The organism is Pseudomonas sp. NFACC10-1 (assembly GCF_900119195.1).
Lineage (GTDB): Bacteria > Pseudomonadota > Gammaproteobacteria > Pseudomonadales > Pseudomonadaceae > Aquipseudomonas > Aquipseudomonas cerasi.
The window spans coordinates 224,931-340,273 of record NZ_FPJB01000004.1 but is presented as its reverse complement, the minus strand read 5'-3'; the positions used below and the strand labels follow the sequence as shown (position 1 = coordinate 340,273).

100 protein-coding genes, 1 tRNA gene and 2 pseudogenes (2 of these 103 cut by a window edge) are annotated in these 115,343 nt (G+C 59.7%); 49 read left to right on the top strand and 54 right to left on the bottom strand.

Annotation, left to right across the window (positions count from 1 at the left end):
* The 3 genes in view from malQ to glgA are tightly spaced (at most 16 nt apart) and all read right to left on the bottom strand, a layout consistent with a single transcriptional unit that may run on beyond the window.
* Window positions 1–169 carry the 5' portion of a 4-alpha-glucanotransferase gene (gene malQ, locus BT119_RS13835; RefSeq protein WP_024663687.1) on the bottom strand. The gene continues 1,910 nt to the left of window position 1, outside the view, so 169 of the gene's 2,079 nt are visible here — the first part of the coding sequence; it begins with the start codon at window positions 167–169; the stop codon falls past the left edge of the window.
* Entirely contained in the window at window positions 159–1,973 is a 1,815-nt protein-coding gene (treZ, locus tag BT119_RS13830; protein ID WP_004413771.1) for a malto-oligosyltrehalose trehalohydrolase, read from the bottom strand. Before treZ ends, malQ begins: the two co-directional genes overlap by 11 nt.
* 16 nt (window positions 1,974–1,989) lie before the next feature.
* Window positions 1,990–3,588, bottom strand: coding sequence for a glycogen synthase GlgA (glgA, locus tag BT119_RS13825; protein ID WP_003364480.1), 1,599 nt, complete (start codon window positions 3,586–3,588; stop codon window positions 1,990–1,992).
* Window positions 3,589–4,204: 616 nt separating this feature from the next.
* On the opposite strand from glgA, the gene BT119_RS13820 reads away from it, so the two are divergent.
* Window positions 4,205–4,696: a GNAT family N-acetyltransferase gene (locus tag BT119_RS13820; protein WP_003364477.1), complete on the top strand. Its 492-nt coding sequence runs from the start codon at window positions 4,205–4,207 to the stop codon at window positions 4,694–4,696.
* Window positions 4,697–4,857: 161 nt separating this feature from the next.
* Here the strand turns inward: BT119_RS13820 and BT119_RS13815 are convergent, their stop codons facing one another.
* Window positions 4,858–5,031: a DUF6026 family protein gene (locus tag BT119_RS13815; RefSeq protein WP_003364475.1), complete on the bottom strand. Its 174-nt coding sequence runs from the start codon at window positions 5,029–5,031 to the stop codon at window positions 4,858–4,860.
* Window positions 5,032–5,294: 263 nt separating this feature from the next.
* On the opposite strand from BT119_RS13815, the gene gnd reads away from it, so the two are divergent.
* Genes gnd through BT119_RS13795 form a run of 4 tightly spaced genes read left to right on the top strand, consistent with a single transcriptional unit; the run spans window position 5,295 to window position 10,522 of the window.
* On the top strand, window positions 5,295–6,320 hold the full coding sequence (gene gnd, locus BT119_RS13810) for a phosphogluconate dehydrogenase (NAD(+)-dependent, decarboxylating) (protein ID WP_072366055.1): 1,026 nt from the start codon (window positions 5,295–5,297) through the stop codon (window positions 6,318–6,320).
* Entirely contained in the window at window positions 6,320–7,852 is a 1,533-nt protein-coding gene (gene zwf / locus BT119_RS13805; protein ID WP_004413763.1) for a glucose-6-phosphate dehydrogenase, read from the top strand. The genes gnd and zwf overlap by 1 nt, the downstream gene beginning before the upstream one ends.
* Window positions 7,845–8,654: a Cof-type HAD-IIB family hydrolase gene (locus BT119_RS13800; RefSeq protein ID WP_054081012.1), complete on the top strand. Its 810-nt coding sequence runs from the start codon at window positions 7,845–7,847 to the stop codon at window positions 8,652–8,654. The genes zwf and BT119_RS13800 overlap by 8 nt, the downstream gene beginning before the upstream one ends.
* Window positions 8,655–8,704: 50 nt before the next feature.
* On the top strand, window positions 8,705–10,522 hold the full coding sequence (locus tag BT119_RS13795) for a glycoside hydrolase family 15 protein (protein WP_044309394.1): 1,818 nt from the start codon (window positions 8,705–8,707) through the stop codon (window positions 10,520–10,522).
* On the opposite strand, the gene alkB is transcribed toward BT119_RS13795, so the two are convergent.
* From alkB to BT119_RS13780, 3 genes are read right to left on the bottom strand one after another with little or no spacing between them, the layout of a single operon-like run.
* Window positions 10,523–11,209, bottom strand: a complete 687-nt coding sequence (gene alkB, locus BT119_RS13790) for a DNA oxidative demethylase AlkB (protein WP_004413757.1) — start codon at window positions 11,207–11,209, stop codon at window positions 10,523–10,525. It lies immediately after the preceding gene.
* A gap of 24 nt (window positions 11,210–11,233) precedes the next feature.
* Window positions 11,234–11,416, bottom strand: a complete 183-nt coding sequence (locus tag BT119_RS13785) for a hypothetical protein (protein WP_003364465.1) — start codon at window positions 11,414–11,416, stop codon at window positions 11,234–11,236.
* A 14-nt stretch (window positions 11,417–11,430) separates the two neighbouring features.
* Complete coding sequence (locus tag BT119_RS13780; protein WP_003364463.1) at window positions 11,431–11,736, bottom strand: DUF1883 domain-containing protein; 306 nt, start codon at window positions 11,734–11,736, stop codon at window positions 11,431–11,433.
* Window positions 11,737–11,903: 167 nt separating this feature from the next.
* On the opposite strand from BT119_RS13780, the gene BT119_RS13775 reads away from it, so the two are divergent.
* Window positions 11,904–12,257, top strand: coding sequence for a hypothetical protein (locus BT119_RS13775; RefSeq protein WP_003411257.1), 354 nt, complete (start codon window positions 11,904–11,906; stop codon window positions 12,255–12,257).
* A gap of 55 nt (window positions 12,258–12,312) precedes the next feature.
* Here the strand turns inward: BT119_RS13775 and BT119_RS13770 are convergent, their stop codons facing one another.
* Window positions 12,313–12,594: a hypothetical protein gene (locus BT119_RS13770; RefSeq protein ID WP_042930286.1), complete on the bottom strand. Its 282-nt coding sequence runs from the start codon at window positions 12,592–12,594 to the stop codon at window positions 12,313–12,315.
* 374 nt (window positions 12,595–12,968) lie between these two features.
* Here BT119_RS13770 and galU point away from each other — a divergent pair, with 374 nt between their 5' ends.
* The 3 genes from galU to BT119_RS13755 all read left to right on the top strand — a co-directional run bounded on the left by galU (window position 12,969) and on the right by BT119_RS13755 (window position 16,636).
* Entirely contained in the window at window positions 12,969–13,808 is an 840-nt protein-coding gene (galU, locus tag BT119_RS13765) for a UTP--glucose-1-phosphate uridylyltransferase GalU (protein WP_003364457.1), read from the top strand.
* Window positions 13,809–13,910: 102 nt separating this feature from the next.
* Window positions 13,911–15,269 carry a glutathione-disulfide reductase gene (gene gorA, locus BT119_RS13760; RefSeq protein WP_003364454.1) on the top strand — a complete coding sequence of 453 codons (1,359 nt, stop codon included), beginning with the start codon at window positions 13,911–13,913 and terminating at the stop codon, window positions 15,267–15,269.
* A 92-nt stretch (window positions 15,270–15,361) separates the two neighbouring features.
* The gene (locus BT119_RS13755) at window positions 15,362–16,636 is read left to right on the top strand and encodes a hybrid sensor histidine kinase/response regulator (protein ID WP_044309390.1); all 1,275 of its coding nucleotides are present in this window, start codon (window positions 15,362–15,364) and stop codon (window positions 16,634–16,636) included.
* 10 nt (window positions 16,637–16,646) lie between these two features.
* Here the strand turns inward: BT119_RS13755 and BT119_RS13750 are convergent, their stop codons facing one another.
* Window positions 16,647–17,657: a DNA-binding protein gene (locus tag BT119_RS13750; protein ID WP_072366053.1), complete on the bottom strand. Its 1,011-nt coding sequence runs from the start codon at window positions 17,655–17,657 to the stop codon at window positions 16,647–16,649.
* A 177-nt stretch (window positions 17,658–17,834) separates the two neighbouring features.
* Here BT119_RS13750 and BT119_RS13745 point away from each other — a divergent pair, with 177 nt between their 5' ends.
* From BT119_RS13745 to ahpF, 3 genes are all read left to right on the top strand, one after another.
* A complete protein-coding gene (locus BT119_RS13745) occupies window positions 17,835–18,794 on the top strand; it encodes a site-specific integrase (protein WP_072366051.1) in 960 nt (319 codons plus the stop codon).
* Window positions 18,795–18,895: 101 nt separating this feature from the next.
* On the top strand, window positions 18,896–19,459 hold the full coding sequence (gene ahpC / locus BT119_RS13740; protein WP_002553298.1) for an alkyl hydroperoxide reductase subunit C: 564 nt from the start codon (window positions 18,896–18,898) through the stop codon (window positions 19,457–19,459).
* A 124-nt stretch (window positions 19,460–19,583) separates the two neighbouring features.
* A complete protein-coding gene (gene ahpF / locus BT119_RS13735) occupies window positions 19,584–21,146 on the top strand; it encodes an alkyl hydroperoxide reductase subunit F (RefSeq protein ID WP_004413744.1) in 1,563 nt (520 codons plus the stop codon).
* 93 nt (window positions 21,147–21,239) lie between these two features.
* Here ahpF and gloA read toward each other — a convergent pair whose 3' ends face one another.
* Entirely contained in the window at window positions 21,240–21,761 is a 522-nt protein-coding gene (gloA, locus tag BT119_RS13730) for a lactoylglutathione lyase (protein WP_003364444.1), read from the bottom strand.
* Between the two features lie 100 nt (window positions 21,762–21,861).
* On the opposite strand from gloA, the gene BT119_RS13725 reads away from it, so the two are divergent.
* Window positions 21,862–22,470, top strand: a complete 609-nt coding sequence (locus BT119_RS13725) for a DUF4946 domain-containing protein (protein ID WP_024663678.1) — start codon at window positions 21,862–21,864, stop codon at window positions 22,468–22,470.
* 471 nt (window positions 22,471–22,941) lie between these two features.
* Here the strand turns inward: BT119_RS13725 and BT119_RS13720 are convergent, their stop codons facing one another.
* The 5 genes from BT119_RS13720 to mexE all read right to left on the bottom strand — a co-directional run bounded on the left by BT119_RS13720 (window position 22,942) and on the right by mexE (window position 30,869).
* A complete protein-coding gene (locus BT119_RS13720) occupies window positions 22,942–23,304 on the bottom strand; it encodes a histone-like nucleoid-structuring protein, MvaT/MvaU family (protein ID WP_003364441.1) in 363 nt (120 codons plus the stop codon).
* Window positions 23,305–23,789: 485 nt separating this feature from the next.
* A complete protein-coding gene (locus tag BT119_RS13715) occupies window positions 23,790–24,884 on the bottom strand; it encodes a HEAT repeat domain-containing protein (protein WP_072366049.1) in 1,095 nt (364 codons plus the stop codon).
* A gap of 142 nt (window positions 24,885–25,026) precedes the next feature.
* Window positions 25,027–26,424, bottom strand: a complete 1,398-nt coding sequence (locus tag BT119_RS13710) for an efflux transporter outer membrane subunit (protein ID WP_003364436.1) — start codon at window positions 26,422–26,424, stop codon at window positions 25,027–25,029.
* A complete protein-coding gene (locus BT119_RS13705) occupies window positions 26,424–29,615 on the bottom strand; it encodes an efflux RND transporter permease subunit (RefSeq protein ID WP_024663676.1) in 3,192 nt (1,063 codons plus the stop codon). The genes BT119_RS13710 and BT119_RS13705 overlap by 1 nt, the downstream gene beginning before the upstream one ends.
* Window positions 29,616–29,627: 12 nt before the next feature.
* On the bottom strand, window positions 29,628–30,869 hold the full coding sequence (gene mexE, locus BT119_RS13700) for a multidrug efflux RND transporter periplasmic adaptor subunit MexE (RefSeq protein ID WP_004413738.1): 1,242 nt from the start codon (window positions 30,867–30,869) through the stop codon (window positions 29,628–29,630).
* A 317-nt stretch (window positions 30,870–31,186) separates the two neighbouring features.
* Here mexE and BT119_RS27855 point away from each other — a divergent pair.
* A pseudogene (locus tag BT119_RS27855) lies at window positions 31,187–32,209 on the top strand (methyl-accepting chemotaxis protein); the annotation flags it as partial.
* A 33-nt stretch (window positions 32,210–32,242) separates the two neighbouring features.
* Window positions 32,243–33,115 carry a methyl-accepting chemotaxis protein gene (locus BT119_RS27850; RefSeq protein WP_371857176.1) on the top strand — a complete coding sequence of 291 codons (873 nt, stop codon included), beginning with the start codon at window positions 32,243–32,245 and terminating at the stop codon, window positions 33,113–33,115.
* Window positions 33,116–33,182: 67 nt separating this feature from the next.
* Here BT119_RS27850 and BT119_RS13685 read toward each other — a convergent pair whose 3' ends face one another.
* The 8 genes from BT119_RS13685 to BT119_RS13650 form a co-directional block, all read right to left on the bottom strand.
* Entirely contained in the window at window positions 33,183–33,980 is a 798-nt protein-coding gene (locus BT119_RS13685; protein ID WP_004413734.1) for an amino acid ABC transporter ATP-binding protein, read from the bottom strand.
* The gene (ehuD, locus tag BT119_RS13680; RefSeq protein ID WP_072366045.1) at window positions 33,973–34,623 is read right to left on the bottom strand and encodes an ectoine/hydroxyectoine ABC transporter permease subunit EhuD; all 651 of its coding nucleotides are present in this window, start codon (window positions 34,621–34,623) and stop codon (window positions 33,973–33,975) included. Before ehuD ends, BT119_RS13685 begins: the two co-directional genes overlap by 8 nt.
* Window positions 34,624–34,626: 3 nt before the next feature.
* Window positions 34,627–35,304, bottom strand: coding sequence for an ectoine/hydroxyectoine ABC transporter permease subunit EhuC (gene ehuC / locus BT119_RS13675; protein WP_072366043.1), 678 nt, complete (start codon window positions 35,302–35,304; stop codon window positions 34,627–34,629).
* A gap of 57 nt (window positions 35,305–35,361) precedes the next feature.
* Window positions 35,362–36,234 (bottom strand): ectoine/hydroxyectoine ABC transporter substrate-binding protein EhuB, encoded by an 873-nt coding sequence (gene ehuB, locus BT119_RS13670; RefSeq protein WP_024663674.1) that lies wholly within the window; start codon window positions 36,232–36,234, stop codon window positions 35,362–35,364.
* 242 nt (window positions 36,235–36,476) lie between these two features.
* Entirely contained in the window at window positions 36,477–38,120 is a 1,644-nt protein-coding gene (locus tag BT119_RS13665) for a dipeptide ABC transporter ATP-binding protein (protein ID WP_072366041.1), read from the bottom strand.
* Complete coding sequence (locus tag BT119_RS13660; RefSeq protein WP_072366039.1) at window positions 38,117–39,049, bottom strand: ABC transporter permease; 933 nt, start codon at window positions 39,047–39,049, stop codon at window positions 38,117–38,119. Before BT119_RS13660 ends, BT119_RS13665 begins: the two co-directional genes overlap by 4 nt.
* Window positions 39,050–39,053: 4 nt before the next feature.
* Window positions 39,054–40,004 (bottom strand): ABC transporter permease, encoded by a 951-nt coding sequence (locus BT119_RS13655; protein WP_072366037.1) that lies wholly within the window; start codon window positions 40,002–40,004, stop codon window positions 39,054–39,056.
* Window positions 40,001–41,632 carry an ABC transporter substrate-binding protein gene (locus BT119_RS13650; RefSeq protein WP_060707891.1) on the bottom strand — a complete coding sequence of 544 codons (1,632 nt, stop codon included), beginning with the start codon at window positions 41,630–41,632 and terminating at the stop codon, window positions 40,001–40,003. The genes BT119_RS13655 and BT119_RS13650 overlap by 4 nt, the downstream gene beginning before the upstream one ends.
* Before the next feature lie 514 nt (window positions 41,633–42,146).
* On the opposite strand from BT119_RS13650, the gene BT119_RS13645 reads away from it, so the two are divergent.
* Both BT119_RS13645 and BT119_RS13640 read left to right on the top strand, forming a co-directional pair.
* A complete protein-coding gene (locus BT119_RS13645) occupies window positions 42,147–46,199 on the top strand; it encodes a CHASE domain-containing hybrid sensor histidine kinase/response regulator (RefSeq protein WP_072366035.1) in 4,053 nt (1,350 codons plus the stop codon).
* Between the two features lie 18 nt (window positions 46,200–46,217).
* The gene (locus BT119_RS13640; protein WP_072366033.1) at window positions 46,218–47,180 is read left to right on the top strand and encodes a GGDEF domain-containing response regulator; all 963 of its coding nucleotides are present in this window, start codon (window positions 46,218–46,220) and stop codon (window positions 47,178–47,180) included.
* A gap of 9 nt (window positions 47,181–47,189) precedes the next feature.
* Here the strand turns inward: BT119_RS13640 and BT119_RS13635 are convergent, their stop codons facing one another.
* On the bottom strand, window positions 47,190–48,074 hold the full coding sequence (locus BT119_RS13635) for a LysR family transcriptional regulator (RefSeq protein ID WP_058396244.1): 885 nt from the start codon (window positions 48,072–48,074) through the stop codon (window positions 47,190–47,192).
* A gap of 139 nt (window positions 48,075–48,213) precedes the next feature.
* On the opposite strand from BT119_RS13635, the gene BT119_RS13630 reads away from it, so the two are divergent.
* The 4 genes from BT119_RS13630 to BT119_RS13615 all read left to right on the top strand — a co-directional run bounded on the left by BT119_RS13630 (window position 48,214) and on the right by BT119_RS13615 (window position 51,219).
* A complete protein-coding gene (locus BT119_RS13630) occupies window positions 48,214–49,326 on the top strand; it encodes an NADH:flavin oxidoreductase (RefSeq protein ID WP_003364407.1) in 1,113 nt (370 codons plus the stop codon).
* A 113-nt stretch (window positions 49,327–49,439) separates the two neighbouring features.
* Entirely contained in the window at window positions 49,440–49,733 is a 294-nt protein-coding gene (locus tag BT119_RS13625; protein ID WP_004413716.1) for a metal-sensing transcriptional repressor, read from the top strand.
* Window positions 49,734–49,740: 7 nt separating this feature from the next.
* Window positions 49,741–50,616 (top strand): nickel/cobalt efflux protein RcnA, encoded by an 876-nt coding sequence (locus tag BT119_RS13620; protein ID WP_003364402.1) that lies wholly within the window; start codon window positions 49,741–49,743, stop codon window positions 50,614–50,616.
* 177 nt (window positions 50,617–50,793) lie between these two features.
* A complete protein-coding gene (locus BT119_RS13615; protein WP_003364399.1) occupies window positions 50,794–51,219 on the top strand; it encodes a VOC family protein in 426 nt (141 codons plus the stop codon).
* A gap of 54 nt (window positions 51,220–51,273) precedes the next feature.
* On the opposite strand, the gene BT119_RS13610 is transcribed toward BT119_RS13615, so the two are convergent.
* A complete protein-coding gene (locus BT119_RS13610; RefSeq protein ID WP_003364397.1) occupies window positions 51,274–52,146 on the bottom strand; it encodes a LysR family transcriptional regulator in 873 nt (290 codons plus the stop codon).
* 98 nt (window positions 52,147–52,244) lie between these two features.
* Window positions 52,245–53,153 carry a LysR family transcriptional regulator gene (locus tag BT119_RS13605; RefSeq protein WP_003364395.1) on the bottom strand — a complete coding sequence of 303 codons (909 nt, stop codon included), beginning with the start codon at window positions 53,151–53,153 and terminating at the stop codon, window positions 52,245–52,247.
* A 107-nt stretch (window positions 53,154–53,260) separates the two neighbouring features.
* Between BT119_RS13605 and BT119_RS13600 the strand changes: the two genes are divergently transcribed.
* Complete coding sequence (locus tag BT119_RS13600) at window positions 53,261–54,079, top strand: phytanoyl-CoA dioxygenase family protein (RefSeq protein WP_003364393.1); 819 nt, start codon at window positions 53,261–53,263, stop codon at window positions 54,077–54,079.
* A gap of 87 nt (window positions 54,080–54,166) precedes the next feature.
* Entirely contained in the window at window positions 54,167–55,135 is a 969-nt protein-coding gene (locus BT119_RS13595; RefSeq protein WP_054081105.1) for an ABC transporter substrate-binding protein, read from the top strand.
* A 92-nt stretch (window positions 55,136–55,227) separates the two neighbouring features.
* Here the strand turns inward: BT119_RS13595 and BT119_RS13590 are convergent, their stop codons facing one another.
* Window positions 55,228–57,081 (bottom strand): ABC transporter ATP-binding protein, encoded by a 1,854-nt coding sequence (locus BT119_RS13590; protein ID WP_072366031.1) that lies wholly within the window; start codon window positions 57,079–57,081, stop codon window positions 55,228–55,230.
* 79 nt (window positions 57,082–57,160) lie between these two features.
* Window positions 57,161–57,787 (bottom strand): TetR/AcrR family transcriptional regulator, encoded by a 627-nt coding sequence (locus tag BT119_RS13585; protein WP_004413707.1) that lies wholly within the window; start codon window positions 57,785–57,787, stop codon window positions 57,161–57,163.
* Between the two features lie 110 nt (window positions 57,788–57,897).
* Here BT119_RS13585 and BT119_RS13580 point away from each other — a divergent pair, with 110 nt between their 5' ends.
* On the top strand, window positions 57,898–59,103 hold the full coding sequence (locus BT119_RS13580) for an MFS transporter (RefSeq protein ID WP_024663665.1): 1,206 nt from the start codon (window positions 57,898–57,900) through the stop codon (window positions 59,101–59,103).
* A gap of 21 nt (window positions 59,104–59,124) precedes the next feature.
* On the opposite strand, the gene BT119_RS13575 is transcribed toward BT119_RS13580, so the two are convergent.
* The 8 genes from BT119_RS13575 to BT119_RS13540 form a co-directional block, all read right to left on the bottom strand.
* Window positions 59,125–60,051, bottom strand: coding sequence for a PfkB family carbohydrate kinase (locus BT119_RS13575; RefSeq protein WP_072366029.1), 927 nt, complete (start codon window positions 60,049–60,051; stop codon window positions 59,125–59,127).
* The gene (locus tag BT119_RS13570; protein WP_054080996.1) at window positions 60,041–61,510 is read right to left on the bottom strand and encodes a purine-cytosine permease family protein; all 1,470 of its coding nucleotides are present in this window, start codon (window positions 61,508–61,510) and stop codon (window positions 60,041–60,043) included. Before BT119_RS13570 ends, BT119_RS13575 begins: the two co-directional genes overlap by 11 nt.
* A 160-nt stretch (window positions 61,511–61,670) precedes the next feature.
* Window positions 61,671–62,684, bottom strand: coding sequence for an ADP-ribosylglycohydrolase family protein (locus tag BT119_RS13565; protein WP_072366027.1), 1,014 nt, complete (start codon window positions 62,682–62,684; stop codon window positions 61,671–61,673).
* Window positions 62,681–63,400 (bottom strand): GntR family transcriptional regulator, encoded by a 720-nt coding sequence (locus BT119_RS13560; RefSeq protein WP_003364375.1) that lies wholly within the window; start codon window positions 63,398–63,400, stop codon window positions 62,681–62,683. Before BT119_RS13560 ends, BT119_RS13565 begins: the two co-directional genes overlap by 4 nt.
* A gap of 188 nt (window positions 63,401–63,588) precedes the next feature.
* The gene (locus BT119_RS13555; protein ID WP_024663661.1) at window positions 63,589–64,065 is read right to left on the bottom strand and encodes a thioesterase family protein; all 477 of its coding nucleotides are present in this window, start codon (window positions 64,063–64,065) and stop codon (window positions 63,589–63,591) included.
* Window positions 64,066–64,172: 107 nt separating this feature from the next.
* A complete protein-coding gene (locus BT119_RS13550; protein ID WP_003349623.1) occupies window positions 64,173–65,138 on the bottom strand; it encodes an L-carnitine dehydrogenase in 966 nt (321 codons plus the stop codon).
* Between the two features lie 57 nt (window positions 65,139–65,195).
* The gene (locus BT119_RS13545) at window positions 65,196–66,083 is read right to left on the bottom strand and encodes a 3-dehydrocarnitine:acetyl-CoA trimethylamine transferase CdhC (RefSeq protein ID WP_058396240.1); all 888 of its coding nucleotides are present in this window, start codon (window positions 66,081–66,083) and stop codon (window positions 65,196–65,198) included.
* A gap of 74 nt (window positions 66,084–66,157) precedes the next feature.
* Window positions 66,158–67,102, bottom strand: a complete 945-nt coding sequence (locus tag BT119_RS13540) for a choline ABC transporter substrate-binding protein (protein ID WP_058396239.1) — start codon at window positions 67,100–67,102, stop codon at window positions 66,158–66,160.
* Window positions 67,103–67,295: 193 nt separating this feature from the next.
* Between BT119_RS13540 and BT119_RS13535 the strand changes: the two genes are divergently transcribed.
* Window positions 67,296–68,240 carry a GlxA family transcriptional regulator gene (locus BT119_RS13535; protein ID WP_175550577.1) on the top strand — a complete coding sequence of 315 codons (945 nt, stop codon included), beginning with the start codon at window positions 67,296–67,298 and terminating at the stop codon, window positions 68,238–68,240.
* 174 nt (window positions 68,241–68,414) lie between these two features.
* On the opposite strand, the gene BT119_RS13530 is transcribed toward BT119_RS13535, so the two are convergent.
* Window positions 68,415–69,329 (bottom strand): LysR family transcriptional regulator, encoded by a 915-nt coding sequence (locus tag BT119_RS13530; RefSeq protein ID WP_003347707.1) that lies wholly within the window; start codon window positions 69,327–69,329, stop codon window positions 68,415–68,417.
* Between the two features lie 310 nt (window positions 69,330–69,639).
* Here BT119_RS13530 and BT119_RS13525 point away from each other — a divergent pair, with 310 nt between their 5' ends.
* The 5 genes from BT119_RS13525 (at window position 69,640) to pgm (ending at window position 78,495) form a co-directional block, all read left to right on the top strand.
* Window positions 69,640–70,662, top strand: a complete 1,023-nt coding sequence (locus BT119_RS13525; RefSeq protein ID WP_003435530.1) for a zinc-dependent alcohol dehydrogenase family protein — start codon at window positions 69,640–69,642, stop codon at window positions 70,660–70,662.
* A 589-nt stretch (window positions 70,663–71,251) separates the two neighbouring features.
* Complete coding sequence (locus tag BT119_RS13520; RefSeq protein WP_072366025.1) at window positions 71,252–72,754, top strand: hypothetical protein; 1,503 nt, start codon at window positions 71,252–71,254, stop codon at window positions 72,752–72,754.
* Between the two features lie 91 nt (window positions 72,755–72,845).
* Window positions 72,846–74,252: an aminotransferase-like domain-containing protein gene (locus BT119_RS13515; RefSeq protein WP_054080991.1), complete on the top strand. Its 1,407-nt coding sequence runs from the start codon at window positions 72,846–72,848 to the stop codon at window positions 74,250–74,252.
* A gap of 105 nt (window positions 74,253–74,357) precedes the next feature.
* Window positions 74,358–76,685 carry an ATP-dependent DNA helicase gene (locus tag BT119_RS13510; protein ID WP_072366023.1) on the top strand — a complete coding sequence of 776 codons (2,328 nt, stop codon included), beginning with the start codon at window positions 74,358–74,360 and terminating at the stop codon, window positions 76,683–76,685.
* A 163-nt stretch (window positions 76,686–76,848) separates the two neighbouring features.
* Window positions 76,849–78,495, top strand: coding sequence for a phosphoglucomutase (alpha-D-glucose-1,6-bisphosphate-dependent) (gene pgm / locus BT119_RS13505; RefSeq protein WP_060707879.1), 1,647 nt, complete (start codon window positions 76,849–76,851; stop codon window positions 78,493–78,495).
* 74 nt (window positions 78,496–78,569) lie between these two features.
* On the opposite strand, the gene BT119_RS13500 is transcribed toward pgm, so the two are convergent.
* Window positions 78,570–78,845, bottom strand: a complete 276-nt coding sequence (locus BT119_RS13500) for a peptidylprolyl isomerase (RefSeq protein WP_002553334.1) — start codon at window positions 78,843–78,845, stop codon at window positions 78,570–78,572.
* A 123-nt stretch (window positions 78,846–78,968) separates the two neighbouring features.
* On the opposite strand from BT119_RS13500, the gene BT119_RS13495 reads away from it, so the two are divergent.
* A complete protein-coding gene (locus tag BT119_RS13495; protein WP_044307970.1) occupies window positions 78,969–80,138 on the top strand; it encodes a PilT/PilU family type 4a pilus ATPase in 1,170 nt (389 codons plus the stop codon).
* 50 nt (window positions 80,139–80,188) lie between these two features.
* Here BT119_RS13495 and BT119_RS13490 read toward each other — a convergent pair whose 3' ends face one another.
* The 7 genes from BT119_RS13490 to BT119_RS13460 form a co-directional block, all read right to left on the bottom strand.
* Window positions 80,189–81,766, bottom strand: a complete 1,578-nt coding sequence (locus tag BT119_RS13490; protein WP_046719327.1) for an ABC transporter ATP-binding protein — start codon at window positions 81,764–81,766, stop codon at window positions 80,189–80,191.
* Between the two features lies 1 nt (window position 81,767).
* A complete protein-coding gene (locus tag BT119_RS13485) occupies window positions 81,768–82,790 on the bottom strand; it encodes an ABC transporter permease (protein ID WP_003435512.1) in 1,023 nt (340 codons plus the stop codon).
* The gene (locus tag BT119_RS13480; protein WP_072366021.1) at window positions 82,790–83,854 is read right to left on the bottom strand and encodes a microcin C ABC transporter permease YejB; all 1,065 of its coding nucleotides are present in this window, start codon (window positions 83,852–83,854) and stop codon (window positions 82,790–82,792) included. The genes BT119_RS13485 and BT119_RS13480 overlap by 1 nt, the downstream gene beginning before the upstream one ends.
* Entirely contained in the window at window positions 83,855–85,723 is a 1,869-nt protein-coding gene (locus BT119_RS13475) for an extracellular solute-binding protein (protein ID WP_058396233.1), read from the bottom strand. It abuts the gene before it with no gap.
* 216 nt (window positions 85,724–85,939) lie between these two features.
* On the bottom strand, window positions 85,940–86,221 hold the full coding sequence (locus BT119_RS13470; protein WP_002553340.1) for a peptidylprolyl isomerase: 282 nt from the start codon (window positions 86,219–86,221) through the stop codon (window positions 85,940–85,942).
* An 81-nt stretch (window positions 86,222–86,302) separates the two neighbouring features.
* On the bottom strand, window positions 86,303–87,385 hold the full coding sequence (locus tag BT119_RS13465; protein ID WP_058396232.1) for a 3-deoxy-7-phosphoheptulonate synthase: 1,083 nt from the start codon (window positions 87,383–87,385) through the stop codon (window positions 86,303–86,305).
* A 747-nt stretch (window positions 87,386–88,132) separates the two neighbouring features.
* Window positions 88,133–88,366 (bottom strand): DNA-binding protein, encoded by a 234-nt coding sequence (locus BT119_RS13460; protein WP_003435509.1) that lies wholly within the window; start codon window positions 88,364–88,366, stop codon window positions 88,133–88,135.
* Between the two features lie 129 nt (window positions 88,367–88,495).
* Between BT119_RS13460 and BT119_RS13455 the strand changes: the two genes are divergently transcribed.
* The 5 genes from BT119_RS13455 (at window position 88,496) to BT119_RS13435 (ending at window position 92,185) form a co-directional block, all read left to right on the top strand.
* Window positions 88,496–88,810 (top strand): helix-turn-helix domain-containing protein, encoded by a 315-nt coding sequence (locus tag BT119_RS13455; RefSeq protein ID WP_003364326.1) that lies wholly within the window; start codon window positions 88,496–88,498, stop codon window positions 88,808–88,810.
* Window positions 88,811–88,979: 169 nt separating this feature from the next.
* The gene (uvrY, locus tag BT119_RS13450; RefSeq protein WP_002553344.1) at window positions 88,980–89,624 is read left to right on the top strand and encodes a response regulator transcription factor GacA; all 645 of its coding nucleotides are present in this window, start codon (window positions 88,980–88,982) and stop codon (window positions 89,622–89,624) included.
* Between the two features lie 2 nt (window positions 89,625–89,626).
* A complete protein-coding gene (gene uvrC / locus BT119_RS13445) occupies window positions 89,627–91,450 on the top strand; it encodes an excinuclease ABC subunit UvrC (RefSeq protein ID WP_072366016.1) in 1,824 nt (607 codons plus the stop codon).
* Between the two features lie 32 nt (window positions 91,451–91,482).
* On the top strand, window positions 91,483–92,043 hold the full coding sequence (gene pgsA / locus BT119_RS13440; protein WP_003400851.1) for a CDP-diacylglycerol--glycerol-3-phosphate 3-phosphatidyltransferase: 561 nt from the start codon (window positions 91,483–91,485) through the stop codon (window positions 92,041–92,043).
* Window positions 92,044–92,109: 66 nt separating this feature from the next.
* Window positions 92,110–92,185 (top strand) — tRNA-Gly (locus tag BT119_RS13435).
* 92 nt (window positions 92,186–92,277) lie between these two features.
* Here BT119_RS13435 and BT119_RS13430 read toward each other — a convergent pair.
* Window positions 92,278–92,736, bottom strand: coding sequence for a thiol-disulfide oxidoreductase DCC family protein (locus BT119_RS13430; protein ID WP_072366014.1), 459 nt, complete (start codon window positions 92,734–92,736; stop codon window positions 92,278–92,280).
* A 142-nt stretch (window positions 92,737–92,878) separates the two neighbouring features.
* On the opposite strand from BT119_RS13430, the gene BT119_RS13425 reads away from it, so the two are divergent.
* Window positions 92,879–93,127: a hypothetical protein gene (locus tag BT119_RS13425; RefSeq protein WP_003364314.1), complete on the top strand. Its 249-nt coding sequence runs from the start codon at window positions 92,879–92,881 to the stop codon at window positions 93,125–93,127.
* An 87-nt stretch (window positions 93,128–93,214) separates the two neighbouring features.
* Here the strand turns inward: BT119_RS13425 and BT119_RS13420 are convergent, their stop codons facing one another.
* From BT119_RS13420 to xylA, 4 genes are all read right to left on the bottom strand, one after another.
* The gene (locus BT119_RS13420; RefSeq protein ID WP_072366012.1) at window positions 93,215–94,351 is read right to left on the bottom strand and encodes a sugar ABC transporter permease; all 1,137 of its coding nucleotides are present in this window, start codon (window positions 94,349–94,351) and stop codon (window positions 93,215–93,217) included.
* Entirely contained in the window at window positions 94,352–95,908 is a 1,557-nt protein-coding gene (xylG, locus tag BT119_RS13415) for a D-xylose ABC transporter ATP-binding protein (RefSeq protein WP_003435506.1), read from the bottom strand. It abuts the gene before it with no gap.
* A gap of 102 nt (window positions 95,909–96,010) precedes the next feature.
* Window positions 96,011–97,015 carry a D-xylose ABC transporter substrate-binding protein gene (xylF, locus tag BT119_RS13410; RefSeq protein ID WP_003364306.1) on the bottom strand — a complete coding sequence of 335 codons (1,005 nt, stop codon included), beginning with the start codon at window positions 97,013–97,015 and terminating at the stop codon, window positions 96,011–96,013.
* Between the two features lie 133 nt (window positions 97,016–97,148).
* On the bottom strand, window positions 97,149–98,465 hold the full coding sequence (gene xylA, locus BT119_RS13405) for a xylose isomerase (RefSeq protein ID WP_058417377.1): 1,317 nt from the start codon (window positions 98,463–98,465) through the stop codon (window positions 97,149–97,151).
* 169 nt (window positions 98,466–98,634) lie between these two features.
* On the opposite strand from xylA, the gene BT119_RS13400 reads away from it, so the two are divergent.
* Both BT119_RS13400 and BT119_RS13395 read left to right on the top strand, forming a co-directional pair.
* Window positions 98,635–99,822 carry a XylR family transcriptional regulator gene (locus BT119_RS13400; protein WP_003364299.1) on the top strand — a complete coding sequence of 396 codons (1,188 nt, stop codon included), beginning with the start codon at window positions 98,635–98,637 and terminating at the stop codon, window positions 99,820–99,822.
* A gap of 177 nt (window positions 99,823–99,999) precedes the next feature.
* Window positions 100,000–100,470 carry a DUF3237 family protein gene (locus BT119_RS13395; RefSeq protein WP_072366010.1) on the top strand — a complete coding sequence of 157 codons (471 nt, stop codon included), beginning with the start codon at window positions 100,000–100,002 and terminating at the stop codon, window positions 100,468–100,470.
* A gap of 98 nt (window positions 100,471–100,568) precedes the next feature.
* Here BT119_RS13395 and BT119_RS13390 read toward each other — a convergent pair whose 3' ends face one another.
* Window positions 100,569–100,997: a VirK family protein gene (locus BT119_RS13390; protein WP_003364296.1), complete on the bottom strand. Its 429-nt coding sequence runs from the start codon at window positions 100,995–100,997 to the stop codon at window positions 100,569–100,571.
* A gap of 163 nt (window positions 100,998–101,160) precedes the next feature.
* On the opposite strand from BT119_RS13390, the pseudogene BT119_RS27845 reads away from it, so the two are divergent.
* The 6 genes and pseudogenes from BT119_RS27845 to BT119_RS13360 all read left to right on the top strand — a co-directional run.
* Window positions 101,161–101,682: pseudogene (locus BT119_RS27845) on the top strand (MCP four helix bundle domain-containing protein); the annotation flags it as partial.
* Window positions 101,656–102,834, top strand: coding sequence for a methyl-accepting chemotaxis protein (locus BT119_RS13385; protein ID WP_371857175.1), 1,179 nt, complete (start codon window positions 101,656–101,658; stop codon window positions 102,832–102,834). The pseudogene BT119_RS27845 and the gene BT119_RS13385, both read left to right, overlap by 27 nt.
* Before the next feature lie 243 nt (window positions 102,835–103,077).
* Entirely contained in the window at window positions 103,078–104,082 is a 1,005-nt protein-coding gene (locus BT119_RS13375) for a sugar ABC transporter substrate-binding protein (RefSeq protein WP_072366006.1), read from the top strand.
* A gap of 15 nt (window positions 104,083–104,097) precedes the next feature.
* Window positions 104,098–105,669, top strand: coding sequence for a sugar ABC transporter ATP-binding protein (locus BT119_RS13370; protein WP_072366003.1), 1,572 nt, complete (start codon window positions 104,098–104,100; stop codon window positions 105,667–105,669).
* Window positions 105,656–106,660, top strand: coding sequence for an ABC transporter permease (locus BT119_RS13365; RefSeq protein ID WP_003364286.1), 1,005 nt, complete (start codon window positions 105,656–105,658; stop codon window positions 106,658–106,660). Before BT119_RS13370 ends, BT119_RS13365 begins: the two co-directional genes overlap by 14 nt.
* Window positions 106,657–107,643 carry an ABC transporter permease gene (locus BT119_RS13360; RefSeq protein ID WP_072366001.1) on the top strand — a complete coding sequence of 329 codons (987 nt, stop codon included), beginning with the start codon at window positions 106,657–106,659 and terminating at the stop codon, window positions 107,641–107,643. Before BT119_RS13365 ends, BT119_RS13360 begins: the two co-directional genes overlap by 4 nt.
* A 7-nt stretch (window positions 107,644–107,650) precedes the next feature.
* Here the strand turns inward: BT119_RS13360 and BT119_RS13355 are convergent, their stop codons facing one another.
* Window positions 107,651–108,889 carry an acyl-CoA dehydrogenase family protein gene (locus BT119_RS13355; RefSeq protein ID WP_003364280.1) on the bottom strand — a complete coding sequence of 413 codons (1,239 nt, stop codon included), beginning with the start codon at window positions 108,887–108,889 and terminating at the stop codon, window positions 107,651–107,653.
* Between the two features lie 427 nt (window positions 108,890–109,316).
* Here BT119_RS13355 and BT119_RS13350 point away from each other — a divergent pair, with 427 nt between their 5' ends.
* The 3 genes from BT119_RS13350 to BT119_RS13340 are packed head-to-tail and all read left to right on the top strand — an operon-like array spanning window position 109,317 to window position 112,392.
* A complete protein-coding gene (locus BT119_RS13350) occupies window positions 109,317–110,531 on the top strand; it encodes an SfnB family sulfur acquisition oxidoreductase (RefSeq protein WP_060707873.1) in 1,215 nt (404 codons plus the stop codon).
* A gap of 15 nt (window positions 110,532–110,546) precedes the next feature.
* On the top strand, window positions 110,547–110,987 hold the full coding sequence (locus BT119_RS13345; RefSeq protein WP_054080979.1) for an acyl-CoA dehydrogenase: 441 nt from the start codon (window positions 110,547–110,549) through the stop codon (window positions 110,985–110,987).
* Window positions 110,988–110,991: 4 nt separating this feature from the next.
* Window positions 110,992–112,392 carry an LLM class flavin-dependent oxidoreductase gene (locus BT119_RS13340; RefSeq protein ID WP_054080978.1) on the top strand — a complete coding sequence of 467 codons (1,401 nt, stop codon included), beginning with the start codon at window positions 110,992–110,994 and terminating at the stop codon, window positions 112,390–112,392.
* A 134-nt stretch (window positions 112,393–112,526) separates the two neighbouring features.
* On the opposite strand, the gene BT119_RS13335 is transcribed toward BT119_RS13340, so the two are convergent.
* The gene (locus BT119_RS13335; protein ID WP_072366000.1) at window positions 112,527–113,210 is read right to left on the bottom strand and encodes a response regulator; all 684 of its coding nucleotides are present in this window, start codon (window positions 113,208–113,210) and stop codon (window positions 112,527–112,529) included.
* Window positions 113,207–114,598 carry a sensor histidine kinase efflux regulator BaeS gene (gene baeS / locus BT119_RS13330; protein ID WP_072365998.1) on the bottom strand — a complete coding sequence of 464 codons (1,392 nt, stop codon included), beginning with the start codon at window positions 114,596–114,598 and terminating at the stop codon, window positions 113,207–113,209. Before baeS ends, BT119_RS13335 begins: the two co-directional genes overlap by 4 nt.
* Window positions 114,599–114,742: 144 nt before the next feature.
* Between baeS and BT119_RS13325 the strand changes: the two genes are divergently transcribed.
* Window positions 114,743–115,343: the 5' portion of an efflux RND transporter periplasmic adaptor subunit gene (locus BT119_RS13325; RefSeq protein ID WP_072365996.1), read on the top strand. The gene runs 602 nt beyond the window's last position; only the first 601 of its 1,203 coding nucleotides appear in the window; the start codon lies at window positions 114,743–114,745; its stop codon lies off the right edge, out of view.

The following is a 115,343-nucleotide window of genomic DNA, read 5'->3' as shown; positions in this document are numbered from 1 at the left end:
GCAGCAGGCTGGCATCGATAGCCTCGCCGTTTTCAGCCGGATAGCCCAGCGCCTCCAATACCTTGCGCAGCACATCAGGGCTGACGGTCTGCGGTCGAGCGTTGGCATCGACCCAGTGAACCGACAATCCTGCCTCGGTTGCAAGCCTCTCCAATTGCTCATTGTTCATCCTGTTCCTCCAGAACATCGCTTGCTTTCAGGCTGACAATGGCCGTGTAAGCATTGAGGATGCCGCGTGGGGAAAGTTCGGACGATTTTTCGGCACTGGAGAATATCTCGCGGGCACCCGTTTGCGGCGGTGCGTCGACCGCGTGCTCACTGAGATTGAGATCAATGCGCAGTTCGCTGCCATCACCCAGCGTCCAGCGCGCACTGACCGCCTTGTCACCAAGAATATCGGTCTTCAGGAAGCGTGCACCCTGCAGGCGCGGCATGATTTCCTTGTGCCGCAAGGCCAGCAACTGCGTGTAGAACTCCAGCCAGCTGCGATGATCAAGGCCTATGTCGGTGTCGAGATCGACCGCGGAAAACGCCGGGCGCGACGCTTCGAACGTCTTGATGTCATTGGGATCAGGGATGTGCTCGCGCTTTTCCGGGTCGGCAAACGCGGCGAAATCAGCGAACTCCTTGCGACGTCCTTCACGTACCGCATCGGCCAGTTCGCCGTGGTGGCTGGTGAAGAACAGAAACGGTTCGCTGGCCGCCCATTCATCGCCCATGAACATCAACGGGATCATCGGTGAAAGCAGCAGCAGGGCGGTGGCGGCCTTCAATGCAGCAGGCGCGCAGAGCTGCGGGAGGCGTTCACCGAGTGCGCGGTTGCCGATCTGATCGTGGTTCTGCAGAAACAGCACAAAGGCCGACGGCGGCAGATGCGCGCTGGGCTCGCCTCGCGTGTGCCCATGACGCGTCGGTTCGCCTTGGTAGACAAACCCCTCGCTGAGCAGGCGCGCAAGCTTCTGCGTCGGCTCTTTGGCAAAGTCGGAATAGTAGGCGTCGGTTTCACCGGTCAACAGCACGTGGAGGGTGTTGTGCCCGTCGTCGTCCCATTGTGCATCGAAGCCTTTTTCCAGAAGACTGGCCTGGTTGAACTCGTTCTCAAGGTTCAGCCACACGTGCCTGCCCGGTTCAATGCGCCCGCGAACCCGCTCCGCAAACTCCGGCAGGAAGGTCTTGTCGCGAATGGCGTGCACGGCGTCCATGCGCAGGCCGTCGAAGCGATACTCAAGCAGCCACATCAGGGCGTTATCGACGAAAAAGTCGCGCACCTGCGGGCGCCTGAAGTCGATCGCATCGCCCCATGGGGTGTGCAGGTCGCTGCGGAAAAACTCCTTGGCGTAACTGCCCAGGTAGTTGCCGTCCGGGCCGAAGTGGTTGTACACCACGTCCAGAATCACCATCAGGCCAAGACCGTGAGCGGTGTCGATCAGTTGCTTGAGCTGTTCGGGCGTGCCGTAGGAGGATTGCGGAGCATAATGAAGAACGCCGTCGTAGCCCCAGTTGCGATCACCGGGGAACTGCGCAAGCGGCATCAGTTCGATCGCAGTAACACCCAGTTTGGCGAGTCGCGGCAGGTGCTTTTCCACGCCAGCGTAGCCGCCCATGGCGCCCACGTGCAGTTCATAGATCACCGCTTCATGCCATGGACGTCCGTTCCATGCAGTGTTTTGCCATGAATAAGCGTCAGGGTCGACTACAAGGCTTTCAGAGTGAACGTCATCGAGCTGTGCGCGGGAGGCGGGGTCAGGAACGTCCAGTTCGTGGTCGATCCTGAAGCGGTAGCGAGTACCCGCCTTGCAGCGGGCCTCAAGGACGAACCAGCCGTCGGACTGAGGCAGCATGGCCAATGACTGGCCATCCTGCAGTTCGACATTTACGAAGGAGGCATCCGGTGCCCAGAGGGCAAACCGGGTGTGTTCAGGGTCCAACAAAACGGCGCCGTGGCGCCAGTTATCGTCTGTACGCAGGGGCATCCATTAAATCCTTAACCTAGTAGTTGCTGGAAATACTCACGTTTTTCTTCAACAGATCGCGATAGAGATCTGCGTAGGGCTCTACCGCCTGATGCCAGTTGAAGGGAGCCGCCATTGCACGGCAGCGCATGGCGTTGAGCAGTTCGGGATGAGCAAAGACCTGAAAAGTACGATCCAGGGCCTTGGTGTAGCTTTCGACTGTCGATTCGTTGAAGAGGAAACCAGTGACACCGTCTTCAATCGTATCGGCCAGGCCACCGGTATTGCGTGCGACAGGCAGAGAGCCGAAGCGTTGCGCATACATCTGGCTCAGCCCGCAAGGCTCATAGCGGGACGGCATCAGCAGGAAATCGCTGCCAGCGAACATGCGTCGCGCGTCGGTTTCGTTGAAGCCTATGCGCACGCCGATACGCCCGGGGAAGCGTGCCGCCAGTTCACGCATGGCCTCTTCTTCCTCGGGTTCACCGCGGCCGATGATTGCGATCTGCCCGCCATTGTTGACGATGTGTTCGGCGACGCCGATCGTCAGGTCCAGACCTTTCTGATACACAAGGCGTGATACCACTGCGTACAGCGGCCCGGTCGAGGCGTCCAGTTCGAACAACTCACGAACGTAGTCAGCGTTGATTTCCTTGCGCATCCATTCATTGGGCGCAAAGTGGCAGATCAGGTGTTCGTCGGTGGCCGCATCCCAACTTTCGTCGATACCGTTGGGGATACCGCTGAGCTGACCCTTGTTGGCCTTGCTTTGCAGGAAGCCTTCCAGGCCGCAACCAAACTCCGGAGTAGTGATTTCCCGAGCGTAGGTGGCGCTGACGGTCGTGATGTGGCTGGCAAAGGCCATTCCAGCCTTGATGAAAGACAGCTGGCCGTAAAACTCCATGCCTTCAGGGGTAATGGCGGAGTCCGGAATGCCCAGCTCACGGCTCGACGTCGTACTCACGGTCCCTTGATAGGCGAGGTTGTGAATAGTGAAGATGCTTGGCGTGGACTGCCCGCGCCAGCGCATGTAAGCAGGCGCCAGGCCGGCTGGCCAGTCGTGGGCATGAACCAGCTCGGGGCACCACTGGCTCTTGACTTCGCCAGCGGCGAACTCGGCAGCTGCCAGGCCCAGACGGGCGAATCGAATATGGTTATCGGACCAGTCACGGCCGGTGCTGTCGGCATAAGGGGTGCCTTCGCGCTCGTAAAGCTCCGGGCAGATCAGCACGTAGATCACCAGGCCATCTTTCATGTCCATGCGACCCACCTTGCAAGGCGGCAGCGCTGCATGCCCGCCCAGCTGGCTGATGATATGGATCGGATTACCGCTGTTGATGACCTGCGGATAACCTGGAATCAGCACTCGCACGTCGTGCAGGTGGCGCATGGCTCGCGGCAGTGCGGCAGACACATCGCCCAGGCCACCGGTTTTCACCAGATCGGCCAGCTCGGAGGTCACGAACAACACTTTGCGTCTGTTGACTTGAGACATGGTCGACTGAGGCTGAACAGTCGACGTTGGCATTTGCAGCACAGGAACGCTCTTGGTAGAGAACACCGGCAGATGAGTCAGCTCGCCGACAGGCTGGTTAAAACTCTCTCCCTTCTGGGTTTTCACAGCGGCGCTAATCATCAATTTTCCCCTTAAAACAGTCTTGGTGCATCACTTGATTTTTATTGGCCATTTCCTATGGCCGGGTACACATACGTGCACTACGCAAGATCGATACCCGTTTGGACCATGCATAGTGACAAAGCGGTGTGATGTCGCCATTACCGGATGTCAGCCAATAGCATAGATGCTCTAATCAGCTGACCCGGCCGTTTTGGAGAAGTTTCGACTTTTTTATTTGCGAATGTCTGGAACAGGCTTCGACGCCGCACGTGATGGCACGCTGCAGGTAGCAGCCGGGCGGTCGCTGCGCTTTTTTACCGCTGTTTTCGGCGTCCGTAGGGCTCATTACCGGTCGTCGGATCGTTGGACAATCCCGTCCAGGCGTTTGGTTTTCATCACTAAATCCCGATGCTGTCAGGCCGTAATGAGCAGCAACGGTGCGTAGCGCCTTTTCCGGGTGCGTGTGGCGGTCAATCTGCGGGCACGACGAGAAAATCCTTACATCTGCGCCGGAACATTTTGAAGCAGGGCAGGATAGAATCGGGCCGCAAGCCCCGGCCTTGACGTTGGCCTGAGGCGTTTACCCTATGACTGATTTCACTGAATCACTCTGATTGAATTGACGAGGATGGAAATGGAAGCCCCCGAGGTACTGGTACTGCAAGCGAGTTACACCAATCCTGTGCACGCGGATGCAATCGGGTTCGTATTGAATGAGTATTCAATGGATGCCTTGGGGACGGGGCGGCCTCTGTCGAACGACACCCGCCAGCAATTGGCAATCGAACTCGCGAAGCGTCCGTATGCGTTCAGTGTGCTGGCATTTATCTCGGGAGAGCCGGTGGGGCTGGTCAACTGCTTCGAGGGGTTTTCAACCTTTGCCTGTCGTCCGTTGGTCAATATTCATGACGTCGCGGTGATCTCGCAATATCGAGGCCTCGGTATCAGCCAGAAAATGCTGCTCAAGGTCGAGGAGATTGCACGCCAGCGTGGCTGCTGCAAGCTGACGCTGGAGGTACTGGAAGGCAACGAGATTGCGCAGGGGGCCTACAGAAAGCTTGGTTTTGACAACTATCAGTTGAGCCCTGAAATGGGGCGCGCGATGTTCTGGCAAAAAACGCTATAGAGAGCCGATTCGCCAGGGTTCTTTTCTTGATGGCGCTGGTGCAGACGTGCGCTAACCGGAGAGTGGAACTGGTTGCAGGGATCGACAGGAGGGCAGGTCAGGTGGGCAAGCCGAGTTATCGGGCTTGCCCTGAGGCGTTTTGAAGGATGATACAGTTACGGTCAGGCCTGAAGCATCTTGACGGGGGCGGATAACTGCGATTGCTGCAGCATCGAGCTCAAATGAGCCACTTTTTTCTGCAACTGCTCGCGCTCTTCTTTTAATGTGCGCAGTTCGTCACGACGGATAGTGACATACAGGGTTTGTGGTGCAAGTGCTGGTAGTACAGTGCCCATTGCTCACCTCGCAAATGGCGGATTCAACCTCAGAGAGGCCCGTGGCAATGACTTTCAATCCCTGACCGCCGCTGCTTACCCTCTCTATCGGCACCGATTTTGATTTCTTTTGCATGATTTTGGAACTTTTTTATTTTTAATTGTCGCGAATGTCTCTTAATCGCGACAAAATGCACCACAGGAGGGCGCTCGCGTCTTCATCTTCTCGCAAGGGAACCGACGTTCCGCCTCGCTTGACTAATCAGCATGCTCGTAACCTGTCGATGCGCTGGACGGCAAGCGAGGCACCTTTTTACGATTTAAGGAGCACCTTCATGCAACTTGGGATTATTGGACTGGGCCGCATGGGCGGCAACATTGCACGCCGTCTGATGCTGAATGGTCACACGACTGTGGTGTACGACCGTGATGAAGCATCGCGCAACGCCCTGGCCAATGACGGTTCGACTGCGGTCGCAGATCTGAAGGAACTGGTCAGCACGCTCGCTAAGCCCCGTGCTGTCTGGGTAATGCTCCCGGCAGGTGCGCCCACCGAAGACACCATTCAGACCCTCAGCGAGTTGCTTGACGCCGATGACGTGATCATCGACGGCGGTAATACTTTCTACAAGGACGATATCCGGCGCGCTCAGGAGCTCACTGAAAAGGGCCTGCATTACGTCGATGTCGGTACGTCAGGTGGCGTCTGGGGGCTTGAGCGTGGCTACTGCATGATGATCGGAGGCGAGGCCGCCGTTGTCGAGCGCCTCGATCCGCTGTTCGCGACACTGGCTCCGGGCCTTGGCTCGATCGAGCGCACTCGTGACCGCAAATCGACCGACGACCGCGCCGAACGTGGCTATATCCACTCCGGCCCTGCGGGTTCCGGGCATTTCGTGAAGATGATCCACAACGGCATCGAGTACGGAATGATGCAGGCCTTCGCCGAAGGCTTCGATCTTCTCAAACAGAAAAATTCCGAACACCTGCCGCCTGAACAGCGTTTCGACCTCAACACGGCCGACATTGCCGAAGTCTGGCGTCGTGGCAGTGTGGTGTCGTCCTGGCTGCTGGACCTGACTGCCGATGCCCTGGCTACCGACCCGCACCTGGATGCTTTCTCCGGTTCGGTTGCCGACAGCGGCGAAGGTCGCTGGACCATCGAAGCGGCCATCGAGCAGGCGGTTCCGGTTCCTGTACTGTCCAGCGCCCTGTTTGCGCGTTTCCGTTCTCGCCAGACAAGTTCGTACGCGGACAAGATGCTGTCCGCCATGCGCTTTGGATTCGGTGGCCACAAGGAACCCAAGTAATGGGCCTGTCGCGTGGCAGTGCCGAGCAAAAAACCGAGGTAGCCCCACCCACGACCCTGTTTCTGTTCGGTGCGCATGGAGACCTGGTCAAGCGCCTGTTGATGCCGGCGCTTTACAACCTGTCACGCGACGGTCTGGTGGATGAAGGGCTGCATATCGTCGGCGTCGATCACAATGCGATCAGCGATGCCGACTTTGCGAAAAAGCTCGAGAACTTCATTCGGGATGAAGCCGCCGGCAAGGTTGCTGGCGGTGGCAAGGATCCCCTCGACCCGGCCCTGTGGAGCAAGCTGGCCGAGCGCATCAGTTATGTGCAGGGCGACTTCCTCGACGATTCCACTTATCAGGACATCGCCAGCAAGATCGAGAGCACTGGCACCGCGAATGCGGTGTTCTATCTGGCCACTGCGCCGCGGTTTTTCAGTGAGGTTGCCCAGCGGCTGGGTTCGTCAGGTTTGCTGCAGGAAACCGAAAACGGGTTTCGTCGCGTCGTGATCGAAAAGCCCTTCGGCTCCGATCTGGCCAGTGCGGTCGAGCTCAATGGCTGCCTGCTCAAGGTCATGAGCGAGAAGCAGATTTACCGGATCGATCATTATCTGGGCAAGGAGACGGTGCAGAACATTCTGGTCAGCCGTTTCTCCAATGGCCTGTTCGAGTCGTTCTGGAACAATCACTACATCGACCATGTCCAGATCACGGCTGCGGAAACCGTAGGCGTCGAAACCCGCGGCAGCTTTTACGAACACACCGGTGCCTTGCGCGACATGGTGCCCAACCACCTGTTCCAGCTGCTGGCGATGGTTGCGATGGAGCCGCCTGCCGCTTTCGGTGCCGATGCCGTTCGCGGCGAGAAGGCCAAGGTGGTCGGTGCAATCCGGCCCTGGAGCCAGGAGGAAGCCCTGGCCAATTCGGTGCGTGGCCAGTATGCGAAGGGCGTGATGGGCGACAAGCAGGTCGTCGGTTATCGCCAGGAAGATCGCGTGGAGCCGGACAGCAACACCGAGACCTACGTTGCGCTCAAGGTCATGGTCGACAACTGGCGCTGGGTGGGCGTGCCTTTCTACCTGCGCACCGGAAAGCGCATGAGCGCTCGCAGCACTGAGATCGCCATCTGCTTCAAGCCTGCTCCGTACGCGCAGTTCCGCGATACCGAAGTCGACCGGCTCAAGCCCAACTACTTGCGGATCCAGATCCAGCCCAACGAAGGCATGTGGTTCGACCTGTTTGCCAAGCGTCCTGGCCCGGAACTGAAGATGGAAGATATCGCGCTGGGCTTCGCCTACAAGGATTTCTTCGAGATGCAGCCCTCCACCGGGTACGAAACCCTCATTTATGACTGCCTGACCGGTGATCAGACGCTCTTCCAGCGGGCCGACAACATCGAGAACGGCTGGCGTGCAGTGCAGCCGTTCCTCGACGCCTGGGCCGCGCAGCCGCAAGTGCAGCTTTACGAAGCTGGCAAGGATGGTCCGCAAGCGGGCGAAGAGTTGCTGAGTCGTGATGGTCGGGAATGGAGAGAATTGAATGTCTGAACTGCCCGTACAGTTCCTGTTGTCCGACATCGACGGCACGTTACTGCGCCGTGATCACAGCCTTAGCCAAGCCAATATCGACGCCATCAAGCGCCTGCGTGATGCGGGCGTTCACTTCACGCTGGCCAGCAGTCGCCCGCCCAGGGCCATGCGCCAGGTGATCGAAGCGCTGGGTGTGGATTTGCCCACCGTGGCATTCAATGGCGGCACCATCACTCATCCCGATGGCAGCCTGTTGGTGGCTCATCGCATTGACCCGCGCGCCGTTCGCATCTGTCTGGAGTTGTTTGCCGGGCAGAACGTTGCCATCTGGGTATTTGCCGATGATCAGTGGCTGCTGCTCGATCCCGACGCCGATTACGTCGATCATGAGCTCGATGCGCTGGGCTATGACTATGTTCAGGTCGAGAGTTTCGAGCCGTATCTGGATCGCGTCGACAAGATCGTCGCGGCCAGCGGTGATTTCGAGTTGCTCAAGACCCTTGAGGCGCAGCTCAATCCGCAGATCGAAGGACTCGCGCTGGCGGCCCGCTCGCAAAAATACTACCTGGATGTCACCGCGCTGGAGGCCAACAAGGGTTCCGCTCTGGTCGCGCTGGCGGACTATCTGGGCGTCGACCTGTCGCGTACGGCGGCCATAGGCGACGGCGGTAACGACGTGGCGATGTTCCACAAGGCAGGCTTGTCGATTGCCATGGGGCAGGGCGAGCAGACAGTCAAGGGACAGGCTGATCATGTTACTGATAGTAATGAGCAGGACGGAGTGGCCAACGCCATCGAGCGTTACATCCTGAACGCCTGATCAGCTGTTTACCCACGTTAACGAATCATCATCACGACGGGCATTTCTGGATGGCTGCACTGATCGAAGACTACGCATTGCTGGGCAACTGCGAGACGGCGGCGCTGGTCGCCCGTGATGGTTCGCTGGACTGGTTGTGTTTCCCCCGCTTCGACTCGACGGCCTGTTTTGCCGCTCTATTGGGGAGTGATGAACATGGCCGCTGGAAGATCGCGCCGACCGCCGAGGTTATCGCCGTCGAGCGCCGTTACCGCGACGGCACGCTGATTCTCGAAACCGTTTTCGAAACCCGTGACGGTCGCGCCATGCTGATCGATTTCATGCCCATGAAGACCTCCGGCCACGTGGTGCGCATGGTGGTCGGGCTGTCCGGTCGGGTCGAGTTCGCTGTAGACCTCGCCATCCGTTTCGATTACGGCAGCAGTGTGCCCTGGGTCGAGCGAAAGGATGCTCATACGCTGACGGCAGTGGCCGGACCGGAAATGCTGGTTTTGCGCAGTCCTGTGGCACTGCATCCTCAGGATCATCACACCGCCAGCCGTTTTCACGTCGATGAAGGCGAGCGCAAGGTCTTCACGCTGGCCTATCAGGCATCCTTTGCACCCTTGCTCGAGCAGATCGATGCCGACCAGGCTCTGGAAAGCACCGCTGCCTACTGGCGCGAGTTTTCTGATCGCTGCCCTGACGTCGGGCCGTGGACGGCTCAGGTAAAGCGCTCGCTGATTACGCTGAAAGCCATGACCTACGCGCCCACCGGCGGCATCGTTGCCGCCGTGACCACCTCACTGCCCGAACAGTTGGGTGGCGAGCGCAATTGGGATTACCGCTATTGCTGGCTGCGCGACGCCACCATGACCCTTCTGGCATTCATGAATCTGGGTTATTTCGAGGAAGCTCAGGCCTGGCGGGACTGGCTGTTGCGCTCGGTTGCCGGTAACCCGGAACAGATCCAGATCATGTACGGCGTAGGCGGCGAGCGGCGTTTGCAGGAGTATGAGCTGCCCTGGCTGGGTGGCTATGAGAACTCACTGCCGGTGCGCGTCGGCAATGGTGCGGCGACGCAGGTTCAGCTGGACGTCTACGGCGAAGTGGCCGACGCCATGATCCAGGCGCTGCGCGGCGGTATGGCGCAGCACCCGCGCAGCGTGGCGATTTCCAAGGTGGTCATGCCGTATCTGGAGAAAATCTGGCACCTGCCGGATGCGGGCATCTGGGAGATACGTTCCGAGCCGCGGCACTTCACGCACTCGAAAGTCATGGCCTGGGTGGCCTTTGACCGTAACGCCACGCAGATCGCCCAGGCTGCCGAGAGCGATGAGGATCGTGCGCTGGCAGTGCACTACCGGAAAGTGGCGGACGAAATCCATGCCGATGTCTGTCGCCACGGTTTCGATGCCGAGCTTGGCAGCTTCGTACAGACCTATGGCTCGACAGAAGTGGATGCCAGTCTGCTGCAGATTGTGCTGACCGGTTTTCTTGCGCCTGAAGACCCGCGAGTTATCGGTACTGTCGCGCAGATCGAGCGTACGCTGATGCAGGATGGTCTGCTGCTGCGCTATGACAACGAGCGCAGTGTCGATGGCGTTGCCGGTCGGGAAGGGACGTTTCTGGTCTGTTCGTTCTGGCTGGCCGATGCCTACGTCTTGCTGGGCCGGGCTGATGATGCCGCGCGGCTGTTCGAACGGTTGGTGGGTCTGTGCAATGACGTTGGTCTGCTGGCCGAACAGTACGATCCGAAGGGCGGGCGCATGCTGGGCAATTTCCCGCAGGCGTTCAGCCACATCGGCATCATCAATACAGCACTTAACCTGCACCGGGCGGTATGCCCGGCGCTGGCCCGGACGTCCGGCGTGCTCGAAGAGGCCTGATCAGCTGTCGCGGCCGGCCTTGCGAAAGGTCAGGTTGATCCGTTGCTCACCCAATTGCGGATGTTCTGCCTGCTTGATGGGCAGAATGCCGTGAAAGCGCAATCTGTCCTCGCCGCCCCAGACCACCACGTCGCCATGAAACAGGGAAATGCGTTGAGTCTTGTCGCTGCGCAGCAGGCCGCCGAACTGAAAGATGGCCGGTATGCCCAGTGATACCGACACCACTGGCCAGCGATGGTCGTGTTCGTTTCGGTCCTGATGCAGGGACATCCTGGCGCCCGGGATATAGCGGTTGATCAGACAGGCGTCAGGCACGAACCCGGCATAGCCGGCTGCGAGTGCGGCGTCCTGCGCCAGGTGCATGAAGGCGTCCGGCATCGCCGGCCAGGCCTGTCCTGTTTGCGGGTCGGTTGCCGTGTATCGATAACCATGACGGTCGGTTATCCAGCCCAGTTGTCCGCAACTGCTCAGCGCTGCAGACATGCTCAGACCGCTGGGGGTCTGCATGTGCCGGAACGGCGAAAGGCCCAGCGTTTCCTCAAGGGCGGCCAACAGTTGCGGCATGTCGGTCAGCGCAAAGCCTCTGAACAGCCACGACCCAGGCCCGATCCGCTCATCGCTGCGAGGCTGGGCCGTCTGGTCTGCGAACAGGTCCAGCGTGGCGGGAGTGTCACCTTTGCGTTGCATGGTCGGATCGAGCTCCGGTGAGTATCAGAGAGCCTTGCTGACCTTGACGTCGGTAATAAGGTCGTCGCTCTCGCCGTGCATTTTCTTCAAGGCGGCTTCGGCTTCCTCGGTGGACGCCGATTGCAATTGGGCGAATTCGAAGCGGCGTTCGCCATTGAGCTTATAGCTGACAGCGAATTTGGTCGTACGCGGGGCTGGATTGTTCACGGTGACTCCTTGCATCATCCCAGGCGAGAGGTCGAGCGCCGGACGATCTTGATCTTGTGAGTGAAAGGCAGTTTGCGTCCGGCGTTGGTGTCTGCCTTGCGGCCTGCAGTATCGATGGTGATGTTCCAGAAACCGGTGCTTGGCGCGGCGATCTTGGCCGGAAATCTGTCGAACGCGCCGCCATGATAGGTGTGCCGACCACCATTTTTAAAGCTGCGAAAATTCGCATCGTTCATCAGGCGAATATTGCAGGTCTGAGAGCACTCGATGACGACAAGGTCGTCCTCGTTGAGATGCTCACGCTGGTGTACGAATTTCATGACGGGCTCCGAAATGGGGGTTTTTCTGAAAAATCAAAACGATAGCATGCGACGCCCGCAATTTGACGTCGGTGAGCATTAATTTGCCGTGTTTCCGGGAAAAAATGCCTCAGCCGGGATTTAATTGCGCTGGGGCTTGTCGTAGGACCTTTATTTGGAGGCTTTGTATGAAACTGGCTGCTGTAGTAGTCCTGGCCCTGGCAATGACTGGCTGTGCCACAGTGAACGACATTGAGCATACACCCCCCACCATGAACGTGATGTCGGGCAAAAATCCTCAGGAATACGCCGATTGCTTCGCTGGCAAGATCAGCAGCAGTCGCAAGCCGCCTCTGATCGAGCCTCGCCATGACGGCCTGCGGGTCATCGTCGCGCAGAAACTCAGCAAGTCACCCGCGGCAGTAGTGGATATCGAAAGCCGCTCGGGCGGTAGTACGATCAAGGTCTACGAACGACTTTCCAACGTGCCCATTCGTTTCAGGGATGTGCAGAACGCTGCCGAAGCGTGCATTTCAGGCTGATCAGTCAGGCCGGGTCAGCTGGCCCTGTCCGCGGTGGACAGGGCGGCAGACCTGATTACTTGCAGACCACCAGCACGCTGCGGCTTTTGTAGTTGCCAACGTCCACGCCCAGCGTCTTGTCGCTTTCGGCAGGTTGCGGGGTGCCATCTGTGCCGACAATTTCATAACCTGTGCCTGCACAGGACGCATCCGCCTTTTCGTAGCAGCTTGCCCAGGACATCGCCTCGCCGGAGCAGTCGATGCTCAAGCCCTGTTTGCCGTTTTTCAGGTAGGTATTGGAGGCGGTTGCGCAGCCGGTGAGGCCCAGCACAGCAATAATGCACAAAATTCTGATCATGTTTTTCGCTTCGAGATAAGGCCAGGGAATTAACAAATGCGAGCGTTGGACTGATAACGGGTGCCATCGTTCCGCCATGTTTTGCATCATAAACTGCCTGCCTCCCACTTGTCGCCGCTTGCCGTTGGCGAAGCCGGGCGTAAAGTCCGCAGTCGTCGAGAAACGGTGTTGAGGTCCGGCCGCGCAGGCCTTGAGGGCAGTTTGACGGTGCCTTGAGCTGCTTTTATGTAAAGGCAATATCCAGAAAGTGCGGAACTATCTGTACGAGTATTCCTCTATCATGGCATCGGACGGCCAAAGGCGGGGCATTGTAAGGTGCCTGCCTCATCATTAGACTGCGCCGTTAACACCAACAGCCCTTACCAAGGACTTTTATGATCAAGAAATGCTTGTTCCCAGCAGCCGGTTACGGTACTCGCTTCCTGCCAGCGACCAAGGCCATGCCCAAGGAAATGCTGCCGGTGGTCAACAAGCCACTGATCCAATACGGTGTTGAGGAAGCCCTCGCTGCAGGCCTGACCGAAATTTCCATCGTGACCGGTCGTGGCAAGCGCGCTCTTGAAGACCACTTCGACATCAGCTATGAGCTTGAGCACCAGATCAAGGGCACTGACAAGGAAAAGTACCTCGTTGGTATTCGCAAGCTGATCGACGAGTGCAGCTTCTCGTACACCCGTCAGACCGAAATGAAAGGTTTGGGCCATGCCATCCTGAGCGGTCGCCCACTGATCGGCAACGAAGCTTTCGCCGTGGTTCTCGCGGACGACCTGTGCGTCAACCCTGAGGGTGACGGTGTGCTGGCGCAGATGGTCAAACTGCACAAGCATTATGGCTGCTCGATCATCGCCATTCAGGAAGTCGATCCGCAGGAAACCAACAAGTACGGCGTGATCGCGGGTGAAGAGATCAAGCCGGGCCTGTTCCGCGTGACCAACATGGTTGAAAAGCCTAAGCCTGAAGATGCGCCGTCCAACCTGGCGATCATTGGCCGCTACATCCTGACTCCGGACATTTTCGAGAAAATCGAACAGACCGAGCCGGGCAAGGGTGGTGAGATTCAGATCACCGACGCCTTGATGAAGCAGGCTGCCGAAGGCAACGTACTCGCTTACAAGTTCAAGGGTGAGCGTTTTGACTGCGGTGGTGCGGAAGGCTACATCCAGGCGACCAACTTCTGCTTCGAGCATTTCTACAAAACCGGCAAAGCGCATTGATTTCTGATTGATGACGCCCGGGACAAAGCCACCTTCGGGTGGCTTTGTCATTTCTGACTGGCCGCCAAGCGGCTATGCTGTGCCTCTGCCAAGGAGATATCGATGGCCTTTGATTTTGATCTGTTTGTAATTGGCGCCGGCTCGGGCGGCGTCAGGGCGGCGCGTTTCGCTGCCGGTTTCGGCGCAAAGGTCGCTGTGGCCGAGAGCCGCTATCTGGGCGGAACCTGCGTCAACGTAGGATGCGTACCCAAAAAGCTATTGGTGTACGGGGCGCATTTTTCCGAGGATTTCGACCATGCCAAGGGCTTCGGCTGGTCGCTGGGTGAGGCCCAGTTCGATTGGGCCACGCTGATCGCCAACAAGGATCGTGAGATCAATCGCCTTAATGGCATCTATCGCAAGTTGCTGGTCGACAGCGGCGTGACGCTGCTTGAAGGGCATGCGAAATTGACCGGCCCGCAGCAGGTCGAAATCAACGGTCAGACCTACAGTGCCGAGCGCATTCTGATTGCCACCGGCGGCTGGCCCCAGGTGCCTGACGTACCAGGGCGCGAGCACGCGATCACCTCCAACGAGGCGTTCTATCTCAAAACGCTACCCAAGCGGGTCGTCGTAGTGGGTGGCGGCTACATCGCGGTGGAGTTCGCCTCGATTTTCAACGGGCTCGGCGCCGACACCACGCTGGTCTATCGCCGCGAGTTGTTCTTGCGTGGCTTTGATGGCGGTGTTCGCACCCATCTTCACGAAGAGTTGCTCAAGCGCCACATGACGATTCGCTTCAACAGCGATATCGAGCGTATCGACAAGCAGGCCGACGGCAGTCTGCTGTTGTCCATGAAAGGTGGCGGCACGCTCGAGACCGATTGCGTGTTCTACGCAACAGGGCGCCGCCCAATGCTCGACAACCTCGGTCTGGACAGTGTCGACGTCAAGCTGGACGAGCACGGCTATATCAAGGTCGATGACAATTACCAGAGCAGCGAGCCTTCTATCCTGGCCATCGGCGATGTCATCGGGGGTGTGCAGCTGACGCCGGTCGCTCTGGCTGAAGGCATGGCGGTCGCGCGCCGACTGTTCAAGCCCGAGCAGTATCGCCCGGTAGACTACAATCACATCCCGACGGCGGTTTTCAGTCTGCCGAACATCGGTACGGTCGGTCTGACCGAAGAGGATGCAATCAAGGCCGGGCACGATGTGCAGATTTTCGAGAGTCGTTTCAGGCCGATGAAGCTGACCCTGACCGATGATCAGGAGCGCACATTGATGAAGCTGGTCGTCGATGCCAAAACCGATCGTGTGCTGGGCTGCCATATGGTCGGGCCGGATGCTGGCGAAATCGTCCAGAGCCTGGCCATTGCCATCAAGGCTGGCGCGACCAAACAGGTATTCGACGATACTATCGGGGTACACCCGACCGCGGCAGAAGAGTTTGTTACCATGCGGACGCCTGTCAAACGTTAAGTCACGCAACGTCCGGAGTTCAGGAAGAACTCCGGGGTAAGAGTTTTGAGAGGATGGATCCCGACGTGAATAGAGAGCAGCCACCGGCCAGAATGCCATTGCATTCTGCCGAGCAGGACCGCGAAGTCGCGCAGCACATTGATGCCTTGCGTGAAAGCGAGCGTCAGTTCAGGGCATTGGCTGACAACATGAGTCAACTGGCCTGGACTGCCAGCCCCCGCGGGCAAATCCATTGGTACAACGAGCGTTGGCATGCGTACACCGGCGCTTCGCTCGAGGCCATGACTGCCCTGGGGTGGCGCTCGGTTCTGCACCCCGAACATCGCGAGCGCGTGATGGCGCGTCTGCAATACTGCTTTTCCACTGGCTCGATCTGGGAAGATACATTTCCGATACGTGGCAAGGGCGGCGCTTTCAACTGGTTCCTTTCGCGTGCGCTGCCGCTGCGCGACGCAAGGGGGCACATTACCCACTGGCTGGGTACTCACACCGACATCACCGCTCAGGTCAATGCAGAAGAGGCGTTGCGCGAACTCAACGAAAGTCTGGAGTTGCGCGTCGCCGAGCGCACGCGTGAGCTGGAAGCTGCAAATGAGCTGTTGCAGGCTGAAATTGCCGAGCGGGCGATGGCTGAAGAGGTCTTGCGCCATGCGCAGAAGATGGATGCTATCGGTCAGTTGACTGGTGGTATCGCCCATGACTTCAACAATGTACTTTCCGGCGTGATTGGCGCACTGGACATGATCAGGCTGCGTGTGGCTGCCGGGCGTGTCAGTGAGGTCGATCGCTACCTGGATGCCGCAGCGAGTTCTGCAAACCGTGCTGCTGCACTGACCCGCAGGCTGCTGACATTTGCCCGTCGGCAGTCGCTTAACGTCACCGTGGTGGATGTCAATTGCATGGTCCGCTCCATGGAAGAGTTGTTGCGGGGGACGGTCGGCGCTCATGCGCACCTGGAGATCGAGCTGGAGGAGGGGCTGAGCGCGGTGCGCACCGATGAGCATCAGTTGGAAAATGCCTTGTTGAATCTGGTCATCAACGCGCGCGATGCCGTACCTGTCGGAGGGAGGTTGTGCGTGCGCAGCCGCGCGTTAACGCTGGAGACGCAAAAAGACGGTCTGCTGCCTGGCGACTACGTACAGCTTAGTGTTGAAGATAACGGCTGTGGCATTGCTCGGGATGTTATCGATCAGGTGTTCGATCCGTTTTTCACCACCAAACCGGTAGGCCAGGGAACCGGCCTGGGTTTGTCGATGGTCTACGGCTTTACCCGGCAAGCCGGCGGACACGTGCATATAGAAAGCGCCGAAGGTCAGGGCACCCGGGTTGATTTGCATCTGCCATGCGGCGAGATAGCGCTGGCCTGAAGCTTGCTGATCAGGCTTTGTCTGATGGTTTCTTTCTGGTGGCTTTGGGTTTGTCCGGCTGATCGAGCCTTGTCTGCAGGCTCTCCAGTGCCGCTTCCTTCTTGGTCAGCAGTAGTTCCAGCATGCGGCTCTGTTGCTGCGCATCGGTCATGCCTTGTTTAAGTGCGGTGTTTTCGTCCTGCGCGCTGCGTAACCTTTCTTCCAGCAGCGCGCATTGGGTGCGGGTGTGGTGCTGTTGTTCGGCGAAGGCGGCATTCTGCGTGTTGGCCTGCTTCAGCTGGTCGGTCTGGCTGTGCAGTTCGCGCAGGGTGTTGCGATTTTCAGCCAGCAACCTTTCGTTATCTCGATTGAGCTGTGTAATGTTTTCCTGGTGCATGGCAAGGCCTTGCTGTGCCTGTCGCAGTTCCATTTGCAGCTGCTGAACCTGGGTTTCGTGGCGTCGCTGCTCCTGCTCGCGTTGCTCCCTGATCGAGTTGCGATAGTGCTCCAGTGCCTCGCGGGCGTGCTGGTGTTTTTCTTCAAGCGAATGGATCTGCCCGTCCTTGTCGCGCAGGCGTGCCTCCAGGTCCTGATTGGCCTGAAGCAACCGGGCGTGTTCTGTCTGCACATCCTGCAGTGTGCCTTGCGTGTGGAGCAGGGCGGCGGCCTGCTGTTCCAGAGCCTGTTCACGCTGCTGTGCGTGTTTTTCCAGCTGGCTGATCTGCTCTTGAGTGCCCGCAAGTTGCCGCTGCAGGGTGTCGCGCTCGGCCTGATATTCATCGCGCGCCTGATCAATACGCTCTTGCGCCTGTTCCTGAAGCCTTTGGGCGAGATGCGCGACCAGATCGCTCAATTCCTCATTGATATCCGGCGCTGGGGCTTGCGTGGATTCAAGCTCCTTCAGATAGCGGTGGATAGTGGTTTTCGAGCCGGTATTGCCCATTTCGATACGTACCGCGTCGATGCTGGGGTTTTCGCCTCGGGACAGCAGGGACGCCCTCGCTTTCTGCACTAACGCCTTATTTACACCGCCACGGGCCATGCTGTCTCCTACGATTTCATACTGTGGTATGTACTCTGTAATTACATACTATATGTTTTGAAATAATTAGCCATTTTTTGAATTAATTAACACGGGATATTGGCGTATTATCCCGTGTCAGGCGTCTTCAGCTCCCTTTACGGCGCCCTTACCGGTACACCCGAGCAGGTTTGAGCCATGAATGACGTTGATCGCTACATCGAGGCGGCGACCCGCGACAACACGCGCCGCAGCTATCGGGCTGCCATCGAGCATTTCGAGGTGACATGGGGCGGGTTTCTGCCGGCGACCAGCGAAAGCGTGGCGCGTTACCTGGCCAGCCATGCCGGGACGCTGTCGGTGAACACCTTGAAGCTGCGTTTGTCAGCGCTGGCCCAGTGGCACGTCAGCCAGGGTTTTGTCGATCCGACCAAGGCACCGATGGTGCGCAAGGTCATCAAGGGCATTCGTGCGCTGCACCCCGCACAGGAAAGGCAGGCCGAGCCCTTGCAGTTGCAGGATCTGGAAAAAGTCATCGCCTGGCTGGAGATCGAAATACGCGAAGCAAGCGCACAACACGATCAGCCACGGCTGTTGCGCGGCCGACGCGATTCGGCGCTGATCCTGCTGGGGTTCTGGCGCGGGTTTCGTAGTGACGAGCTATGCCGCCTGCAAGTACAGGACGTCAAGGCCATCGCCAACTCGGGAATCAGCCTGTATTTGCCGCGGAGCAAAGGCGATCGAGATAATCTGGGCCGCACCTATCAGACCCCGGCCTTGCAGCGGCTGTGCCCGGTGCAGGCCTATATAGAATGGATCAACTGTGCCGCGCTGGTACGCGGTCCGGTCTTTCGGGCAGTGGACCGCTGGGGTAACCTTAAAGAGGAAGAGTTGCACGCCAACAGCATCATCCCGTTGCTGCGTCAGGCGCTCCAGCGTGCAGGCATCGCCGCCGAGCGCTACACCAGCCACTCGTTGCGTCGCGGTTTTGCAAGCTGGGCGCACAGCAACGGCTGGGACCTCAAGTCACTGATGTCCTATGTAGGCTGGAGGGACATCAAGTCGGCGATGCGCTACATTGATGCCGCTCCGTTCCTGAGCCCATTGGAGGCGGGGAGCGGTCGGAAGGTTTCTTCTATCGATAAGCTGCCTTCATAGTGAAAAGCAATCAGTGACATCAGGTTTGCCAATGAGCGATTGTCATCGATCATGCGTAAGCTTCACTCCATCGAATTCACAACCCATCAGGAGATATACCGATGCCTATCATCAACAGCCAAGTAAAACCGTTCAAGGCTACCGCATTCAAGAACGGCGCTTTCGTTGACGTCTCGGACGCTGACTTCAAAGGCAAGTGGTCTGTCGTATTCTTCTACCCGGCCGACTTCACCTTCGTATGCCCGACCGAGCTGGAAGACCTGGCTGACAACTACGAAGAGTTCAAGAAGCTGGGCGTTGAAATCTACAGCGTTTCGACCGACACCCACTTCGCCCACGCTGCATGGCACAACACTTCGCCAGCAATCGGCAAGATCCAGTACACCATGATCGGTGACCCGACCCTGACCATCTCCCGCAACTTCGACGTGCTGATCGAAGAAGCCGGTCTGGCGGATCGCGGTACTTTCGTGATCAACCCTGAAGGTCAGATCAAAATCGTCGAACTGAACGACGGTGGCGTTGGTCGTGACGCTTCCGAGCTGCTGCGCAAGATCAAGGCTGCTCAGTACGTTGCCGCTCACCCGGGCGAAGTCTGCCCAGCCAAGTGGAAAGAAGGCGAAGCTACTCTGGCTCCGTCCCTGGACCTGGTTGGCAAGATCTGAGTCGCATGAATCGGCTGGGGGCGTTGAGCTCTTGAGCAAGTAAACCGCATCGCCCCAAAAAACGCCCGGGCGGTAATCGCCTGGGCGTTGTTATTTCTACCCTTTGTAAACAGGAAGCCGCCACATGTTGGACGCCAATCTTAAAGCCCAGTTGAAATCCTATCTGGAGCGGGTTACTCGCCCCATCGAGATCGTCGCGTCCCTTGATGACGGCGCGAAGTCTCAGGAAATGCTTGCACTGCTCAATGATGTGATCAGTGTTTCCAAGGACGTCACCCTGAATGACAGCGGCACCGACGCACGTACGCCGTCGTTCTCGCTGAGCAGCCCTGGCCACGATATCAGCCTGCGTTTTGCCGGTATCCCCATGGGTCACGAATTCACCTCGCTGGTCCTGGCGCTGCTGCAAGTCGGCGGCTATCCACCCAAGGTCAGTGCGGAAACCATCGAACAGGTTCGCGCACTTCAGGGCGAATTCCATTTCGAAACCTATTTCTCGCAGTCCTGCCAGAACTGCCCGGACGTCGTCCAGGCCCTGAACCTGATGGCAGTGCTGAACCCTGGTATCAAGCACGTCGCTATCGACGGTGCACTGTTCCAGGAAGAAGTTACCGATCGCAAGATCATGTCCGTGCCCAGCATCTATCTGAACGGTGAGTTGTTCGGTCAGGGCCGCATGGGCCTGGAAGAGATTCTGGCCAAGATCGACACCGGCGCCGGTGCGCGTCAGGCGGAAAAACTCAACGCCAAGCAGGCTTTCGATGTGCTGGTCGTCGGCGGTGGCCCGGCTGGCTCGGCCGCGGCAGTCTATGCTGCGCGTAAAGGCATCCGCACCGGTGTTGCTGCCGAGCGTTTCGGCGGTCAGGTGCTCGACACCATGGCCATCGAGAACTTCATCTCGGTACAACATACCGAGGGGCCGAAGCTGGCCGTGGCGCTTGAAGAGCACGTCAAGCAGTACGAAGTCGACATCATGAACCTGCAGCGTGCCGACAAGCTGATTCCTGGCGCAGCCGGCGAGTTGCACGAAGTGAAGTTTGCCAGCGGTGCCAGCCTCAAGGCCAAGACGCTGATCCTTGCCACTGGCGCACGCTGGAGGGAGATGAACGTGCCGGGTGAGCAGCAGTACCGTAACAAGGGTGTGGCTTATTGCCCGCACTGTGACGGTCCTTTGTTCAAAGGCAAGCGCGTCGCTGTCATCGGTGGCGGTAACTCGGGTGTCGAGGCTGCAATCGACCTCGCAGGTATCGTGTCTCACGTGACTCTACTGGAGTTCGACGTGCAATTGCGTGCCGACGCGGTGCTGCAGCGCAAATTGCACAGTCTGCCGAACGTGACCGTGATCACCAGTGCGCAAACCACTGAAGTGACAGGTGATGAGCAGAAGGTCAACGGCCTGCGCTACAAGAACCGCACCACAGGCGAAGAGATCAACGTACCGCTCGAAGGTATCTTCGTGCAGATCGGCCTGCTGCCCAACAGTGAGTGGCTCAAAGGTGCCATCGAGTTGTCGCCGCGCGGTGAGATCGTAGTCGATCCTCGCGGTGAAACCTCGGTGCCAGGCATCTTCGCTGCCGGTGACGTGACGGTTGCACCGTACAAGCAGATCATCATCGCCCTGGGCGAAGGTGCCAAGGCCTCCCTGAGCGCCTTTGACCACCTGATCCGTACCTCCGCCCCGGCCTGATCGGAGAGCGGTAAACGAAAAGCCCCGTGAGCGATCACGGGGCTTTTTGCTTTCTACGCGGATCGCCCCTTGCCGAAGCGATCACCGGCAGTCTCAGAGCGGCGTTGGCTGGATGATCTCTACCCAGTAGCCGTCCGGGTCCTTGATAAAGGCCAGGCTGTTCATGCGGCCATCGGACAAGCGCTTCTGAAAGTCGACGCCCAGGCTTTCAAAACGCTCGCAGGCGACTTTCACATCCGGCACCGACACGCAGATATGGCCAAAGCCGCGCGGGTCGCTGTTGCCGTTATGGTAAGACGCTGTGGCATCGCTTTCGGTACCGTGGTTATGGGTCAGCTCCAGAATGCCGGGGATCGACTTCATCCACTCGTTGCGGGCGGCGTCGTCTTCCGGGATCTGTGCCTTGTCGACCAGCGCCAGGAAGTACAGGCTGAATTCGGCTTCCGGGAAGTCACGCTTCTCGACCAGGCTGAAGCCCAGTACGCGGGTGTAGAAATCAAGCGATTTGGTAATGTCCTTGACGCGCAGCATGGTGTGATTGAACACAAACTGCCGGGTGGCCGCTTCAGGATCGGCTGTGACGCCCGGTAGTGTGTTGAGTTCGTGCAAGCTCATCAATGTGTCTCCAACAGAATGTACAAATAATGCCAAATGATACGGGGCAGGGCGCGCAGTGCCAAACCCGGCTAGGATAACGTCGCGTCGGCCTTGCTCGATGCCGACAACAGGCTCAGAATTTCGGGTCAACCGTTCTGGCGACCCGATCATGATCCTTTCGCACTACCGACGCTCCGTGCCAAGCCTGTGCCTGTTCCTGCTGTTGGGCACTGCACAGGTGCATGCCGCCGATGCAATGATCGTCTGGCCCGCAGGCTGGGAGGTCGAGTCGATACCGACCGAGTCGGGCGAGCCCGTTCAACCTTCCGTGCAAGTCAGACAGCGCGCGGTGAAAAACGATCAAAGTGGAAATCCGCTGATGGTCATGGAACTCACCCAGACGCGCCTGACGCCAGGGCATGAAGTCAATGTCCAGGGCGTTCTGCTGGAAATGCGCAAGTCGATTCAGGTCAATTTTGCCCGGAGCGGACTGCAGAGCGCTTGCACGCATGTCCGTGAAAGTCGACTCAGCGTCGTGCCCGCACTCGAAACCACCTGCACCATTACTCAGAATGGTGTGCACGTGCTGACCCAGACACTGGTCGCGGCCGCCAGCAAGGAGCTGGCCTGGTCGTTGTCCTATGCGGGATCGGCAGACGGCTATGCGAGCAACAAGGATGAGGCACTGCGTATTCGCGAGAGTCTGCGCCTGGACGATACGCAGTGACCTCTGCCTTTTCGCAGGCAAAAAGAAGCCCGCCGAGGCGGGCATGGGGCGCTATTCCTTTAGCGGTCTTCATCATCCGAGAGTGCATGTGAAAAAAGTGTGAAGCTCCGCTGTGCTGCGAATGGGGTGCTCTTCGACGCGCCGAATCATTGAGAAACAAATAAGGATGTATCTCATTACACCGCCAAACTGAATAATTACTCTACACACTTCAGGGACTGTTCAGGTTTGTAACTGTGTGCTGAATCGCATAATCCAGATTTATTGGCGTCATTATTCTCGCGGTATTTTCCCGGTGCCCTGAAGTATATGTACCGGGCAGTTCACTCAATCATGTATATGAATTCCCGGTGTCCAACGAAAGGAACTGTGTGTGCGTCCGGGGAAAAAGCTGCAGTGCGCAGGTGATCATATGCAGCGGCGCAGACAAAAAAGCCCTGCACGTGCAGGGCTTCAAGTGACAACTTGCAATCAGGCACGAAGCCATGAATCAACAGTGTCTACACCGTATTGCTCTTTCCACGCCTTGAGGCCGCGATGGTTGCCGCCCTTGGTTTCAATCAGCTCACCCGTGTGCGGATTCTGGTAAACCTTGACCACACGTGCGCGGCGACGCTTTGGACCTGCGGGTGCGACCAGTGAGGTAGCGCTTGCAGGGTCAAGGATTGCAATGATGTCACGCAGGCTTTTGCCGTAGGTGCCCATCAGGTCCTGGAGCTTTTGCTCGAATTCGATCTCCTTTTTCAATCCGGCGTCATTCTTCAACGATTCCAGCTGTGCAAGCTGTTCCTGAAGGGCTTTCTCTGCTGCTCGAAACTCGGCAAGTCTGGACAATTAATATACTCCAACAATGTAATGGCTGTTGTCAGCCCTATAAAGCGATGAGACAAAACTGATGACCGATTCGCTCACTCGAGGGTGCCCGATACCTGCGGTTTCTATGCTGAAACTTGGCCTTCGCGGCTTGTCATTGCGCAGATAGAGGGTATTTATAACTCAGTCGCCCGCAAATGATGCACTTTTTTTTTCAGTTAGAAAATAGCCTTTTTCAAATTCGTTAAATGAAGCGGGGAGACGATGTTGGATATAGGGGATGATGTCCGTGTTGTACGCGGAGGGGCAGTGTAAGTTATTTCCGATATTAGCCACGGATGGAAAACGTGTCATGAGAGAGTGGATAGCTTAAAAAGAGAAATATCCGACAGGCAATAGGACTATCGGATGAGGAAATGGCAGAGCAGTGCGAACGCCGCGGACTGAAAGGCGTGTAGACCATGCAAAGATAGCCTTTAGCCTGTCTCGGCGTTGCGTTTCTGACCCTACAGTCCCTGTTGCAGCACAGGGTCATCCGGGTTCTGCTGTTCGAGCTCGGCCAGCAGAATCTGCACGTTCTGCAGCTGACCGTTCTCTTTCCAGTACTGGATCAGCAGCACTCTGGCCTTGCGATTGGCGGGCTGGTTTTGAACGATCTGAGTCAACTGCCGCTGTGCCGCTTCAAGCTCGTTCAACGAGTGCAGGGCAACCGCCAGGTCATAGCGATAGTCGTTGTTATCGGTCGCCAGTTCCGTGGCCTTGGCCAGGCTGAGCACGGCGAATTCAGCCTGGCCGTGGTTCAGCAGCCACATGCCGAGGGCATGCTGGAGCAGGGACGAGCCAGGGTTATGCTCAAGCAATTGCGCGAAAAGGCTGCGCGCCTGCTCGGCCTGGCCCTTGCGGTCCAGTAATTCGATATGCGCCAGCGCTGCTTCGATATTGCCCGGGTCCAGCGCGGTGGCGCGCTGTAGCGCCGCGAGCGCGGGTTCCAGGTCGCCGGTCTGCAGATACAGCCTGGCCAGTTGCAGCTGGTTTTGTGCGCTTTGCGGCTGGCTCTTGAGTGACTCCTGAAACGCCTCGGCACTTTGCTGCAGCACGGCAAAGTACAGGCCCAGCTCATCAGGTGAGAGGCCAAGCAGGGCGCTGGTGGCGCGAAACCTGACGGATTGTTCGGCGTCATCCAGCAGGGGGCCGAGCAACAGACTGCGCTGACTGTTGGAGACCAGCCTGACACTGACATCGATGGCCGCTTCGCGCACTTGCGCGGACGGGTTACTCAAGGCTGCATCAAGCAACTTGAGGGCCTGGGGGCTGGGATAGTCGCTCAGTTCGGCGAGCAGGCTGATGCGTTGCGTGTCAGACAGGTCAGTCCGTCCCAGTTGTTGATACAGCACGCGCGCGGCACCCGGTTTACCGTCGTGTGCCTGTTCCAGCGCCTGGGCATAGGTATGACTCAGCCTGGCCGGCGCGGTCTGGACGGGCGTGCGCCACCACCAGAAAACCAGCGAAAGCACCAGCAGCGCTGCAGCCGCTGCGCCGATCAGCCAGCGACGTCGAGAAGTGGGTTGAGGCGATAACCCCACGGTAGAAAGTCTGGGCATATCGATTTCCAATGCTTGACGGGTTGCAGCTTCGGGGAGTGGCTGGCAGCTGTCAAACGGCAATCATGATGCAGCCGGATTTCAGGCAAAAAAAGCCCCGCGGCCTGATCGGGCGCGGGGCTTTTTTACCGGTTTTTCAGGTTCAGGCCTGAGGTTGCCAGCCGCCACCCAGTGCCTTGTAAATGGCCACGATGCCACGGTACAGCTCGATTTCTGCCTGCGCCTGAGCATCCTCGGCTGCCAGACGTTCGCGCTCGGCATCCAGCAGGACCAGGAAGTCCGCCGTGCCTTCTCGATATTGCACCGAGGCCAGCCTGGCCGCCGAGCGACTCGCATCGCTCTGGCGCATCAGCGAGACCAGCCGCTGCTGGCGTTTGTCGTAATCGCTGAACGCGTTCTCCGACTCCTCCAGAGCAAGCAGTACCTGCTGCTCGTAGTTGGCCAGTGCGCCCTCGGCGTCGGCGTCGGCGCTGCGAATCTGCGCCCGGACACTGCCCAGATCGAAGGCCGCCCAGGTGATGCTCGGGCCCAGCGACCAGGCTCTGGCCGCTGACGAACCGATCTGCGAGCCGCGCCCAGCGGTAAAGCCCAGAAAACCGCTCAGACTGACCCTCGGGAACAGGTCGGCAGTCGCGACGCCGATACGTGCGGTCGAGGCAGCGAGTTGTCGCTCGGCTGCACGGATGTCCGGCCGATTGCGCAGCACTTGCGTCGGGTCGCCGATCGGCAAGGCCTTGGCGATGGCAGGCAGCTTGCTCGGGCTCAAGTCGACGCTGAGGTTTTCCGGGCGCTCGCCCAGTAACGTGGCGATACGATTGCGTTGGCGAGCCTGCTCGGCCTGCAACTGTGGAACGGTGGCCTCGACGGCAGCCAGTCGTGCCTCTGCACGCACCACATCCAGCTCGTTGCCCACGCCCGCATCACGCAATTGCGTAGTCACGTCCTGAGAACTCTGCTGGTTTTTCAGGTTGTCGCGGGCAATGGCTTCACGCAGTTGTGCGCCGCGCAGTTGACCGTAGGCGTCGACCACCTCGGCAATCAGCGTGACCTGAAGCTGATAGAGGTTGGCCTCTGCAGCATCCTGATCGGCATCGCTGGCTTCCAGTTGGCGCTGAATACGCCCGAACAGGTCCACTTCCCACGCCATGTCCAGGCCCAGGTCGTAGCGCTCGCTGTTGACCCGGCGCTCGGTGATGCCGGGTTGCTGACCCTTGCCGATGTCACTGCTGGCGCGACTGGTCACCACGGGCATCACATCGTTGGCGACGTCATCGCGTATGGCTCGCGCCGACTTGAGGCGGGCGAAGGCGACGCGCAGATCGCGGTTGCCGTCCAGTGACCTGGCCACCAGTTTATTGAGGGTCGGATCCTCGAACTGCTGCCACCACACCCTGTCCACTTTGCTGCGGTCATAGTTGCCCTGGGCGGCGGACGCCAGTTTGGCTGGCGCCGTGACCGGTGCCTGGTAGTCCGGGCCCACGGCGCAGGCCGCTAGCGCCATGACCAGCAGGCTCGGGATGAAGACTTTGTAGGCGCTCATCAATGCATCTCCGCAGGCAGGTTTTGCTGGCTGTTTGCTCTGGCGGCCTTGCGGGCCTCCTGGCGTTCGACGTAATTACGGATAAGCACGTAGAACACCGGCGTCAGCAGCAGGCCGAAGAAAGTGACCCCCAGCATCCCGGAGAACACCGCGACACCCATGGCATGGCGCATCTCGGCACCCGCGCCGCTGGACAGCACCAGAGGCACGACCCCCATGATGAAGGCGAACGAGGTCATCAGGATCGGACGCAGACGCAGGCGGCATGCTTCCAGTACCGCGTCCAGCGGGCTCATCCCTTCGGCCTGTTTGTCCTTGGCGAACTCGACGATCAGAATCGCGTTCTTGCACGCCAGGCCTACCAGTACGATCAGGCCGATCTGCGTGAAGATGTTGTTGTCGCTGCCGGCGATCATCACCCCGGCAATCGCCGAGAGCAGGGTCATCGGTACGATCAGGATCACCGCCAGCGGCAGGCTCCAGCTTTCGTATTGAGCCGCCAGTACCAGAAACGCCAGCAACACACAGAGCGGGAACACGAACAGCGCGGTATTGCCCGAAAGGATCTGCTGATAGGTCAGGTCGGTCCATTCGTAGATCATGCCGGTGGGCAGTTCCTCGCGAAGCAGTTTCTCGACCGCCGCCTGAGCCTGGCCAGAGCTGTAGCCTGGTGCTGCTGCACCGTTGATTTCAGCAGTGATGAAGCCGTTGTAGTGCATGACGCGGTCGGGGCCGGCGGTGTCGCTGACCTTGACGAAGGTCGCCAGCGGGATCATCTCGCCCAGGTTATTGCGCACCTTGAGCTGGCCGATCTGGTCGGCATCCTGGCGGAACTGCTGCTCAGCCTGGACATTGACCTGATAGGTGCGGCCGAACCGGTTGAAGTCGTTGGCATACAGCGACCCCAGATACACCTGCAGGGTGTCGAAAATATCGCTGACTGCCACGCCGTGGGTCTTGGCCTTCTCGCGGTCAATCGCGGCATCGACTTGCGGTACGTTCACCGTGTAGCTGGTAAACAGCCCGGCCAGTTCCGGCACGCTGCGGCTTTTGGCGATGATGTTCTGGGTTTCCTTGTACAGCTCGTCATAGCCCAGGTTGCCACGGTCCTCGATCTGCAGACGGAAGCCGCCGATGGTGCCCAGGCCTTGTACCGGTGGTGGCGGGAAGATCGCCATGTAGGCTTCCTGAATCGAGGCGAACTGACCGTTCAGCGCGCCGGCAATCGCGTTGGCCGAGAGGCTCGGGTCCTTGCGCTCGTCGAACGGCTTGAGGGTCACGAACACCACGCCGTTATTCGGGCTGTTGGTGAAGCCGTTGATCGACAGACCCGGGAAGGCAATGGCGTCCTGCACGCCAGGCTGCTTGAGGGCCAGCTCCGACATGCGTTTGATGACATCCTCGGTGCGGTCCAGGCTCGCGGCGTCCGGCAACTGGGCAAATGCGACCAGGTATTGCTTGTCCTGGCTCGGGACGAAACCGGTCGGTGTGCTGGCAAAGCCCATCCAGGTCAAAACCATCAGGCCCGCGTAAACCAGCAAGGCAATGCCGCTGCTGCGAATGACCCTGGCAACGGTGCCGACATAGCCGTGGCTGGCTTTCTCGAAAAAGCGGTTGAACGGGCGGAACAGCCAGCTGCCGAGCATTCTGTCGAGGAAGCGCGAGAAGCGATCCTTGGGCGCGTCATGACCTTTGAGCAATACCGCCGCCAGTGCAGGCGACAGAGTCAGCGAGTTGAAGGCGGAAATGACCGTCGAAATGGCGATGGTCAGCGCGAACTGCTTATAGAACTGACCGCTGAGTCCGGAGATGAATGCCGCAGGCACGAACACGGCGCACAGCACCAGCGCCGTCGCGATGATCGGCCCTGTTACTTCAGCCATGGCCTTGTGCGTGGCAGCGACCGGTTCCAGGCCCAGCTCGATGTTCCGTTCGACGTTCTCCACTACCACGATGGCATCGTCGACCACGATACCGATCGCCAGTACCAAACCGAACAAGGACAGCGCGTTCAGCGAGAAACCGAACATGTGCATGACCGCAAAGGTGCCGATCAGCGAGACCGGTACGGCCACCAGCGGAATGATCGATGCGCGCCAGGTCTGCAGGAACAGGATCACCACCAGCACGACCAGTATCAGTGCTTCGAACAGCGTGTGAATCACCGCCTCGATGGAACCGCGGACGAAGATCGTCGGGTCATAGACGATGCTGTAGTCCATGCCTTCCGGGAAGCTTTGCTTGAGCTCGGCCATTCGTGCCCGTACATCGTTGGAGATGTCGATGGCGTTGGAGCCGGGACGCTGGAAGATCGGGATCGCTACCGCAGGCTGATTATTGAGCAACGAGCGCAGCGCATACTGGCTGGAGCCCAGTTCGATGCGTGCAATGTCCTTGAGGCGAGTGATTTCGCCATCGGCACCGGCGCGCACGACCACGTTTTCGAACTCTTCCTCACTGACCAGGCGGCCCTGGGTGTTGATCGACATCTGAAAGCTGGTGGCATTCGGCGAGGGCGGGGAGCCCAGCTGGCCAGCGGCTACCTGACGGTTCTGTTCGCGAATCGCATTGACCACATCAGTGGCGGTCAGGTTGCGTGAGGCGGTCTTGTTCGGGTCGAGCCAGACCCGCAGCGAATAATCGCCCATGCCGAACAGCTGCACATCACCGACGCCGCCCAGTCGCGCCAGCTCATCCTTGATGTTGAGCACGGCGTAGTTGGACAGGTACAGCATGTCGTAGCGTTTGTCCGGCGAGGTCAAGTGCACAACCATGGTCAGGTCGGGGGAGGCCTTGTCCACGGTGATGCCGATGCGTGTCACTTCTTCAGGCAGCTTCGGCTCGCTGCGGGTCACGCGGTTCTGCACCTGCACCTGCGCATTGTCCAGGTCAGTACCCAGTGCAAAGGTGATGGTGAGGGTCAGTTTGCCATCGGCAGTGGCCTGCGAAGACATATAGAGCATGCCTTCGACACCGGTAATTGCCTGTTCCAGTGGCGAGGCTACGGTTTCGCCGATCACCTTGGGGTTGGCGCCGGGGAAGTTGGCGCGTACCACCACGGTTGGCGGCACGACTTCCGGGTATTCACTGATCGGCAGCTGGAACAGCGAGATGGCACCGGCGATCAGGATCAGCAGCGACAACACTGCGGCGAAGATCGGCCGTGAAATAAAGAATTTGGAGAAGTTCATCGGACGAGTCCCTTAGCCGCGCGGCGCGGCAGCGCTGGCGATTTTGACGGCCGCTTTGGGCGCCACTTGTGGCAGGTTGCTGGCTTCAAGGGCCTGGCGTTGTTTGAGCAGTGCGGCGAGGGTGTCGGCGCTGGCCATCGGAGTGACTTCAGGGTCTACAGGCTGGCCGGGACGTACGCGCTGCAAGCCTTTGACGACGATGGTGTCATCCTTGCCCAGGCCGTTACGCACAATGCGCAAGCCTTCGATTTTCGGTCCCAGCTCGACAGCCCGGTAGGCAGGCTTGTTGTCCTTGTCCATGACCAGCACAAACTTCTTGCCCAGGTCGGTGCCCACTGCTTCGTCATTGATCAGCACGGCCGAGTAAGTGCCGCTGCCCACCAGTTTCAGGCGCGCATACAGGCCGGGAGTGAACGCACCGTCGGCGTTATCGAACACGGCGCGGCCACGAATGGTGCCGGTCCTCGGGTTGACCTGATTGTCGACAAAGTTCATCTGGCCCAGATGCGGGTTGCCGGGTTCGTTGGACAGCCCCAGATACACCGGCGTGCTCTGACCGCGCTGGCCTTTGCGGGCCAGTTCGGTGTACTTGAGGAACACACGCTCGTCTGCGTCGAAGTAGGCGTAGACCTTGTCGGTGGAAACCACGCTGGTCAGGGCGGTGACATCGGCGGTGACAATGTTGCCGGCGGTGATTTCGGCACGACTTACGCGGCCTGAAATCGGTGCGGTGACACGGGTGAAACTGAGGTTCAGTCTAGCCAGGTCCAGTTGCGCCTGAATGGCCGCGACACCGGCCTTGGCTTCCTGCGCCGAGGTGGTACGCGATTCGGCCAGCTCGGCGGAAATCGCATTGTTGCTGCGCAGACGCTCTCCACGCTGGGCTTCGCTGTCACTGCGCGAAGCGACTGCGCGGGCCTGTTGCAACTGGGCTTCGAGACGGCGGACTTCCGACTGGAAGGGGCGAGGGTCGATCTGGAACAGCAGGTCGCCTTTCTTGACCAGCGAGCCGTCGGTGAAGGCTACCTGATCGATCTGACCGGAGACTCTTGGGCGAACTTCGACCGTTTCAGGTGCTTCGAGACGACCGGTAAATTCATCCCACTCGTTGACTGGCTGTTCCAGTACCTTGGCCACACTGACTTTGGCTGCGCCAGGCGCACTGGTGGCTTCCGGCGCACGGCCGCAGGCACTGATGACGATCAAGGCGAGGGCGGTGAGAGGGTAGCGCAGATGGCTGATTGTCTGGTGCATGGGAAGTTCCGCCAATAGTGAAGAATGGGGCGGATTCTGTTGCGCACGGGGTGTTATTAACGAATCGAATAAACCGAAGGTTACTATCACTGGCAATGATGAGTACCCATAGGTCTTCGAAAAGCTGCAGCCGGGTGACCCGCAGGGTGGATAGCGGCCAGGCATTCGGGGCTGAGAATGCTCCCCTTACGGTGAGCCAAAAAAGCTCATGTCATATTGCTATCTCTTCGATCAATCTTTGCAATCGCCGCGGCTATCAAGTTGTCCAGCGAACAGTCGATCCTTGGTTATTGCGATAAATCCCGAGGAAAAGTTTGATGAAGTCGACATGGCTGGACAATTTGAAGGTCAGCAAAAAGCTGAGTGTAGGCTTCGGTCTGATACTGCTGGGTGTGCTGACGGTCACCGCGATCGGTTACCTCAGCACCAACCTGCTGATCGAGCGGCTGGGCAAGGCAGCCAGGGTTTCTGAGGTGAAGGCCGATGCGCTGAGCCTCAGGATCGCTGCGCAGGCCTATACCGCTAAGCCTGACGCGAGTAATACGCAGGGCTACACGGCCGCCCTGGACAATCTGGGCAAGACCATCGAGGAAGGCCTGAAGATTCTGACCGTTCCGGCCAACGCCGATATCCTCAGAGGTATTCGCGATCAGGCGGGTGGCTTGAGACAAACGTTCAGTCAATTGGTCGATAACAATCGGCAAATTGATCAGGCCATGCAGCCGCTGATCACCATTTCCGAACAAGTGAGCGGAAGCTTTGAGACACTCCTGCAAAAGACCTTGGACGACGTTTCCCGCTCGCTGGATCAAAGCGGTATCGACCAGGTAAAGATTGCTGGCGACCTGCGCAATGGCATGACCAATTTTCGCCTGGTGTTTCGCCGTTATATCAGTATCCCGACCGCTGAAAACAGGCAGATCACCTTCGATGCTGCCGACTCACTGATCGCTCAGGTGAGCAGTGCGCGCAACCAATTGCCGAACAAGGCCGGCCCGGCGGTGGATGAGGCGCTCGCGGCGCTGCAACAGTACAAGTCGTTGATGGTCTCCATCTCGCAACTGATGCAACAGAACGATCAGATTCGCGACAGCCTTCGCCAGCAGTCAATGGACGTCGTCACCAGTACCGAAAAGCTGATGGCGGGCCAGGTAGTCAGTGCCAATAAAGAAAAAGACAGCGCCGTAACCCAGTTGCTCACGGTGGCGGTGATCGTATTGCTGCTGGGCATCTTCGCGGCGATTCTGATTACCCGTCAGATTACCCGTCCGCTCGATTCCACGGTGATCGCTGCGCGTCGAATTGCCGACGGCGATTTGACCAATGACCTCAGCACCACTCGCCAGGATGAGCTGGGCCTGCTGCAAAACACCATGCAACACATGACCGTATCGCTGCGTACCCTGATTGGCGGTATCAGCAATGGTGTGACACAGATCGCCACGGCGGCCGAGGAGCTTTCAGCCGTCAGCGAACAGACCAGCGCGGGCGTTACTCAGCAGAAACTGGAAGTCGACCAGGTGGCGACCGCCATGAACCAAATGGCGTCCACCGTTCAGGAAGTGGCGCAGAACACTGAAGATGCATCGCAGGCCGCCAGACAGGCCAGTGACCGCGCAACCCACGGCAGCAGTGTGGTGCAAAACGCCACGCGTGAAATCAGCCAGCTTGCCGGTGAAGTGGGGCAACTGGGCGAGGCCATGCAGCGCCTGATTCAGGACAGTGACAAGATCGGCGGTGTCATTGATGTGATCAAGGCGGTCGCGGAACAAACCAACCTGTTGGCCCTCAACGCGGCGATCGAAGCCGCACGTGCGGGTGAGCAGGGGCGCGGCTTTGCCGTGGTGGCCGATGAGGTGCGCTCGCTGGCTCAGCGTACACAGTCATCCACGACTGAAATCGAGGCGCTGATAAAGTCCTTGCAGGATGGCACCGGCGCGGCATCGGATCTGATGAATGCCAGCCGTCAACGTACCGAAGGCACCGTGGCGCTGGCGCGGCAGGCCGAAGAATCGTTGCTTGAAATCACTCATTCGATTGTGACCATCGAACAGATGAGCCAACAGATTTCTGCTGCCGCTGAAGAGCAGAGCGCCGTCACCGACGAAATCAATCGCAGTGTCATCAGCGTACGGGACATCGCCGACCAGTCGGCTACGGCCACCGAACAAAGCGCAGCGTCTACCGTGGAGCTGGCGCGCCTGGGCAGCAACCTGCAAGGCATGGTTGCGCGCTTCCGGATCTGATTGCAGCCACTTTCAAAAAGTCGCGAGGCCCAAAAGTCTCATCCTGTAAAAAGAGCGGCGCTGGCAATCAGCGCTGCTCCACCCTCTGCAGAAACCTTCGAGTCCGCTCGTTTTGCGGATTCAGCAGAATTTCGCTCGGGGTGCCGTCCGCCACGATGCGCCCGCCCTCCATGAACAGCACCCGGTCAGCGATGTCCTGAGCGAATTTCATCTCGTGGGTCACGAGTAACATGGTCATCTGAAACTCGTGGGCAATCGAGCGAATTACCGCCAGTACCTCGCCGACCAGCTCAGGGTCGAGCGCTGACGTGACTTCATCGAACAACATGACCTGCGGACGCATGGCCAGTGCTCTGGCAATCGCTACACGTTGTTGCTGACCACCGGAGAGCTGGCTCGGATAGGCATCGGCCTTGTGAGCGAGCCCGACCAGCCCGAGGTATTGATGCGCGCGTTCAAGGGCCTCTTCGCGAGGCAGCCTGAGTACCCGTAGCGGTGCTTCGGTGACATTTTCCTGCACGGTGAGGTGTGGGAACAGATTGAACTGCTGGAACACCATGCCTACCCGATGTTCCACCGGAGCCTTGCGTGCGCCAGGCCAGTGCCATCCGGATGTGCGCGCGGGCACTGCTTCACCTGCGACTTCTATGCTGCCTTGCTGATAGTTTTCCAGCCCCTTGATGAGGCGCAATACCGTTGATTTACCCGAGCCACTGGGGCCGATCAAGGCGACTTTCTGACCTTGAGGAATGCTCAGGTCCAGATGGTCGATGATCCGGTTGCGGCCGAAGTCCTTGACCACGTGTTTCAGCTGTATCTGCGCAGTGGTGACGGGTGGGGTTGCGGTGTGTGCGAGATCAGACATGGTTGCGCCTTTCCAGGTATTTGAACAGCAACGAGGTCGGCACACTGATCGCCAGAAACATCAGCGCCATCACTGTGTACGGTTCGTTGTAACGATAGGTCATGCCGGCGACCTGCTTGGCAGCCTGAAACAGTTCAGGGATGGTGATCACCGCCAGAAGCGGCGTTTCCTTGAACATGCCGATCAGGTAATTGCCGAGCACCGGCAGCATGGGTTTCAACGCCTGCGGCAGGATGATGCGCCGCCAGGTGTCGCCACGATTGAAGTCAAGGGCGCGTGCGGCTTCCCACTGTCCGGCCGGGATGTCGTCAATGGCACCGCGATACGCTTCGGCAATATAGGCCGCGTAATAGCAGCCAAGGCCGATCACACCGGTGGTGATCGCCGGGAAGGTGATGCCCGCCAGCGGCAGCGCGAAGAACAGCACATACAACTGGACCATCAACGGCGTATTACGGAAAAAGCTCAGGTAGCCTTTGCTCAGGCGATGCACGACGGTTATCTGCGAGCGCAGTGTCAGGGCCAGGATCAGACCGAGCAACACCGCGAGCAGGAACCCCAGCACCACGACCTGCACGGTCACCAGCAAGCCCTGAAACAGCTCCGGCAGAATCGACCGGGCGAATGCGATATCAAACTCCATCGTTCATCCCCTGGCCGTGCGCCACGCGGTGGCGTGCTGCTCATAACGCTTGACCAGCCAGCTCAATGGCCAGGCCATCACGAAATAGCACACCAGCACGATGCTCCAGATCAGCGTTTGCTGGCCCAGCGTGGTGATCAATTGACTGCCGGTAAAGGTCAGGTCGGTGAGGGTGATGAGTGAGACCAGTGACGTGGTTTTCAGCAGCTCGACCAATTGATTACCCATCGGCGGGATCATGAACGGCAGGGCCTGCGGCAGAATGATTCGCCGAAAGGCGCTTATCGGCCCGAAGTCCAGCGCACGCACAGCGTCACGTTGACCCTGGCTGACGTTGATCAGTGCTGAACGAATGATTTCCGCGCCATACGCCGAAAACGTCAGGCCCAGCCCCAGCACGCCGGTGGTCATGGGGGACAGGCGGATGCCGAACAGCGGCAGAATGAAGAACAGGTAAAACAGCAGCACCAATGCCGAGATGCCACGCAGCACCTCGACATACACCGTGGCGAACCAGCGTAACGTCCGGAATGGCGACAGGCGCATCAGGGCGATTACAAACGAGAGCACCAGTACCAGCAGTTCGGCAAGCACAGTGATCTGCAGGGTGATCCAGGCGCCGTGGGCCAGTTGTCTGGCAATGAAACCTGCGGTTTCCAGTGTTGCAGCATCAACAGGCATGGCCGTACTCGTGTGGGTCAGGGCCGTTTACTGCGCGCCCTTGCGGGGCGGGGCAGATCATGGGTTGCAGCGTTGGGCTGCGGTGATGGCCGGGTCAGCCAGTTCGTTTTCGGTATAGCCGTACTTCTGCAGGATTTTCAGCAGCTCGCCCGATGCCCGGAGTTTGGCCAGTTGTTCGTTGAAGGCCTGTTCGAAGGCCGGATCGTTTTTTGGCAGGCCGTAGGCGTGGTAATTCCAGCCTGGTTTGCCACTGGCGTCCGGAATCTGCTCGAAAGGCAAGGCGCGCTCGATGTCCGGACTGTTGGCTTTCTTGATCAGACTGATGACTTCGGCGTCCGGGAAATACACCACGTCCACGCGACCCGCCTGCAAGGCGGCCAATGCCTCGGTGTCCTTGTCGAACAACACCACGTTGCCGTTGGCGATACCGCTGTCTTTGGCTTCCTGAACCTGATTGCTGCCAGGTTGAGTGGCCAGGCGCACCTTGGCGTTGCTGGCGACGTCCTTGAGGCTGTGCAGGTTCAGCGGGTTGCCGGTTTTGACAATGAACGCACCGCCGGATCGCGTCACCGGGTTGGAGAACGCGATGACCTTGCAGCGATTCGGATTGATGAACAGGCCTGCACCGATCAAGTCGAAACGACCTGCTGCCAGACCCGGCACCAGCGAACCGAAGTCAGTGATAGGCGTCTCGATCTGCTTGATGCCCAGCGGTTCGAGAATCGCCCGCAGTATCTCGACGTTGGCCCCGGTGGCTTTGCCATCGGTGCCGATGTAGGCATAGGGCTGTTCATTGGCGATGCCAGCGGTCAGGCCGTCAGTGCGGCCTTTTTCCAGCAGTCCGGCCAGGGCAGGGAATGAAACGACGGCATTCAGCAGCAGCGCTGAACCCATCAGGGCTGGGAACGACAGGGGGTTGATGCCTTTCATTGCGGGTGCTCGAAGTAGGGGGATGGGGCTTGTTGCTGATGCGGCCTGAACATGCGAGTCAGGTGCGCAAGGTAGCCTGGTCTTGCCTGCATCCTGCTTCGGCAACGTTTGGTGCATAAGGCGAAACTCTATAGCTATTAAAAAGATAATTTAAATATCGATAAGGAATATGCATATACGCAGTCGCCGAGGCCATGGGTTTCAAACGTCGTGCGACCCATTGATGCAAGCCCAGGTATTTGTCAGTGCGTCCCTGTTTGTAACTCCAGACGCCGGCCAGGTATCGCGGCAATCAACTCCTGGGTGTAAGCCGCTTCAGGCCTGGCAAAAACATCCTCGGCCAGACCCTGCTCGACGGTCTTGCCATGCTTGAGCACCAGTACCTGATGGGCAACGCTGGCGACCACTGCAAGGTCGTGGGACACCAGCACGTAGGCGATGCCCGATTCGGCTTGCAGCTCGACCAGCAAGTCGAGAATCTGCGCCTGCACCGACACGTCCAGTGCCGAAACCGGCTCATCGAGCAGCAGCAGATCGGGCTGCAGGGCCAGCGCTCTGGCAATGGCAATCCGCTGACGCTGGCCACCGGAAAGCTCGCGGGGCAGGCGGTCCAGATAGGCCACGGGCAACTGCACTCGCTCTATCAACCGGCGTGCGGCCTGCTCCAGTTCGCGGCCTTTGAGCAGGCCGAACGAGACCAGGGGTTCGACGATGCTTTCGAATAACGTGAAGCGTGGGTCAAGGGCCGCGAACGGGTTTTGCTGCACTAACTGGATACGCCGCCGCAGCGGTCTGAATTCGCGCCAGCCCAGGTCGGTGACATCCTGGCCGTCCAGCTGCACTCGTCCGTGGGTGGGTTTTTCCAGACCCAGTGCGATGCGCAACACAGTACTTTTACCAGAGCCGGACTCGCCGACGATGGCCAGGGTCTGGCCGGGATACACCTTGAAGTTGACGTCTTGCAGCGCCTGGAAGTCGGCGTCTTCGCCTTTCACGTAGGGCAGACGATAGGTCTTGCCGATGTTGCTCAGGGTCAGCAGAGGTGTGTCGCTGCTCGCGACCGGTCGCACTGTTGCCGGGCTCTTGCGCTGGCCGAAAGCCGGTGCTGCGGCGATCAGTGCGCGGGTATAGGCATGGCGAGGCGCGATGAGTATCTGTTGCGGAGGACCTTGTTCGACCAGTTCGCCCTTGTTCATCACCAGCACTCGATCGGCCCGGTCGGCCGCCACGCCCAGATCGTGGGTGATGATCACCAGGGAAATACCACGCTCGGCCACCAGACGTTGCAGATGATCGAGGATCTTGCGTTGTACCGTCACGTCCAGCGCGCTGGTGGGCTCGTCGGCGATGATCAGGCGAGGATTGCCAGCCAGGGCGATGGCGATCAACACGCGTTGGCGCATGCCGCCTGACAGTTCGTGCGGGTACTGACGAGCGCGCAATACCGGCTTGTCCAGACCGACCTGCTGAAGTAATTCCAGCACATCGGCATCCACTGCCGGGTAACGCCGGCCGTGGGCTTGAATCAGTGCTTCGGCAATTTGCCGGCCGATGCGCAGGGTAGGGTTGAGGCCGACCATCGGGTCCTGGGGCACCAGGCCGATGGTGCTGCCGCGAATTCGCCGTTTCTCGCGTTCGCCGGCATGGCCAAGATCGTGTCCATCGACGTGTAGATCGCCGCTGGTGATGGCGGCATTGTCCGGTAACAGGCCGAGTATGGCGTTGGCCATCGTCGACTTGCCGGAGCCGGATTCGCCGACAATCGCTACGGTTTCACCCCGGGCGACCTGAAAGGATACGTTGCGCACGGCCTGGTTGATCTGGCCGTCGAAACGGTAAGCGACACTCAGATGACGAATGTCGATCAGTTGAGCGGTATCGGTCATCGTTGAGTCTCTTCCAGAGTGCGGGCGATGTGGTTGAAGCTGAACACTACGCCAACCACGAACAGGCCCGGCAGCAGCGACACCCAGGGTGCGGTTATCAGGAAGTGACGACCGTTGGCGATCAACGTGCCCCATTCGGCAGCCGGTGGTTCGGCACCAAAGCCGAGGAAACTCAGCCCGGCAGTCGCCAGAATCGCTGCACCGAAATCCAGTGTGGCGAGCACCGCTACCGGGCCCCAGGCGTTCGGCAGGATGTGGCGCAGCAGGGTTCGCGTCCAGCTTGCACCGCCCAGCCGCGCGGCCTCGACGTAAGGCAGGGTCTTGACGCGCAATACTTCGGCGCGGGTGGTGCGCGCGAAGCCGGGGATGATCCCCACGCCTACTGCTATGGCTACCGGAAGGGTGCCGAACCCGATGGCGGTGACAATCGCCAGCGCCAGTAGCAAGCCGGGCAGGGCCAGCAATACATCGATCAGACGCATGATCACTGCATCGATGCGCCCGCCTGCGAAACCGGAAATCACCCCCAGGCTCAGGCCACCGGCCATGGCGATGCCCACCGCCAGCAATGCGGCCTGTACCGAAAGGCTCGAACCGTGTACCACGCGGGTGTAGAGATCACGACCCAGTTCGTCGGTACCGAACCAGTGCGCTGCATTTGGCGCGGTGAGCTTGTCGCTGGGCGAGGTGGCGTAAGGTGCGTAGCTGCTCAGCAGGTTGGGTGCCAGCGCCGCCAGCAACGCAAAGGCGACCATTGCCACAGCGAGCAGAAACCCCGGGCGGCGCAGCAGGGGCCTGGCGGCCTCCACGGCGCGACTCAGGCTGCTGCGTCGCTGCCACTGCGCGGCAGGTGCGTTGTTGCCGGGAAGGTTTTGACTGGGATCAACAAGGCGGGTCAGGCGCGCAAGGCGGTTGTCGAAGATAGTCATGGCGTCAGGAGACCTTTGGCGTGTGGGCGATGCGCGGATCCAGCGCGGGGTACAGCAGGTCAACGATCAGATTGACCACGACGAAAGCAGCTGCCGAGACTGCTACGATGGCCTGCACCACCGGAATGTCCTGGCGCAGCACGGCCTCCTGGGCAAGTCGACCGACCCCGGAGCGGGCGAAAATGGTTTCCACCAGCACTGCGCCGGACACTGTGTTGCCCACTTGCAGGCCGATCAGTGTGAGCAGCGGCAGGGCAGCATTCTTGAACGCATGGCGGGCCTGAACCTGCGCGCGGGTCAGGCCCTTGGCATAAGCGGTGATGATGTAGGGCTCTTTCCAGACGCCCTGAAAACCACGTTGCAGGACCTGGGCGTACACCGCGGCGCTGGGGATCGCCAGCGTGACGGCGGGCAATATAAGGCTGGAGAATCCCTGATTGCCGGTCGCCGGGAACCAGCCAAGAGTGAACGCGAACAGTTGAATGAACAGCAGGCCCATCCAGAAGACCGGCACCGAGAAGCCCAGCGACGGCAGGCGTGACAAGGCGACTTTCAAGGGCTGCCAGCGTACGTAGGCGGTGAGATACGCCAGACCTGTCCCGCCGATCAGTGACAGAACAATGGCCAGCCCCGCAAGGCTCAGGGTTTGTGGCAGACGCTCGATCAGTAATTCTGAAACTGGGCGGTTGAGCGTCAGCGAATTGCCGAAGTCGCCATGTAACGCTCCCCACAGCAAATCGACGTATTGCTCGAAGATGCCGCGGTCCAGTCCGTAATAGAGCTTGGCCTTGGCGAGGTCCTGCGGGGACAGGGAGTCGATTTCGACACCCGAGGCGCTGAGCATGATCGACAGGCTGTCGCCGGGCAGCAGGTAAAGAATGAAATAGGTGACGCTGTAGGCACCCCAAAGTACCAGTAGCGCTTGCGCGATCCGACTGAGGATATAGCGACTCATGGCGTTGCCAACTCGATGTCGTTGAACAGCGCAAAGCCTTCCGCCGTCCAGTGGAAATTGCGTACGTTTTTCGCCGTGGCGGCTTGCCAGACGCGCTCGTAAACCGGGATCGCCGAGCCCTCGTCGACCAGCAGGTCCTGCAACTCGCCATAAGCCCTGGCGCGCTGTTCGCTTTGCGTGGCGGTCAGTCCTGCGTCGAACAGCTCAAGGGCCTTGGGCAGCGTTTCCGGCGCGTAAAGGTTGGTCGCCAGCGTCGAGCTGTTGGCACTGCGCGGGTCGATGATGGTCTGCAGAATGATCGGGTCGGCGCGGGTCATGTAGGTGGACGTCAGGTCATAATTGCCTGCCGCATTGGCCGCAGCCCACTCGGCGGTGGTCACCACGTTAAGCTTGAGCTCGATACCCACCTTGCGCAGTTGATCCTGAATCAGCACATCACCAGCGGTTTCGGCGGGTGACAGGTTGTAGGCCAGCTTCAGGCGCTTGCCTTCCTTATAACGATAGCCGTCGGCGTTTTTCTGCCAGCCCGCAGCGTCGAGCAGGCGCTCTGCACCTTGAGGGTCGTAGGTCAGTTTGTCGGCCTGGCTTTTATAAAACGGCGTGGTGACGTCGTAGATGCCGGAGACCACCGGGAATTGCGGGTTGTAAACGGTGGCTGCGTAGGTCTTGCGGTCGATTGCCTTTTGCAGGGCCAGGCGCACGTTGCGGTCGGCAAGAATGCGATTGCCACGCGTGTTGGGGTACAGGTTCAGCGCAGGTCCTGGCAGCGAACGGCTCTGAATGGTCGCGCCCCTGGACTTGAACAGGTTGAGGTCCACCTCGGAGAACGGATTGCGCGGCCAGAGGATGTCCACCTGCCCCTGAACGAACTGGCCGTTACGGACGCTTTCTTCCGGCACGTAGCTGACCTCGACCGCATCCAGATGCGCCTCGCCCTTGTTCTGCGCATTGGCCGATGGCCAGGCATAGCCCTTGCGTTTGATCAGGCGCAAACCGCTTTCAGGCGTGTAGCGCTCCAGCACGAATGGCCCGGTGCCAATGATCGCGCCCAACGAACGCTCCTTGACGCTGAGTGCGTAGGACTCTGGAGCAAGAATGGCGAGATTGGTGGTGGAGGTGGCTTGCAGGAAGCCCGCGTTGGGTTGGGCCAGCACCAGTTTGATGGTGAAGTCGTCCAGTACCTCGGCGTGGTCGTAGCCTTTGAGGTAAGTGGCGCCGAAGGTGGCTGGCAGTTGTGCGGCGAACGACTTGTCCGCGTCGTAGGCCGTCTTCACCGCTTGAGCGTCGAAACGTGTGCCGTTGCTGAAGGTCACGTCCTTGCGCAAGTGAAAGGTATATTCCAGCGCGTTGTCACTGACTTCCCAGCGTTCTGCCAGCCAGGGAATGATCTTGCCGGTCTGCGGGTCCTGATCGGTCAGGGACTCGGCAATATTGCGCAGCACCACCCGATGCTCCAGCCAGTACACCTGAAAGGGGTCAAGGCTGACCAGCGTGGTGTTGTCTCTGAAGAACGCCACTTTGAGGGTTTTGGCTGCCTGGCCGTCCGGGCCGGAGGGTGAGCAGCCGAGCAGGGTAATGGCTGTGAAGGCGGCGAACAGCAGGCGCGGGAGGAACGTGCGCCCAGTCATCGCACTGCGCTCCGGGGGGCGAGTCCAGTCGAAAAAGTCGAAGGCGGTGTACGGCGCATGGAAGGTCCTCTTCAAGTCGAGCACAGTGCTTCAGCACTGATTTCTTAAGACCGTATTCTTATGGTCATGCGCTGTAAAAGTCTTTTTTCTTCTAAGCTAATATAGGTTTTTGTGATTAATTTATTTTTTATTATGCTTATTTAGTATTTTTTAAGGCTTTATGTTCTTGGCAAACAGCGCTTTGTCAAAAACCAGACTTTTGGTCGTCGTCACTGAGTCCGATCAAAATCGTCCCTTTCATCGGCCAGACCGACGCCTGAAGTTGCAGGTGGCTGCTGGCAAATGCCCTGCGACCACTTGCACGCGATAAACCATGCAGCGATGGCGATGGCGACGTCACTGGCGCTTGGTCGAAGACAATCTACGCTTGAGGTCGCAGAGACACGCCAGGGCAGGCGGACGGTGTCCTCTGGTCACCTCACAGTATTCAGGATTGAAAACGAGTGTCTGATTGATGAAGAAAAGCTCTCTCACGTGGCTCGTTGGCTGGATGGCTGTGGTTCTGCTGGCCGGGCTCAGCGTCAGTTTTATTGCCAGCCATGAACAGCGCAGATCGATCGATGCGCGTATAGAACAGGCGCTCAAGGAGGCCGGAGAGGGCATCGGCGATAACTTGCAGGCACGACTCAGGGTGTACGAGTACCGTCTTCGAGGCCTGCGCGGTGCCGTTCATATGCTGGACCTCGAGCATATCAACAGCAGCCAGATGAGCCGCTACAGCAAAGGGCGCAATATCGAGAAGGAATACCCTGGCGCGCGCGGGTTCGGCTTCATCCGTCGTGTCGCGGCCAGCGATGAGGCCGAATTCGTGAGGCGTGTCAGGGAAGATGGCAGGCCGGACTTCAGTCTTGGTCGGCTGGGTGCCCAGCAGGGAGACCGTTTCATCATTCAATTCATCGACCCGCTGGCCCGCAACGTCCAGGCACTGGGGCTGGACATCGCCTCCGAGGAGCATCGTCGCGATGCAGCCCTTCAGGCCATGCGCAGTGGCGCTGCCACCCTGTCGGCGCCCATTACCCTGCTGCAGGACAATGATGACCACTTGCGTGCTTTCCTATTCCTGTTACCGGTTTACAGCACCCCTGAAACCCCGACCGATATCGCCCTGCGCGAAACATCCCTGATCGGCTGGACCTATGCGCCGTTGGCCATGCGTGAGGTGATGAGCAATCTGGACCCTCTCAACCACAGAGTGCACTTGAAGCTTTATGACGTCAGTGAAGGCCAGCATCTGATCTACCAGACTCCGGAAAGCGGTCATGAGCAGGAGGTCTTGCAGACCTATGCTTTCGAACGAGACATCTATGGCCGCGTGTGGCGCATGGAGGTAGGCGCTCACCCGGCATTTGCCGAGGCACTCGATCCGGTTCCGGCGGGCAGGGTGTTCATGATCGGCACATTGGTCAGCCTGATGTTGACGGTGCTGGTTGGCACTCTACTGTTGTCCCGTCAGCGCAAACAGCAGGTGGTTGCCGGTCAGGCCAGGCTGGCCACTATCGTCGAAAACTCCAGCGACGCGATCATCGGTGAAGCCCTGGACGGTCGGATCATCACCTGGAACCGGGCTGCCGAGCAGATGTTCGGCTATGACGAGCACGAAGTGCTGGGCTGTCCATTGGCGCCACTGCTGGTTCCGCCAGATCTGGTTCATGAAGACGAACAGTTGTTGGAAAGGGTGGCCCGCGGTGAGCGAGGCCCGACGCTGGAAACCCGGCGTCTGCACAAGAACGGTCAATTGATCGATGTGACCATTACCTGCAGCTTCATCCGCGAGACGGACGGCACCATACTCGGCGCGGCGAAAATGATGCACGACATCACCGACCGCAAGCGCGTCGAACGCTATCTCATGGAGTTCAACGCACAGCTTGAGCAACAGGTCAGCGAGCGCACTGCAGAGCTGTCCAGAGTGGCGGGTTTGCTGCAGGGAGTGCTGGACGCCTCTTCGGAGGTTTCGATCATCGCTACCGATATGCAGGGGCAGATCTTTGTGTTCAATCGGGGCGCCGAATTGCTGCTGGGCTACAGCAATGCGGAAATGGTCAGCGGCAACGGTCCAGGCGTGTTTCATCTTCCTGAAGAAGTGGCCGCACGCTCCGCTGAGCTGAGCCGTGAATACGGCATCCCGATCGAAGGCATTGACGTCTTTTGCTACAAGGCATCCCTCGAAGGTTCGGAAACCCGACAATGGACCTACGTACGCAAGGATGGCACGACGGTCCCTGTGCTGATGATCATCACCCCGATCCGTACCGCCGATGGAGAACTCATCGGTCATCTGGGTATCGCTCAGGACATCACCGAACGGCTGCACCATAGCGCCGAATTGCACGCGGCCAAGTCCAGCGCCGAAGCTGCCAATGCGGCCAAAAGTCTGTTCCTGGCCAACATGAGCCATGAAATTCGCACGCCCATGAACGCCGTGATCGGCATCTCCCACCTGCTGCACAACACCGCCTTGAACGACCAGCAACGCCAGTTGCTGACCAAGCTGCAGATTGCCGGCCGGACCTTGTTGGGGATCATCAACGATATCCTCGACATCGCCAAGATCGAGGCGGGAGAGATGCGGCTGGAACATAACCCCTTCAGCCCTCGACAACTGCTCGACGAACTGGGCGAGCTGTTCACGCCCCAGGCGCAGGAGAAAGGCCTGCGTTTTTCTGTCAGCGTCGTGGCATCGCTGCCTGGCCAGTTGATAGGAGACGCATTGCGGGTCAACCAGATCCTCATGAATCTGGTCGGCAATGCGCTCAAGTTCACCACAGTCGGCGGAGTCGATGTGACAGTGAGTCGTGAAGACGATCACGCCGATACTTGCTGGTTGCGCTTCTCTGTGCAGGACACGGGCTGTGGCATACCGGCCAATGCACTCGGCCAGCTGTTTGCGCCGTTCACACAGGCGGATGCGTCTACCACGCGGCGTTTTGGCGGCACCGGACTGGGTTTGTCGGTGGTGCGCGGGCTGGCCGAGCAGATGGGCGGCCGGATAGGGGTGGAGAGCGAACTCGGCACCGGCAGCGAGTTCTGGGTGGAGTTGCCGTTTCAGAGCAGCCAGAGCGATCTGGAGCCGTCCGGCCCGGGAAGCAGTCTGGAGGTCATGCTGCTCAGCGACGACGTGCAGTCGTCCACGGCGCTGCAACGGTTATGTCGCGGCCTGGGCTGGCGAGTGGCAAACCTGACCGACGAACAGGCGCTGCACGTCGCCTTGCAAGAGCGTAATCACGTCAACGCGCCCTTGCCGGATGTGTTGTTGGTGGACTGGCAGCAGCCGCAGGTTGAGCAGGTGCAACAACTGATCGAGGCGACGCCGCTTCCGGTCATTCTGGTGACCCCGTCCGGGATCCGGGAAGAACTGCTCCCTCTGGTCGACAAGGTATTGCTCAAGCCGCTGGACAGCTCGGCCTTGTTCAACGCGATCAATGCCTGTATCGCCAAGTACCAGGGCAGCACCGAAAGGGTCATTCAGGCCACGCGAATGGATACCTCCATGACGCTCTGGCTGAGTGGATTGCACCTGCTGCTGGTGGACGACAGCGAGATCAATCTGGAGGTCGCCAGCCTGTTGTTGCAGCAACAGGGCGCTGTGGTTCAGACCTGCAGCAATGGTCTGCTGGCCCTTGAACGACTGCGTCAGACGCCAGATGTCTTCGATGCCGTGCTGATGGATGTGCAGATGCCGGAAATGGATGGTTATGAGGCCACGCGGCGCTTGCGCAATGAACTGGGCCTGACACGATTGCCTGTGCTGGCGTTGACCGCAGGCGCCCTGGCAGAGGAGCGGCGACAGGCCGAGCTCGCGGGTATGGATGACTTCCTCACCAAGCCTCTGGACCCCGCCGCCCTGATCCGGGCGGTACGTCGTGCCGTCGAGCGTGTTCGAGGCGCTCCGCTGGCGGTCGGCACCTTGCTGCAGGAAGCCCCGACAGGCTCTGCATGGCCGGTGATCGAAGGTATCGACACCCAGGAGGTCGCCGCTCGGCTAGGCAATGATGTGCCCTTGTTTCTCTCGTCCCTGCGGCGCTTTTTCAATGAATTTGTCGCGTTCGGCGAGAGCGAGAGCCTTCTGGCACGGGCGCGACAGAGCCCCGATCAAACGATGGCTGACCTGCACAAGCTGCGCGGTGCTGCGCTGCTGCTCGGCGCTAGGCAAGTAGGGCTGCATGCCGGGCAGGCGGAAGCCCTGCTGCGCCACGGTACGGACCCTGAGCCGGCTCTGCGGGGTGTGAGCGCCGCTTTCCGTGCTTTGCAAGACCGCACGCCGGTACTTGAGGAAAGGACACCGGCCCCGCGTATCGATGCGGATCCCGATGCCTCCCGACAGGCGTTATCGACCTTGCGTGAATTGCTTGAAAACCGTGATATCGCCGCGCTGGACCAGTTTCCGCTGGCTGCTGCCGCGCTTCAGGAGCTGGCCGGGCAGGCACTGGTCGAACAGCTCTGGCAAACCATTGAAGGACTCGAGTTCGACCAGGCACTGCACCTGCTCGAACGTGCCGACTTATAAAAAGGAGCTTCATCCATCATGCAACCTGTACCTAGCCTGCTGATTGTCGATGATGATATTTCCGCCATTCGTGTGCTGAGCAAAGTTCTCAATGGCCTGGGACAGATTCGTTTTGCCACGGGTGGCGCCCAGGCCCTGAAGATGGTCCGGGACATGCGTCCGGACCTTATCCTTCTCGACGCCGAGATGCCTGGAATGAGCGGGTTTGAGGTCTGCGAGACGCTAAAGGCCGATCAACTGCTGGAAGACGTCCCGGTCATCTTCATCACCAGCCACACCGAAACCCGCATCGAGGAAGCCGGACTGGCGCTGGGTGCGGTGGATTTCATCGGCAAACCCATTCAGCCGTTGATCGTCACGGCGCGCGTAAAGACCCACCTGCGCCTGAAAATGGCGATGGACCAGCTCAACCTGCTGGCCCAGACCGATGGGCTGACGGGGCTGGCCAACCGGCGTTTTCTCGACGAGAGCATCGAGCGTGAATGGCTGCGCGTGCGGCGCAATCAGGGGGCATTTTCGCTGCTGTTGCTCGATATCGATTTCTTCAAGCGCTACAACGATCACTATGGCCATTTGCAAGGCGATGAGTGCCTGATTGCCATTGCCCATGCCGTGAAAAATTGCGTGCACAGGTCTACCGATCTGGTGGCCCGTTATGGGGGCGAGGAGTTCGCCGTGCTATTGCCGGATACCGGCGCAGAGGGTGCCTGCCGGCTGGCGGAGGAAATCGTGGAGCACATTCATGGCCTTGCCAGGCTCCATGAAACCAGCGACCTGGGCCGGGTGACAGTGTCGGTGGGGGTGGCAAGTCTGGAGGCTGGCGCGCTGCCCATCCCGCGCCCGGGCGTGGCGGCCGGTACTGCGCCTGACCCGATTGCAGCAGCATTGCTGGCGGAAGCCGACCGGGCCTTGTACCGGGCCAAGCATGAAGGACGAAACTGCAGCCGGTTTGAGCCGATACAGGTTGCACCATGGCACTGACACCTTGCTTCAAACCGTACTTTTCTTGAGCTCTGCTTCAAGGCGGTCGACGAACAGGCGTACCCGGTGAGGTACGCGCTGGCGGGTCGGCAGGACGGCCGTCACCGACAGTTGCTCGGGGATGACGTCTTCGAAGTGTATCTGCAGAAGGCTGCCTGCACGGATTTCCTGCTGAACGTCCCAATAGGTCAGCATGGCCAGCCCCAGGCCCTGTTTGCACGCCGTGCGCACCGCTTCGACGCTGTTGGCCGAGAACGTACCCTGAGCGCGAATGGCCACCGGCTCGCCCTCTCTGATGAACGTCCAGTAAGGCATCGCATGCAAGGTTATGCATGGGTGTTGGCGGAGCTCGTCGAGTACCGATGGCTGGCCGCGCCGCATCAGGTAGTCGGGGCTTGCACACACGACCCGTGGGTTGGGCGCCAGCGATCTGGCCACCAGCGCAGAGTCACGTATCGTGGCGATCCGAATGGCGACATCGATGCCTAACCCGGCGATGTCCACGATGCTGTCCGACAGTGTCAGGTCGACACTCAGTGCCGGGTTCTCCTGCATCAATACCGGCAGCAGCGGCATGATGACAGTCTGACCAAACACGCTGGGTGCTGTCACCCGCAACACGCCACTGGCCTTACCGGTATCGCCTTTCAGCGTGGCGCGGGCGGTTTCGCTGGTGTGCAGCATGGTTTTGGCGTGGGGCAGAAACACTTCGCCCTCCGGCGTCAGCGATACCGAGCGGGTTGTGCGGTGAACCAGCCTGACGCCCAGGTCGTTTTCCAGCGCAGCCAGACGCCTGGAGATTGCCATCGGCGACAACCCGAGTCGACGCGCCGCTTCCGACAGGCTCCTGCTGGAAGCAATGGCGGCGAACACCTCTATGTCAGATATTTGCACGGATTCTATCCATTTTCGTTAAAGCGCCTTATCTGCACGGCCGGGTTCCAATGGGCTGCGCCACCCCTTACCGTTGCTGCAGGTTCTGTCAATGACAGCGGGCAATTGGTAGCCGGTCTGCACAGTGAGGATTTGAAGTATGAACGAGACAAACAAACACGTTACAGCTCCGTTCGATATCGGTCATCTGAAACTGAAGAACAGGTTTGCGGTGGCGCCCATGACACGCGTGAGCGCGGACGAGCAGGGCAGTGCAACGCAGGCCATGACGCGCTATTACGAGCGATTCGCCAAGGGTGGTTTCGGCCTGATCGTCACCGAGGGTAACTACACCGATCGCCGTTTTTCCCAAGGCTACCGCTTCCAGCCCGGGCTCACCGATGACGAGCAGGCTCAGGCCTGGCGTGCTACGACCGATGCTGTGCACCGGCATGGCAGTGTCATGATTGCGCAACTCATGCACGCCGGCGCGCTCAGCCAGGCCAATCGCTTCGTCAGCGAGTCTGCGGGTCCTTCGGCCATTCGTCCCAAGGGCGAACAGATGGCGTTCTATTACGGCGCGGGCAGCTACCGGATCCCGCAAGCGATGAGTGACAAGGACATTGCCGAGGCCATTGACGGGTTCGCCCACGCGGCGCAACTGGCTATCGGCACTGCAGGCTTTGACGGTGTCGAGATACATGGGGCGAACGGCTACCTGCTCGATCAGTTTTTGACCGACTACAGCAATCAGCGCACCGATCAATGGGGCGGTGAGGTCGGACAGCGTCTGCGACTGACGCTCGAGGTCATCGCCGCAGTGAAAAAAGTCGCCGGGCAGGCACCGGTGGGCGTGCGTCTTTCACAAGGCAAGGTCAACGACTTTCAGCACAAATGGGCGGGGGACGAGAGCGATGCCGAAATCATTTTCGATGCGCTGGCCGATGCCGGCGTCGATTACATCCATGTGACCGAACATGAAGCATGGCAGCCGGCCTTTGCCCAGGGTGAAGCCAGCCTGGTCGAACTGGCCCGTCGCTACGCGCCGGGTGTTGCGCTGATCGCCAATGGCGGCCTGCACGATCCGCAAAAAGCCGACCAGGTGCTTCGCCAAGGTGCGGACATCATCGCAGTGGGCAAGGGTGCGCTGGCCAATCCGGACCTGCCAGAGTTGTTGCGTCAGGGCGCGCCACTCCGCGACTTCGATCCAGCCATTCTCGGGCCGATTGCCAATATCAAGGACAGCGAGCTGGCATTCAACGGGATGAATTGAACAGGTTTTCATAGGTGGGCTCGCTTCCGGTTCCAATCCTGCATTACCTTTGACTCTATCCTCCCTGGGGGGATAGAGTGCCGGTCTGAATTGTCCAGGCCAGAGCTCAAGCCATGAGTGAACACGACCACCCCCACGGCCATACGCACCAGTCCCACATAGCTGTTATCAAGCGCCTGAAACGGGCCGACGGCCATTTGCGCAGCATCATCACCATGATCGAAGACGGGCGCGAGTGCGTGGACATCGCCCAGCAGCTGCACGCGGTCGAGAAAGCGGTGTGCCAGGCCAAGCGAACGTTGATTCAGGATCATATCGATCACTGCCTTGAAGACACGCTCGGTTCACTCGCCAAGGGCGAGCGGGCACCGCTGGAAGCCTTCAAGCAAATCACCAAATACCTCTAGGTCTCACATGCCCAACTTCGTCGAGCTGTTACAGCAAGGGGGGTCGCACGCCTGGCTGTATTTCCCCAGTGCCATTTTGCTGGGCGCGTTGCACGGGCTGGAGCCTGGGCATTCAAAAACCATGATGGCGGCGTTCATTGTGGCCATTCGTGGCTCTGTGAAACAGGCCGTGATGCTCGGCGTCGCCGCTACCGTTTCGCACACCGCCGTTGTCTGGCTGGTGGCAATCGGCGGGATGTATCTGGGCCAGGGGCTGGATGCTGAAACCACGGAACCTTACTTCCAGCTCGGGTCATCTGCCGTGATCATCGCCATTGCATTGTGGATGCTATGGCGCACCTGGCGTGGCGAGCAGTTGTATAAGGTCGAAAGTGCCAGGCTCAGTCACGGGCATACAGGCCATGGCCATGAGCACGGCGTGGACTCCCATGAGCACGAGCATGGTCACAATCACAGCCATGACCACAGTGATCTGGACGGCTTGAACCTGAGCGCCGAAGGCTATCAGGACGCCCATGAAAAGGCCCATGCCGACGACATTCGCAAGCGCTTCATCCATCGCGAGGTCAGCAATGGCCAGATCCTGATGTTCGGCTTGACCGGGGGGCTTATCCCTTGCCCAGCAGCCATCACCGTGTTGCTGCTGTGCCTGCAGGTGAAGCAGGTCACCTTGGGCGCGATGATGGTGATCTGTTTCAGCCTGGGTCTCGCCGTCACGCTGGTCACCGTTGGCGCTGCCGCCGCCATCGGTGCGCGAAAAGCCTCGAATCGTTTCCCCTGGCTCAGTGCAGCCGCTCGACGCGCACCTTACCTGTCCAGCGTCCTGATTATCTGTGTCGGGATGTATGTAGGGATCAACGGCTGGATCAGCCTGCATTCGTGAGCTGGCCTGGTGCTTGAGCGTGGCCGCTATCACAAAAATAATTTGTGCATCTTTAAAATATATATTGATTTTTATTGGTGTCGCGTGGCCTTAGCATGAGTGGAACTTGAATAAGTCGCCGGACAGCGAGCACGCTGTCAGGCTCACACGCCACCAAGAGCTGCAATCGGAGTCCTGATGAGTCTTTCTCCTTTCCACCTTGCAATCCCGGTTTATGACCTGGCCGCGACACGTGCCTTCTACGGTGAGGTGTTCGGTCTTTCCGAAGGGCGCTCCAGCGATCAGTGGGTCGACTTCGATTTCTACGGGCACCAGTTGGTGATTCATGAACACCCGAAAACCGCCTCTCAAGAGAGCGTGCACAGCAACCCGGTAGACGGTCACGACGTTCCGGTTCCGCACTTCGGTATCATTCTGGAATGGGCTCAGTGGGAAGCTCTGGCCGAGCGCTTGAAATCCTTCGGCACCGAGTTCGTCATCGAACCCTACATTCGATTCAAGGGGCAGGTGGGTGAGCAGGCCACCATGTTCCTGTTCGATCCCTGCGGCAATGCGCTTGAGTTCAAGGCGTTCAAGGACATGAGTCAGCTGTTCGCAAAATAGTAAAAAGCCTGGCGCACACTATGTTGCGCCAGGCCTGCTAGAGCGGGCGCAGCGCTAACGAGTCAGAGCGTGTTCGTTGATCAGTTGGACCAGCGCGGTTACCGGTTCGGTCAGGCTGCGGCGAGCGCGATGTACCAGCCCGATATCGCGATGGAACGTATGCTCTTTCAAGTCGATAGAGCGCACACCGGCGTGCCATCTCTGCAGGGTTGCCGTTTCCGGAACCAATGCGACGCCGACGCCGTTGGCGACCAGTTTCATAATCGCATCCAGTTCATCGAGCTCGCAGACTTCGCGCAGCGAGACATGGGTCTGGCGCAGGAACCTATCGACCTGTCGGCCACCAAATGACGATCGATCGTAACGAATGAATGGATGAGCCGAAATCAGTTCGGCCCAGTCATCCCCCTGCATGTCAGCTGGCACGATAAGGCGATAGGGTTCACGGACCAGCGTTGTCCAGCGCAAGTCGCTTTGCAGTGAGAAGGGCGGGCGGATGATCGCTGCCATGTCGATCTCGCCAGCGTCCACCTGATTGACCAGGTCCATGGACAGGCCGGGAATGACGCGCGTCCTGCACGCGGAGAATTGCTGATGAAACCGAGCCAGCGCTTCCGGTAGAAAGGAGCGTTGTACAGAGGCAATTGCGCCGATGGTCACCAGCACGCTCGCGGGTAGCCCTACTGTCGTAGTGCCGAGGCTGCTGAACTGGCGCACCAGATCCTGACCTTGTAACAACACCTGCTGCCCCATGCGGTTGAGCTGGGCTGAACGTCCTTTTCGGTCGAACAGCTCGACGCCCAGTTCAGCTTCAAGGCGCTGCATCTGCGCACTGACAGCGGCCTGGGTGAGCCCGATCTTGCTGCCCGCCGCAGCGAACGTGCCTTCTCTTGCCACGGCGATAAACGTTTTCAGTTCTTTGATCATGGGCAAAGAATAATTGTATTTTTGCTAAAAATGCATTTGTTTATTTTGTTGTTGGCGGGTTGTCGCCGCTTCAGCGTCATAGGCGCCCGGGCGCTGCCTCAGACAAAAGGTACTCTTTCCTGGAACCAGGCAACGGCCTGATTTTTGAATGCTTCGGCGGGCGGCGTTAACGGGTAGCGCTGATCGTAGGCCAGTACGATGCGCTGGGTGGGCAGCGTTTCGCGTATCGGGCGACACACCAAGGGCTGACCGTCGTAGCTGCGGTCGCCGAAGGGCCTGGTATAGGTCAGGGAAACACCGAATCCGTTGGCGACGAGGCTGCGCTGAAACTCGAAGCTGTGGGTGCGCTGGAGGCTTTGAGGCGACAGTCCATGCATGTTGAACAGGTCCAGCACGTGCTGCCAGCTGTGGACCTGATCAGTAACTACCAGATTGCCTTCACTGAGTGCTTGCAGACTGACATCGGGCTCGTTTGCCAATGGGTGATCAGCCGCCAGCAGGGCATGGGCAGTCAATTGACGCAACTCGATACACGCCATGTTTGCCGGCAGCCCCAGGTCGTAGGTCAGCGCCAGCTCCAGAGTACCTTCGGCGAGGCGCTTGCCCAGATAGTCGAAGCCGCCTTCGCGCATGTCGACCCTCACTCGCGGATGTTCCTGTTGCAGGCGCCTGAGGATCTGCGGCAGGCAATAGGGTGCCAGGTCCTCGTAACAACCCAGTACCAGCTCTCCGGAAAAGTCGTTGTTGTCGCTGCCGATGTCTGAAAACGTCCGGGCTTCGGCCAGAACCCGCCTGGCCTGGGCCATCACTGTGCGCCCGAAAGGCGTAAGCGATACGCCCAGTCCGCGTTGACGAACAAACAGCGGCTGACCAAAAAGCTGCTCGAGGTCGGTAATCGCCGTTGAAATTGACGGTTGGGAAACATGCAGCTCTTCGGCCGCCAACGTGAGATTGCCGTGTTTGGCGGCAGCGAGCGCATAACGGAGTTGTCGCAGACTGAACTTCATAAGAATTTCTTGGGTGATAAATCAATACATATTATTTTATCTTCGCTGTGTGTCATGAAATATTTGCCCTTGCCCACATTTATTCTTCTCCGAGGGAGTTTCAGGTCATGACACAACATTCGTTTGCCCTCACGACAGAAGACATTGAGGCCTTTCAGCGCGATGGCGCAATTTGCCTGCGCGGCGTTTTCCGCGACTGGATCGGCACCATTGCCGACGGAATCGAGCGCAACCTCGCCGAGCCGGGAGCTTACGCCAGCCGTTACGTCGAGAAGGATGACAAACCGGGCGGCTTTTTCGACGACTATTGCAACTGGCAGCGGATTCCAGAGTTTCGCGCCATGGTCGAGGATTCACCGGCAGCGTCTGTCGCGGCTGCCGTGATGCGCTCCAGATCGGCACAGTTTTTTCATGATCATGTTCTGGTCAAGGAACCCGGCGCGCAGAAGGCCACGCCATGGCACCAGGACATCCCTTACTATTTTGTCGAAGGTAGCCAGAACGTGAGTTTCTGGATCCCCGTGGACCCGGTGCGCGAGTCGACGCTGCGGCTGCTTGCCGGCTCACACCGTTGGGAGAAGGGCATAAAACCGGTGCACTGGGCCGATCAAAGCGATTTCTACAAAGATGCTGGCGGGTACCGCGACGCGCCGGATCCAGATACTGATACCGAGCAAGGCCTGCAGGTACTGGAATGGGAGATGCAGCCGGGCGACGCGGTGCTGTTCGATTTCCGTACCGTGCATGGTGCTAGAGGCAATGCGTCGGCTCAGCGCCGTCGTGTCTTGTCGCTGCGCTGGCTTGGCGACGATATACGTTACTTCGAGCGTCCAGGACGGACCTCTCCACCGTATCCAGGGCATGCGATGCAGACCGGTCAGAGACTGCGCGAAGATTGGTTCCCGACGATACATCAAGGAGCTTGAGTTTCATGTAGATGAAACAGGTTCGCCACTGATGTGACGAGCATTTGCACTGCCATAACCCTGTTCACTGTGTTGGAGCGTGCGATTGTGAAGATCAGAAAAAACCTTACCGCCACACTGATTGCTCTCGGGCTGTTTGCCGGCAGTGCTGCAAGCCAGGCCGCCGGTTGGTGCGAGTCGGGTAAACCGGTCAAATTTGCCGGGCTCAATTGGGAAAGCGGCATGTTGCTCACCGACATGCTGCAGATATTGCTCAAGAACGGCTATGGCTGTGCGATCGATACATTGCCAGGCAACTCCATCACCATGGAAAGCGCCTTGAGCAATAACGATATTCAGGTACTGGCGGAGGAGTGGATCGGGCGAAGCGAGGTCTGGAACAAGGCGGCGGCCAGTGGGAAGGTAGTCGGTGTGGGGGCACCGATTATCGGGGCCACCGAAGGTTGGTATGTGCCACGTTATCTGGTCGAAGGCGATGCCAAACGCAACCTCAAGCCCAAGGCTCCCGATCTGAAGAAGATCGCCGACCTGACCCAGTACGTGGCGCTCTTCAAGGACCCGGAAGAACCGGACAAAGGCCGTTTCTACAATTGCCCGGCGGGTTGGACCTGCGAGTTGGAAAACAGCGAGATGCTTAAGAGCTATGGCCTGGAAGCCAGTTATACCAACTTCCGCCCGGGTACAGGCCCGGCGTTGGATGCTGCCGTTTTGTCGAGCTACAAGCGGGGCGAGCCCATTCTTTTCTACTACTGGTCGCCGACGCCGTTAATGGGACAAGTCGATCTGTTGAAGCTGGAAGAAAAGCCGGGCGTCGATAAGAAAATCAGCATTCAGGTAGGGCTTTCCAATGTCTTTCACGAGCAGGCACCGGAATTGGTAGCCGTTCTGGAAAAGGTCAATCTGCCGATCGACCTGTTAAACCAGAACCTGGCCCGCATGAGCAAGGAGCGTATCGATTCACCCAAGCTGGCGAAGATATTCTTCAAGGAGCACCCGGAAATCTGGCACACCTGGGTCAGTGACGCTGCTGCCAAAAAGATCGAAGCAACGCTTTAAGGCAAGAAAGGGCATGGATGCCCTTTCTCTTATCGCCGCTGGAGTGCTTGCGTACGCCACCAGCGACCTGGCCGGGCTCTTGGTCAGTCTGCCTAATCGATGATATCGGCCACACCCTGATCCTCCCCGAGAAACCCGCCGCTCTGGTGCTGCCACAGCCGCGCATAGGTACCGTTTCTGCCCAGCAGTTCGGCGTGAGTGCCTTGTTCGATGATGCGGCCGTCGTCCATGACAATCAGCCGGTCCATGGCAGCAATCGTGGACAGACGGTGGGCGATGGCGATCACCGTCTTGCCCTGCATCATTTCATCGAGGCTTTCCTGGATTGCCACTTCGACTTCCGAGTCCAGCGCACTGGTGGCTTCGTCGAGCAGCAGGATCGGGGCGTTCTTGAGCATCACCCGGGCGATGGCGACGCGTTGGCGCTGGCCGCCCGACAGCTTGATACCGCGCTCACCCACCAGCGTGTCGTAGCCACTGTGGCCTTGCTTGTCGCTCAGCTGGCTGATGAACCCGTCGGCTTGCGCACTCGCCGCAGCGCTACGGATTTGCTCATCGGTCGCATCGGGACGCCCGTAGGCGATATTGTCGCGAATGGAGCGGTGCAGCAGCGAGGTGTCCTGCGTGACCATGCCGATGGCGCTGCGCAAGCTGTCCTGAGTAACGTGCGCAATGTCTTGCCCATCAATACTGATCGAGCCCTTGTCCACGTCATAAAAGCGCAGCAGCAGGTTGATGAGCGTGGACTTCCCGGCGCCGGAGCGACCCACCAGGCCGATTTTTTCACCTGGACGAATGCTCAGGCTCAGGGCATCCAGTACCTGGCGTTCGCCGTTGTAATTGAAGCTCACGTTATCGAAGGTGACCGCGCCGCCTCGGGTGACCAAAGCCTTCGCGTCCGGCGTATCCTGAACCTTGGGACCGCGAGTCAAGGTTTGCATGCCGTCCTGGACGGTGCCGATGTTCTCGAATAACGAGGTCATCTGCCACATGATCCAGTGCGACATGCCGTTGATGCGCAACGCCATGGCGGTGATCGCCGCAACCGCACCGGTGCCGACCTGGCCCTGGTGCCACAGCCACAGGGCGTAACCGCCAGCACCCATGATCAGTGCGACCACCAGGGCCTGATTGACGATTTCGAACTGACTGACCAGACGCATCTGGCGCAAGCCGGTGAGCTTGAAGTCCTCCATCGCCGCGCGCGCGAAATGCGCTTCACGCTTGGAATGGGAGAACAGCTTTACCGTGGTGATGTTGGTGTAGGCGTCCGAGACACGTCCGGTCATCGATGAGCGCGCGTTGGCCTGTTCCTGCCCGACCTTGCCCAGGCGTGGCACGAAGTAGCGCATGGCCAGACCGAACAGCATCAGCCAGACAAGGAAAGGCAGCATCAGCTTCAAATCGAAGGCGCCGGCCAGGGCAATGATCGCGATGAAATAGACGCCGATACCGGGGACGATTTCGATGATGGTGAACAGCACCTCGCGCACCGACAGCGCTGTCTGCATCACCTTGGTGGTGACGCGGCCGGAGAACTCATCGGAGAAGAAAGACAGGCTTTGCCGCAACATCAATCGGTGGAAGTCCCAACGCAGCCGCAGGGGCAGGTTGATCGCCAATACCTGGTGCTGCACCATCGTGCGCAATGCCACCAGCACGATGCTGCTCAGCAATACCAGGCCAATACCCCACAGCACGCTGCTTTCCTGCGCGGCCGTATCGCCGCCAGCCTGCCACGTGGACAACAGATCCACGACCTGCCCGAGGAAGGAAAACAGCCAGGCTTCGTAAATCGACACACCGGCACACAGCAGCGCAAACGCAAGGATGTAACCGCGTGCCCCTCGCGTGCAGGCCCAGAGAAACCGCGCCAGGCCGTCAGGTGGTGGTGGCACTTCGTCAGGCGGGAAGGGGTCAAGCCATTTTTCAAACGCGCGAAGCATGGTGTTCTCCAAAAAAAACAGTGCAAAGAGTCTGGCGTCCTCGACGCCTCCCGAACCTCTTCCATATTGAGCTTCAGGGTCAATGATTGTCGGCAACACTGCCCAGGCTGTCCCACAGTCTCATCACCTGGGTCACTGCGGCGTCCAGTGTGGCATGTGGGACACCGTCGCGCGCCAGTGTAGACAAGCCCAGAAGAAAACTGTCAAAAACGGCCGCGAGCGTTTCCGGTATTACCGTTGCGGGCAACTCGCCTGCCGCAACGGCGCGCTGGATGCAGGCCACGATACCTGTGCGGTTCAGATCCCTGGCCCGAGCAAGGGGTTCGGAAATGGCCTTGCTCTCGTCCGAGCAGGCGCTCATCAGCCCCAACGCCACCAGACACCCTTTAGGATGCCCAGGCTCACACTGCATTTTCGCTGAGTGACGAAGGGTGATTTCAATCGCGTCTCTGGGCGGCAGGGTCGTATCGAACAGGCTGTCGGTGACTCGGCCGTAGGTGTCGAGGTAGCGCTCCATCACTTCATTGAACAGGGCGTTTTTAGAGCCAAACGCTGCGTAAAAGCTCGGCGCCGTGATGCCGCCACCTATGTTTGCCTTGAGCTGGCTTAGGGAAGTTGCGTCGTAGCCGTGCTCCCAAAACAGGTGTAGCGCCTGGGTGATCGCCAAGTCACGGTCAAATGTACGCGGACGCCCCAGCTGTGCCATGTCGAGTCTCCTATGGAATTACTTAAATACTAATCGATACATAAGTCGTTGACCACCTGACTCCATCTGCCTATATTTGTACCGATCAGTATATTAGTGAGGGTTTTGCAATGATTACAGATGAGAAGCAGGGCGAAACACTCCCGCTGGGGGCGTTGCTGGCGCTGGCAATGACGGGTTTCATCTGCATTGTCACCGAGACTTTGCCGGCAGGTTTGTTGCCGCAGATCGCCGACGGGTTGGAGGTGTCTGCATCGTTTGCCGGGCAGATGGTGACTGTTTATGCGTTGGGCTCATTGCTGGCCGCCATTCCGCTGACGATCGCGACGCAAAGCTGGCGGCGCAGGACGGTCTTGCTGGTGACGATTGCCGGCTTTCTGGTTTTCAACAGCGTCACTGCGTTGTCGTCCAGTTACGGACTGACGCTGATCGCAAGGTTTTTCGCAGGCGTCTCGGCGGGCCTGGCGTGGAGCCTCATCGCCGGGTACGCGCGGCGCATGGTGGTCCCGCAACTGCAAGGCCGTGCACTGGCCGTGGCGATGGTCGGTACGCCCGTTGCCTTGTCGCTGGGCGTGCCTCTGGGAACCTGGCTTGGCGGGTTCATGGGCTGGCGCATGGCGTTTGGCTTGATGTCCGGGATGACCGTGCTGCTGATCATCTGGGTGCTGGTCAAAGTGCCGGACTATTCCGGCAAGTCCTCCGCACAGCGCATGGCGTTACGTCAGGTCTTTTTCACGCCCGGCGTACGCTCGGTGCTGGGCGTTGTGTTCACCTGGATGCTGGCTCACAACCTGCTTTATACCTACGTCGCTCCCTTCGTTTCCGCGGCGGGGCTGGCGAATGATGTGGACCTGGTATTGCTGGCATTCGGGGTCGCCGCGCTGGCCGGCATCTGGGTCACAGGACGGCTGGTTGATCGACATTTGCGCAAGACAGTACTTGCCAGCCTGGCAACATTCGCAGCGGTGTCAGTGTTCTTCGGCGTGTTTTCCGGCTCTGCACCGGCCATTTACGTCGGTGCTTTTATCTGGGGACTGACCTTCGGTGGCGCCGCCACACTGCTGCAAACCGCGCTCGCCGATTCGGCAGGTGAGGGCGCAGATGTCGCGCTTTCGATGAACGTCGTGGTCTGGAACAGCGCCATCGCAGGCGGAGGGCTACTGGGTGGCGTGTTGCTTGGCCAATGGGGAGCAGGTTCCTTTCCTTGGGTCTTGCTGATGCTGTTGTTGCTAAGTCTGGTGATCGCACTGCGCGCAGGTGCTCATGGTTTTGCACGGGGCAGCCGGCTGGACCGGGAGTGTGGTCTGGCTGGTTGAGCACAGCGAGCTCAAGCCAGCCTAAAAATCGGCCCCCACCAGCGCATCTACCTCCTCACGGCCAGGCGCCGTCGCCGGCCCCCGGCGTGTGACCGCAATCGCTGCTGCCGCATTGGCGCGCAGCGCCGCGCGGTCGACACTGCTGCCTCTGGCCAACTCGGCCAGCAGCACACCCGCGTGGGCGTCGCCAGCTCCATTGGTGTCGATTGCCGTGACGGCAAAGCCGGGTATGTGTCGCGTCTGTCCGGCATGGTGGACCCAGCAACCTGCGGGGCCGTCACGAATCACTATGAGCGCATCTTCGCGCAGAATGGACGCCAGGTGGTGGAGCGCGTCGGCGCACGTCCGGGTTTGCGTGAAGCGCAGGGCTTCTTCGCAGTTGCTGGACCATACGCTGATAAGAGGAAGTACGGCGCGCATCTCGACGCCATGAAGCGCATCAACCAATGGGCTTGGGTCGAATACCACGGTAGTGCCGCCGGGCAATCCGTCCAGCCAGGCGAGCAGGGCCGTGACCTTGTTTTTGTGTGCCAGGCTGTAGCCGCTGACAACTACGTAATCTTCGGCGCTGACCTGCACGCCCTGCAGGTCATCGGCAGACAAACCACCTTCAGCGCCCACATAGGAGATGAACGAGCGCTCGGCCGAGGCTTCTACCAGGGCAACGGCCAGGCCGGTATCCTCTCCGGGAACAGGCATCGTAGCAATCTCCACACCTTCGTCGCGCATGGCCTGGCGAGCAAGGTCGCCGAAGCGGCCCTGGCCATGGCGACCCAGATAAACCGTAGGCAAGCCATTGCGGCAGGCAGCGGCCATCACATTGAAGCCGCCTCCGGCCTCGAACGTGGCGCTGCTGGCCAGTACATCTCCGCCCGACGGCGGCAGGTGGTCGATGGCCATGACCAGGTCAACCACGACCTGGCCGGTGTAGAGCAATTTAGCGGGCATGGGCAGCCTCTTCGGTAACGACACGGCGATCACGCGCCCCGCCGAGCAGCGCATACAGGCCGCCGGCGACAATGAAGGTCACGATCCAGCCCAGGCCGTTATGACCCAGCCAGGAATCGGCGAGAAAACCTTTGAACAGCACATGCTCCGGGGTGGTGGCCACGGTGGTGAAGCTGAAGCCGAGCACGATAGCCAACGCCCACGAGCCCAGCGCGCGCCATTCGACACCGCCGCGATACCAGTAGGCGCTCTTTGGGGTCTGGTCCAGCAGGTCGTGTGGGGAGTAGATGTGGCGATGCAGCAGGTCGACGACAAAGATGCCTACCCACGCGGTAATGGGCACCGCCAACATCGAGATGAACGTAATGAAGGGGCCGTAGAAACTGTCGGCGATCAGCATGAAATAGATCGAGCCGGCAAAGATCGCGATGATATCGACGATGACTGCGTGTACTCGCTTGACCTTCAGGCCGAGGGTCAAGGTGGTCAGGCCAGCCGAGTAGACCGACAGGTTATTGGACAACAGCAGGCCGCCGAACGCAGTGATCAGATAGGGCACGGCCATCCAGGTGGGCAACATTTCGCGAATGGCGATGATCGGGTCGGTGGCTGACGCCAGATGATCGTTGCCCACCGACAGCAAGCCGCCGAGGGTGATCAGCAAAACCAGAGGGATCCCTGCGCCAAATGCCGCCGAGGCCACCAGTCGAGTGGCCTTCACGCTGGCGTGCTGATAGCGCGACATGTCGGCGCCCGCGTTGGCCCAGCCGATACCCGTGCCTGCGGCCATGGTGCCGACGCCAATGATCATGGCACTCAGTGGCGCTGCCGGCGCGTCGAAGACCAGGCTCCAGTCGATGTGGGTGAGCAGAAAGCCACCGACCATCAGGTTCAGCGCGCCGAACAGGTAAGTCGCCCATTTCTGGATGACCAGCAGGGTGGCATGGCCCAGGCCCGAGACGGTCAGGGTCAGCAGCACGAACAAGGCGATGAACAGCAGGGTCAGGCCAGGCGAGTTTTTCGCCTCCACGGGGGTGCCGAAAAGGATCGCGAACAGTGACAGCAGGACAAACGCGGCGGTGGTGGTGTTGACCGTTTCCCAGCCCAGGCGCGACATCAGTGAAACCAGCGTGGGCCCGATATTGCCTCGCACCCCGAAGATGGCCCGGGACAGCGTCAGGCTCGGTGCCCGCCCGCGGCGCCCAGCAATGGAGATAACGCCGACCACGGCGAACGAGCCGGCGGCACCGAGGATGGCGACGATGATTGCCTGCCAGATGGCCAGCCCCTGAAACGCTACCAGGGTGGCACCCAGCGGCAAGCCCAGGATGCTGATGTTGGCGGCGAACCAGACCCAGAACAGTTGCAGCGGGTGGCCGTTGCACTCGTTTTCAGGAACCGGCTCGATACCGCGGGTTTCCAGCTGACCCGCACCTTGAGAGGCGGACGATGTCGTCATTTGCGTTGCTCCTATTGCCTTTATTGTGGTTGTGGCAGTACGTCAGCAGGTGCAATCCAGTGCAAATTGGCTATTCCGAAATCGGGTCAGCCAGATCGCCGCTCGGAAGGCTGAGGGCGAGGGTGATCTCGTTCACAGTGGGCGAGCACAACCCGGTCTATCAACCGGTACGCAGGACCAGCAGTTGTTCGACCAAGAGCGCGAGATCGAGCGCGTTGACCGCATCAATTTGCTCGATCAACGCCGCCGGCCAGGCTTGCATGCCATTGCAGGCACCCAGCATGGCGCCGAGAATGGCGGCAATCGTGTCGGTGTCACCGCCCAGGCTGGCCGCCATGCACACTGCATCGAACGGACTGAGCTGGCTGCTCGCCACGCGGTGGGCGAGGGTGAAGGCAGCGACCACTGATTCCTGTGAGGCGACCGAGGTACCAATCACATCGTGCACCCGGTCGGCCAACTGTTCGTCTGTGCAGTCAGCGCACAGTGCCTTGGCCCATTGAATGCGCGCGGCGATACGCCCACCCGCAACCCAATGACCATGGCGTTCGGCACTCAGGGCTACCTCAGTACCTATCTCCAGAGCTTCGGCCAGGGGCGTGCCATTGATCCCGGCGGACACCACGGCCGCGACCGCCGCCGCGCTGGAGATGCCCAGCGTGGTGTTATGGGTCACCTGACAGGCTTGCACCACCAGCGCCATGAAGGCCTCGCGGTTGCTCACGTCGGCTGCGATGCCCACCGGGGTAATACGCATTGCCGCGCCATTGGTGGTGCCGAAGCGGCCGGCTTCTTCGGGGCTGTGGCCGTCAAGGATCATTTCAATCGCGCGCTTGGTCGAAGGCCCCAGCAGGTCGTAGGAGCCCTTGGCTTTCATCGCGGCTTCCCACTCGATCAGGCTGTGGGCCAGGGCTGTCGGGTCGATGCTGCCGCAGCCGGCCACCAGCAACTGTGCCACCAGGATCGCCTGCTCGGTGTCATCGGTGATGGCGCCCGCAGGCATGTTCGGTGCGATCGGCTGGTCGGCATCGGCACCGATCAGCGTATTGATACGGCCATAGCGTTGCAGGATCAACGCGCGCGGCAGCGACTGCGTCGGCATGCCCAAAGCGTCGCCCAAGGCCAGGCCATAAAAGGCACCCAGGCCTCGGTCTTGCAGAAATGTTGCGCTCATGTGGACGATCCGAAGGCGAGGTGAAGGCGAAAATGCACGGGGTCCAACAGGCTCTCTACGTGCTCCATAAAACGTTCACGGCGGTCAAAGGTCGTGCGCACGGCCTTGAGAAACACCGTGCCGGGCTCGCGTGCAAGCAGCACGGCATCATCACGGTTCAGAGGCCCTGCACCGATCCACTGATCGCCCTTGTCGCCGATGAAGCCGTGGGCGGCCATGGTCACTGTCAGTGACTGTTCCAGCAGACCGTTTTGCGGCAGGTTTTCCAAACCATCGACCGCCGGGATCAAGGCGCGCTCCAGGGAAACGATACTGCCATCAGCGGCGATACGCCGGCGATCCAGGGCCACCAGGCTGGAAGTGCCGAGGCGCACCTCCATGTCGGGCCGTTGCACCGCCACCAGACGCAGGATTTCCGTACGCACGCCAGCACCCGTGTCGGCCAGGGCCTGAGCCCAGCCGGCACGCTGGTCCAGGCTGAAGCCGTCGTAGGTGACGATCGAACCCACGCCGGTCTGGGTGGCAATGAAGTTACGCCGCTTGAGCTCGGACAACGCCTCGCGCAGCGTGCCGCGGCTGACGTTGAATTCCTGGGCCAGAAGATTTTCCCCGGGAAGCAGGGCGCCGGAGCTCATCTGGCCGCTTTCGATACGGCGGATCAGCTCATTGATCACCTGGGTTTTCTTGTCGAATCGAACCTGTCTAGTCATGTACATTTTATAGTTGCATGTTGGATCAGAATGCAAGCTGTTTTTGTGCGAATTGATATGCGAGGCACCAATGTTTAACGGGTTACGCGAATGATGCTCGCAGTTCGACAAGTCACCTCGCGGTCACACGCTCTCCAGTGCCATTCAAGGCAGTCCGATGCGGGCCAAAACTTTGGCAGTAGGGGGCTTTTCGATTATTTTCCTGTGTGCAACCCGATCACTCGGCCGAGGAGTTTGGGCCTCGGCAGATCGGACTGCCCGGCGCTTATAGCGTCAAGTCTTTCCTTTGTTGCCTCGGTAAACATCGTTGCATGCGGGCCGCTCAGGTCGACGTGCAACAGCATTTGCTCATTGCCGGCCAGCTCCATGTCATCACCTGCCAAATGCAGGCTGTGATAGAGATGCACGCGCTTGGCGTCGTGGGCGATCAGTTGGGTATGCACCTCGACCTCGGCGCCGAGTTTCACTTCGTGCAGGTAGTTGAGGTGCAGTTCCAGGGTGAACAGCGAGTGGCCGCTGGCTTCGCGGTTATCGCTATCCAGTCCCAGGGCGTCCATCAGCCCGTCAGTGGCGTAGCTGAAGATCAGCAGGTAGAACGCGTCACGAAGGTGGCCGTTGTAGTCGACCCAGTCGGGTTGGACTCGGGTGGTGTAGGTGGTCAGTGCAGGCATGTCGGAGGATTTCGGGTCAGTTCTGATCAAATGAGGTAACTGGCGTGCTTTGCAGGGTGATGGAAGACTCACAGCCACTCACTGGAGGCAAGCCAGCTACCGTAGGTTCATTCCGCGAAGCTCATGCCATGCCTGGCCTTGGTAGTCTTTACCGCCTCCAGCACGGCGAGCAAGCAATCGTCACGGTAGCGCTCCAATGCCGAAATACTGTGTTTACCCAACTGGTCAGTGGTGCCGTCGACCACATCGTCGATCAGTTTGTCGGTCAGTTCCGGTGCCGGCAGGTAGGTCCACGGCAACTGCAGTGCCGGGCCGAACTGCGTCATGAAGTGGCGCATGCCTGCATCGCCACCCGCCAATGTGTAGGTGAGAAAGGTGCCCATGAACGACCAGCGCAGTCCGGCGCCGAAGCGAACCGCATCATCGATTTCACCGGTGGTTGCCACGCCGTCATTGACCAGGTGCAGCGCCTCGCGCCATAGCGCTTCGAGCAAGCGGTCAGCGATAAAGCCGGGGACTTCCTTGCGCACATGCAGCGGGCGCATACCGAGTGATTCATAGACCTTGATTGCCGCCTGTATGGCCGCCGGAGCAGTATTTTTGCCGCCCACCACTTCCACTAACGGCAGCAGGTACACCGGATTGAACGGGTGACCGACTACGCAGCGTTCCGGGTGCGCGGAGCCTTCGTAGAAGTCACTTGGCAATAGGCCGGACGTACTCGAACCAATTAACACATTCGGCCTGGCCGCCGCGCTGATTCTGCTGTGCAGATCCAGTTTCAGTTCCAGGCGTTCCGGGGCGCTTTCCTGAATGAAGTCGGCGTCGCTGACACATTCCTCGATGGTGGCCACGAAGCGCAGGCGGTTCTGGGATGCACCGGGTACCAGACCCTGTTGTTCCAGCGCACCCCAGCAATTGGCGACACGGTTACGCAACGCTGCTTCGGCGCCGGGCGCGGGGTCCCAGGCGACCACATCCAGTCCATGGGCGAGGGCGCGGGATACCCAGCCACTGCCGATGACGCCGCTGCCAAGAGCGGCGAAGGTTTTGATTTCAGTGATAAAGCTCATGGCGACGATCCTGAAGAGTGCGGTGATTCAATCACAGGGTTTTATGTCCTGAAGGCATTAGCCGCGCTTGGCAAGGCCCATCTTGATGCGGCCTTCTGCCGGGGTCATGACTCGTGCGCCCAGGCGGCTGAGAATTTCACTGGCGCGTTCCACCAATTGACCGTTGGTGGCGAGCACGCCCTTGTCCAGCCACAGGTTGTCCTCCAGACCGACCCGGACGTTGCCGCCCATCAACACCGCTTGCGCGGCCATCGGCATCTGCATGCGGCCAATACCAAAGCCCGCCCACACCGCATCGGCGGGCAGATTATCGACCATGGCTTTCATGGTGGTGGTGTCGGCGGGTGCGCCCCATGGAATACCCAGGCACAGCTGGAACAGCGGGTTGTCGAGCAGACCCTCCTTGATCATCTGTTTGGCGAACCACAGGTGGCCGGTGTCGAAGATTTCCAGCTCGGCCTTTACGCCCAGCGCCTGGATACGTCTGGCGCCGGCGCGCAGTTGCGACGGGGTGGACACGTAAATAGTGTCGCCGTCGCCAAAGTTCAGGGTGCCGCAGTCGAGGGTGCAGATTTCCGGCAGCAGTTCCTCAACATGGGCCAGACGTGTCATTGGGCCGACCAGATCGGTATTGGCACCAAACTCCATCGGGCGTTCACCGTCGCCAATCTCCAGATCGCCACCCATGCCAGCGGTGAGGTTGACGATGATGTCGATGTCGGCCTCCCGAATACGCTCCATCACTTCGCGGTACAGCGCCACGTCGCGGCTGAACTTGCCGGTGTGCGGGTCGCGCACATGACAGTGCACCACGGTGGCACCGGCTTTGGCGGCCTCAACCGCGGCGGCCGCGATTTGCTTGGGCGTGACCGGCACGTGAGGGCTTCGGGCGGTCGTGTCGCCAGCACCGGTGAGTGCGCAGGTGATGATGACGTCGTGGTTCATGGGGTGGCTCCTTACAGGCGTGAGGATGCCGTTCGCGACGATGGTTGATCGCGAAGCGGCCGTTCAAAATCAGGTTATTGGCTGCTCAATTGGAGATTTGCCGCAGCCGGTTTGCCGTCGAAGGTGGTGACGCCCTCCAGCCAGCGCGCCTGGTCTTGAGGATGGTCTTTGAGCCACTGTCTGGCGGACTCGAGAGCATCCTTGTGATCCAGTAGCGGCTGCATCATCCGGCTCTCGTCGGCGGCGGTGAACGTCAGGTTAGTCAGCAATCTATGCACGTTGGGGCACTGTTCGGCATAAGTCGGCGAAGTGACCGTCCACACCGTAGCCATGCCCTCGTTCGGGCCCAGGGCGTCGTCGCTGCCATTGAGGTATGTCATCGCCACGTTGACGTTCATCGGGTGCGGCGTCCAGCCGAAAAACACCACGGCTTCCTTGCGGCGTACGGCACGGTCCACGGCGGCGAGCATGCCGGCTTCGCTGGACTCAACCAACTGGAATTTGCCCAGGCCGAACTGGTTTTTGGCGATCATCGCCTTGATCTGGGTATTGGCGCCTGAGCCAGGCTCGATGCCGTAGATTTTGCCGCCCAGTTCCTTCTCGAACCTGGCGATGTCGGCAAAGGTCTTCAGGCCCTTGTCCGCCAGGTAAGTCGGCACGGCGAGGGTGGCGCGAGCGTCTTCCAGGCTCGGTTTGTCGAGCACTTTGACCTTCCGGGCCTCGACAAACGGCGTGATGGTCTGGGTCATCAACGGGTTCCAGTAGCCCAGAAAGAGATCCAGGCGCTGGTCGCGGATGCCGGCGAAAATGATCTGCTGGGAAGCGCTGGTCTGTTTGGTCTTGTAACCCAGGCCGTCGAGCAACACTTGGGTCATGGCGCTGGTTGCGATCACGTCGGTCCAGTTCACCACACCCATGCGCACGTTCTGGCATGAAGCGGCATCAGCCGCTATTACATTGCTGCTCAAGAGCGCGCTGGCGCCGAGTGCAAGCACGCTGCAACTAATCAGTCGGTTCATGGTGGGTTCCTCGGCAGATCGTTATTGTGGGGTGTCGGCGTCTTTGTGCACCGTGGAAACAAATTACCCTGCCTGGAGGGCGGCCAAGCGCACTGCAGCGACCCGCTTTTGCACTGCGGCGACCTGCCCCTTGAATGTGCCCATGAACGGGAGTATCAACGTGCCACGCTGCAGGTCCGAGGAGAGCGTTACCATGGCCCAGGATTTCTATTTTTTGCTGATGCCGGGGTTCTCGGCCATCGGCTTTATCTCCGCGCTAGAGCCCTTGCGGGTGGCCAACCGCTTTGGTGGCGAGCTGTACCGCTGGCACGTCCTCAGCGCCGACGGCGGCGCGGTACAGGCGAGCAACGGCATGTCGGTCAACGCCGACGCGGCGCTTGAGTCGCTGAAAAAAGGCGCGACCCTGCTGGTGGTGGCCGGCTTTGAACCGCTGCAGTTCGCCACGCCGGCCCTGCAGCAATGGCTGCGTCGCCTTGATCATGAAGGCGTGACCCTGGGCGCCATCGACACTGGCGCCTGTGTGCTCGCTGAAACCGGCTTGCTCGATGGCCATCGCCTGACCCTGCATTGGGAAGCCATTGAAGCGTTCAAGGAGTCCTACCCACAGCTCACCGTGACCCAGGAACTGTTCGAGATCGACCGCCGCCGCATCACTTGCGCAGGGGGCACAGCGTCCATCGACCTGATGCTCGACCTGATCGCCCAGGCGCACGGCCCCGAGTTGGCGATTCAGGTATCCGAACAATTCGTACTGGGCCGCATCCGCACGCGCAAGGACCACCAACGCATGCAGATCGCTACGCGCTATGGCATAGCCAACAAGAAGTTGGTGCACGTGATCGGAGAGATGGAACAGCAAACCGAACGCCCCCTCAGCACGCTGGCCCTTGCCGAAGCGATCAACGTCACCCGGCGCCAGCTGGAACGCTTGTTTCGCCTGCACCTGAACGACACGCCGAGCAACTTCTATCTGGGCCTGCGCCTGGAGAAAGCCCGGAAACTGCTGCGGCAAAGCGGTCTGAGTGTGCTGGAAGTGAGCATCGCCTGCGGGTTCGAATCGCCGTCGTATTTCACTCGCAGCTATCGAGCGCGGTTTGCGAAATGCCCTAGGGAGGATCGGCGGCGGGAGGGGATTTGAGTCTTGTTTTCAGGGGGCGAGGTTGGGCTTTGCGTAGGCGGGTTTTGGTGTTGGCTATAGCTGTACTCTTCGGCTGGTGTTGGTAGCAGTGGAAGTAGGAGCGCCAATTTGAGTGATTATGTTCGTGCGTTTAGCGGGGGCTGTAGATGTCTAGGCGATAGGGTGTTAATTCGTTTAGAGGCTATCCGGATCCCCAAAAAACATCTGAATCCGCGACCTCAACCAACGCTCCCCCGGATCATTATCCTGCGCGCCGCGCCAGGCCATGTGCAGTTCGAACGTTCGGGTTTCAATCGGCAGGTCCTCAGAGCGCACGCCTCCTGCTGCGGTCAGCACTTGCGCCGCATAGTCGGGCACGGTGGCGATGATGTCGGTGCCGGTCAGCAGTGTGGCCAGGCCGTTGAACTGGGGCACGGCGAGGACGACGTGGCGTTTGCGGTCGAGTTTCTCGAGGTGTTCGTCGATGAAGCCGCTCAGGTCGCCGGCGAAGGAGACCAGTGCGTGGGGGCGGGCGCAGAAGTCGTCGAGGCTCAACGGGCCGGGTATCGAGTCGGCGCGCAGCAGTTGCGGCTTGCTCCTGCGCAAGACTTTGCGCTTGGCGTTGGCGGGCAGGTCCTGGGTGTAGCTGACGCCGACGGAAATCTCCCCGGAGGCGAGCAGGGGCGGCATGAGGATGTAATTGACTCGTCTGACCACCAGCACAATGCCCGGCGCTTCGGAGCGCAGACGCTTGAGCAGGGTGGGCAGCAGCGCGAACTCGACGTCATCGGACAGGCCGATGCGGAACACCGAGGTGCTGGTCGCCGGGTCGAACTCTGAGGCACGGCTGACCGCTGTCGAGATGGAGTCGAGTGCCGGGGAGAGCAGGGCGAAGATTTCCGTCGCTCGGGCGGTGGGCTCCATGCTGCGCCCGGTGCGCACGAACAGTGGATCATCGAACAGGCCGCGTAGCCGCGACAGCGCAGCGCTGATTGCCGGCTGGCCGAGAAACAGCTTTTCCGCCGCACGTGTGACGCTGCGCTCATGCATCAGGGTCTCGAAAACGATGAGCAAGTTGAGGTCGACGCGACGCAGGTCGTTGCGATTCATGCGGAATATCTCGGGCCATTTGTCGGTTGAGGACGTGAGCAGGGTGCGATAGTACGAGCAAATGCGGGTCGGGCGCAGCGAAAATTACTGTGAGGGTTACTGAATGTCCACACGGCTTGCAATGTTTCGTCGACATGCGAACAATGGCGGCCATTACGCGCATCGATGCCCAGACGCTGTCTGGCTGCGCCGTGCAGCGCACAGGACACAATCGATGACAGGCATGTCGACTATTAATAGCCACCGATGGTGTTGCCGGCAATGCCCGGATAAAGTTTGTGGCATGAAGGTTCACCAGGCGAGGTTCTAAATGTCCCGCACGATCCGTTTTCACCAGTTTGGCCCGGCCGAGGTGCTCAAAGTCGAAGAGCATCCTGTCGCGTCGCCTGTCACCGGCGAGGTGCAGGTGCGTGTTCAGGCCATCGGTGTCAGCTGGTACGACGTTCTTTGGCGGCAAAATCTCGCATCTACCCATGCCCGGCTGCCTGCCGGTCTGGGTTATGAGATGGCTGGCGTGGTTACCGCGCTGGGCGACGGTGTGGATGATCTGCAAGTAGGCGACAAGGTCGCCAGTTTTCCTGCGGCCGATGCCAACCAGCACCCGGTCTACGGCGAATCCATCGTCATGCCGCGCCGTGCATTGACCCGCTACCCGGATGCGTTGACGCCGGTCCAGGCCAGCGTGCATTACACGCCGTATCTGGTGGCGTACTTTGCATACGTTGATCTGGCGCGTATCAAGTCCGGTCAAACCGTACTGGTCACCGACGCCAGCCACTGCTCCGGCCCTGCATTCGTGCAGTTGGGCAAGGCACTGGGGGCTCGGGTTATCGCCGCGACCAAGACCGAGGATGCTCGTGAGTACCTGCTGTCACTGGGCGCTGAAAAAGTGGTGGTCACCGAAGAACAGGACTTGTTGATGGCGATCAACAAGTACACCGACAACCGTGGTGTCGATGCCGTCTTCGATGGCCTTGGCGGTCCGCAGATGTCGATCATGGGCGATGTGCTTGCGCCGCGTGGCAGTCTGGTGCTGTATGGCCTGCAAGGCGGTAATCAGACGCCGTTTCCGGCCTGTGCCGCTTTCCAGAAGAACATCCAGTTCTACGTGCATTGCCTGGGCAATTTCACCGGCAAGCCCGAGCTGGGCATTACCCAGGATGAGGCCGCACTGCAACGCGCCTTGCAGCAGATCAATCAGATGACCGCCGACAAGGTATTGGCGCCGTTGCAGACGCGCAGCTTTCCGTTCGAGCAGGTGGTGCAGGCGCACCGTTACATGGATGTCTGCCCGATTGGCGGGCGTGCGGTGCTGGAAGTCGAGGGGGTCTGATTCATCACCTCCTGTCAGCGCTCGTTATTGAAAAGCCTTCCGAACGGAAGGCTTTTTGCATTCCGCATCGAAAAAGAACACCACGAATTAAACACTTCTGAATAATGCCCCTGTCAGTTTTTCTGGAAGTGGGGTAGCCGTGAATGAATATTAAAAAGAGCATCGCAGCGGCAGGGCTGTCTCGACTGTTTATTTAAGTGTATTGGCGCTGACAGTCACGGCGACTTATAAATTTCCTTTCCCACGGGCTAGAATGAAACAGTAACTGGATCGATGCCCCAAGGGCATCGGTAAAGCCTGAACAGCCTGCCTGAAGGGTTTGCAGGCTATGGCTTTCAAGCGTTTCGCGTGTCTCATGAGTTCGATAGTACAATTAAACGATTTGTTTAAGTTGTTGAGGATGTTCTGCTGACTGCACTGTTTTTTAAAGCAAACTGTCTATTGTAATTGTTTTAAAGATACTGATAATGCGTCGGTAATTACCACTCAGGGAATGAGTCATGCTCGACTATAAATTGAGTTGTCAGCTTGATGTTCAATGTTCTGTCTGCACCGTGTCATGCCTTGAGCGACGGGCAGGTGACGCACGATGAGTTCTATTCACGAACAAGCAATGAATTATGTCTACCAGCAAGTGCTGCAACGCTTGTTGGGGTACTTCTCGCGCGCAGAGCGCACCGCGCTGCAACTGTTGATCCAGCGCCTGATTGTTGCGGCTGGGGGCATCGAGCAGATTGCCGGCTTCAAGGTGCTGGTGGCTTTCGGTGGTGGCAAGGACAGTGCCTACACGCTGGCCTTTCTGCGCGCTGCGCAGTTGAGTATTGCCTGCCGTTCGCCCGGCACATTCAACCTGCGGGTTGCCAATCGGCGTCACGCGGGCATGACCCCTGCGGTGATGGATAACATCAACCGCACCTATTCAGCGTTGTTTCTGTACGACGACCCGCGTGTCGAGATGCTGATGATCGACAGTCAGTACACACAGGCCTTCGAGCCGGATCTGCCTTTTTCCAGCGCGGGGCGTGAGCAGAATCGTCTGGACATGCTGCTGGGTGGGCACCTGTCCGCTGGCGACGCCCGCACCACGTTTTGCAATACCTGTTACCTCGGGCTTGCGGAGTTTCTAGGACGCGCCCTGAGCTGGGGCAATGGCGTCGATGCGGTCGTCAGCGGCGACTCGCGCAGAGAGCAGCGTCAGTATGCGACCTGGATCATGCGACTGGCCCAGCGTACCGGGCAATATTCGGGCAGTTGGGGCAAGCAGACGCTGGCCAGCGTGCTCAAGGTCATCGATACGATTGGCCAGGCTTACTATCATGAGCTGTACGGGGAGGGCGATGACAGCCCGCCGGCAAGTCGAGCCATGACGCTGCCTGAAAAAAGCAGCTCGCCGGCGTTCATTACCATTGCCGATCTGGTCAGTTGCAAGGCGGACGAACACTGGAACCTGCTGACCGAGTTTCTCGATTTCCGCTTCGATGATCTGTCGTTCAGCTTCAGTGAGTCCGATTGCGCCAACCCTTTGTTGATGGCCCACATGCGTGGCCTGACCGCGCAATACCTGCAAGCGCGTACTTATGCCGACGGGATCGCCGAATACCTTGAACTGGCGACGTCACTGATGCGCAGAAAGCAGATGCCGCCACGATTGATCGACCAGACGCTCAGCGCTTATGCCGGTCGGGCGCGCATCGAGGCGCGCCGCGAGCTGGCATCGGGCTTCGCTCAGGAGGGCTTCGGCCTGAACGAGACTCAACTGGTGTGCATGCTGTTTTCGCCGTTCGTCGATCATGGCCATGGCCTGGAGTCCTTTCTGCGCAGTTGCCACCCAGGGATGCTGGTAGCGCTGCCGGATCTGCACAAGGCGCTGTCGGGTTCGACAGCGCCGGATCAGGTCATGCAGTGGCTGGTGGATATCAGCGGTCTGAGCCTCAAGTCATTGCACAACCTTTACGGCAAGCAGCGGGTGAACTTCGACGACCCGCAGTCAATCATCGCCAGAATCCGTGCAGCCGATCCTGACAAGCGCCGGATCATGACCGTCGACCCGGCGACGGGGCAGGCAGTGGCCGAGATGCTCTCGGGACGCTGATCCGGTTGCCAGGCATGGCTGCTACCGGCAAACGGCGGCGGTCATATAGCAATGTTCTGAAGCCTGTTCTGGTTGAACGGTGGATACCTGCATGAAAAACAACACGGATTTCGCCTATCAGGCGGTCTACCGCTACCTGGTGCGTCTGGTTGACCAGCAGCAGGGCGAGCTGGCACTGAAAATGCCGTCATTGCGACAGCTGGCCCAGCGACTGAACGTATCAATATCGACGGTGCAAAGCGCCTACTCGCTGCTGGAAAAGGAAGGGCGCGTTTATTCGCTGCCAAAATCAGGCTATTACTCGGTACCGCGCAGCTTGAGTGCGCAGGGCCTGGTGATACCGGACGCAGACGGCGATCTTTTGCAGGCCTTGTATGACAACGCCCGTCGCCCCGGCATGGCGTTGCTGGGCTGCGATGAACCGGCGCTTTTGCACGCTCAGGACAATCCGCTGCCGGCAATGGAGCGCGAGCTGGGCAGGCATTACCCGCGTCAGCGGGACCCGGTTTTTCAGCCATGCGGTGAGCCAGAACTTCGCACGGCAATTGCCGCCCGTTATACCTACGATGCAGTGCATTGCTGGCACGCTGAGAATGTCTATATCGCTGCTGACTTTCATGGCGTATTCAAGGCGGTGCTCGGCACGCTGGGCCTGCGCGGCGGCACGGTACTGGTGGAATCGCCCTGTGCCTGGGCGTTGTTGCGCTTGCTGCAATCCTTCGACATCCGGGTAATCGAACTGCCGCTGGACGAGACCGGCTGCCTTGATGCTGTCCGGCTCGACGGCCTGTTGCGCGGCCATGACATCGGGCTTGCCGTGTTGCCCTCGTTGCTGAACCCGGTGCGAGGCAGCATGCGTGCGCAGAACAACAGCCAGACTGTCGCCGAAGTGCTCAACCGTCATCAAGTCTGGGTGCTGGAAAACGACAGTCACGCCGGGTTGCAATTTGCCGCCGGGCAGTCTCCGCTGCGGCACTGGATCGACCCTCAGCGGTTGGTGGTCATGGGCGGATTCGAGAAAAGTCTCGGGCCTGAGGCGCCCTATGCTTACTTGCTGTGCAAGAGCCTGGATGCGCGTTGGCAGCAGTATTTCTGCCTGCGAGCATTCGAGCTGCCGCCGCTTCGGCAAAGGGCCATCGCCAGGTTATGCAGCAGCGGACGTCTGGACAGGCAACTGATGGTGTTGCGCGAGACGCTGACCGAACGCATGCAGTCGATGACCCAGCAACTGGATGAACGGACTGGCGGGATGCTGCGTTATCAGTTGCCCGAGGGCGGCTGCGGCATATGGGCTGAGAGTGCATACCCCGTGGACCTGCGCCAGGTCTTCGTTGCGCTGCTGGCCCGGTCGATTGTCGTCAGCCCCGGTGAACTGTTCACTTTGCAGAACCGCTACTCGCAACATCTGTGGATCAGTTATGCCACTGACTGGACTCGTGAACCTGCCAGGCTGCTGGGCGCGTTGGCAGAGGCATTGACTCACGCTCGTCTGCCATAGACCTCGACATGGCAGGCCGTCGATCCATTTGTGTTTGCCAGACGTGGTTCAAGGTTGTTAACTGGACGCCTGTCCAGTATTCACAACCAACGGCTCCCCAGCGCAGTGACCCCGAACGCCCCCGTAAACCCTGATCCCGAGCCTGTCCTCGCCAGCGACCTGCCTGCGCGTTATGTCGTGGCCGTGCGCGCGTTGTGTGAGTTCACCGCCAAGGTGGGCGACCTCGACCTGCGATTCACGCCGTCACCCACGGCGCAGGAAGGCATTGCCGGGCATCGCACGGTTGCCACGCGGCGCGGCGCCGATTACCAGGCCGAGTTGTCGTTGAGTGGCGATTATCGCGAGCTGACGGTAAGGGGCAGGGCGGACGGCTATGACGTCAGTCGCAATCAGCTGGAAGAAGTGAAGACCTATCGCGGTGAACTCGACGCGATGCCGGCCAACCACCGTCAGTTGCACTGGGCGCAGGTGAAGGTCTACGGCTGGCTGCTTTGCCAGCGCCTGCAGCTTGAAAACGTGACGCTGGCCCTGGTGTATTTCAACATTGTCAGCGAGCAGGAAACCCTGATTCGCGAGCCGTTCAGCGCGGCTACGCTGCAAGCGTTTTTCGAACGACAGTGCTCGATTTTCCTCGGCTGGGCGCAGCAGGAGCTGGCGCATACGCAGGCGCTGCACACGACACTGGGCAGCCTGAAATTCCCCCACGCGTCTTTCCGCACCGGGCAGCGGGTGCTGGCCGAGTCGGTGTACAAGGCCGTCAGTACTGGCTGTTGCCTGATGGCTCAGGCGCCGACCGGTATTGGCAAGACGGTGGGCACGCTGTTCCCGTTGCTTAAGGCCGCGCCCGGCCAGAAGCTCGACAAGATTTTCTTTCTCACCGCCAAGACGCCAGGGCGTCGACTGGCGCTGGATGCGCTGGAAGTCATTAATCACAGCGCGCCGGAGCTGAAGCTGCGGGTCCTTGAGCTGGTGGCGCGCGACAAGGCCTGTGAGCATCCGGACAAAGCCTGCAACGGTGATTCCTGTCCGCTGGCCAGAGGCTTTTATGATCGTCTGCCAGCCGCTCGCTCGGCGGCGCTGACCTCGCCGTGGTTGAATCAGGCGGGCGTACGCGATGTCGCCTTGCAGCATCAGGTCTGCCCGTATTATCTGAGCCAGGAACTGGCGCGTTGGGCTGACGTGGTCATCGCAGACTACAACTATTACTTTGACCTGAGCGCACTGCTGTTCGGCCTCGGTCAGCTCAATCAGTGGCGCGTTGCGGTGCTGGTCGATGAGGCCCACAACATGGTCGAACGGGCACGCCAGATGTACAGCGCCAGTCTTGACCAGAGCCAGCTGAAAGCCTTGATTCAGACAGCGCCGGAACCGGTGAAAAAAGCCTTGCAGCGTCTGGATCGACAATGGAATGCGCTGCACAAGGCACAGCCCGGCGCCTATCAGGCTTATTCGGCAGCACCGGAAAAATTCATCGGCAGCCTGAACCAGTGCATCTCGACCATCGGTGATCATTTCAACGAGCACCCGCAGGCAGTGGATGGCACGTTGCAGGGGTTCTACCTGGAAGCCATCGGCTTTGCGCGCATCGCCGAGCTGTTCGATGAGCATTTCATTTTCGACATCACCCGGCGCGAGGCGGGCGGCAAGCGCATTCTGTCGCGCCTCAGCCTGCGCAACGTCGTCCCCGCGCGTTTCATCCGCCCGCGCCTGACCGCTGCGCGCAGCACCGTACTGTTTTCCGCAACGCTCAACCCGCGCCACTATTACGCGGACCTGCTGGGTTTACCGGGCAACACGGCATGGATCGACGTGGAGTCGCCGTTTCATCACGATCAGCTCGACGTGCGGATCGTCAGTCGCATTTCCACCCGTTTCACCCATCGTCAGGCTTCGCTGGCGCCGATTGTCGAACTGATGGCCGAGCAGTTCGACGCGCGGCCGGGCAATTACCTGGCGTTCTTCAGCAGTTTCGATTACCTGCAACAGGTCGCCGAGCTGATGGCGCGCACTCACCCGCACATCAGCCTTTGGCAGCAGGCACGGGGGATGGGCGAGAGTGAGCGCCACGCATTTCTCGACCGGTTCACCCTGAGCAGTCAGGGCATCGGTTTTGCCGTGCTGGGCGGCGCGTTCGGTGAAGGCATCGACTTGCCGGGCGCACGCCTGATCGGCGCGTTCATCGCCACCCTGGGCCTGCCTCAGCTCAATCCGGTCAACGAACAGTTCAAGCAGCGCATGGCGGCGCTGTTCGGCGCCGGTTATGACTACACCTACCTTTATCCCGGCGTGCAGAAGGTGGTGCAGGCTGCGGGGCGGGTTATCCGCAGCCAGAGTGACAGCGGTGTGGTCATGCTCATCGATGACCGTTTTGCCGAGCACAAGGTGAAGCAGTTGTTTCCAGCGTGGTGGCGGCCCGAAACGTCAATGGCCTGAGGTCGGTTGCCGTTTTGGCGATTGAGCTGAAACAGAAGCAGATACCGGGGATCGATACTCAAGCAGCGCTGTCGAACTGCCAGTAAACTGCGGCATTGATCACCTTGGCAGCCGCAGCAAGTCTTTATTTTTTCTCCGTATTTCATTTCTTCGTGGAGGTTGTATGAGTCTCAGTCCTTTCGCCGGCAAGCTGGCACCTTCGCAGTTACTGGTCGATATTCCGAGACTGGTCACGGCTTACTACACCGGCCAGCCCGATGCATCGGTGCCCACTCAACGTGTTGCGTTCGGCACTTCCGGGCACCGTGGCACATCGTTTGACCTGGGTTTCAACGAATGGCACGTGCTGGCTATCAGTCAGGCGATCTGTCTGTACCGCAAGGCCAACGGCATCGACGGCCCGTTGTTTCTGGGTGCCGATACCCACGCGCTGTCGACCCCGGCCGCGGCCACCGCGCTTGAAGTGCTGGCCGCCAATGGCGTGCAGGTGATGATTTCGCAAGGTGACGAATACACCCCGACGCCTGCGGTGTCCCACGCGATCATCTGCTACAACCGCGGCCGTACTTCAGGGCTGGCGGACGGCATTGTCATTACGCCTTCGCACAACCCGCCGCAAAGCGGTGGCTTCAAGTACAACCCGCCCAATGGCGGCCCGGCCGACAGTGATGTCACCAAGTGGATCGAGAACAAGGCCAACGAACTGCTGGCCGAGAAAGTCACTGGCGTTTCACGCATCAGCCATGAAAAAGCGCTGCGTGCCGATACCACGCACCGCCATGATTACGTCAACACCTACGTGGCCGACCTTAAGAACGTGATCGACATGGACGCCATCCGCAATTCGGGTCTGCGTCTTGGTGTCGACCCGCTGGGCGGGGCCGGGGTGAGCTACTGGTCGGCAATTGGCGAGCATTACGGCCTGAATCTGGATGTGGTCAATAAATTTGTCGACCCTACGTTCCGCTTCATGACCGTCGACTGGGATGGTCAGATTCGCATGGACCCGTCCTCCAGCCATGCCATGCAAAGCCTGATCGGTCTCAAGGACCGCTATCAGGTTGCATTTGCCTGCGATCCGGATCACGACCGTCATGGCATCGTGACCCCGTCTGGCGGACTGATGACACCCAACAGTTACCTCGCCGTGTCCATCGACTACCTGTTTCAAAACCGTCCTGAGTGGCGTGCCGATGCAGCGGTCGGCAAGACCGTGGTCAGCAGCGGCATGATCGATCGTGTGGCCAAACGCCTGGGCCGTCGCCTGTATGAAGTGCCGGTCGGCTTCAAGTATTTCGCACAAGGCCTGTTTGAAGGCTCGTTAGGCTTTGGCGGCGAAGAAAGCGCTGGTGCCTCGTTCCTGCGCCGCGACGGTACGGTCTGGACCACCGACAAGGACGGTCTGATTCCGGCCTTGCTGGCTGCGGAAATGACTGCGCGTACCGGTCGCGATCCAAGCCAGATCTACAAGACCATGACCGAAGAGCTGGGCGAGCCGTTTTCGACCCGCGTCGATGCCAAGGCCAACCCGCAACAGAAGGCACTGCTGAGCAAACTGTCGCCGGAGCAAGTGACTTCCACTGAACTGGCGGGCGAGCCTATTCAGCAGGTGCTCAGCAACGCGCCGGGCAACGATCAGGCGTTCGGTGGTGTGAAGGTCATGACCGAAAATGGCTGGTTTGCCGCGCGCCCTTCAGGGACTGAGGACATCTACAAGATCTATGCCGAGAGTTTTGTCAGCGAAGATCACCTCAAGCGTCTGGTGGCAGAAGCTCAAGTGCTGGTAGATGGCGCCATTTCGCCGAACTGATTGCCACACTGGTCAATGCCTGAAAAACCTCGAACCTCACTCGGTTCGGGGTTTTTCAGCTTTTGGCGTGTGCTTCAGTCGCGATAGAACACCTGCACCAGGTGATAGCCGAATTTGCTCTTGATCGGCCCATGCACGACGCGTAGCGGCTTTTTGAAGATCACCTGATCGATCGCACCGACCATTTGCCCAGGCCTGACTTCACCCAGATCGCCGCCACGTTTGCCGGACGGGCAGCTAGAATGCTTTTTAGCCAGCACGTCAAACGCCTCACCCTTGGCAATGCGCAGCTTGAGCTGTTCGGCCTCTTCGGCGGTCTTCACCAGAATATGGCGGGCTTGGGCTTTCATGTCGCAATATCACCTGCTGCAAAAGGCTGCCATTATGCCTGCTCTTGCTGAGCGACGCCCGCGCGTCACGCGTGCCGTCCTGACGGCCGTGGTCTTTTTACTTCATTTTGTACGGTATTGATTATGGATTTCCCGGCGCTGTTGAAGATTCTGGCCAGTCAGGACGGATCGGACCTTTACCTTTCCACCGGAGCGCCACCGTGCGCCAAGTTCAACGGTGTGCTCAAGCCACTGGGCAGCGAAACCTTCAAGCCGGGAGAGGTGGCGGTGATTGCCCAGGGGCTGATGGACGAGGAGCAGAAGCTCGAGTTTCAGCGCGAACTGGAGATGAACCTCGCTGTTTCGATGGCCGGCATCGGCCGGTTCCGGATCAATATCTTCATGCAGCGTAACGAGGTGTCCATCGTCGCGCGGAATATCAAGCTGGACATCCCGCGTTTCGAAGACCTGTTTCTGCCGCCCGTACTGCTTGACGTGATTATGGAAAAGCGCGGTCTGGTGCTGTTTGTCGGGGCCACCGGTTCGGGCAAATCGACCTCGTTGGCGGCGCTGATCGACTACCGCAACCGCAACGCCAGCGGCCATATCATCACCATCGAAGACCCGGTCGAGTTTATCCATCGCCACAAGAAGTCGATCGTTAACCAGCGCGAAGTCGGGGTCGATACCCGCAGCTTCCATGCGGCACTGAAGAACACCCTGCGCCAGGCGCCGGATGTGATTCTGATCGGCGAGATTCGCGATCGCGAGACCATGGAGCACGCGCTGGCGTTTGCCGACACCGGCCACCTGGCGATCTCGACACTGCACGCCAACAACGCCAATCAGGCGCTGGACCGGATCATCAATTTCTTCCCGGAAGAGCGTCGCGCGCAGTTGCTGCATGACCTGGGCAACAACCTCAAGGCGTTCGTCTCGCAGCGACTGGTCAGAACCCCGGATGGCAAGCGTCGTGCGGCGGTGGAAGTGATGATGGGCACGCCGACCATTCGCGACCTGATCCAGCGCAATGAACTGACCGAGCTCAAGGGCATCATGGAGAAGTCCGGCAGCCTCGGTATGCAGACGTTCGACTCGGCGCTATTCAATCTGGCCGTCGAAGGTGCGATCAGCGAAGAAGAGGCCCTCAAGAACGCCGACTCACAAAACAACGTGCGCCTGCGCCTCAAGTTGCACAGTGAAGGCGGCGTCGGAACACTGACCACAGCGCCGCCGGCTCCGACCGGCAGCAGCACGGCAAGCACCGCCGAGTGGGGGCTGGTCGATGATGACGAGCCGGGTCCGCAAGCGTAAATCGGAGACGCTCCTAAACCTTCCGGGCAGAAGCTTCGTTGTGGGTCAGATCATTCAGGATGCGCGGCCGCCAGCAATTCCTGTGTGTACGGATGCTGCGGCGCATCGAAAACGTCATGGCTGGCACCGCGCTCGACGACTTTGCCATCCTTGACCACGATCACGTCGTGGGCAAGGGCTTTGACTACCGCCAGGTCATGGCTGATGAACAGGTACGTCAGGCCGTGCTTTTCCTGAAGTTCGCGCAACAGCGCGACGACCTGTTTCTGCACGGTCCGGTCCAGCGCCGAGGTCGGCTCATCGAGCAGAATCAATGCGGGTTTCAGCACCAGCGCCCGGGCAATGGCGATACGCTGACGCTGGCCACCGGAAAACTCATGGGGGTAGCGATGCCGGCTCTGCGGGTCGATGCCGACTTCTTCCAGTGCCCGAATGACCTCTGCATCGCATTTCGCCGGGTCGTACTGGCTGTGTACCTCCAGTCCTTCACTGATGATCTGCGCCACTGACATGCGTGGGCTGAGGCTGCCGTAAGGGTCCTGAAAGACCACTTGCATCTCTTTACGCCACGGTCGCATCTGTTTCTGACTCAGGCCGTCCAGCGCCTGCCCGCGAAAGCGGATACTGCCGCGCGACTCCAGCAGACGCAGGATCGCCTGACCAAGAGTCGACTTGCCAGAGCCTGACTCACCAACGATACCGAGGGTTTTGCCGCGCTCGATGCTCAGGCTGATGTCATCCACCGCCTTGAGGTATTCCTTGTGCCGCCGCAGGATGCCACCGGTCAGGGAAAACCAGACCTTCAGGTTGTCGACTTGCAGCACCGTTTCCCGGGTGTCGCGTCGCAGCGGCTCGCCGGCAGGTTCGGCGTCCAGCAGCAGGCGGCTGTAAGGGTGCTGAGGTGATTTGAACAGCGATTTGCAATCGGACTGCTCGACGATTTCACCGGCGCGCATCACGCAGACGCGCTGCGCGACGCTGTGCACAAGATTCAAGTCATGGCTGATCAACAACAGCGACATGTTCAGGCGCTGTTGCAGCTCCTTGAGTAGCACGAGGATCTTGCGTTGCACCGTGACGTCCAGCGCAGTGGTCGGTTCGTCGGCAATCAGCAGCTCCGGCTCGCAGGCCAGCGCCATGGCTATCATCACCCGCTGGCGCTGGCCTCCAGAGAGTTCGTGCGGGTAGGCTTTCAGGCGTTTTTCCGGCTGTTGAATGCCTACCAGCTCCAGCAGCTCGACAATGCGTTTCTGCGCTTCACGACCGCTGATGCCGCGATGCAGCAGTAACGTTTCGCCGATCTGTCGGGCCACGCTGTGCAGCGGATTCAGCGAGGTCATCGGTTCCTGGAAAATCATCGCAATCCGGTTGCCGCGCAGCTCGCGCAGAGTGCGGTCGTCGGCACCCACCAGCTGTTGACCTCGGTAGGTGATGTTGCCCGTGGTCAGGGTGCCGCTGCGGGGCAGTAATTGCAGGATCGAGTGAGCGGTGACGGACTTGCCGGAGCCGGATTCCCCCACCAGTGCCAGACACTCGCCGCGGCGCACATCCAGGCTCAGGTTACTGACCACTTTCTGCCCGTTGAAGGCGACGCTCAGGTCGCGGATTTCGATCAGGTTTTCCGACATGTCAGGACCTCGGGTCGAAGGCATCACGCAGCGCCTCGCCTATGAATACCAGCAGCGTCAGGATCAACGCGAGGGAGAAGAACGCTGTCAGCCCCAGCCAGGGCGCTTGCAGGTTCTGCTTGCCCTGGGCGATCAGTTCACCCAGTGACGCGCTGCCGGCAGGCATGCCGAAGCCCAGAAAATCCAGCGCAGTGAGGGTCGAGATGGCACCGGTAAGAATGAACGGCAGGTAGCTCAACGTCGCATTCATCGCGTTGGGCAGGATGTGGCGCATGATCACTTTTCGATCCCCCAGACCGAGCGCCCGAGCGGCCTTGACGTACTCGAGGTTGCGCCCGCGCAGAAACTCGGCGCGCACCACATCGACCAGGGTCAGCCAGGAAAACAGCGCCATGATGCCCAGCAGCCACCAGAAATCGGGCTCGACGAAACCTGACAGGATGATCAGCAGGTACAGCACCGGCAGGCCTGACCAGACCTCCAGCAGACGCTGGCCGAACAAGTCGACCCAGCCGCCGTAGTAGCCCTGCAACGCCCCGGCGCTGATCCCGATCAGCGCGCTGATGAAGGTCAGCACTAGCGCAAACAGGATCGACACCCGGGCGCCGAAAATCACCCGCGCCATGACGTCGCGCGCCTGGTCATCGGTGCCGAGCCAGTTTTCTGCAGACGGCGGGCTGGGTGCCGGGGTTTTCAGGTCATAGTTGGGCGTGTCGTCACTGAACGGGATGGGCGGGAACAGCATCCAGCCGTCCCCTTTGCTGATCAGTGTGCGTACGTAGTCGCTGCGGTAATCGGGCTGGAAGGGCAGCTCGCCGCCGAATTGCTGCTCGGTATAACGCTTGAATACCGGGAAATAGAGCGAGTGCTGATAGCTGACCAGCAGAGGCTTGTCATTGGCGATCAGTTCGCCACCCAGTGTCAGGGCAAACAGACCGCAGAACAGCCACAGCGACCACCAGCCGCGGCGATTGCTGCGAAAACGTTCCAGGCGACGACGGGCCAGCGGCGAAAGGCTGCGCATCATGCATTCCTCGCGCTAAAGTCGATTCTGGGGTCGACCAGCGTGTAGCAGATATCGCCGATCAGCTTTATCAGCAGGCCGAACACGGTGAAGATGAACAGCGAACCGAACACCACCGGGTAGTCCCGCGACACAGCGGCTTCATAGCTCATGCGGCCCAGGCCATCCAGCGAGAAGATCACCTCGATCAGCAGCGAACCGGCAAAGAACACGCTGATGAACGCCTGCGGAATGCCCGACACCACCAGCAACATGGCATTGCGAAACACATGACCATACAGCACCCGTCGCTCGCTCATGCCCTTGGCGCGGGCCGTGGTCACGTACTGACGGGTGATTTCGTTGAGAAAGGAATGTTTGGTCAGCAGGGTCAGCGTGGCAAAGCCGCCAATGACCAGCGCCGAGACCGGCAGCGCCAGGTGCCAGAAATAGTCAGCGATCTTGCCGATCGTGGTCAGTTGCTCGAAGTTGTCCGAAACCAGTCCGCGCACCGGAAACCAGTTCAGCGACGTGCCGCCACAGAACACCACCACCAGCAGCATGGCGAACAGGAAGGCTGGCATGGCGTAACCGATGATGATGGCGGTGCTGCTCCAGATATCGAACTGGCTGCCGTGTTTCACCGCTTTGTGAATCCCCAGCGGGATTGATACCAGGTACGTCAGCAATGTCGCCCAGAGCCCCAGTGATATCGACACCGGCATTTTCTGCAGAATGAGGTCGGTCACCGTTGCGCCGCGAAAGAAGCTGCTGCCGAAATCCAGTCGTGCATAGTTCTTCAGCATCAGCCAGAGACGTTCGTGCAGCGGTTTGTCGAAACCGTATTGACGTTCGATCTGCTTGATCAGCGCCGGGTCCAGCCCGCGGGACGCTTTGGAATGACCCGCCCCGGCAGACTCGCTGGCACCCGCGCCCACGGTTGCACCGCCGATCCCTTGCAGGCGAGCAATGGCTTGCTCCACAGGCCCGCCCGGTGCGGCCTGCACGATAAAAAAGTTGACCAGCAAAATGCACAGCAGGGTAGGGATGATCAGCAGCAGGCGCCGCAGGATATAACCGAGCATTCACTGCATCTCCGAAACGATGGCCGAGGCGCCGCGTTTTTCAGCGAATTGCTCATTGGTCAGCGGTGTCGGGCTGATTTCCCACCATGTTTCGATGGCCTCATTGTTGCTGGCCTGAATTTTGGGGATGCCGAAACGGTTCCACCAGACGGTTGAAGAGCCGGGCGGATAGTAGTTGGGAATCCAGTAGTAGTTCCACTGCAGTACGCGGTCCAGGCAATGGGCGTAGTCGGTCATGGTCTGCTTGTTGTCGGCCTTGAGCAGGCCGGCAATCAGCGTGTCGACAGCAGGGTCTTGCAGCACCATATAATTGCTCGAACCCGGGTCCATCGCCACCTTGGAGCCAAAACTGCTGTACAGCTCGGCACCGGGCGATGTCGAGACCGGGTAGCCGGTGACAATCATGTCGTAATCGCGGGCCATGACGCGGTTGAGGTATTGCGCGGCATCGATGCGGCGAATGTCGAAGTGGATACCGATCTGCGCCAGGGTGCGTTTGTAGGGCAGCAGCATTCGCTCGAAACCTGTTTGTGCATTGAGAAAGGTAAAGCTGAACGGTTCGCCCCGGGCATTCACCAGCTCATCGCCCTTGGGCGTCCATCCAGCTTCTTTCATGAGGGCCAGCGCTTGCAGTTGCTTGTCGCGAATGAAGCCTGTGCCATCGGTTTTGGGCGTCTCGAACACGCTGTCGAACACCTGCTCGGGGACTTCGCCGCGCAGTGGCTCGAGGATTTTCAGTTCGGCAGGCGTGGGCAGTTCGCTGGCGGCCAACTCCGAGTTGGAGAAGAAGCTGTTCTGGCGAATGTACATGTTGCGCATCATCTGCCGGTTGGTCCATTCGAAGTCCCAGAGTAGCGACAGCGCCTGGCGCACGCGACGGTCCTGGAACATGGGGCGGCTCAGGTTGAAGACGAAACCCTGCGAGCTTTGCACCGCGCCCCTGGCCAGTTGGGCTTTCTGCAGGCGCCCGTCGCTGAGGGCGGGGCCGTCATAGCGAATTGAATAGCCCGTCGCCGAAAACTCGCGGTTGTAATCATAGGCGCCACCTTTGAGTACCGTACGTGCGACATCGATGTCGCCGAAGTACTCGATGCTGAACCTGTCGAAGTTATACAGGCCTTTGCTGACCGGCAGGTCCTTGCCCCACCAGTCCGGATCGCGCTCGAAGGTGACAGTGCGGCCCGGGTCCACATGGCTGATCCGATAGGGCCCGCTGCCAGGCGGAATTTCAAAGCCGGCACCGCTGGCGAAGTCACGGGATTTCCACCAGTGCTCGGGGAATACCGGCAGCGAAGCCAGATCAAGGGGCAGGGTGCGGTTATCGCTGTTTTTGAAGTCGAAGCGGATTTGCGAAGGCGATTCGACCTCCAGGCCCTGGACCGCTTCAAACTGGGTCCGGTATTGCAGGTTACCCTGCGTCATCAGCAACTCGTAGGTGTACTTCACGTCACTGGCGGTAATCGGCGTGCCGTCCGCGAAACGTGCCTTCGGGTTCAGGTAAAAGCGCAGGGAGAGGCCATCCGCGCCACGCTCCATTTTCTCGGCGACAAGCCCGTAAACGGTGTAGGGCTCGTCCATCGAGCGCGTAGCCAGTGGGGAGTAAAGCATGCCATTGATCTGCGAAACGCCCATCCCCTTGTCGGTGAAGGGCATCAGGTGGTCGAACTGGCCGATTTCGATGGCCGAGCGTCGCATGCTGCCGCCTTTGGGCGCGTCCGGGTTCACGTAATCGAAGTGCTTGAAGTCGGCTGGATAGCGTGGCGCTTCGCCGTAAACGGTCAGGGCGTGTTGCGGGGCTGCGGACAGCGATTGGGTTGCGCCAATGAAGGTCAGCGTCAAGGCGAGCAACGATGAAAAAACAAAACGCATGACTCGAATCCTGACTGACGTTCGCAAGCGAATGTCAGGGTTAAAGGCGACTGGCTGTACAGCGGTGACAACAATCATGACAGAGCTCATGGCCCTGCATTGCGCTATCTTCTACAGACAAATGGCCGCTTCGCCAAGCCACTGCGCTGTTGAAAACGACCACATACAAAAACGGCCCATCCGAAGATGAGCCGTCTGGCATGCGGCGCGACAGGATCAGTCCTGACGGCTGGTCACTTCCAGCAGGTGGTAGCCGAACTGAGTCTTTACCGGACCCTGAACGGTGTTCACCGGAGCACTGAATACGACAGTGTCGAATTCCTTGACCATCTGGCCTGGACCGAACGAACCCAGGTCACCGCCCTGGCGGCTCGATGGGCAGCTGGAGTTGGCCTTGGCGATTTCAGCGAAATCAGCGCCGCCTTCGATCTGAGCCTTGAGTTCGTTGCATTTTTCTTCGCTCGAAACAAGGATGTGGCGGGCAGTGGCTTTAGCCATGGGGAATAATCTCCTGTGAAAAAAAAGAAACAGCCTACCGGATTCAGTGCGGTATTTCCCGACAAAGTTCCTTCGCTCTGTTTATCTGTAACGCAGACGGTCAACCGCGCGACGCAACAGCTGTTCGGTGCCTTCCCAGCCAAGGCAGCCATCGGTGACCGAAACGCCGTACTGCAGCGTCCCGCCCAATGCCTGGCAGCCGTCGAACAGGTGGCTCTCGATCATCATGCCGATCAGCGAGGTATTGCCCGACAGGCGCTGTTCAAGCACGTCTTCGAATACGGCTGGCTGACGCAGCGGGTCCTTGCCACTGTTGGCATGGCTGCAATCGACCATGATCCGCGACGCGACATTATTCCTGCTCAGGCTCGCCTGCACCTTGGCCACACTCTGGCGATCGTAATTGGGGCCGCCGTGACCGCCGCGCAGCACAATGTGCGTGTCCGGATTGCCTTGCGTCTCGATAATGGCCGGGTGGCCATGACGGTCCATGCCAAAGTGACGATGCGGATGCGCCGCCGAACGCATCGCGTCGCTGGCCACCGTTACGCCGCCGTCAGTACCGTTCTTGAAACCGACCGCCATGGGCAGGCCGCTGGCCATTTCGCGATGGATCTGCGATTCGGTGGTGCGAGCGCCAATCGCGACCCAACTGAGCAGATCGTCGAAGTAGCCTGCCGCCATGGGCTGCAGTATCTCGGTGGCGATCGGCAGGCCCAGGCCCAGCATATCCCGCATCAAATGCCGCGACAGCGTCAGGCCCTCGGCCATGTCGTCACTGCCATCGAGGCGCGGATCGTAAGCCAGGCCTTTCCAGCCCACCGTCGTGCGCGGTTTTTCGACGTAGGCGCGCATTACCAGCAGCATCTGGTCACTGACTTGCGCGGCAAGGTCGGCCAGTCGCTCAGCGTATTCAAGGGCGGATCGAGGGTCGTGGATCGAGCAGGGGCCGACGATGACCAGCAGCCGCGAGTCTTGACCTTCAAGGATGGCGCGTACGGCGCGGCGGTGGGCTGCAACCTGTTCGGTGAGCGCTGCGTCGAGGGGCAGGCGCATCTTCAATTCCAGGGTCCCTGGCAGGCGTTTCGAGGCGGGGCTGTTGTCTGCCAGTTTTACGGCGTGGCTGGACAGGTCGGACGGGGTTACGGCAACGGACGAATTCATGTTCTGGCTTCCTGGGCTGGCGGGACGCTCCCGCGCAGACCTACTGGGGTGTTCGACAAAGGGCTTCTAGAACCGGGGGTATGTGATTGCCACCTGGCAGAGACCGAACGGAGGCGGCAGGCTGTCCCGAACGGAGGTGGCTAAATCGCCAGGCAAAATCGATGTCGTTGCGGTAATAAGTGGCGTAGTTCATGTCGTGTCCTCGATGCAATGCAGATTGATGGTTTACGGCTGTTCTTGAACAGACCGTTGAAATACGTGGCCCTGAAAAAACAAAACCCCCGGTCGGGAAGCCGACCGGGGGTTAGAGAATTCTCTGGTTGGCGTCCCCTTAACGTGGGCGCCGGATGGGTATCAGGCGCGCCAGTGGCTAAACCAATACCCATAATAAGAGTCAACGGATGCGCTCACCGAGGCAGTCTGGACAGCCACAGTGCGTGCACGGCAAGTAATGCCGGTAACAGCGTCGAGTAGCGGTGAAGTGGATTGCAGCATGGTGGGTCTCCGTGAATTGAGCGCAAGCTTACTTCAGGAAACCAGGCGTCTTCAATTGGAAAATTCAATCAACGGGATTATCGTTTTTCGCGAATGCAGGCAGGTGGAACCCCGGTAGCGACAGCGAACCGCTCAACGGTTGATGGCATGCCGTATTCGGCGCGGGCTATTTTGCCCGCAACCCTGTATACCTGAATGCAGGCAACGGCTTTGGCGTTTTGTCCGGGATGCGTTGTCACCAGCCAATAACGGCTATTCTTCACGTGCTTCTTCATGCCGGGCTTCCGTGTTCGGGATCGTCCCGATCTTCATGCCCAGCAGTACAGCTACCTTATGCGCTTCACCGCGCCTTCCTTTCTTGCGTCCTGCCAGTACCTGGTAAGTGGTCGCCGGATCAATGCTGTTTTCACGAGCGAACTCCTGAACAGATTTGCCCTGTTGATCCAGCCAGGCCTTGGCTTGTGCGGCGGTGCGAATTCCGGGCATAGTTCAAAACCGTTCAAATCTATTCAATTCCGCGAGATTCTAACACTCGTTCGGATGGCTTCAACAGGATAATAGGTTCAAATGAGTGGAATCGGTTACCGACTGAGAAAGGAAAGAGAACGTCTGAGCATGTCTCAGCGTACCTTCGGTGAAATAGGAGGCGTCGAGGCTAATGCCCAGGGAAAGTATGAAAATGGTGATCGTGCACCGAAGGCCGATTACCTGGCGGCGGTTGCAGCCAAAGGTGTTGACGTGCTTTACGTGTTGACGGGGACGCGAACGCCGGTGCCGATCGACAATCTCAGCCTTATCGAGGAAAAAATCCTGGGCAATTACCGAGTGCTGGGCAAGGAAGATCAGGATGCTATCCGGCGCCTGACAACCACTATCGCCGAGCTCTCGGGGCCATTATCGGGGGCTGCGAAGCTTCCGTCGGTCAAGTGATAAAAGCCCGGGGCGGGCGCCGCTCTGCTGTCGTATCGAGATTTTTGCAGCACTGCCTGAGGTGCTTGCCATCATATTGATGTGAGACGGTGTTCGCAGTGCTAGGTCTGACTCGTTGTTTTTGTTATGGTGATTGGCATTCGTTATGACCGTTGCGCGAGGTGTCTGCTTGATTAAGGTGCTAGTTGTCGATGACCATGATCTTGTCCGGACAGGCATCACACGCATGCTCGCCGACATTGATGGTCTGCAAGTTGTCGGGCAGGCCGATTCCGGCGAGGAATCCCTGAAGAAAGCGCGCGAGCTCAAGCCTGACGTCGTATTGATGGACGTCAAGATGCCGGGCATCGGTGGGCTGGAAGCGACGCGCAAGATGCTGCGCAGCCACCCTGATATCAAGGTCGTCGCTGTTACCGTCTGTGAAGAAGATCCTTTCCCGACCCGTTTGCTGCAGGCTGGCGCTGCCGGTTACATGACCAAGGGCGCCGGGCTTGCCGAAATGGTCCAGGCCATTCGCCTGGTGTTTGCCGGTCAGCGTTACATCAGCCCGCAGATTGCCCAGCAACTGGCATTGAAGTCGTTTCAACCGCAGGTCAACAATTCGCCGTTCGATCTGCTGTCCGAGCGCGAGATCCAGATTGCCCTGATGATCGTCGGCTGCCAGAAAGTCCAGACCATCTCGGACAAGCTGTGCCTTTCACCGAAAACCGTTAATACCTACCGATACCGTATCTTTGAAAAGCTCTCGATCAGCAGTGATGTTGAACTGGCTTTGCTCGCTGTACGTCACGGCATGGTTGATGCCAGCGCCTGAACATGACCCAGACTTTCGATCCAAGTGCATTTCTCGCGACCTGTAGCGGTCGTCCCGGCGTCTACCGTATGTTCGACGCCGAAGCCACACTGCTTTACGTCGGCAAGGCCAAGAACCTCAAGAAGCGTCTTGCCAGCTATTTTCGCAAGACCGGACACGCGCCCAAGACCGGAGCGCTGGTGTCGCGCATCGCCCAGATCGAGACCACCATCACGGGCAACGAAACTGAAGCGCTGTTGCTGGAGCAGACCCTCATCAAGGAGTGGCGGCCCCCGTACAACATTCTCTTGCGTGACGATAAGTCCTATCCCTATGTGTTTCTGTCCGATAATGCCTTTCCGCGACTGAGCATTCATCGTGGTACCAAGAAAGCCAAGGGCCGTTATTTCGGGCCTTACCCGAGTGCCGGCGCGATTCGCGAGAGCCTTAGCCTGCTGCAGAAGACCTTTCAGGTGCGGCAGTGCGAGGACAGCTACTTCAAGAACCGCACGCGTCCTTGCCTGCAATATCAGATCAAACGTTGCAAAGGGCCGTGTGTCGGGCTGGTCGATCCTGAGGTGTATGCCGAGGACGTACGTCACTCGGTGATGTTTCTCGAAGGGCGCAGCAATGCCCTGAGTGACGAACTGAACGCCTCCATGGAAAAAGCCGCGATGGCGCTCGATTTCGAACGCGCAGCCGAGTTGCGCGATCAGGTCGCCTTGCTGCGCCGCGTCCAGGATCAGCAAAGCATGGACGGCGGTACCGGCGATGTCGATGTGGTCGCCGCGTTCGTCAACCCTGGCGGCGCCTGCGTGCACCTGATCAGCGTGCGGGGCGGGCGGGTGCTGGGCAGCAAGAACTTCTTCCCGCAGGTCGGCATAGAAGAGGAGGTCGGCGAAGTGATGTCGGCATTCCTGGCTCAGTATTTCCTCGGCGGCATCGACCGTGAACTGCCCGGCGAAGTCATCGTCAATGTCATCAACGACGATTTCCCTGCGTTCGTCGACGCCGTCGAAGAGCTGCGCGGCGTCGAGATGGTTATCAGTCATCGCGTGCGCGGCACCCGGGCGCGCTGGCAGCAAATGGCGGTCACCAATGCCGAGCAGGCACTGACCGCGCGGCTGGCCAACCGTCAGCATGTTGCGTCGCGGTTCGAAGCGCTGGCCAAGGTGCTGGGTCTCGAAGACCCACCGATGCGTCTGGAATGCTACGACATCAGCCACTCCAGTGGTGAGGCGACCGTAGCATCCTGCGTGGTGTTTGGCCCCGAAGGCCCGATCAAGTCCGATTACCGGCGTTTCAATATCGAAGGCGTGACGGCAGGCGACGACTATGCTGCCATGCACCAGGCGTTGACCCGACGTTATAGCCGCATCAAGGCCGGGGAGGGCAAGTTGCCGGACGTGCTGCTGGTGGACGGCGGCAAGGGTCAGATGTCCATGGCGCGTGACGTGCTCAATGAATTACAGGTTCCTGACCTCATCCTGCTCGGTGTGGCCAAGGGCACCACGCGCAAGGCAGGTTTCGAGACGCTGTACCTGAACGACTCAGCGCATGAATTCACGTTGCCCGGCGACTCTCCGGCCCTGCACCTTATTCAGCAGATTCGCGACGAGGCGCACCGTTTCGCGATCACCGGCCACCGTGCGCGCCGGGGCAAGACCCGGCGTACATCGACCCTCGAGGGCGTCGCGGGTGTCGGGCCGACCCGGCGTCGTGATCTGCTCAAACATTTCGGTGGATTGCAGGAATTGTCCCGTGCCAGCATCGATGAAATAGCAAAAGCACCCGGAATCAGCAAAAAGCTGGCAGAGTCGATTTATGCAAACCTGCACAGCGAGTAGAATGCTCGTTCACCTCGTAGCCAGTTGTGCCGATGAATATCCCTAATCTGATCACCGTACTACGCGTTTTACTGATTCCGATCTTCATTTTGTTGTTCTACATGCCTTACCACTGGAGCTACATGGCGGCCAGTGCAGTCTTTGCGTTCGCTGCGGCGACCGACTGGCTCGACGGGTATCTGGCCCGCCGTCTTGAACAGAGCACGCCCTTTGGCGCCTTTCTCGATCCAGTAGCAGACAAACTGATGGTGGCCGTGGCATTGGTGCTGCTGGTTCAGGCGCATGCCAATCTGTGGCTGACGCTGCCCGCAGCGGTGATCATCGGCCGTGAAATCGTAATCTCTGCGCTCCGCGAATGGATGGCGGAAATTGGCGCGCGTGCGCAGGTTGCCGTTTCCAACATGGGCAAGTGGAAGACAGCGGCGCAGATGCTCGCGCTGGTCATTCTGCTCGGCAACCCGCCGGCCATCACCCTGTGGGTGATTCTCGGCTATGCGCTGCTGCTCATTGCTGCGGGGCTGACACTCTGGTCCATGGTGCAATACCTGAGAGCCGCGTGGCCACACCTCAGGACGACTGCAGAAAAAAAATAAGTTTTTGAATCAAAGGCTTGACGCCGCTATCTGAATCGCTAGAATAGCGCCCGTCATCAAGACAATGCGGGAATAGCTCAGTTGGTAGAGCACGACCTTGCCAAGGTCGGGGTCGCGAGTTCGAGTCTCGTTTCCCGCTCCAAATATTGATTCACTGAATCCTCGAAGTTCACTGAGTCAGCAAAAAAAGACGCTTAGGCGTCTTTTTTCGTTTTTGCGGTAGGCAGTCCTTGTTTACCTTTCCGTACTGGAAGTCCGCTTGTCCGAAGCAGGTTTTGCGTCCGTGATCGCACAGCTGTTGCTACTGCAACGGCGGCTGCCGTCAGGGTGGGGCAGCCAGGCAAGGTAAGGGCGCGAGCGGCAGAAAAGCCGATAGCCCAGGTTGAACAGCGGCCTCATGAATCGCCATGACAGCGGCGCGACCCACGCACCCAGGCCGGCCGCTCGCCAACTCCAGAGTGTCGCGTCCAGACCCTTGACCCACGTGCCATCGCTGAATCTGGCGTGCAGTAACGACTCCATGTCTTCAAGTGTGAATCCCAGAGAAGTGGCGTCAAAGGCGTCATCACGGATATCCACGAACAAGAGCCGCTCAGGCTTTGCATGGGCGCGCAATGTTCTGACTTCTCGGGCACAGAGCGGGCAGTCACCATCAAAGTAAAGCGTCAGCGGCCAGTCAACTTTCTTGTACATCGCTAGTAGTCTTGTATAGGTTTTTTACACCTTATGCTCAAAAGGCCGTGCTGACAATGGGCGGTGACTGTCGTCCTGGTCTCCAAGGCTCCGACAGTCGCGGATCCAGACACGTGTCATAGCGGCATTAGCGGCCCAGCGCTTGGGCACACTCGGCCAGCTCGGGCCGGTGCAGCCAGATGGCCAAGGGACCTCGTACACCTTTGCGAGGGCCATTGGCCATGCCATCGAACGACCGGGCATTCGCTCCACGGTTTCGTTGACCACGCTCAAGGATCGTAGAAGCAGCCGCCTGGCGTTGAGTTGGGAGAAAATCCTGTTGGAGACTCTGGAGGAACTGGTGACGGTAGGCGCGTGGAAGGACGCCACGCTGTGGCTGGGGCGGGATTGAAGAGGAGTGCTTCAAAGAGATTCAACAGCAGTGAAGCCAAGGCTAATGATACTTCTCAGGCAGCCCGGCCTCACAGCGGGCTTCCCATCAGCGCCGCCCGGCGCGGGTACTCACGTCTACCCACACCGCCAGCACCAGAATGCCGCCCTTGACGATCATCTGCCAGTAAATGTCGACGTCGAGCATGGACATGCCGTTGTCGAGACTGGTGATCACCAATGCGCCGAGCAGCGCACCGTAAACAGTGCCTGAACCGCCACGCATGGACGTGCCGCCGATGAAGCATGCGGCGATGGCGTCGAGTTCGCCCATGTTGCCGGCCGAGGGTGAGCCGGCGGCCAGGCGTGCGGTGTTGACCAGCCCTGCAAACGCGCACATCACGCCCATGATGCCGAAGATCCACAGCTTCACGGCCTGTACGTTGATGCCGGACAGGCGCGTGGCTTCCATGTTGCTGCCAACGGCGTAGACCCGGCGTCCGAAGACCGTCTGGCTGGTGACGTAGCTGAACACGCCGAGCAGGACCAGCAACAGCAACACCGGAACGGGGATTCCGTCGTAGCTGTTGAGCACATAGACAAAGCCGCCCAGCACGGCGCCGATCAGCAACACACGCAACACATCACGAATCAGCGAATGTGCCGCCAGCCCGTGCAGCGCTCTGTTGCGCCGCTGTTTCCAGGTCAGGAACAGCGTCAATGCCAGCAACAGAATACCGAGCCCTGTGCCGACCGCATGCGGCAGATAGCCCTGGCCGATATAGACCAGCGACGGCGACACCGGGGCGATGGTCGTGCCGCCGGTGATCCCCAGCAGGACGCCACGAAACGCCAGCATGCCACCCAGCCCGACGATGAAAGAGGGAATCCGCAGGTAGGCAGTCATGTAGCCATTGGCGAGGCCGATCATCAGGCCGCACAAGGCCACCACACTCAGGTTCGCCAGCAGCGGAACGTGGTAAACCACATCCAGAATCGCCGCCAGGCCACCGAGCAGGCCAAGCAATGAGCCCACCGAGAGGTCAATCTCGCCGCTGATGATCACCAGCACCATGCCGCAGGCCAGAATCCCGGTAATGGACATCTGTCGCAGCAGGTTGGACAAGTTGCGCGGGGTGAGGAAGCCGCCCTCGGTCTGCCAACTGAAGAACAGCCAGATAACGGCAATGGCAATCACCAGCGCGAGCATTTTGTAGCGGGTAAAGAACTGTTTGACCTGGTTCATCTACGCAGTCTTCCGGGCATTATTGTGAGGGGCATCGGAGTGGCTGAGTGCAGCGGCGAGCACCTGCTCCTGAGTCAGTTCATGGTTGATGAAGTCGCCGCGTAACTGGCCTTCGCCAATCACCAGTACACGGTCGGACACGCCCAGCACTTCGGCCAGTTCCGAAGACACCATGATGATCGATACACCCTCGGCTGCCAGCGCACCCATCAGCTTGTAAATCTCGTACTTGGCACCGACATCGACGCCGCGGGTGGGCTCGTCGAGAATCAGAACGCGCGGGCGGGTCAGCAGCATCTTCGCCAGCACGGCTTTCTGCTGATTGCCGCCTGACAGGCTGGTGATCGGTAAAAACGGGCTGGCCGTCTTGAGGTGCATGCGCGAGATTTCCCGGTCGATACTGCCCAGCTCGGCTTCAGCGTCGATGCGGGTCATGTTCGAGTAGCTGTCGAGGACCGCGAGGGTGATGTTCTGACCGACACCCAGGTCCGGAATGATGCCCTGGCGCTTGCGGTCTTCGGGGACCATGCACAGGCCGGCGCGGATCGATTTGAGCGGCGTGCGCGTGTCGATCATCTGGCCATCGAGCCACACTTCACCGCTGTATCGACCCGGATAGGCGCCAAACAGGGCGGATACCAGTTCGGTGCGGCCCGCGCCCACCAGCCCAGCGATGCCGAGGATCTCCCCGCGCCTGAGGCTAAACGACACGTCGTCGACCCGCTTGCGCCTGGGGTTATCGACGTCATGGCAGGTGATATGCCGCGCTTCGAAAATCACCTCGCCGACATCATGCGGCTCGGTGGGATAGAGGTTGCTCATTTCGCGTCCGACCATCTGGGTGATGATCTTCGGAATGTCCATGTCCGCCATTGCGGTGGTTGCGATATGTTTGCCGTCGCGGATGACTGAAATGGTGTCGCATACGGCGGCCACTTCATCGAGTTTGTGCGAGATGTACACGCACGCGACCCCTTTGGCCTTCAGGTCACGAATGATGTCCAGCAGCACCTCGATTTCGGAACGGGTCAGGGCCGAGGAAGGCTCGTCGAGAATCAGCAGGCGCGCCTTCTTGTTCAGCGCCTTGGCGATTTCCACCAGTTGCTGGTAGCCGCCGCCATACTGGGAAACCGGCAGCGCCACGTTCATGTCAGGCACTTTGAGCTCACGCATCAGCGACTCGGCGCGGTGGATCATGGCCGGATAATTCATGCGCCCGCCGGGAAGCGTCAGCTCGTGACCCATGAAGATGTTTTCGGCCACCGACAGGTCCGGGACCAGCGTCAGCTCCTGATGGATGATGACGATCCCGGCCGCTTCCGTTTCGCTGATCGATTGTGCCTTGAGCGGTTGGCCGTCCCACAGGATCTCGCCCTCCCAGGTGCCGTGGGGATAGACCGCCGACAGGACTTTCATCAATGTCGACTTGCCCGCGCCGTTCTCGCCGCACAGGCCGACGCATTCGCCGGGCTTAACTGTTATATCAATGCCGTTGAGCGCTTTTACACCGCCGAAGGATTTGACGATGCCGTTCATTTGCAACAGGTAGTCAGACATGGCGCAGGGCTCTACGAAGGTGTGATGGCTTGGCCTGAGCGGCGACCCTGCCTAACTGCAGGGTCGTGCTCTGGCTTTCAGCGACGTATCAACGATCGAGGCTCATTGCCCGTCAATCTGCGCCTTGGTGTAGAACCCGTCTTTCTCCAGCAGGTCGATGTTGTCCTTGGTCAGCAAGGTCGGGGTCAGCAGCATGGTGTCGACTTTCTTCATGCCATTGTCCGACTGCGAGTCAAACTTCGGTTTCTCATCGTTGCGCACCAGTTGCACGGAGAGCTTGGCGGCTTCCGTGGCAATCAGTTTCAGCGGCTTGTAGACGGTCATGGTCTGCGTGCCATCGATGACCCGTTTGACCGCCGCGAGGTCCGCATCCTGGCCCGAGATAGGGACTTTGCCGGCCAGTTTCTGTGCGGCGAGGGCCTGAATCGCGCCGCCGGCAGTCGCGTCGTTGGAGGCGACGATGCCGTCAATCTTGTTGTTATTGCGGGTCAGGGCATTTTCAACAATGCTCAGGGCTTCGGTAGGGTTCCACTCCTTTACCCACTGCTGGCCGACGATCTTGATGTCACCTCTGTCGATAGCCGGTTGCAGCGCTTTCATCTGGCCTTCGCGCAGAATCTTGGCGTTGTTATCGGTGGGCGCGCCGCCGAGCAGGAAGTAATTGCCCTTGGGCGCTGCTTTCAGCACGCCGTTGGCCTGCATCTCGCCGACCTTTTCGTTATCGAAGGAGATGTACGCATCGATATCGGCATTGAGGATCAGCCGGTCATACGACACCACCTTGATCCCGGCCTTTTTGGCTTCGGCAACGGCGTTGGTGAGCACGGTGGCGTTGAACGGCACGATGACGATCACATCGACGCCGCGAGAGATGAGGTTTTCTATCTGCGAGATCTGTTTCTGTTCATTGGCATCCGCCGATTGCACGAAGACCTTGGCGTCCAGCTTTTCCGCCGCAGCAACGAAGTAATCACGGTCGCGTGACCAGCGTTCCAGGCGCAGGTCATCAATGGAAAAACCTATTTTCGGGTGCGCAGAGTCGGCCATGACCGGCAGGGACAGCAAGGCCAGCGCGCTGGCGAGCAGCGTACGTTTGAGGGTGTTCATAGGGTGCGTCCTTTTATTGTTGTTTGAGACACTTCTTGACTGAGGGTGATACCGATAGAACTGTAGAGCGTTGCCGGACGTCGCGTATGAAGATTTGTCGCCTGAATGTCACGGCGATGTCCAGCTACGCCGGTCAGGTGTAGATAAAGCGATTGACCACACCTTCGAGCAGTTCCTGGCGGCCACTGACGGCCTGCGGGTTCAACTCGTTGGCGAAGGCGTGTTCGGCGAGCGATGCAAGGCTGAACTCGCCCGCCAGTACCGATTGTCCGAAAGGCTGCTGCCAGCCGGCGTAGCGCTGATCCTTGAAGTGCTGGAGTTTATCGTTCTGCACCATGGCGGCGGCACGCTCCAGCGCCAGGGCAAGGACATCCATCGCGGCGACGTGGCCGTGGAACAGATCGATATCGTCGAGGCTCTGGCGACGCACCTTGGAGTCGAAATTGAAACCGCCATTGGTGAAGCCGCCAGCCTTGAGGATCTCGTAGGTGGAGAGGGTCATTTCTTCGACGCTGTTGGGGAACTGGTCCGTGTCCCAGCCGTTCTGTGGGTCGCCACGGTTGGCGTCGATGCTGCCGAAGATCCCCAGCGAGACCGCCGTGGCGATTTCGTGGTGGAAGCTGTGCCCGGCCAGCGTGGCGTGGTTGGCCTCGATATTGACCTTGATCTCGTTTTCCAGGCCGTACTGCTGCAGAAAGCCGAACACTGTGGCGCTGTCGTAATCGTACTGATGCTTGGTCGGCTCCTGTGGCTTGGGCTCGATCAGCAAGTCACCCTTGAAACCGATCTTGTGCTTGTGTTCAACGACCATGCGCATGAAACGACCGAGTTGCTCGCGTTCACGCTTGAGGTCGGTATTGAGCAGGGTTTCGTAGCCTTCACGACCGCCCCACAATACGTAGTTGGACCCTTTGAGACGCTGGGTGGCATTCATCGCGCTGAACACCTGGGTCGCGGCGTAGGCAAACACTTCAGGGTCCGGGTTGCTGGCAGCGCCTGCGGCGAAACGCGGGTTGCTGAAGCAGTTGGCCGTGCCCCACAGCAGTTTTATGCCGCTCTGTTCCTGATGGCGCTCCAGGTGATCGACCATGTGCGCGAAGTTGTGGCGATACTCCTTCAGTGAGGTGCCTTCCGGTGCCACATCGGTGTCGTGGAAGCTGTAGTAATCAATGCCGAGCTTGGAGAAAAACTCGAACGCCGCTTCGGCCTTGCCGATGGCCAGTTCCATCGGGTCACCGGAACCTTGCCATGGGCGCTTGAAGGTGCCGACACCGAACATGTCGGCACCCGGCCATACGAAGGTGTGCCAATAACAGGCCGCCATGCGCAAATGCTCGCGCATGGGTTTGCCGAGGACCAGCCTGTCGGCGTCATAGTGGCGAAAGGCGAGGGGCGAGTCGCTGTCAGGGCCTTCATAGCGAACCCTGTCGACGTCGGGGAAGTACGGCATGAGCGTTTTCCTTATTGTTCTTGGCGGTGTCTGGATACTAGCAACGGCCCAGCGTGCGCTGATTATGAAAATCGCCAACGCACAGTGCGATTTTGAGTGTTGAGATTCGCCGGTCAGCGGCCTAGTCTGTGGCCAACGGCGTCGTGCTTATCGAATCGGCATAAAAACAATGAAAACCGTACCTCCCGTTCACCGTATTGCGCTGTTATTCAACGGCAGCAAGATTTATGACCGCGGTATCATCAGCGGCATCGGCAACTACCTCAGCAGCACCCGGGTGTCCTGGGACCTGTTTCTGGAGGAGGATTTCCTCTGTCGCCTGAAAGGCATCGAGCGCTGGCAGGGCGACGGGATCATTGCCGATTTTGATGACCCGCTGATCGGCGAGGCACTGGCCGGGATCAAACTGCCGGTGGTGGCAGTCGGTGGGTCCTATCAGGACGAACGCGCCTACCCGAAGGGCATTCCTTATGTGGCGACTGACAATCACGCCTTGATCAAGGCGGCCTATGAGCACCTGATCGAGGCCGGGCTGACACGCTTTGCCTGCTTCAGCCTGCCTGAAGCGCAAGCCAATCGTTGGGCCCAGGAGCGCGAGCAGGCCTTTCGCCGCTTGCTGCAACGCGACGGCCTGCACGCCGAGGTCTATCGTGGTCTGGGCACCAGCGCGCCGCTCTGGGACAGCGCCGTAGAACAACAGATCGCCTGGCTGCAAAGCCTGCCCAAGCCGATCGGCATCATCGCCGTGACCGATGCGCGCGCTCGTCAGCTATTGCAGGCCTGCCTGACCGCCGGAATCGCCGTTCCCGAACAGGTGGCACTGATCGGCATCGACAATGATCCTTTGACCAGAACCCTCACTCGCGTGCCTCTGAGCTCGGTCGTTCAAGGCACCGACACCATGGGTCGCACCGCTGCACGTCTGCTGCACCAGATGTTGCACGGCATGCCGTCCTCGGGCACACACATTCTGATACCGCCGGATACTGTCAACGTGCAGGCGTCGAGTCTGCATCAGCCTTTGGGTGACCCCTATGTCATGCAAGCGCTGCTGTTTATCCGGCAGTACGCGTGCCAAGGCATCAAGACTGCACAGGTAGCCGCCTATGTGGGCGTTTCGCGTTCGTCACTGGAGTCACACTTTCGCCGGGTAAGGGGCTGCAGCGTGCATGACGAGATTCTGCGTTTCAAACTGGCTGCCGCTGCAAACGGACTGGAAAACACCGGGCTGGCCATTGCCGAGATCGCCCGCGATTGCGGTTTTCGGTCTGCGCAATACCTGCACACTGTGTTTCGTCGCGAGTTCGGCTGCACGCCGCGAGAGTACCAGCAGGGTGGAGGTGCTGCGGCGTCATGAACGCTGGAGGCCTGGGCGGTGAGCGACAAGCTTTGAATGCATTCCTTCCTATACCCCTCATAAAAGTACCAATCGGTTCGCTTAAGTTGACAGTTTCCAGGCGTCCGGGCTAAAACATACACCTTGGTACAGTTATGAACGAATCATCAGTCTTCACAGCACGATGGGACGTAGGGGATAGAGACGATGCAGTTGCATGAAATATTGACCATTCACCTGCGTATCGATAAGCCGCAATTGCTTTGCGACCCTTCGAAGATGCAGCGCAGCAGCTGTGAAATACAGGGTGGAGAGTTTCGTGGCAAGCGATTGCAGGGGCAGGTACTTCCTGGAGGCAGCCTTTATCTGGTGCCCCAGGGCGACGACCTTGCGCGTGTCAGCCTGTACTACACCTTGTTCACTGATCACGGAGTGAATATAGAGGTAGTAGGCGAGGGGCTCCTGGCAGGGCATGAAACGGACCGGGCGCCTTTGACCGAATCGCGTTTTACGTGCAGCAAGCAGTTCAGCGTGCCTGCCGGTGCGCATGATCACTTGCAGCGGAATCTGTACGTCGGCAGGGTAAGCATCAAGCCGGGGGATGACAGCCTGCGTGTCAGCATTTTTCAGGTCAACGACCGGCAAGCAGACATTGAAAAAAACAGCTGACGTGAAGACGCGCAGCGAGCTTTAATTCTGACGGCGTGGGGCTGGTCTCTCCCTCACGCCGACCTCTTCCTGTTTATGCAGTCATGCGTTGAGCCAGCTCATCCGGCAAAAAAGCTTAGTCCCTTGCCGACCGCACACTCATAACTCACCGGAGTGCCCACCTGCTGATAACCAGGAACATTCAGTGTCGTCATGCTGAATGTGGCTGTGCCGTTCGAGCGTATCTGATAGCGAATGAATTGCTCGATGGGCTTGTTATCGCGATCGAGGCTGAAGTGAGTGTCCGAAAACGCCAGGGTGCCGTCGGGTGTGATGCGATAGGCATCGATGCGTTTGCCGCCTTTGGTTTTGGACGGCTCGGCGCCTGCGATCGAGGATTTGCATTGTCCCAGGTCGATCACCACGGCGACCGATTCTCCAGTGTTCAACGCCTGGGTGATGGCGGAGTAGGTGGGTAGCGCATCGCCTGCGTGAGCGAGGCCTGGCAGTGAAAGAGCAAACAGTGCGGCGGCGTAGCAAGGTTTCATGGCAGCTCCAGGAAGTCAGTCTGAAGGGTGAAAAGACCCGTCCATCTCGAGATTATCGAGCGTCGCGAAACCTACCATAAGCTTCGATTCGGGTGGGCCTTGATAACAGTGGCACCTCTCTGTTCGGAGCATCTTCATCCTTTTTCCTGTTCTGCCGATAGGAATGACGATACTCATTTATTTACCGGTCACGGGAAGGGGATTGAAGATGCTGAGACAGCTGAAAATAGCTGCGCGGACCTCCGCCTGCTTTGCTGTGATGGTGGTGCTGGTGTTCGGGCTTGGTATTTTCAGCATTCAGCAATTGCACGGTATTCGTGAGCAATCGCTTGAAATCGAAAACGACGCGCTTCCAGGGATTGCGCTGGGTGACGATATTGCCCTGGCGGTCGAGAAAACCCGCACCACCGTGGCCAAAATGCTTTCCACGCATGATCTTGCGCAGGTGGCTCAGGCTCACAACGAGTTTCTTGAAAGGAAGGCCGGTTTCCAAAAGGCCGTAGAGGCCTACGACCCGCTGATCACCGATGATAATGAGCGCGCGCTTTTCGAGGGGCTGAAGAGCACTTATCAGGGCTACATCGAGCGTGCCGAGAAGGTCTATACGCTGATCAACGAGAATCAGGCAGAGGCCGGGAGGGCGCTCGTCTGGGGCGAGATGAAGGCCATGGCGGAAAGTATCGAAGCCGCCCTTGGCAAGCTGGAAAAAATCAATGATGACTCCGAAGCCGAATCCAGCGCTGCAGCGACGTCGGTGTATGAAAACGCCCTGATCGTCACTCAGGGGGTTATGTTTCTGACGGTGTTGCTGACCGTATTGCTCGCCTGGCGCCTGACCAAAAGTCTGGCAGTGCCGATCAGTCAGGCGCTGCACAGCTCGGAAACCATTGCTGCGGGCGACCTGCGTCCCAGCGCAATCAACCGTGAGGGCACTGATGAAGCGGCCCTGTTGCTGCAATCGATGGAGCGCATGCGCGGCAATCTGAGCCAGACCCTGACTCAGGTGGGCGATGCCGCTCACCAGCTGGCGTCGGCCACGGAAGAAATGAGCGCCCTGATGGTCAACAGCAACGCCGATCTGGTGGTGCAGAACAGCGAAATCGAAATGGCGGCCACGGCGGTCACCGAGATGAGCCAGGCGGTCGATGAAGTCGCGCGTAATGCGGTGGCCACCTCGGAAGAATCCAAAGCCTCTTCGGTGTCGGCCCGCGAAGGTCAGGAAGAGCTCAATCAAACCGTCCAGTCGATCCTTGAGCTGACCCGCAATGTCGGCACCGCGTCGGTCGAGGCGCAGGCGCTGGCAACCCGCACGCTGGATATCACCAAGGTGCTGGATGTCATTCGCGCGGTGTCCGAGCAAACCAACCTGTTGGCCCTTAACGCTGCCATCGAAGCGGCACGCGCGGGAGATGCCGGACGGGGGTTTGCCGTGGTCGCCGACGAGGTACGCGCTCTGGCACACCGCACCAGCGAATCGACTCGCGAGATCGAAACCATGGTCGGGCACATCCAGCAGGGCACCAAAAGTACTCTGGTTGCGCTTGAAGTCAGTACCGATCAGGCGCAGCGCACCAAACAACAGGCCGAGTCGGCCAATGCTGTGCTGGCCAGCATCGCCAGTTCGGTCATGGTCATCGATGAGCGCAACACAGTAATCGCCAGCGCCTCTGAAGAACAAGCGCTGGTCGCGCGGGAAGTGGACCGCAACCTGGTGCGCATCCGTGACTTGTCGGCACAATCGGCGGTGCGCACCGGCCAGACCGGCAGCGCCAGCCAGTCGCTGGCCGAGCTGGCGAGTGATCTGACGATCACGCTGGGGCAGTTCAAGCTCAGATAACACGCTCCTGTAGCAGGCACGCTCCCGCATCGGTTCGCTGTTGTCCGGGCAACAGCGAACCGACAATGTGTTCGGCGTTTGCGCCGGTAAAACCGGCTACTGCGCACCTACACCATCCAGCGCAACGGCGTGAAAGCGCCTGCCGCCGGGCCACGCGCCATAGCCAGTCGCAGCGCACGGCTTTGGGCATGACCTGTGCACTGCCGATCAGGATTGTTTTCCTGAGCCAGCGGAGCCACCCGAATGCCTGATGCCGTCCCGACCTTCAAGACAAACCGCCTGCATGCAATAGGGCGCACACTGTTGATGACCCTGTTGGCCACCAGTCTCGTCGCAACTGCGTATGCCGAGGACAGCGACGTGCCTTCGCTGGCGGGCAAACGCATTGCGATCAGCATGACCGGCACCAGTCACTACTTCGATATCAAGACCTTCCAGGCGCAGGTGGCTGAGGTCAAGCGCCTGGGCGGCACGCCCATCACGCTCGATGCCGGTCGCAACGACAAGAACCTGGTCAATCAATTGCAGACCGTGGTCACGCAAAAGCCGGATGCAGTGATCCAGACTCTCGGCACCCTCAGTGTTATCGACCCTTGGCTCAAGCGCATCAGCAAGGCGGGGATTCCGCTGTTCACCATTGATGCGCCATCGCAATACAGCCTCAACAACACCACGTCCGACAACGTGGCCACGGGCAAGGCACTGGCCGGGCAACTGATCAAGGACGCAGGTGGCCAGGGTAATGTGCTGGTGTTCAATGGCTTTTATGGCGTGCCGGTCTGCGCCATTCGTTATGACCAGCTCAAGTTGGCACTCAAGGATCATCCGCAGCTGAAAATCATCGAGCCCGAGTTGCGCGATGTCATTCCCAACACGGTTCAGGACGCCTACTCGCAAGTCTCGGCGTTGCTCAACAAGTACCCCAAAGGCACTGTCTCGGCGATCTGGGCCGCTTGGGACATCCCGCAACTGGGCGCCAGCAAGGCACTGATCGATGCCGGCAGAACCGAAATCAAGACCTACGGCGTCGACGGCACACCGGAAGTGCTCGAGCTGATGCACCGTGACGATTCGCCGGTGGGCGCCGTGGTTGCCCAGCAGCCTGCACTGATCGGCAAGACTGCGGTGCAGAACGTCGCCCGCTACCTGGCCGGACAGCACGATCTGCCGAAGGAGACCCAGGTGCCAACCCTGCTGACGACGGCCGCCAACCTGCCTGACGTGCAAAAGCTCAGAGGCGATAACTGACGCGGGAGATCGATCATGGGATCAGCGATTGCAGACGTTGAAGTGGCGCCACCGGCCTTGCACTTGGCGGGTATCAGCAAGTGCTTTGGCGCCACCCAGGCGCTGGACGGCGTAAACCTTAAGGTCGAGGCCGGAACGATTCACGGGCTGGTGGGAGAAAACGGGGCGGGCAAGTCGACCCTGATCAAGGTCCTCGCTGGTATTCATCGTGCCGATGCTGGCAGTTTGAGTATTCACGGCCAGCCGTTCGACAGTTTCACGCCGCGTCAGGTCGAAGCCGCAGGCGTGCATTTCATTCATCAGGAGCGACTGCTGCCGGGCAGCTTCAGCGTCGGCGAGGCACTGTTTTTCGGGCAGGAAATCAAGCGTGGCCCCTTCGTCGATCGCCGCGCCCAAGAGCGCGAAGCGGCAAGGCTTCTGGACGATTACTTTGCCATGCGCCTGCCTGAGGGGGCTTTGGTACGTGACCTGGACAGCGCTCAGCGGCAGATACTGCAGATCACTCGTGCGTTGCTGGCCAGGCCGAAGGTGCTGGTGTTCGATGAGCCGAGTGTGTCACTGGTCAAGCAGGAGGTGGACCGCTTGCTGGGCATTGTCCGCCGCCTGCGCGATGAAGGGCTGACCATTGTTTACATTTCCCACTATTTGCAGGAGATCGAATCGCTGTGTGATCAGGTCACCGTGCTGCGTAACGGACGCGATGTGGCGGTGGTCGATCCGGCACTCACCAGCACCGCGCAGATCGCCCGGCTGATGGTCAATCGGGAGGTCGGCGAGCAATATTTTCGTGCCCGGACATTACCCGGCACGCCCGTGCTTCAACTGCGCGGGCTGGGGGCAGGGCGCTTCTACGACGGCGTTGACCTGAGCGTGCGGCGTGGCGAAGTGCTGGGCCTGACCGGGCTGGTCGGCTCGGGTGCCAAGGAGCTGCTCAAAAGCCTGTTCGGGCTGCTCAAGCCGGATCGCGGCGAACTGTTGTTGAACGGTCAGCCGTTGCAGCTGAAATCACCACGTGACGCGGTACGCCATGGCATCGCGCTGGTCCCCGAGGAGCGCCGCACGCATGGCGTGGCACCGGCGCTTTCGGTGCTGGAGAACATCACGCTGGCCAGCCTGGGGCGCTTCAGCCGCTGGGGATTGCTCGACGCTGCGGCGCAAGCCGGGGAAAGCCAACACCTGATTGATGAACTGGCAATCAAGACCTCAGGTCATGATGCGCCGGTGCACGCGCTCAGCGGTGGCAACCAGCAAAAGGTTGCGCTGGGCAAATGGCTGAGCCGCCATTCGACGTTATACCTGCTGGACGAGCCCAGCGTGGGTGTCGACATCGGCGCCAAGGTGGAGATCTACCGGTTGATTGCCCGGCTTGCGGAGGGCGGTGCAGCGGTGCTGGTGCTGTCGTCGGACTTGCCGGAGCTGATTGGCATCACTCAGCGCATTGTGGTCCTGCACAGAGGACGCATTGCAGGCGAATTCGACTCATTGAGCACCGACAGCGACCAGTTGCTGGCCTGTGCCACGGGCGCCAGTGAAAGCGACCATGACAGCCAATCATGCCCTCCGGAGGCCCATTATGTCCGCGCTTGATCTATCAATCGCACAGGCTGGCGATCCAGCGCAACGCTGGCTCGTGCAACTGGCGCAGCGCGGGTCGTTGCTGGTGTTTCTGGCGATTCTGCTCGGCTTTGCTGTCAGTGCGCCTGACTTCCTCAGCCTCGGCAACATCAGCAACGTGTTCGCCCAGTCAGCAACGCTCGGCATACTCGCGCTGGGCCTGACCTGCGTGGTTATCGGTGGTGGTTCCAATGTGGTCAGCGGCGGCCTGGACCTGTCGCTGGCGGCCAATCTCGGTCTGTGTGCGGCCGTCTACAGCAGCCTGAACAATGCCGGGCTCGATGCCTGGCAAGCGATTGGCCTGACGCTCGGCTGCGGCCTGCTGGTCGGCGCGTTCAACGGTCTGGCGGTGGTGTTTTTACGCTTGCCGCCGTTACTGGCAACGCTGGCGAGCATGAACCTGATTGCCGGCCTGGAACTGGTGCTGACCCAGAACACTGTGCTCGCGACCGACTCGGCATTGCTGGACAGCCTGGCGTCCGGCGTCTGGCTGGGTGTTCCTGCGCTGGCCTGGGTGCTGCTGGGCGTCGCGGCGGTGTTGTGGCTGGTGATTCAGCACAGCGCGTTCGGCTTGCGTCTGTACGCCATCGGTGAATACCCGCAAGCAGCCGAGGCTGCCGGGTTGAATCTGCGGCGCTATGTGCTTGCCAGTTACCTGATTGCCGGAGGCTGCGCCGCGCTGGCTGCATTCTGCTCCGCAGCTTTTTTCAGTGGCAGCACGACCGGTTCCGGTGACATGTTGCTGTCAGTGGTGGCCATTGCCTTTCTCGGTGTGGTGTTCTCGCGGCGTCTGACCGCCAACATTCCCGGCACGCTGTTGGCGACGCTGCTGCTGGGCTTTTTGATCAACGGCTTTCAATTGCTGAACATTTCCAGCTTCTGGGTCAACGGCGTGCAAGGCGTGTTGATTCTGTTGGTGGTGGCATTTTCCGGAGCATTCGGCCGCCGGGAGGGTGAACAATGAATACGCTGACCCTGACGAGCTCTTCGACGCTGATCAAGGTTCTGCCGCGCCTGTTGCCAGCGGTCCTGCCGCTGTTGGTGCTGATCATCCTGCTGTTTTTCGCGATCAATGCGCCGGGCTTTCTGAGTTGGGGCAACCTGTCGAGTCTGGTACTGAACAACTTCGTGTTGCTGGCCATCGTGGCAATCGGCATGACCTGGGCTGTTGCGGCTGGCGGTATCGATCTGTCGGTGGGAACGGCGCTGGACTTTGCCAGCCTCGGTTTTGTGGTCACGCTGAATGGCGGTCATGGTCTGGGGGCGGCCATTGCGGTCGCTATGCTGGCAGGTGGCATGGCCGGGGCGTTCAACGCGATGCTGATCGCCGGGCTGCGTATTTCGCCGTTTCTGGCGACGCTGGGTACGCTGTTTATCGGCACCAGCGTGCAGCAGTTGTTATCCGACGGTGGCCAGCCGATCTATATCGCTCAGGGCGTGTTACCGGGGATCAGCGCTGTGCTGATCCTCGGCGTGCCATTGCCGCTGCTGGTGGTCGGGTTGCTGGCAGGACTTTACGGGCTGGTCCTGGCGCGCGGGCGTCTGGGACGGGAAATCCTTGCGCTGGGCACGCAGCCGCAACTGGCGTATTACTCGGGCCTGCCCACGCGACGCATTGCCGTGCAGGTGTTTTTCGCCAGCGCGCTGGCCTGCGCAGTGGCGGGTATCCTGCTCAGCTCGACGGTCAACGCCTACGTGCCGATGTCAGGCAACGCCTACCTGATCAATGCCATCGGCGCCGTGTTCATCGGTACGACGCTCAGCCGTCAAGGGCGTCCGAATATTCCGGGCACACTTTTGGGCGTGCTGTTCATCAACGTGATCGCCAATGGCCTGTTGCTGATCGGCTGGAACTTCTATTGGCAGCAGGTTGCGACCGGGGCGCTGATCTTTCTGGTGCTGGCGTTCAGTTTTACCAGTCGCCACCTGCTGCGTAACGCGGCGTAATTACCCCTCAAGCGTTACCTTTACCGCTGCCGATCTGCCAGACAAACGGCGGCTCGGTGCCGTTGATGCGCCAGTCACCGACAATGCGCGCCTTGTAGATCAGCGGATTGTGCGATGCCGCTGTGCGCGCATTACGCCAGTGGCGATCCAGCGCCTTGTTGACGCTGACACCTGAAGCGCCCAGTGCGTTGAACAGATCGCTGGCAGCGCGCAGTACCAGTTCCGAGACGATCACCTGTGCCTTGGCGGTCTCGATTTCGGCGGCGATATTGGCGTCTTTTTCCCGCTGTGGGTCATCTCCGAAGCGTGCCAGGTACGCACGCTGCAACGGCTCGGCGGAGCGCAGCGTTGCGGCCTCGGCGGCGTAAACCTGAGCGGCGACCTGACCGACCACTTGCTGCACTTGTGAGTCCTGGCTGACGCTCCCGGCGTTGCCATGGCTGAAGACGCGTTTGCGATCGCGCACTTCCTGAGCGATGTCGCGTTCGACAGCTCGACCAATCCCGGCCAGCACCGCCAGCAGCACCAATTGATAAAACGCCGTCTGGTATTTGAAGCGTTGCTCGAACGGTATGACGTGTGTGGCCGGCAGCGGTACGTTGTTGTAGACCGAGGTGCCGCTGCCGGTGGTGCGCTGGCCGAACCCGTCCCAGTCGTCACTGTGACGCACGCCGGCATGCCTGGCGTCGACGACCGCGATCACATCGGCGCCGGTATCGGAGCGCTGGGCGTAGACGTCTATCCAGTCGGCAAAGATGCTGCCGGTGCTGTAAAACTTGGTGCCGTTGAGCACGAAACCGTCGCCTTGCGGGCTGACTTTGGTAATCACGTCGCCGATTTTCACCGCACCGACTTCGGTCCAGCCGTTACCCACCAGATCCCCGGCCACAAAGCGCGCAAACCACTGGTCACGGTCCGCGCCGGGTGGTGCATTCAGGCGGTCTTCGACGAAAGCGAAGTGCGCGCGCAGGGCTTGCGGAATGTTCGAGTCGGCTTCGGCCAGCTCGATCAGCAGTTGAAACAGCTGGCTGATCGATGCACCCGCTCCGCCATATTCGATAGGCACACGTACAGCGCCGAAACCGGCTTTCTGCAGCCAGGCAATCGGCTCATGGGGCAGGGCGCGAGCTTTTTCGCGTTCGACGCTGCCAGCGCCAATCTCACGGAAGATCGGGCGAAATCGGTTGGCCAGGGTTTCGTAATCGGTCCCCAGCGAGAGCGGGTTTGAGCCGGTTGTTTGAGTCATGCAGTACTCCTGAGCGCGAAGAGATCGGCACATGGGCCGGTGGAAGGTTCGCGAGGCTCTCTGCATGCTTTGTGCCTGAATGTAACTGCCTGATTTTAATGATTTATTTATGAGTCGCTGTTTTTCTTGTTGATCAGCCAACAGTGGCATGACCGCTGGCTGGCCAATCGCACAGCATTGTCAGCCATGCCGGCAGCTCGTCGGCCCTGGAATACCTGTGTCTGCGCTGGATGCGCTGTAAATGCGCTGCTGTCCGGCCAGCAACAGCGTTCGGACATTTTGCTCGGCAGGAGGCCGTCAAGTCCTGCGCGGGTATAGGCAACTTACTGCTTTTAAAGGGAAATCTTTTCAGGCACGGGCTGTGCAATGTTCAGGGTCAAGCGTGTTGAATGTTTTCAACCTGTCGCCAACGAGCAGGAGCCTGTCCATGAGTTTTCCTTCCTCTCTTCCAACTGCCGCACCTCCCGCCGCGCACGTCATTGGTTCGGATGCCGAAGCCATCGAAGTGGCCAGGGCACTGGCCGGTCGCTTCGCTGAGGAAGCTTCAGCGCGTGATCGCGAACGGCGTCTGCCAGTCGCCGAGCTGGATGAGTTTTCCGCCAGCGGACTGTGGGCCATTACCGTACCCAAGGCCTACGGCGGTGCGGGCGTTTCCTATGTCACCGTCGCGGAAGTGATCAAGCTTATTTCTGCCGCCGACCCTTCACTCGGGCAAATCCCGCAGAACCACTTGGGCGTGCTCGATATCCTCCTGCAGACCGGCACCGAGGAGCAGAAACGCCACTACTTCGGCAAGGCGCTGGCCGGCTACCGCTTCGGCAATGCGTTCTCCGAGTCGAAAAGCAAGAACGCCGGCGCCTTTCAGACCCGGATTCGCTTTGAGGGCGAGCACGCGGTGCTGGACGGCGAAAAGTTCTACTGCACCGGCGCACTATTCGCGCACCTCGTGCCGGTTTCAGGCGTCAACGAGCAGAATCAGGCGTTCATCGCCTTCGTCGAACGCGACAATCCGGGCCTGACCATCATCGATAACTGGGACGGTTTCGGGCAGCGCACCACGGCCAGCGGCGGGGCTGTTTTGAAAGCCGTTCGCGTACCGTCGAGTGCGGTGATCCCGGCGTATCGCGCTTTCGACGAACCGACGGCCAATGGGCCGATTTCGCAGATCATTCAGGCCGCGGTGGATACCGGCATTGCTCACGGCGCGTTCGAGGAAACCCTGAAGCACGCCCGGTTGGCGCGGCCATGGATCGACAGCAAGCAGGATTTCGGCTGGCAGGACCCGTTCAGCATTGCCGCCATCGGCGACTTGCAGTGGCGCCTGCACGGCACCGACGCGATCCTCGCCAAAGCCGGGCAGGCCATCGATCACGCCCTGGCCGAACCCAGTGAAGCCAGCGTTGCACAGGCCTCGCTGATTGTCGCCCAGGCCAAGGTGCTGTCGGCGCAGATTGCCTTGCTCGCCGGCAGCCAGCTGTTCGAACTGGCCGGCACCCGCTCGGTGCTCGGCAAACTCAATCTCGACCGCTACTGGCGCAACGCGCGGACCCACACGCTGCATGACCCGGCGCGCTGGAAATATCACCTGATCGGCAATCAGGTGCTCAACGGCATTGCACCGCCACGCCACGCCTGGAACTGATCAAGGAGTATGCCCATGACGCATCCCGCTATTACCGCACAACTGGCGGTCGCCGCCGAAGACCTTGATCGGGCGCGCCAGGGCCTGCAAGACACCCTCGATTACCTGCGTGAGCACGGTCGGCCGTGGTCGCTCAGTGGTCTGCAGCGCGTGGTCGATGACCCTTATGTGATCAGCAAGGTCGGGGACCTGCAGATTCGTCTGGACGTCGCCGCCGCGCTGCTGGAGCGCGCCGGGCGTCTGGACGCTTCGGCCGAGCAACACCTTATCGCCAGCAGCGAGGCGGTCATTGCCAGCGCCGATGCTCTGCAGGCGGTGGGCAATATTCAGTACGAATTGACCGGGCAGCGTCCGTTATTGCCAGCCCCGGCCGGTCGCGAGCCGCTGCGCTGGCACTATCAGGTTATCGGCAATCAACGCCTCAACGGCGTGGTTCCGCCACAGCTTCAGGAGTAAGTGCATGCCTCGCCAAATCCGCCTTAATGCGTTTGACATGAACTGCGTCGGCCATCAATCGCCGGGCCTCTGGGCACATCCGCGTGACCGTTCCTGGCAGTACAAGGACCTCGAATACTGGACCGATCTGGCGAAAATTCTCGAACGCGGCAAGTTCGATGGTTTGTTCATTGCCGATGTGCTGGGCATTTACGACGTCTATCGCGGCAACGGTGAGGCGGCAATTCGCCAGGCTACTCAGGTGCCGGTCAACGACCCGTTGCAGCTCATCCCGCCCATGGCGCTGGTGACCGAACATTTGGGCTTCGGCCTGACCGCGTCGCTGTCGTTCGAACATCCCTATCCGTTTGCCCGTCGCCTGTCGACGCTGGATCACCTGACCAAGGGGCGTGCGGGCTGGAATATCGTCACCTCGTATCTGGAAAGCGGTGCGAAGAACCTGGGCCAGAAAACCCTGACCGAACATGACGCGCGCTACGACTACGCGGAGGAGTATCTGGAGGTTTGTTACAAACTCTGGGAAGGCAGCTGGGAAGACGGCGCGATTCTGCGTGACCGGGAGCGCCGCGTATTCAGTGATCCGACCAAAATCCACGAGATTCGCCATGTTGGCAAACACTTCCAGGTGCCTGGCATCCATTTGTGCGAGCCGTCGCCGCAACGCACGCCTGTGCTCTATCAGGCCGGCGCTTCAAGTCGCGGCAAGCAGTTCGCCGCCGAGCACGCCGAATGCGTTTTCGTTGCAGCGCCCTCGAAAGTCCTGCTGAAAAAGACCGTGGCTGATATCCGCCGGCGCACCGTAGAGGCCGGTCGCGACCCGTCCAAGGTGCTGATTTTCAATTTACAGACGGTGATCCTTGGCGAGACGGATGCCAAGGCCAGGGCCAAATTCGAGGAATACAAAAGCTGGGTCAGTTATGAGGGCGCGATGGCCTTGATTTCCGGCTGGACCGGTATCGACTTCAGCCAGTTCAAGCCCGACGAACCCCTTCGTCACGTTCACACCAATGCCATTCAGTCGGCGGTCGAGACCTTTTCCAGTGCAGACCCGAACACGATATGGACGCCGCAGGCACTGGCCGATTGGGTCGGAATCGGTGGCTTCGGCCCGCTGTTTGTCGGCAGCCCGGAAACGGTGGCGGATCTGCTGCAGGAGTGGGTGGAAGAAACCGACGTTGACGGGTTCAACCTGGCGTACGCGCTGACCCATGAAACCTTCATCGATGCGGTCGAGCTGTTGGTGCCTGAGCTTCAGAAGCGCGGCGTCTACAAGACCGAATACGCCAAGGGCACGTTGCGCGAAAAGCTGTTTGGCGATGGGCCACGTCTGGAAGCAAGTCATCCGGGCGCTGCCTTCCGTGACCTGGCTGCGCTGCAGAGGAACCGGCAGACGGAGAGTGCCTGAGGTGTGATGACTGTCGTTGCGCAGGCAGCGTGGCTCAGATTTGTGACGCGGAGCGTCACGACAGGCATTCCCACGCTGGAGCGTGAGGAACGATCGTCCTGTAACGATCGTACCCACGCTCCGCACAGGACCGGTCACAACTCCAGCTTGTAGCCCACCCCGTACAGCGACTGGATCGGGTCCTGACCCGGGCAGGCCTGCTCCAGTTTGCGGCGCAGGTTGCGGATGTGGCTGTCCACGGTGCGGTCGGTCACTACGCGGTGATCCGAGTAGAGCCTGTCCAGCAAGTGGTCACGGGAGAAGACCCGGCCCGGTGAGCGGGCGAAGGTCGCCAGCAGACGCAGTTCCACCGGGGTCAGGTCCAGGGTGACGCCGTTGAACGAGGCCTGGTAATGCGCTTCGTCCACCTGCAAACCCTTGGGCGTGTGCGGCTCGGTGGAAACGCTCCGACGCAGGATGGCTTTGACGCGAGCGACCATCTCACGGGGGCTGAACGGTTTGCAGATGTAGTCGTCGGCACCGAGGTCCAGGCCCAGCAATCGGTCGATTTCCTCGACGCGTGCGGTGATCATCACAATGGGCACGTCGCTGAAGCTGCGCAGCTCCTTGCAAATGTCCATTCCATCACGCCCAGGCAGCATGATGTCGAGCAGAATCAGTTGTGGCGCGTTCGCTCTGACAGCGGGCACAACGTCCAGCCCGTTACTCAGGCAGTGGGTCGAATACCCGGCCGCGATCAGGTAGTCGCGCATCAGCGACGCCAGCTTGGGCTCGTCTTCGACAATGAGAATCGGTGTTTCAACGCTTGTAGCGGTCATGGGCGCAAGTGTCCGGGCAGGCATAGGGTCAGCCAGAGGCCGCCTGTGGGCGAATGGTCGGCGCTCAGGCTGCCGCCGTGGGCGAGGGCGATGCTGTGACAGATCGCCAACCCCAGACCCGCACCGCCGCTGGCGCGGTTACGTGAGGTTTCACCGCGATAGAAACGTTCGAACAGTCTGGGCAGTTGCTGCGGGTCGACGCCGGGGCCGGAATCCATCACATCGACGCGCACCTCATTACCCAGCAGGGCAGCACGCACGTGCACTGTGCCACCGGCATCGGTGTAGCGCACTGAGTTTTCCAGAAGGTTGCTGATCAATTGCTGCAGGCGTCCCGGATCTGCGTGCACCGGTAGAGCTCCGCCAGCAAGCTCCAGCTGCAAATGTAACTGACGGGCTGCGCAACGCTCTTCGAACATGTCGGTGATATTCGTCAGCAGCGCCGCCAGATCACAGTCGACCTTGCGGTAGGTCAGGGCGCCCACATCCGCCAGGGACAGCTCATACAGATCATCCACCAGCTTGCTGAGCATGCCGACTTCGCCCTGCAAAGACTTCATCGACGCCTGATCCAGTGTGCGCACGCCGTCCTCGATGGCTTCCAGTTCGCCACGCAGGACCGACAGCGGGGTGCGCAGCTCATGGGACACGTCGGCCATGAATTCGCGGCGCATCTTCTCATTGCGCTCCAGGGTGTACGCCAGCTGGTTGAAGTCGCGCGCCAGTTGACCCACCTCGTCGTTCGAGGAAACCGCCACGCGACTGGCGTATTCACCGGCGGCAAGGCGATGGGTTGCCGCAGCCACACGTTTGACCGGATCGAGCAGGGTGCGCGCGATCCACCAGGCAATCAGCACCGCCAGCAGCAGCGACAGCACGCCCATCGCCAGGCTGGCACGCAACTGGTACTGCTGAAAGCGCTCGCCACCGGCTTCGCTGACACTTTGAAAGGGCGTGACCGCCATCCAGCCAACAACTTTGCCGTCGACTTCCACCGGGCGCATGAACTCATCATCATGGACCCCTGGAAAGCCCATCACCAGGTTCTTTTGCGCATCCAGCAGCGCGATCCGGAACACCGCGCCGGTCAGGTCAGAGGTAGGCGGCGTCGCCAGCCCGGGGATGGCGAAATCCTGCGCCGGCTCCGGGCGCATCACTTCGAACCAGCGATCCTTGTTGTCACGCATGAATTCCCAACTGCCTTCGCGCGCATAGGCAGCGGCCAGCCGTGGCAGGACCGGCGACATGCGCTGCATGGCCTGTTCGTTGAGGTAACCCAGAAAGCCGCGGGCAAAGCTCCAGTTCGCGGTCAGGCCCATGATCAGGATGACTGACAGCACGCTGGCCAATACCGCGACAAAGAGTTTGGTGGAGATGCTCGATTTCATGAAGGCTCGGGGTTTCCCTGAAGACGGCGTCCATTTAGGCCTTCGCGACGGCAAGTTTCAAGTCAACGCGGCAATCTTCAATTTTCCTGCACATTTGCCTCGCACTCTGACGTCAGGCTTTCGCCACAACGTCCTGAGGCAATCATGTCGAGCAAGATTTTCGCCAAATACCTGATGACTTTGACCTTTGTCATCTACGCAGCCCTTATCGGTCTTCTGAGCGGTTGTTCAGACGGCAATTCGCCGCCTGCTGCGGAGAAACCGAGCGTGTCGGTGGTCACCGTCAAACCGCGCAGCCAATCGCTGACCACCGAGCTGGCGGGGCGCACCAAAGCGTACATGGTTGCCGAGATACGGCCTCAGGTCAGTGGCATCGTGCAGCAGCGACTGTTCGTCGAAGGCGCCGAAATCAAGGCTGGTCAGCCGTTGTACCAACTCGACAGCGCGACCTATCAGGCGGCTCTGGCAGAGTCGCAGGCCACGCTCGCCAAGTCCCGTGCCACGCTCAAGTCCGCACAGGCCACCGCCAAACGCGATGTGCAACTGGCCAAGATCGATGCCATCAGCCAGCAGGATAAAGAAGACGCCGAGGCCAGCCTGCTGACTGCCGCAGCCGAGGTGAAAGTGGCGGAGGCCGATGTGCAGACCGCACGCATCAATCTGGCCTACACACGGATTACCGCACCTATCAGCGGCCGCATCGAGACCTCGACCGTGACCCCCGGTGCATTGGTGGTGGCCCAGC

Coding starts and splice junctions, on each gene's coding strand:
- treZ (WP_004413771.1), bottom strand. CDS start 1,973: ATGCCCCTGCGTACAGACGATAACTGGCGCCACGGCGCCGTTTTGTTG.
- glgA (WP_003364480.1), bottom strand. CDS start 3,588: ATGATTAGCGCCGCTGTGAAAACCCAGAAGGGAGAGAGTTTTAACCAG.
- BT119_RS13820 (WP_003364477.1), top strand. CDS start 4,205: ATGGAAGCCCCCGAGGTACTGGTACTGCAAGCGAGTTACACCAATCCT.
- BT119_RS13815 (WP_003364475.1), bottom strand. CDS start 5,031: ATGGGCACTGTACTACCAGCACTTGCACCACAAACCCTGTATGTCACT.
- gnd (WP_072366055.1), top strand. CDS start 5,295: ATGCGCTGGACGGCAAGCGAGGCACCTTTTTACGATTTAAGGAGCACC.
- zwf (WP_004413763.1), top strand. CDS start 6,320: ATGGGCCTGTCGCGTGGCAGTGCCGAGCAAAAAACCGAGGTAGCCCCA.
- BT119_RS13800 (WP_054081012.1), top strand. CDS start 7,845: ATGTCTGAACTGCCCGTACAGTTCCTGTTGTCCGACATCGACGGCACG.
- BT119_RS13795 (WP_044309394.1), top strand. CDS start 8,705: ATGGCTGCACTGATCGAAGACTACGCATTGCTGGGCAACTGCGAGACG.
- alkB (WP_004413757.1), bottom strand. CDS start 11,209: ATGCAACGCAAAGGTGACACTCCCGCCACGCTGGACCTGTTCGCAGAC.
- BT119_RS13780 (WP_003364463.1), bottom strand. CDS start 11,736: ATGAAATTCGTACACCAGCGTGAGCATCTCAACGAGGACGACCTTGTC.
- BT119_RS13775 (WP_003411257.1), top strand. CDS start 11,904: ATGAAACTGGCTGCTGTAGTAGTCCTGGCCCTGGCAATGACTGGCTGT.
- BT119_RS13770 (WP_042930286.1), bottom strand. CDS start 12,594: ATGATCAGAATTTTGTGCATTATTGCTGTGCTGGGCCTCACCGGCTGC.
- galU (WP_003364457.1), top strand. CDS start 12,969: ATGATCAAGAAATGCTTGTTCCCAGCAGCCGGTTACGGTACTCGCTTC.
- gorA (WP_003364454.1), top strand. CDS start 13,911: ATGGCCTTTGATTTTGATCTGTTTGTAATTGGCGCCGGCTCGGGCGGC.
- BT119_RS13755 (WP_044309390.1), top strand. CDS start 15,362: ATGCCATTGCATTCTGCCGAGCAGGACCGCGAAGTCGCGCAGCACATT.
- BT119_RS13750 (WP_072366053.1), bottom strand. CDS start 17,657: ATGGCCCGTGGCGGTGTAAATAAGGCGTTAGTGCAGAAAGCGAGGGCG.
- BT119_RS13745 (WP_072366051.1), top strand. CDS start 17,835: ATGAATGACGTTGATCGCTACATCGAGGCGGCGACCCGCGACAACACG.
- ahpC (WP_002553298.1), top strand. CDS start 18,896: ATGCCTATCATCAACAGCCAAGTAAAACCGTTCAAGGCTACCGCATTC.
- ahpF (WP_004413744.1), top strand. CDS start 19,584: ATGTTGGACGCCAATCTTAAAGCCCAGTTGAAATCCTATCTGGAGCGG.
- gloA (WP_003364444.1), bottom strand. CDS start 21,761: ATGAGCTTGCACGAACTCAACACACTACCGGGCGTCACAGCCGATCCT.
- BT119_RS13725 (WP_024663678.1), top strand. CDS start 21,862: ATGCCGACAACAGGCTCAGAATTTCGGGTCAACCGTTCTGGCGACCCG.
- BT119_RS13715 (WP_072366049.1), bottom strand. CDS start 24,884: ATGCCCAGACTTTCTACCGTGGGGTTATCGCCTCAACCCACTTCTCGA.
- BT119_RS13710 (WP_003364436.1), bottom strand. CDS start 26,424: ATGAGCGCCTACAAAGTCTTCATCCCGAGCCTGCTGGTCATGGCGCTA.
- BT119_RS13705 (WP_024663676.1), bottom strand. CDS start 29,615: ATGAACTTCTCCAAATTCTTTATTTCACGGCCGATCTTCGCCGCAGTG.
- mexE (WP_004413738.1), bottom strand. CDS start 30,869: ATGCACCAGACAATCAGCCATCTGCGCTACCCTCTCACCGCCCTCGCC.
- BT119_RS27850 (WP_371857176.1), top strand. CDS start 32,243: ATGCAACACATGACCGTATCGCTGCGTACCCTGATTGGCGGTATCAGC.
- BT119_RS13685 (WP_004413734.1), bottom strand. CDS start 33,980: ATGTCTGATCTCGCACACACCGCAACCCCACCCGTCACCACTGCGCAG.
- ehuD (WP_072366045.1), bottom strand. CDS start 34,623: ATGGAGTTTGATATCGCATTCGCCCGGTCGATTCTGCCGGAGCTGTTT.
- ehuC (WP_072366043.1), bottom strand. CDS start 35,304: ATGCCTGTTGATGCTGCAACACTGGAAACCGCAGGTTTCATTGCCAGA.
- ehuB (WP_024663674.1), bottom strand. CDS start 36,234: ATGAAAGGCATCAACCCCCTGTCGTTCCCAGCCCTGATGGGTTCAGCG.
- BT119_RS13665 (WP_072366041.1), bottom strand. CDS start 38,120: ATGACCGATACCGCTCAACTGATCGACATTCGTCATCTGAGTGTCGCT.
- BT119_RS13660 (WP_072366039.1), bottom strand. CDS start 39,049: ATGACTATCTTCGACAACCGCCTTGCGCGCCTGACCCGCCTTGTTGAT.
- BT119_RS13655 (WP_072366037.1), bottom strand. CDS start 40,004: ATGAGTCGCTATATCCTCAGTCGGATCGCGCAAGCGCTACTGGTACTT.
- BT119_RS13650 (WP_060707891.1), bottom strand. CDS start 41,632: ATGACTGGGCGCACGTTCCTCCCGCGCCTGCTGTTCGCCGCCTTCACA.
- BT119_RS13645 (WP_072366035.1), top strand. CDS start 42,147: ATGAAGAAAAGCTCTCTCACGTGGCTCGTTGGCTGGATGGCTGTGGTT.
- BT119_RS13640 (WP_072366033.1), top strand. CDS start 46,218: ATGCAACCTGTACCTAGCCTGCTGATTGTCGATGATGATATTTCCGCC.
- BT119_RS13630 (WP_003364407.1), top strand. CDS start 48,214: ATGAACGAGACAAACAAACACGTTACAGCTCCGTTCGATATCGGTCAT.
- BT119_RS13625 (WP_004413716.1), top strand. CDS start 49,440: ATGAGTGAACACGACCACCCCCACGGCCATACGCACCAGTCCCACATA.
- BT119_RS13620 (WP_003364402.1), top strand. CDS start 49,741: ATGCCCAACTTCGTCGAGCTGTTACAGCAAGGGGGGTCGCACGCCTGG.
- BT119_RS13615 (WP_003364399.1), top strand. CDS start 50,794: ATGAGTCTTTCTCCTTTCCACCTTGCAATCCCGGTTTATGACCTGGCC.
- BT119_RS13610 (WP_003364397.1), bottom strand. CDS start 52,146: ATGATCAAAGAACTGAAAACGTTTATCGCCGTGGCAAGAGAAGGCACG.
- BT119_RS13605 (WP_003364395.1), bottom strand. CDS start 53,153: ATGAAGTTCAGTCTGCGACAACTCCGTTATGCGCTCGCTGCCGCCAAA.
- BT119_RS13600 (WP_003364393.1), top strand. CDS start 53,261: ATGACACAACATTCGTTTGCCCTCACGACAGAAGACATTGAGGCCTTT.
- BT119_RS13590 (WP_072366031.1), bottom strand. CDS start 57,081: ATGCTTCGCGCGTTTGAAAAATGGCTTGACCCCTTCCCGCCTGACGAA.
- BT119_RS13585 (WP_004413707.1), bottom strand. CDS start 57,787: ATGGCACAGCTGGGGCGTCCGCGTACATTTGACCGTGACTTGGCGATC.
- BT119_RS13580 (WP_024663665.1), top strand. CDS start 57,898: ATGATTACAGATGAGAAGCAGGGCGAAACACTCCCGCTGGGGGCGTTG.
- BT119_RS13575 (WP_072366029.1), bottom strand. CDS start 60,051: ATGCCCGCTAAATTGCTCTACACCGGCCAGGTCGTGGTTGACCTGGTC.
- BT119_RS13570 (WP_054080996.1), bottom strand. CDS start 61,510: ATGACGACATCGTCCGCCTCTCAAGGTGCGGGTCAGCTGGAAACCCGC.
- BT119_RS13565 (WP_072366027.1), bottom strand. CDS start 62,684: ATGAGCGCAACATTTCTGCAAGACCGAGGCCTGGGTGCCTTTTATGGC.
- BT119_RS13560 (WP_003364375.1), bottom strand. CDS start 63,400: ATGTACATGACTAGACAGGTTCGATTCGACAAGAAAACCCAGGTGATC.
- BT119_RS13555 (WP_024663661.1), bottom strand. CDS start 64,065: ATGCCTGCACTGACCACCTACACCACCCGAGTCCAACCCGACTGGGTC.
- BT119_RS13550 (WP_003349623.1), bottom strand. CDS start 65,138: ATGAGCTTTATCACTGAAATCAAAACCTTCGCCGCTCTTGGCAGCGGC.
- BT119_RS13545 (WP_058396240.1), bottom strand. CDS start 66,083: ATGAACCACGACGTCATCATCACCTGCGCACTCACCGGTGCTGGCGAC.
- BT119_RS13540 (WP_058396239.1), bottom strand. CDS start 67,102: ATGAACCGACTGATTAGTTGCAGCGTGCTTGCACTCGGCGCCAGCGCG.
- BT119_RS13535 (WP_175550577.1), top strand. CDS start 67,296: ATGGCCCAGGATTTCTATTTTTTGCTGATGCCGGGGTTCTCGGCCATC.
- BT119_RS13530 (WP_003347707.1), bottom strand. CDS start 69,329: ATGAATCGCAACGACCTGCGTCGCGTCGACCTCAACTTGCTCATCGTT.
- BT119_RS13525 (WP_003435530.1), top strand. CDS start 69,640: ATGTCCCGCACGATCCGTTTTCACCAGTTTGGCCCGGCCGAGGTGCTC.
- BT119_RS13520 (WP_072366025.1), top strand. CDS start 71,252: ATGAGTTCTATTCACGAACAAGCAATGAATTATGTCTACCAGCAAGTG.
- BT119_RS13515 (WP_054080991.1), top strand. CDS start 72,846: ATGAAAAACAACACGGATTTCGCCTATCAGGCGGTCTACCGCTACCTG.
- pgm (WP_060707879.1), top strand. CDS start 76,849: ATGAGTCTCAGTCCTTTCGCCGGCAAGCTGGCACCTTCGCAGTTACTG.
- BT119_RS13500 (WP_002553334.1), bottom strand. CDS start 78,845: ATGAAAGCCCAAGCCCGCCATATTCTGGTGAAGACCGCCGAAGAGGCC.
- BT119_RS13495 (WP_044307970.1), top strand. CDS start 78,969: ATGGATTTCCCGGCGCTGTTGAAGATTCTGGCCAGTCAGGACGGATCG.
- BT119_RS13490 (WP_046719327.1), bottom strand. CDS start 81,766: ATGTCGGAAAACCTGATCGAAATCCGCGACCTGAGCGTCGCCTTCAAC.
- BT119_RS13485 (WP_003435512.1), bottom strand. CDS start 82,790: ATGCGCAGCCTTTCGCCGCTGGCCCGTCGTCGCCTGGAACGTTTTCGC.
- BT119_RS13480 (WP_072366021.1), bottom strand. CDS start 83,854: ATGCTCGGTTATATCCTGCGGCGCCTGCTGCTGATCATCCCTACCCTG.
- BT119_RS13475 (WP_058396233.1), bottom strand. CDS start 85,723: ATGCGTTTTGTTTTTTCATCGTTGCTCGCCTTGACGCTGACCTTCATT.
- BT119_RS13470 (WP_002553340.1), bottom strand. CDS start 86,221: ATGGCTAAAGCCACTGCCCGCCACATCCTTGTTTCGAGCGAAGAAAAA.
- BT119_RS13465 (WP_058396232.1), bottom strand. CDS start 87,385: ATGAATTCGTCCGTTGCCGTAACCCCGTCCGACCTGTCCAGCCACGCC.
- BT119_RS13460 (WP_003435509.1), bottom strand. CDS start 88,366: ATGCCCGGAATTCGCACCGCCGCACAAGCCAAGGCCTGGCTGGATCAA.
- BT119_RS13455 (WP_003364326.1), top strand. CDS start 88,496: ATGTCTCAGCGTACCTTCGGTGAAATAGGAGGCGTCGAGGCTAATGCC.
- uvrC (WP_072366016.1), top strand. CDS start 89,627: ATGACCCAGACTTTCGATCCAAGTGCATTTCTCGCGACCTGTAGCGGT.
- pgsA (WP_003400851.1), top strand. CDS start 91,483: ATGAATATCCCTAATCTGATCACCGTACTACGCGTTTTACTGATTCCG.
- BT119_RS13430 (WP_072366014.1), bottom strand. CDS start 92,736: ATGTACAAGAAAGTTGACTGGCCGCTGACGCTTTACTTTGATGGTGAC.
- BT119_RS13420 (WP_072366012.1), bottom strand. CDS start 94,351: ATGAACCAGGTCAAACAGTTCTTTACCCGCTACAAAATGCTCGCGCTG.
- xylG (WP_003435506.1), bottom strand. CDS start 95,908: ATGTCTGACTACCTGTTGCAAATGAACGGCATCGTCAAATCCTTCGGC.
- xylF (WP_003364306.1), bottom strand. CDS start 97,015: ATGAACACCCTCAAACGTACGCTGCTCGCCAGCGCGCTGGCCTTGCTG.
- xylA (WP_058417377.1), bottom strand. CDS start 98,465: ATGCCGTACTTCCCCGACGTCGACAGGGTTCGCTATGAAGGCCCTGAC.
- BT119_RS13400 (WP_003364299.1), top strand. CDS start 98,635: ATGAAAACCGTACCTCCCGTTCACCGTATTGCGCTGTTATTCAACGGC.
- BT119_RS13390 (WP_003364296.1), bottom strand. CDS start 100,997: ATGAAACCTTGCTACGCCGCCGCACTGTTTGCTCTTTCACTGCCAGGC.
- BT119_RS13385 (WP_371857175.1), top strand. CDS start 101,656: ATGAAGGCCATGGCGGAAAGTATCGAAGCCGCCCTTGGCAAGCTGGAA.
- BT119_RS13375 (WP_072366006.1), top strand. CDS start 103,078: ATGCCTGATGCCGTCCCGACCTTCAAGACAAACCGCCTGCATGCAATA.
- BT119_RS13370 (WP_072366003.1), top strand. CDS start 104,098: ATGGGATCAGCGATTGCAGACGTTGAAGTGGCGCCACCGGCCTTGCAC.
- BT119_RS13365 (WP_003364286.1), top strand. CDS start 105,656: ATGTCCGCGCTTGATCTATCAATCGCACAGGCTGGCGATCCAGCGCAA.
- BT119_RS13360 (WP_072366001.1), top strand. CDS start 106,657: ATGAATACGCTGACCCTGACGAGCTCTTCGACGCTGATCAAGGTTCTG.
- BT119_RS13355 (WP_003364280.1), bottom strand. CDS start 108,889: ATGACTCAAACAACCGGCTCAAACCCGCTCTCGCTGGGGACCGATTAC.
- BT119_RS13350 (WP_060707873.1), top strand. CDS start 109,317: ATGAGTTTTCCTTCCTCTCTTCCAACTGCCGCACCTCCCGCCGCGCAC.
- BT119_RS13345 (WP_054080979.1), top strand. CDS start 110,547: ATGACGCATCCCGCTATTACCGCACAACTGGCGGTCGCCGCCGAAGAC.
- BT119_RS13340 (WP_054080978.1), top strand. CDS start 110,992: ATGCCTCGCCAAATCCGCCTTAATGCGTTTGACATGAACTGCGTCGGC.
- BT119_RS13335 (WP_072366000.1), bottom strand. CDS start 113,210: ATGACCGCTACAAGCGTTGAAACACCGATTCTCATTGTCGAAGACGAG.
- baeS (WP_072365998.1), bottom strand. CDS start 114,598: ATGAAATCGAGCATCTCCACCAAACTCTTTGTCGCGGTATTGGCCAGC.